The sequence below is a fragment of the Flavobacterium sp. genome, assembly GCF_040402835.1.
Classification (GTDB): domain Bacteria; phylum Bacteroidota; class Bacteroidia; order Flavobacteriales; family Flavobacteriaceae; genus Flavobacterium.
Window position 1 is genome coordinate 45,126 of the sequence record NZ_JBBALW010000001.1, and the last position, 115,343, is coordinate 160,468.

General features: G+C 33.3%; 121 protein-coding genes and 1 tRNA gene (1 of these 122 only partly in view). 45 read left to right on the plus strand and 77 right to left on the minus strand.

Features of this window, described 5'->3' with window-relative positions:
• Positions 1–263 precede the first annotated feature (263 nt).
• The 5 genes from AC9UEH_RS00250 to AC9UEH_RS00270 all read right to left on the minus strand — a co-directional run bounded on the left by AC9UEH_RS00250 (position 264) and on the right by AC9UEH_RS00270 (position 4,761).
• Positions 264–1,214, minus strand: a complete 951-nt coding sequence (locus tag AC9UEH_RS00250; protein WP_509527258.1) for a GDP-L-fucose synthase family protein — start codon at positions 1,212–1,214, stop codon at positions 264–266.
• A 211-nt stretch (positions 1,215–1,425) separates the two neighbouring features.
• Entirely contained in the window at positions 1,426–2,688 is a 1,263-nt protein-coding gene (locus tag AC9UEH_RS00255; protein ID WP_509527260.1) for a nucleotide sugar dehydrogenase, read from the minus strand.
• 385 nt (positions 2,689–3,073) lie between these two features.
• Positions 3,074–3,538, minus strand: a complete 465-nt coding sequence (locus AC9UEH_RS00260) for a UpxY family transcription antiterminator (protein ID WP_509527262.1) — start codon at positions 3,536–3,538, stop codon at positions 3,074–3,076.
• 2 nt (positions 3,539–3,540) lie between these two features.
• On the minus strand, positions 3,541–4,071 hold the full coding sequence (locus AC9UEH_RS00265) for an ArsR family transcriptional regulator (RefSeq protein WP_509527264.1): 531 nt from the start codon (positions 4,069–4,071) through the stop codon (positions 3,541–3,543).
• Between the two features lie 117 nt (positions 4,072–4,188).
• Positions 4,189–4,761 (minus strand): porin family protein, encoded by a 573-nt coding sequence (locus tag AC9UEH_RS00270; RefSeq protein ID WP_509527266.1) that lies wholly within the window; start codon positions 4,759–4,761, stop codon positions 4,189–4,191.
• 334 nt (positions 4,762–5,095) lie between these two features.
• Here AC9UEH_RS00270 and AC9UEH_RS00275 point away from each other — a divergent pair, with 334 nt between their 5' ends.
• Entirely contained in the window at positions 5,096–6,598 is a 1,503-nt protein-coding gene (locus AC9UEH_RS00275) for a sodium:solute symporter (RefSeq protein ID WP_509527268.1), read from the plus strand.
• A 388-nt stretch (positions 6,599–6,986) separates the two neighbouring features.
• Here the strand turns inward: AC9UEH_RS00275 and AC9UEH_RS00280 are convergent, their stop codons facing one another.
• From AC9UEH_RS00280 to rpsL, 39 genes are all read right to left on the minus strand, one after another.
• A complete protein-coding gene (locus AC9UEH_RS00280) occupies positions 6,987–7,352 on the minus strand; it encodes a CoA-binding protein (RefSeq protein ID WP_509527270.1) in 366 nt (121 codons plus the stop codon).
• Between the two features lie 33 nt (positions 7,353–7,385).
• Positions 7,386–8,321, minus strand: coding sequence for a citrulline utilization hydrolase CtlX (gene ctlX, locus AC9UEH_RS00285; protein ID WP_509527272.1), 936 nt, complete (start codon positions 8,319–8,321; stop codon positions 7,386–7,388).
• A 274-nt stretch (positions 8,322–8,595) separates the two neighbouring features.
• On the minus strand, positions 8,596–8,964 hold the full coding sequence (locus AC9UEH_RS00290) for a four helix bundle protein (protein WP_509527274.1): 369 nt from the start codon (positions 8,962–8,964) through the stop codon (positions 8,596–8,598).
• A 266-nt stretch (positions 8,965–9,230) separates the two neighbouring features.
• On the minus strand, positions 9,231–10,145 hold the full coding sequence (locus tag AC9UEH_RS00295; RefSeq protein WP_509527276.1) for a dimethylarginine dimethylaminohydrolase family protein: 915 nt from the start codon (positions 10,143–10,145) through the stop codon (positions 9,231–9,233).
• An 84-nt stretch (positions 10,146–10,229) separates the two neighbouring features.
• Positions 10,230–11,513, minus strand: coding sequence for a citrate synthase (locus AC9UEH_RS00300; protein ID WP_509527278.1), 1,284 nt, complete (start codon positions 11,511–11,513; stop codon positions 10,230–10,232).
• A gap of 211 nt (positions 11,514–11,724) precedes the next feature.
• Positions 11,725–13,017 (minus strand): phosphopyruvate hydratase, encoded by a 1,293-nt coding sequence (eno, locus tag AC9UEH_RS00305; protein ID WP_509527280.1) that lies wholly within the window; start codon positions 13,015–13,017, stop codon positions 11,725–11,727.
• Positions 13,018–13,127: 110 nt separating this feature from the next.
• Positions 13,128–14,237, minus strand: a complete 1,110-nt coding sequence (gene carA, locus AC9UEH_RS00310) for a glutamine-hydrolyzing carbamoyl-phosphate synthase small subunit (RefSeq protein WP_509527283.1) — start codon at positions 14,235–14,237, stop codon at positions 13,128–13,130.
• 263 nt (positions 14,238–14,500) lie between these two features.
• Positions 14,501–15,001, minus strand: a complete 501-nt coding sequence (gene rplQ / locus AC9UEH_RS00315) for a 50S ribosomal protein L17 (RefSeq protein ID WP_509527285.1) — start codon at positions 14,999–15,001, stop codon at positions 14,501–14,503.
• 62 nt (positions 15,002–15,063) lie between these two features.
• On the minus strand, positions 15,064–16,056 hold the full coding sequence (locus AC9UEH_RS00320) for a DNA-directed RNA polymerase subunit alpha (protein WP_509527287.1): 993 nt from the start codon (positions 16,054–16,056) through the stop codon (positions 15,064–15,066).
• A 20-nt stretch (positions 16,057–16,076) separates the two neighbouring features.
• Entirely contained in the window at positions 16,077–16,682 is a 606-nt protein-coding gene (gene rpsD / locus AC9UEH_RS00325; RefSeq protein WP_509527289.1) for a 30S ribosomal protein S4, read from the minus strand.
• Positions 16,683–16,772: 90 nt separating this feature from the next.
• Positions 16,773–17,156, minus strand: a complete 384-nt coding sequence (gene rpsK, locus AC9UEH_RS00330; RefSeq protein ID WP_509527291.1) for a 30S ribosomal protein S11 — start codon at positions 17,154–17,156, stop codon at positions 16,773–16,775.
• A gap of 8 nt (positions 17,157–17,164) precedes the next feature.
• Positions 17,165–17,539, minus strand: coding sequence for a 30S ribosomal protein S13 (gene rpsM, locus AC9UEH_RS00335; RefSeq protein ID WP_073018962.1), 375 nt, complete (start codon positions 17,537–17,539; stop codon positions 17,165–17,167).
• A 2-nt stretch (positions 17,540–17,541) separates the two neighbouring features.
• Positions 17,542–17,658: a type B 50S ribosomal protein L36 gene (ykgO, locus tag AC9UEH_RS00340; RefSeq protein WP_108736932.1), complete on the minus strand. Its 117-nt coding sequence runs from the start codon at positions 17,656–17,658 to the stop codon at positions 17,542–17,544.
• 15 nt (positions 17,659–17,673) lie between these two features.
• Complete coding sequence (gene infA, locus AC9UEH_RS00345) at positions 17,674–17,889, minus strand: translation initiation factor IF-1 (protein ID WP_007136545.1); 216 nt, start codon at positions 17,887–17,889, stop codon at positions 17,674–17,676.
• 3 nt (positions 17,890–17,892) lie between these two features.
• Positions 17,893–19,239, minus strand: a complete 1,347-nt coding sequence (secY, locus tag AC9UEH_RS00350; RefSeq protein ID WP_509527294.1) for a preprotein translocase subunit SecY — start codon at positions 19,237–19,239, stop codon at positions 17,893–17,895.
• A gap of 10 nt (positions 19,240–19,249) precedes the next feature.
• Positions 19,250–19,702 carry a 50S ribosomal protein L15 gene (gene rplO / locus AC9UEH_RS00355; protein ID WP_509527296.1) on the minus strand — a complete coding sequence of 151 codons (453 nt, stop codon included), beginning with the start codon at positions 19,700–19,702 and terminating at the stop codon, positions 19,250–19,252.
• An 11-nt stretch (positions 19,703–19,713) separates the two neighbouring features.
• Complete coding sequence (gene rpmD / locus AC9UEH_RS00360; protein WP_027310825.1) at positions 19,714–19,896, minus strand: 50S ribosomal protein L30; 183 nt, start codon at positions 19,894–19,896, stop codon at positions 19,714–19,716.
• A 12-nt stretch (positions 19,897–19,908) separates the two neighbouring features.
• Positions 19,909–20,436 carry a 30S ribosomal protein S5 gene (gene rpsE, locus AC9UEH_RS00365; RefSeq protein WP_509527298.1) on the minus strand — a complete coding sequence of 176 codons (528 nt, stop codon included), beginning with the start codon at positions 20,434–20,436 and terminating at the stop codon, positions 19,909–19,911.
• A 6-nt stretch (positions 20,437–20,442) separates the two neighbouring features.
• The gene (gene rplR / locus AC9UEH_RS00370) at positions 20,443–20,793 is read right to left on the minus strand and encodes a 50S ribosomal protein L18 (RefSeq protein ID WP_509527300.1); all 351 of its coding nucleotides are present in this window, start codon (positions 20,791–20,793) and stop codon (positions 20,443–20,445) included.
• 13 nt (positions 20,794–20,806) lie between these two features.
• Positions 20,807–21,349: a 50S ribosomal protein L6 gene (gene rplF / locus AC9UEH_RS00375; protein ID WP_509527302.1), complete on the minus strand. Its 543-nt coding sequence runs from the start codon at positions 21,347–21,349 to the stop codon at positions 20,807–20,809.
• 16 nt (positions 21,350–21,365) lie between these two features.
• Positions 21,366–21,764, minus strand: coding sequence for a 30S ribosomal protein S8 (rpsH, locus tag AC9UEH_RS00380; protein ID WP_509527304.1), 399 nt, complete (start codon positions 21,762–21,764; stop codon positions 21,366–21,368).
• A 92-nt stretch (positions 21,765–21,856) separates the two neighbouring features.
• On the minus strand, positions 21,857–22,126 hold the full coding sequence (gene rpsN, locus AC9UEH_RS00385) for a 30S ribosomal protein S14 (RefSeq protein ID WP_007136553.1): 270 nt from the start codon (positions 22,124–22,126) through the stop codon (positions 21,857–21,859).
• A gap of 3 nt (positions 22,127–22,129) precedes the next feature.
• The gene (rplE, locus tag AC9UEH_RS00390) at positions 22,130–22,681 is read right to left on the minus strand and encodes a 50S ribosomal protein L5 (RefSeq protein WP_509527307.1); all 552 of its coding nucleotides are present in this window, start codon (positions 22,679–22,681) and stop codon (positions 22,130–22,132) included.
• 2 nt (positions 22,682–22,683) lie between these two features.
• A complete protein-coding gene (gene rplX, locus AC9UEH_RS00395; protein WP_509527309.1) occupies positions 22,684–22,998 on the minus strand; it encodes a 50S ribosomal protein L24 in 315 nt (104 codons plus the stop codon).
• A 10-nt stretch (positions 22,999–23,008) separates the two neighbouring features.
• A complete protein-coding gene (gene rplN / locus AC9UEH_RS00400) occupies positions 23,009–23,377 on the minus strand; it encodes a 50S ribosomal protein L14 (RefSeq protein WP_022828366.1) in 369 nt (122 codons plus the stop codon).
• A 2-nt stretch (positions 23,378–23,379) separates the two neighbouring features.
• Entirely contained in the window at positions 23,380–23,640 is a 261-nt protein-coding gene (gene rpsQ, locus AC9UEH_RS00405) for a 30S ribosomal protein S17 (RefSeq protein WP_509527311.1), read from the minus strand.
• A 17-nt stretch (positions 23,641–23,657) separates the two neighbouring features.
• Positions 23,658–23,849 carry a 50S ribosomal protein L29 gene (gene rpmC / locus AC9UEH_RS00410; protein WP_509527313.1) on the minus strand — a complete coding sequence of 64 codons (192 nt, stop codon included), beginning with the start codon at positions 23,847–23,849 and terminating at the stop codon, positions 23,658–23,660.
• A 14-nt stretch (positions 23,850–23,863) separates the two neighbouring features.
• The gene (rplP, locus tag AC9UEH_RS00415) at positions 23,864–24,289 is read right to left on the minus strand and encodes a 50S ribosomal protein L16 (protein WP_007803637.1); all 426 of its coding nucleotides are present in this window, start codon (positions 24,287–24,289) and stop codon (positions 23,864–23,866) included.
• A gap of 19 nt (positions 24,290–24,308) precedes the next feature.
• A complete protein-coding gene (gene rpsC, locus AC9UEH_RS00420; protein ID WP_509527316.1) occupies positions 24,309–25,070 on the minus strand; it encodes a 30S ribosomal protein S3 in 762 nt (253 codons plus the stop codon).
• Position 25,071: 1 nt separating this feature from the next.
• Positions 25,072–25,488 carry a 50S ribosomal protein L22 gene (rplV, locus tag AC9UEH_RS00425; protein WP_509527318.1) on the minus strand — a complete coding sequence of 139 codons (417 nt, stop codon included), beginning with the start codon at positions 25,486–25,488 and terminating at the stop codon, positions 25,072–25,074.
• 6 nt (positions 25,489–25,494) lie between these two features.
• Positions 25,495–25,773: a 30S ribosomal protein S19 gene (gene rpsS / locus AC9UEH_RS00430; protein ID WP_007136562.1), complete on the minus strand. Its 279-nt coding sequence runs from the start codon at positions 25,771–25,773 to the stop codon at positions 25,495–25,497.
• A 6-nt stretch (positions 25,774–25,779) separates the two neighbouring features.
• Positions 25,780–26,604, minus strand: coding sequence for a 50S ribosomal protein L2 (gene rplB, locus AC9UEH_RS00435; RefSeq protein ID WP_027310777.1), 825 nt, complete (start codon positions 26,602–26,604; stop codon positions 25,780–25,782).
• 9 nt (positions 26,605–26,613) lie between these two features.
• Complete coding sequence (rplW, locus tag AC9UEH_RS00440) at positions 26,614–26,904, minus strand: 50S ribosomal protein L23 (protein ID WP_509527325.1); 291 nt, start codon at positions 26,902–26,904, stop codon at positions 26,614–26,616.
• 7 nt (positions 26,905–26,911) lie between these two features.
• A complete protein-coding gene (rplD, locus tag AC9UEH_RS00445; RefSeq protein WP_509527327.1) occupies positions 26,912–27,541 on the minus strand; it encodes a 50S ribosomal protein L4 in 630 nt (209 codons plus the stop codon).
• Positions 27,541–28,158 (minus strand): 50S ribosomal protein L3, encoded by a 618-nt coding sequence (rplC, locus tag AC9UEH_RS00450; RefSeq protein ID WP_509527329.1) that lies wholly within the window; start codon positions 28,156–28,158, stop codon positions 27,541–27,543. Before rplC ends, rplD begins: the two co-directional genes overlap by 1 nt.
• Before the next feature lie 107 nt (positions 28,159–28,265).
• Entirely contained in the window at positions 28,266–28,571 is a 306-nt protein-coding gene (gene rpsJ, locus AC9UEH_RS00455) for a 30S ribosomal protein S10 (protein ID WP_011963470.1), read from the minus strand.
• Positions 28,572–28,582: 11 nt separating this feature from the next.
• Positions 28,583–30,739 (minus strand): elongation factor G, encoded by a 2,157-nt coding sequence (gene fusA, locus AC9UEH_RS00460; RefSeq protein ID WP_509527332.1) that lies wholly within the window; start codon positions 30,737–30,739, stop codon positions 28,583–28,585.
• Between the two features lie 10 nt (positions 30,740–30,749).
• Entirely contained in the window at positions 30,750–31,226 is a 477-nt protein-coding gene (rpsG, locus tag AC9UEH_RS00465) for a 30S ribosomal protein S7 (RefSeq protein ID WP_509527334.1), read from the minus strand.
• Positions 31,227–31,327: 101 nt separating this feature from the next.
• A complete protein-coding gene (rpsL, locus tag AC9UEH_RS00470; protein ID WP_144893908.1) occupies positions 31,328–31,711 on the minus strand; it encodes a 30S ribosomal protein S12 in 384 nt (127 codons plus the stop codon).
• Between the two features lie 181 nt (positions 31,712–31,892).
• Here rpsL and AC9UEH_RS00475 point away from each other — a divergent pair, with 181 nt between their 5' ends.
• Both AC9UEH_RS00475 and rlmB read left to right on the plus strand, forming a co-directional pair.
• Entirely contained in the window at positions 31,893–33,560 is a 1,668-nt protein-coding gene (locus AC9UEH_RS00475; RefSeq protein WP_509527336.1) for a BamA/TamA family outer membrane protein, read from the plus strand.
• Between the two features lie 39 nt (positions 33,561–33,599).
• Positions 33,600–34,334: a 23S rRNA (guanosine(2251)-2'-O)-methyltransferase RlmB gene (rlmB, locus tag AC9UEH_RS00480; protein WP_509527338.1), complete on the plus strand. Its 735-nt coding sequence runs from the start codon at positions 33,600–33,602 to the stop codon at positions 34,332–34,334.
• Positions 34,335–34,384: 50 nt separating this feature from the next.
• Here rlmB and AC9UEH_RS00485 read toward each other — a convergent pair whose 3' ends face one another.
• Positions 34,385–35,155 carry a rhomboid family intramembrane serine protease gene (locus AC9UEH_RS00485; RefSeq protein WP_509527340.1) on the minus strand — a complete coding sequence of 257 codons (771 nt, stop codon included), beginning with the start codon at positions 35,153–35,155 and terminating at the stop codon, positions 34,385–34,387.
• Positions 35,156–35,358: 203 nt separating this feature from the next.
• On the opposite strand from AC9UEH_RS00485, the gene AC9UEH_RS00490 reads away from it, so the two are divergent.
• Positions 35,359–36,636: a replication-associated recombination protein A gene (locus tag AC9UEH_RS00490; protein ID WP_509527342.1), complete on the plus strand. Its 1,278-nt coding sequence runs from the start codon at positions 35,359–35,361 to the stop codon at positions 36,634–36,636.
• A 45-nt stretch (positions 36,637–36,681) separates the two neighbouring features.
• Here AC9UEH_RS00490 and AC9UEH_RS00495 read toward each other — a convergent pair whose 3' ends face one another.
• The 6 genes from AC9UEH_RS00495 to AC9UEH_RS00520 all read right to left on the minus strand — a co-directional run bounded on the left by AC9UEH_RS00495 (position 36,682) and on the right by AC9UEH_RS00520 (position 42,136).
• Positions 36,682–37,413: a hypothetical protein gene (locus AC9UEH_RS00495; protein WP_509527344.1), complete on the minus strand. Its 732-nt coding sequence runs from the start codon at positions 37,411–37,413 to the stop codon at positions 36,682–36,684.
• A gap of 3 nt (positions 37,414–37,416) precedes the next feature.
• Positions 37,417–38,097: a YjjG family noncanonical pyrimidine nucleotidase gene (locus tag AC9UEH_RS00500; RefSeq protein WP_509527346.1), complete on the minus strand. Its 681-nt coding sequence runs from the start codon at positions 38,095–38,097 to the stop codon at positions 37,417–37,419.
• 13 nt (positions 38,098–38,110) lie between these two features.
• Positions 38,111–39,184, minus strand: a complete 1,074-nt coding sequence (locus tag AC9UEH_RS00505) for a redoxin domain-containing protein (protein WP_509527348.1) — start codon at positions 39,182–39,184, stop codon at positions 38,111–38,113.
• Between the two features lie 114 nt (positions 39,185–39,298).
• Positions 39,299–39,991 carry a RadC family protein gene (gene radC / locus AC9UEH_RS00510; protein WP_509527350.1) on the minus strand — a complete coding sequence of 231 codons (693 nt, stop codon included), beginning with the start codon at positions 39,989–39,991 and terminating at the stop codon, positions 39,299–39,301.
• A gap of 53 nt (positions 39,992–40,044) precedes the next feature.
• Complete coding sequence (locus tag AC9UEH_RS00515; RefSeq protein ID WP_509527352.1) at positions 40,045–41,400, minus strand: UDP-N-acetylmuramate--L-alanine ligase; 1,356 nt, start codon at positions 41,398–41,400, stop codon at positions 40,045–40,047.
• A 37-nt stretch (positions 41,401–41,437) separates the two neighbouring features.
• Positions 41,438–42,136, minus strand: a complete 699-nt coding sequence (locus AC9UEH_RS00520; protein ID WP_509527354.1) for a tetratricopeptide repeat protein — start codon at positions 42,134–42,136, stop codon at positions 41,438–41,440.
• Between the two features lie 165 nt (positions 42,137–42,301).
• On the opposite strand from AC9UEH_RS00520, the gene AC9UEH_RS00525 reads away from it, so the two are divergent.
• Genes AC9UEH_RS00525 through AC9UEH_RS00540 form a run of 4 tightly spaced genes read left to right on the plus strand, consistent with a single transcriptional unit; the run spans position 42,302 to position 45,041 of the window.
• A complete protein-coding gene (locus AC9UEH_RS00525; RefSeq protein WP_509527356.1) occupies positions 42,302–42,979 on the plus strand; it encodes an SDR family NAD(P)-dependent oxidoreductase in 678 nt (225 codons plus the stop codon).
• Positions 42,980–43,000: 21 nt separating this feature from the next.
• Positions 43,001–43,354: a four helix bundle protein gene (locus AC9UEH_RS00530; RefSeq protein WP_509527357.1), complete on the plus strand. Its 354-nt coding sequence runs from the start codon at positions 43,001–43,003 to the stop codon at positions 43,352–43,354.
• Positions 43,355–43,379: 25 nt separating this feature from the next.
• Positions 43,380–43,979 (plus strand): SprT-like domain-containing protein, encoded by a 600-nt coding sequence (locus tag AC9UEH_RS00535; RefSeq protein WP_509527359.1) that lies wholly within the window; start codon positions 43,380–43,382, stop codon positions 43,977–43,979.
• A gap of 3 nt (positions 43,980–43,982) precedes the next feature.
• Positions 43,983–45,041 (plus strand): mannose-1-phosphate guanylyltransferase, encoded by a 1,059-nt coding sequence (locus AC9UEH_RS00540; RefSeq protein WP_509527361.1) that lies wholly within the window; start codon positions 43,983–43,985, stop codon positions 45,039–45,041.
• A 43-nt stretch (positions 45,042–45,084) separates the two neighbouring features.
• Here the strand turns inward: AC9UEH_RS00540 and AC9UEH_RS00545 are convergent, their stop codons facing one another.
• The 3 genes from AC9UEH_RS00545 to AC9UEH_RS00555 all read right to left on the minus strand — a co-directional run bounded on the left by AC9UEH_RS00545 (position 45,085) and on the right by AC9UEH_RS00555 (position 47,548).
• Positions 45,085–45,846 carry an ABC transporter ATP-binding protein gene (locus AC9UEH_RS00545; RefSeq protein WP_509527363.1) on the minus strand — a complete coding sequence of 254 codons (762 nt, stop codon included), beginning with the start codon at positions 45,844–45,846 and terminating at the stop codon, positions 45,085–45,087.
• Positions 45,846–46,592 carry an MlaE family ABC transporter permease gene (locus AC9UEH_RS00550; RefSeq protein ID WP_509527365.1) on the minus strand — a complete coding sequence of 249 codons (747 nt, stop codon included), beginning with the start codon at positions 46,590–46,592 and terminating at the stop codon, positions 45,846–45,848. Before AC9UEH_RS00550 ends, AC9UEH_RS00545 begins: the two co-directional genes overlap by 1 nt.
• Positions 46,593–46,699: 107 nt before the next feature.
• Positions 46,700–47,548 carry a glycosyltransferase family 2 protein gene (locus tag AC9UEH_RS00555; RefSeq protein ID WP_509527367.1) on the minus strand — a complete coding sequence of 283 codons (849 nt, stop codon included), beginning with the start codon at positions 47,546–47,548 and terminating at the stop codon, positions 46,700–46,702.
• Positions 47,549–47,610: 62 nt separating this feature from the next.
• Here AC9UEH_RS00555 and AC9UEH_RS00560 point away from each other — a divergent pair, with 62 nt between their 5' ends.
• Together AC9UEH_RS00560 and AC9UEH_RS00565 are read left to right on the plus strand one after the other, a co-directional pair.
• Positions 47,611–48,513, plus strand: a complete 903-nt coding sequence (locus AC9UEH_RS00560) for a glycosyltransferase family 2 protein (RefSeq protein ID WP_509527369.1) — start codon at positions 47,611–47,613, stop codon at positions 48,511–48,513.
• Between the two features lie 2 nt (positions 48,514–48,515).
• Positions 48,516–49,982, plus strand: a complete 1,467-nt coding sequence (locus AC9UEH_RS00565) for an MATE family efflux transporter (RefSeq protein WP_509527371.1) — start codon at positions 48,516–48,518, stop codon at positions 49,980–49,982.
• On the opposite strand, the gene AC9UEH_RS00570 is transcribed toward AC9UEH_RS00565, so the two are convergent.
• From AC9UEH_RS00570 to gcvP, 3 genes are all read right to left on the minus strand, one after another.
• On the minus strand, positions 49,979–51,037 hold the full coding sequence (locus AC9UEH_RS00570) for a 3-oxoacyl-ACP synthase III family protein (RefSeq protein ID WP_509527373.1): 1,059 nt from the start codon (positions 51,035–51,037) through the stop codon (positions 49,979–49,981). The genes AC9UEH_RS00565 and AC9UEH_RS00570 overlap by 4 nt on opposite strands.
• Before the next feature lie 116 nt (positions 51,038–51,153).
• Positions 51,154–51,543 carry a group III truncated hemoglobin gene (locus AC9UEH_RS00575; RefSeq protein WP_509527375.1) on the minus strand — a complete coding sequence of 130 codons (390 nt, stop codon included), beginning with the start codon at positions 51,541–51,543 and terminating at the stop codon, positions 51,154–51,156.
• Positions 51,544–51,613: 70 nt separating this feature from the next.
• Complete coding sequence (gene gcvP, locus AC9UEH_RS00580) at positions 51,614–54,463, minus strand: aminomethyl-transferring glycine dehydrogenase (protein WP_509527377.1); 2,850 nt, start codon at positions 54,461–54,463, stop codon at positions 51,614–51,616.
• A gap of 137 nt (positions 54,464–54,600) precedes the next feature.
• Between gcvP and AC9UEH_RS00585 the strand changes: the two genes are divergently transcribed.
• Positions 54,601–55,422, plus strand: a complete 822-nt coding sequence (locus AC9UEH_RS00585; protein ID WP_509527379.1) for a UbiA prenyltransferase family protein — start codon at positions 54,601–54,603, stop codon at positions 55,420–55,422.
• Positions 55,423–55,462: 40 nt separating this feature from the next.
• Here AC9UEH_RS00585 and AC9UEH_RS00590 read toward each other — a convergent pair whose 3' ends face one another.
• The 5 genes from AC9UEH_RS00590 to AC9UEH_RS00610 form a co-directional block, all read right to left on the minus strand.
• Positions 55,463–57,493 carry a M3 family metallopeptidase gene (locus AC9UEH_RS00590; protein WP_509527381.1) on the minus strand — a complete coding sequence of 677 codons (2,031 nt, stop codon included), beginning with the start codon at positions 57,491–57,493 and terminating at the stop codon, positions 55,463–55,465.
• 236 nt (positions 57,494–57,729) lie between these two features.
• Entirely contained in the window at positions 57,730–58,215 is a 486-nt protein-coding gene (gene purE, locus AC9UEH_RS00595; RefSeq protein ID WP_509527552.1) for a 5-(carboxyamino)imidazole ribonucleotide mutase, read from the minus strand.
• A 74-nt stretch (positions 58,216–58,289) separates the two neighbouring features.
• A complete protein-coding gene (locus AC9UEH_RS00600) occupies positions 58,290–59,441 on the minus strand; it encodes a 5-(carboxyamino)imidazole ribonucleotide synthase (RefSeq protein WP_509527383.1) in 1,152 nt (383 codons plus the stop codon).
• 80 nt (positions 59,442–59,521) lie between these two features.
• On the minus strand, positions 59,522–61,168 hold the full coding sequence (locus tag AC9UEH_RS00605; protein WP_509527385.1) for a DUF1501 domain-containing protein: 1,647 nt from the start codon (positions 61,166–61,168) through the stop codon (positions 59,522–59,524).
• 11 nt (positions 61,169–61,179) lie between these two features.
• Positions 61,180–62,826 carry a DUF1800 family protein gene (locus AC9UEH_RS00610; RefSeq protein ID WP_509527387.1) on the minus strand — a complete coding sequence of 549 codons (1,647 nt, stop codon included), beginning with the start codon at positions 62,824–62,826 and terminating at the stop codon, positions 61,180–61,182.
• A 195-nt stretch (positions 62,827–63,021) separates the two neighbouring features.
• On the opposite strand from AC9UEH_RS00610, the gene hpt reads away from it, so the two are divergent.
• From hpt to obgE, 4 genes are all read left to right on the plus strand, one after another.
• Positions 63,022–63,552, plus strand: a complete 531-nt coding sequence (gene hpt, locus AC9UEH_RS00615) for a hypoxanthine phosphoribosyltransferase (protein WP_509527389.1) — start codon at positions 63,022–63,024, stop codon at positions 63,550–63,552.
• A gap of 35 nt (positions 63,553–63,587) precedes the next feature.
• Positions 63,588–64,160 (plus strand): adenylate kinase, encoded by a 573-nt coding sequence (locus AC9UEH_RS00620; RefSeq protein ID WP_509527391.1) that lies wholly within the window; start codon positions 63,588–63,590, stop codon positions 64,158–64,160.
• 88 nt (positions 64,161–64,248) lie between these two features.
• A complete protein-coding gene (locus tag AC9UEH_RS00625; protein WP_509527554.1) occupies positions 64,249–65,469 on the plus strand; it encodes a hemolysin family protein in 1,221 nt (406 codons plus the stop codon).
• 82 nt (positions 65,470–65,551) lie between these two features.
• The gene (obgE, locus tag AC9UEH_RS00630; RefSeq protein ID WP_509527393.1) at positions 65,552–66,586 is read left to right on the plus strand and encodes a GTPase ObgE; all 1,035 of its coding nucleotides are present in this window, start codon (positions 65,552–65,554) and stop codon (positions 66,584–66,586) included.
• A gap of 62 nt (positions 66,587–66,648) precedes the next feature.
• Here obgE and AC9UEH_RS00635 read toward each other — a convergent pair whose 3' ends face one another.
• The gene (locus AC9UEH_RS00635; RefSeq protein ID WP_509527395.1) at positions 66,649–67,638 is read right to left on the minus strand and encodes a glycosyltransferase family protein; all 990 of its coding nucleotides are present in this window, start codon (positions 67,636–67,638) and stop codon (positions 66,649–66,651) included.
• A 17-nt stretch (positions 67,639–67,655) separates the two neighbouring features.
• Positions 67,656–68,471, minus strand: a complete 816-nt coding sequence (locus AC9UEH_RS00640) for a UDP-2,3-diacylglucosamine diphosphatase (protein ID WP_509527397.1) — start codon at positions 68,469–68,471, stop codon at positions 67,656–67,658.
• Positions 68,472–68,857: 386 nt separating this feature from the next.
• Between AC9UEH_RS00640 and AC9UEH_RS00645 the strand changes: the two genes are divergently transcribed.
• From AC9UEH_RS00645 to AC9UEH_RS00660, 4 genes are all read left to right on the plus strand, one after another.
• Positions 68,858–69,496: a hypothetical protein gene (locus tag AC9UEH_RS00645; RefSeq protein WP_509527399.1), complete on the plus strand. Its 639-nt coding sequence runs from the start codon at positions 68,858–68,860 to the stop codon at positions 69,494–69,496.
• A gap of 112 nt (positions 69,497–69,608) precedes the next feature.
• Complete coding sequence (locus AC9UEH_RS00650) at positions 69,609–69,761, plus strand: hypothetical protein (RefSeq protein ID WP_509527401.1); 153 nt, start codon at positions 69,609–69,611, stop codon at positions 69,759–69,761.
• 156 nt (positions 69,762–69,917) lie between these two features.
• Complete coding sequence (gene dinD / locus AC9UEH_RS00655) at positions 69,918–70,778, plus strand: DNA damage-inducible protein D (RefSeq protein ID WP_509527403.1); 861 nt, start codon at positions 69,918–69,920, stop codon at positions 70,776–70,778.
• Between the two features lie 312 nt (positions 70,779–71,090).
• On the plus strand, positions 71,091–73,241 hold the full coding sequence (locus AC9UEH_RS00660; protein WP_509527405.1) for a S46 family peptidase: 2,151 nt from the start codon (positions 71,091–71,093) through the stop codon (positions 73,239–73,241).
• Positions 73,242–73,315: 74 nt separating this feature from the next.
• On the opposite strand, the gene AC9UEH_RS00665 is transcribed toward AC9UEH_RS00660, so the two are convergent.
• A complete protein-coding gene (locus AC9UEH_RS00665; RefSeq protein ID WP_509527407.1) occupies positions 73,316–74,455 on the minus strand; it encodes an acyl-CoA dehydrogenase family protein in 1,140 nt (379 codons plus the stop codon).
• Between the two features lie 93 nt (positions 74,456–74,548).
• Here AC9UEH_RS00665 and AC9UEH_RS00670 point away from each other — a divergent pair, with 93 nt between their 5' ends.
• Positions 74,549–75,616, plus strand: coding sequence for an anhydro-N-acetylmuramic acid kinase (locus AC9UEH_RS00670; RefSeq protein WP_509527409.1), 1,068 nt, complete (start codon positions 74,549–74,551; stop codon positions 75,614–75,616).
• 90 nt (positions 75,617–75,706) lie between these two features.
• Positions 75,707–76,336 (plus strand): LuxR C-terminal-related transcriptional regulator, encoded by a 630-nt coding sequence (locus AC9UEH_RS00675; RefSeq protein ID WP_509527411.1) that lies wholly within the window; start codon positions 75,707–75,709, stop codon positions 76,334–76,336.
• Here the strand turns inward: AC9UEH_RS00675 and dnaG are convergent.
• Both dnaG and AC9UEH_RS00685 read right to left on the minus strand, forming a co-directional pair.
• Positions 76,333–78,309: a DNA primase gene (dnaG, locus tag AC9UEH_RS00680; RefSeq protein WP_509527413.1), complete on the minus strand. Its 1,977-nt coding sequence runs from the start codon at positions 78,307–78,309 to the stop codon at positions 76,333–76,335. The two genes, AC9UEH_RS00675 and dnaG, sit on opposite strands and share 4 nt — an antisense overlap.
• A 62-nt stretch (positions 78,310–78,371) precedes the next feature.
• Positions 78,372–79,349: a polyprenyl synthetase family protein gene (locus AC9UEH_RS00685; RefSeq protein ID WP_509527415.1), complete on the minus strand. Its 978-nt coding sequence runs from the start codon at positions 79,347–79,349 to the stop codon at positions 78,372–78,374.
• A gap of 111 nt (positions 79,350–79,460) precedes the next feature.
• On the opposite strand from AC9UEH_RS00685, the gene AC9UEH_RS00690 reads away from it, so the two are divergent.
• Positions 79,461–80,312 carry a hypothetical protein gene (locus tag AC9UEH_RS00690; protein WP_509527418.1) on the plus strand — a complete coding sequence of 284 codons (852 nt, stop codon included), beginning with the start codon at positions 79,461–79,463 and terminating at the stop codon, positions 80,310–80,312.
• 64 nt (positions 80,313–80,376) lie between these two features.
• Here the strand turns inward: AC9UEH_RS00690 and rlmN are convergent, their stop codons facing one another.
• Positions 80,377–81,420, minus strand: coding sequence for a dual-specificity RNA methyltransferase RlmN (gene rlmN, locus AC9UEH_RS00695; RefSeq protein WP_509527421.1), 1,044 nt, complete (start codon positions 81,418–81,420; stop codon positions 80,377–80,379).
• Between the two features lie 81 nt (positions 81,421–81,501).
• Between rlmN and AC9UEH_RS00700 the strand changes: the two genes are divergently transcribed.
• Complete coding sequence (locus AC9UEH_RS00700) at positions 81,502–82,143, plus strand: O-methyltransferase (RefSeq protein WP_509527423.1); 642 nt, start codon at positions 81,502–81,504, stop codon at positions 82,141–82,143.
• Positions 82,144–82,270: 127 nt separating this feature from the next.
• Here AC9UEH_RS00700 and AC9UEH_RS00705 read toward each other — a convergent pair whose 3' ends face one another.
• The 5 genes from AC9UEH_RS00705 to AC9UEH_RS00725 form a co-directional block, all read right to left on the minus strand.
• Entirely contained in the window at positions 82,271–82,834 is a 564-nt protein-coding gene (locus AC9UEH_RS00705) for a phosphatase PAP2 family protein (RefSeq protein WP_509527426.1), read from the minus strand.
• On the minus strand, positions 82,834–83,175 hold the full coding sequence (locus AC9UEH_RS00710; RefSeq protein ID WP_509527429.1) for a Sec-independent protein translocase subunit TatA/TatB: 342 nt from the start codon (positions 83,173–83,175) through the stop codon (positions 82,834–82,836). The genes AC9UEH_RS00705 and AC9UEH_RS00710 overlap by 1 nt, the downstream gene beginning before the upstream one ends.
• Positions 83,176–83,244: 69 nt before the next feature.
• Positions 83,245–85,500, minus strand: coding sequence for a M1 family metallopeptidase (locus AC9UEH_RS00715; RefSeq protein WP_509527432.1), 2,256 nt, complete (start codon positions 85,498–85,500; stop codon positions 83,245–83,247).
• A 66-nt stretch (positions 85,501–85,566) separates the two neighbouring features.
• The gene (locus AC9UEH_RS00720; protein ID WP_509527434.1) at positions 85,567–86,067 is read right to left on the minus strand and encodes a DUF6702 family protein; all 501 of its coding nucleotides are present in this window, start codon (positions 86,065–86,067) and stop codon (positions 85,567–85,569) included.
• Between the two features lie 23 nt (positions 86,068–86,090).
• Positions 86,091–86,789 (minus strand): carboxypeptidase-like regulatory domain-containing protein, encoded by a 699-nt coding sequence (locus tag AC9UEH_RS00725; RefSeq protein ID WP_509527437.1) that lies wholly within the window; start codon positions 86,787–86,789, stop codon positions 86,091–86,093.
• A gap of 163 nt (positions 86,790–86,952) precedes the next feature.
• Here AC9UEH_RS00725 and pepE point away from each other — a divergent pair, with 163 nt between their 5' ends.
• The gene (pepE, locus tag AC9UEH_RS00730) at positions 86,953–87,660 is read left to right on the plus strand and encodes a dipeptidase PepE (protein ID WP_509527556.1); all 708 of its coding nucleotides are present in this window, start codon (positions 86,953–86,955) and stop codon (positions 87,658–87,660) included.
• 221 nt (positions 87,661–87,881) lie between these two features.
• Here the strand turns inward: pepE and AC9UEH_RS00735 are convergent.
• A tRNA-Gly gene (locus tag AC9UEH_RS00735) sits at positions 87,882–87,957 on the minus strand.
• Between the two features lie 167 nt (positions 87,958–88,124).
• On the opposite strand from AC9UEH_RS00735, the gene AC9UEH_RS00740 reads away from it, so the two are divergent.
• The 13 genes from AC9UEH_RS00740 (at position 88,125) to pruA (ending at position 104,532) form a co-directional block, all read left to right on the plus strand.
• Positions 88,125–88,574 carry a GNAT family N-acetyltransferase gene (locus AC9UEH_RS00740; protein ID WP_509527439.1) on the plus strand — a complete coding sequence of 150 codons (450 nt, stop codon included), beginning with the start codon at positions 88,125–88,127 and terminating at the stop codon, positions 88,572–88,574.
• 265 nt (positions 88,575–88,839) lie between these two features.
• Positions 88,840–91,257 (plus strand): DUF5916 domain-containing protein, encoded by a 2,418-nt coding sequence (locus AC9UEH_RS00745; RefSeq protein WP_509527440.1) that lies wholly within the window; start codon positions 88,840–88,842, stop codon positions 91,255–91,257.
• A 109-nt stretch (positions 91,258–91,366) separates the two neighbouring features.
• Positions 91,367–92,884, plus strand: a complete 1,518-nt coding sequence (gene gpmI, locus AC9UEH_RS00750; protein WP_509527442.1) for a 2,3-bisphosphoglycerate-independent phosphoglycerate mutase — start codon at positions 91,367–91,369, stop codon at positions 92,882–92,884.
• Positions 92,885–93,269: 385 nt separating this feature from the next.
• Positions 93,270–93,941: a TetR/AcrR family transcriptional regulator gene (locus AC9UEH_RS00755; protein ID WP_509527445.1), complete on the plus strand. Its 672-nt coding sequence runs from the start codon at positions 93,270–93,272 to the stop codon at positions 93,939–93,941.
• A 17-nt stretch (positions 93,942–93,958) separates the two neighbouring features.
• Positions 93,959–95,620: a peptidase domain-containing ABC transporter gene (locus AC9UEH_RS00760; protein WP_509527447.1), complete on the plus strand. Its 1,662-nt coding sequence runs from the start codon at positions 93,959–93,961 to the stop codon at positions 95,618–95,620.
• A gap of 2 nt (positions 95,621–95,622) precedes the next feature.
• Positions 95,623–96,969: an HlyD family secretion protein gene (locus tag AC9UEH_RS00765; RefSeq protein WP_509527449.1), complete on the plus strand. Its 1,347-nt coding sequence runs from the start codon at positions 95,623–95,625 to the stop codon at positions 96,967–96,969.
• Positions 96,969–98,357, plus strand: coding sequence for a TolC family protein (locus AC9UEH_RS00770; protein WP_509527451.1), 1,389 nt, complete (start codon positions 96,969–96,971; stop codon positions 98,355–98,357). The genes AC9UEH_RS00765 and AC9UEH_RS00770 overlap by 1 nt, the downstream gene beginning before the upstream one ends.
• A gap of 41 nt (positions 98,358–98,398) precedes the next feature.
• Complete coding sequence (gene map, locus AC9UEH_RS00775) at positions 98,399–99,217, plus strand: type I methionyl aminopeptidase (RefSeq protein WP_509527454.1); 819 nt, start codon at positions 98,399–98,401, stop codon at positions 99,215–99,217.
• A 188-nt stretch (positions 99,218–99,405) separates the two neighbouring features.
• On the plus strand, positions 99,406–99,780 hold the full coding sequence (locus AC9UEH_RS00780) for a GxxExxY protein (RefSeq protein ID WP_509527457.1): 375 nt from the start codon (positions 99,406–99,408) through the stop codon (positions 99,778–99,780).
• 279 nt (positions 99,781–100,059) lie between these two features.
• Positions 100,060–100,830 (plus strand): class I SAM-dependent methyltransferase, encoded by a 771-nt coding sequence (locus AC9UEH_RS00785; RefSeq protein WP_509527459.1) that lies wholly within the window; start codon positions 100,060–100,062, stop codon positions 100,828–100,830.
• A 61-nt stretch (positions 100,831–100,891) separates the two neighbouring features.
• A complete protein-coding gene (locus AC9UEH_RS00790; protein WP_509527461.1) occupies positions 100,892–102,145 on the plus strand; it encodes a type IX secretion system plug protein in 1,254 nt (417 codons plus the stop codon).
• Between the two features lie 72 nt (positions 102,146–102,217).
• Positions 102,218–102,604, plus strand: coding sequence for a Co2+/Mg2+ efflux facilitator ApaG/CorD (apaG, locus tag AC9UEH_RS00795; protein ID WP_509527464.1), 387 nt, complete (start codon positions 102,218–102,220; stop codon positions 102,602–102,604).
• Positions 102,605–102,903: 299 nt separating this feature from the next.
• Positions 102,904–104,532, plus strand: a complete 1,629-nt coding sequence (pruA, locus tag AC9UEH_RS00800) for an L-glutamate gamma-semialdehyde dehydrogenase (RefSeq protein WP_509527467.1) — start codon at positions 102,904–102,906, stop codon at positions 104,530–104,532.
• Positions 104,533–104,612: 80 nt separating this feature from the next.
• On the opposite strand, the gene rsmG is transcribed toward pruA, so the two are convergent.
• Entirely contained in the window at positions 104,613–105,242 is a 630-nt protein-coding gene (gene rsmG / locus AC9UEH_RS00805; RefSeq protein WP_509527470.1) for a 16S rRNA (guanine(527)-N(7))-methyltransferase RsmG, read from the minus strand.
• 102 nt (positions 105,243–105,344) lie between these two features.
• Here rsmG and AC9UEH_RS00810 point away from each other — a divergent pair, with 102 nt between their 5' ends.
• Together AC9UEH_RS00810 and AC9UEH_RS00815 are read left to right on the plus strand one after the other, a co-directional pair.
• Positions 105,345–106,445, plus strand: coding sequence for a fatty acid desaturase family protein (locus AC9UEH_RS00810; protein WP_509527473.1), 1,101 nt, complete (start codon positions 105,345–105,347; stop codon positions 106,443–106,445).
• A 53-nt stretch (positions 106,446–106,498) separates the two neighbouring features.
• Entirely contained in the window at positions 106,499–107,683 is a 1,185-nt protein-coding gene (locus tag AC9UEH_RS00815; RefSeq protein ID WP_509527476.1) for a pyridoxal phosphate-dependent aminotransferase, read from the plus strand.
• An 87-nt stretch (positions 107,684–107,770) separates the two neighbouring features.
• Here AC9UEH_RS00815 and AC9UEH_RS00820 read toward each other — a convergent pair whose 3' ends face one another.
• A complete protein-coding gene (locus tag AC9UEH_RS00820) occupies positions 107,771–108,370 on the minus strand; it encodes a hypothetical protein (RefSeq protein WP_509527478.1) in 600 nt (199 codons plus the stop codon).
• Between the two features lie 264 nt (positions 108,371–108,634).
• On the opposite strand from AC9UEH_RS00820, the gene fabD reads away from it, so the two are divergent.
• Positions 108,635–109,507 carry an ACP S-malonyltransferase gene (gene fabD / locus AC9UEH_RS00825; RefSeq protein ID WP_509527481.1) on the plus strand — a complete coding sequence of 291 codons (873 nt, stop codon included), beginning with the start codon at positions 108,635–108,637 and terminating at the stop codon, positions 109,505–109,507.
• A gap of 69 nt (positions 109,508–109,576) precedes the next feature.
• On the opposite strand, the gene AC9UEH_RS00830 is transcribed toward fabD, so the two are convergent.
• Positions 109,577–111,790 carry a carboxy terminal-processing peptidase gene (locus AC9UEH_RS00830; RefSeq protein WP_509527484.1) on the minus strand — a complete coding sequence of 738 codons (2,214 nt, stop codon included), beginning with the start codon at positions 111,788–111,790 and terminating at the stop codon, positions 109,577–109,579.
• Positions 111,791–111,921: 131 nt separating this feature from the next.
• On the opposite strand from AC9UEH_RS00830, the gene surE reads away from it, so the two are divergent.
• The 5 genes in view from surE to AC9UEH_RS00855 are tightly spaced (at most 45 nt apart) and all read left to right on the plus strand, a layout consistent with a single transcriptional unit that may run on beyond the window.
• Entirely contained in the window at positions 111,922–112,692 is a 771-nt protein-coding gene (gene surE, locus AC9UEH_RS00835) for a 5'/3'-nucleotidase SurE (protein WP_509527486.1), read from the plus strand.
• Position 112,693: 1 nt separating this feature from the next.
• On the plus strand, positions 112,694–112,966 hold the full coding sequence (locus AC9UEH_RS00840) for a hypothetical protein (RefSeq protein ID WP_509527489.1): 273 nt from the start codon (positions 112,694–112,696) through the stop codon (positions 112,964–112,966).
• A gap of 28 nt (positions 112,967–112,994) precedes the next feature.
• Positions 112,995–114,107 (plus strand): lipid-A-disaccharide synthase, encoded by a 1,113-nt coding sequence (gene lpxB / locus AC9UEH_RS00845; RefSeq protein WP_509527492.1) that lies wholly within the window; start codon positions 112,995–112,997, stop codon positions 114,105–114,107.
• A gap of 45 nt (positions 114,108–114,152) precedes the next feature.
• Complete coding sequence (locus tag AC9UEH_RS00850; protein ID WP_509527494.1) at positions 114,153–114,824, plus strand: C40 family peptidase; 672 nt, start codon at positions 114,153–114,155, stop codon at positions 114,822–114,824.
• A gap of 27 nt (positions 114,825–114,851) precedes the next feature.
• Positions 114,852–115,343: the start of a ComEC/Rec2 family competence protein gene (locus tag AC9UEH_RS00855; RefSeq protein ID WP_509527496.1), read on the plus strand. Its footprint extends 1,545 nt past the window's final position; 492 of the gene's 2,037 nt are visible here — the first part of the coding sequence; its start codon is at positions 114,852–114,854; its stop codon lies off the right edge, out of view.

A 115,343-nucleotide genomic window follows, 5' to 3' on the forward strand; every position in this document is an offset into this window, starting at 1 on the left:
ACGGTGGACGGTAAACGATTTTAGTTGCTCGTTGTTCGTTTTGCGATGGACGGTGACGGTAAACGATTTTAGTTGCTCGTTGTTCGTTTTGCGATGGACGGTGGACGGTAAACGATTTTAGTTGCTCGTTGTTCGTTTTGCGATGGACGGTGACGGTAAACGATTTTAGTTGCTCGTTGTTCGTTTTGCGATGGACGGTGGACGGTAAACGATTTTAGTTGCTCGTTGTTCGTTTTGCGATGGACGGTGGACGATAAACGACTTTACATTTTTACTTCCTTGAACACCTTCACGTTCTCTAAAAACCATGTGTATGTTTTCTGTATCCCTTCTTCTAAATTCACTTTATGTTTCCATCCTAAAGCATGCATTTTGGAAACATCCATTAATTTTCTTGGGGTTCCGTCAGGTTTCGAATTATCCCAAATGATTTCTCCTTGATGACCAATAATTTTTTGAATTAATAGCGCCAATTCTTTAATAGTTAAATCTTCTCCCGTGCCCACATTGTATAAATAATCAGGCAATTTATTTTCTAAAGCAAAAACCACTGCCTGAGCCATATCATCTACAAATAGAAATTCTCTCAATGGCGTTCCACTTCCCCAAAGGGTAACGGGAGCGTCATTATTCAGTTTGCCGTCATGGAATTTTCTAATTAATGCAGGTAAAACATGAGAACTATTCAAATCAAAATTGTCGTTTATTCCATATAAATTAGTGGGCATCAAACTCACAAAATCTTTCCCGAATTGGTTTCGGAGTGCTTGACAAGCCTTCACACCCGTAATTTTTGCTAAAGCATACCATTCGTTTGTTGGTTCCAAAGCACCTGTTAACAAGTAGTCTTCCTTTAATGGTTGCGGCGCCAACTTAGGATAAATACAAGAGCTACCGAGAAAAATAAATTTATTGATTCCTTGATCAAAAGCAGCGCTTATTAGATTGTTTTGAATTTGCATATTTTCCATTAAAAATTGGTATGGAAAATCATTATTAGCCAATATTCCTCCTACTTTAGCGGCAGCATCTATAATCACGTCTGGCTTTTCTTTTGAAATAAAGTCAAAAACTGATTGCTGATTTCTTAGGTCTAATTCCTTACTGCTGGCACCTATTAAATTCGAATATCCTTTTGCAGACAAGGAACGCCAAATAGCACTTCCAACCATTCCATTATGGCCTGCAATGTATATTTTAGAGTCTAAGTTCATTCATTGTCAAATTAATAATTTATTACTATTTAAGATTTATCAACCTAGAAAATCGATTGTCACTATTCGTCATATGTCTATCTTCAATAGAAAACCAACATCGGTTAACGGTCAACGTTTTTCATCTATTTTCTCTTCGTCTATTGTCTATTTTCTCAACCAAAAATCGCATAATCCCACTCCTCAATTCCCTCTTCGGCGGCTAGGAGGCCTACAACCTTGCATCAACATTTTCTCTTGGTAATGCAGCTTTACTATCAAAAATGACGGTGTGTGTTCCCTTTTTAAATTCATTTAAATCTAATTTAAGAAACTCTTTATGAGCAACTGTCAATATAATGGCATCATATTTAGTTGGAACTTGTATCAATTCAATGTTATATTCTGCTTTAACTTGAGAAAAATCAGCATGGGAATCAAAAACATCCACCTCTAATCCAAATTGAACTAATTCATTATAGATATCTACTACTTTGGAGTTACGAATGTCTGGACAATTCTCTTTAAAAGTAACCCCTAGTAATAATGCTTTAGCTCCTTTAATATTGGTTCCTTTTTGAATCATCATCTTAACGACTTTCCCTGCAATAAACATGCCCATGGTGTCATTTACACGTCTTCCTGAAAGAATAACTTGAGGATGGTAGCCCAAAGATTCTGCTTTGTGTGCTAAATAATAAGGGTCAACCCCAATGCAATGACCACCAACCAAACCGGGTTTGTATTTTAAAAAATTCCATTTTGTTCCGGCAGCTTCCAAAACATCGTTGGTATCAATTCCAATTCTATCAAAAATTAAAGCCAATTCATTTACAAAGGATATGTTTACATCACGTTGTGCATTTTCAATGGCTTTACTGGCTTCTGCAACTTTAATACTAGGCGCTTTATAAGTTCCAGCAGTAATTATTGAAGCATACAAATCATCAACAAAAGTGGCTATTTCGGGCGTAGAGCCTGAGGTCACTTTCTTTATAGTAGTTAAAGTATTTACTTTATCTCCCGGATTAATTCGTTCCGGACTGTAGCCACAGTAAAAATCACTATTGAATTTTAAGCCACTATATTTTTCTAAAACAGGTACACAATCCTCTTCTGTACACCCCGGATAAACCGTACTCTCATAAATTACAATAGCTCCTTTTTTAAGTACTTTCCCAATCATTTCTGAAGCTTTGAGCAACGGATTTAAATCGGGGGCTTTGAATTGATTTATGGGTGTTGGAACCGTTACAATAAAAATGTCGCAGTCTTTCAAATCTGCTACAGCACTAGAAAAAGTCAATTGGGTTGCCGCTTTTATCTTGTCGCTATCGGATTCTAAAGTACGGTCGACTCCTTCTAACAATTCCGCAACACGAGTGGTATTGATATCAAATCCTACCGTTTTGTATTTGGATCCAAATGCAACTGCCAGAGGAAGTCCTACATAACCCAGACCAATAATGGCGATATTTTTATTTGAAATTTCCATTTTTCACTATTTTTTTTAGTACTTTTTGTTGAAAAAATCAGGTTTTTTCTATTTACCGATTCAACATTTTTAACCTACAACTTACAACTTACAAAACTTAGTTTTTATTCTTTACTTTTTTACCTTGATGGAAATGGAAAAGATGATTAGTTTATTCGTTTATCGTAAAACGAACATCGGTCAAAGTTTTCTGTCTATTATTTTTTGGTCTATTATCTTTTTTTTCAACTAACAACCAAGAACCTACAACTTCCTCTAAGTACAACTTGTAATTTAATTCCACTTCTTCGTTCCCCCTTCGGGGGTTAGGGGGCTTTTTCCACGGCTTCGCCCCGTCAGTCACATATTCGTAACTAACAAAGCATTCAAAATAATTGCCAAAACTTTACGCTTCTCTACAAATTGTGATTAACACACCCAATTCTTTTAGAACCAAACGTATTTTATTTTTTTCTACCTGTGTCACAACTCCTTCTTTTCCTTGAAAAGGACCTTTAGGAATGGTGAGATTGTCTCCAGGCTTGATTCCTTCTACTTCAACAGAAGTCAGAATTCCTTTTAGACTATTTTTTAATGCCACAATTTCATGCTCCTGAATAATGGCAGGTTTCCCCAACCAATACAAATAACGAACAATTCCGTGAACTTCAAAAACTTTATTTCGTTCTTTTTCTTCTAAATTCACAAATACATACGAACGAATTAGTGGCGTTTCTACCTTTTTTTTTCGGTCAGACCATTGCTTTATTTGAGTAATCATAGGACAATAGGCTTCAATTCCAAGTTGTTCCAATTGCTCAGTTACTTTTTTTTCTTTTTTTGGACGTGTATAGAGTGCAAACCAAGACATCTTTACTCAATTTTAGTTGATAAAGAAGAGTCATCTTCATAAATTAACAATCCTTTACCATCATAACTTTGTGTAATAAAAAATTGGACTTTGCGTTTAATTTCCTTTTCTATTTTAACCGATAGTTGTTCAATATATTCCGTATTCAAGTCATCACCAATAACTATAACTTCAATAACACCGCTATCAATTCCATTGGCATAATCTCCAATTACTATTACTTTTTTAACACTACCCATCCTGTCTAAAACCATTTCAACAATTGAATCCAGCCCAATGTGTTGGAAAATAATTTTTTTGAGGGTTTTAAAAAGAGGGTGACTCGTATTAGCCTTGTAAGAAATTCTATTTTTGATTGCTTTTTTTTGTAAATAGCCTGCTTCTTCAAGGCTATTTAACTCTTTGCGAATGGAGTTAGTAGATTCATTCATTTCTTCAGCTAAACCACGCAAATAACCGTGATTGGCTGAGTTTAAAAAAAACTTAACCAAAATACGAATGCGTGTTTTAGATGTAATGAGTGTTTCTAGCATTGCACATATATTGAGTACCAAAAGTACTCGTTATATGTTGCTAAACCAAATTTTACTGTAGTTTTTTTAATCAAAAATTTATGGCGAAAAAAAAACCGCTCTAAAGCGGTTTGAGTATTAAAATTTGAAAATAAATTCTGCACTGTGCTGAATGTGATTGTTGAGTAGCGATTGTTGATCAAAACCATATTTACCAACCGTTTGAAGTCGGAACCCTAAATTAGGTTGCACCCAAAAATTAAGTCCTAAACCAAAATTTGATGTTTGATTTGTAACACTGTCTACAGAATTGATTCCAACTCCTAAAACCAAGAAGGCATCAATTTTAGATTGTTCAACTATGTAATCATCAAAGAAAAATTTTCCATTTAAATCCAATCCATAATAAACAGCGTCGTTTTTAATCATTGCACCATTTTGATAGATTTTAGACGAAATAGAATTCATTGCTATTGCTGATTCAATAGAAAACTCTTTAGAAATACTTTTTTCAAAACTGATTCTAGAAACTGTAGGAATGTAATTCCATTGTTTTGAAGTATTAAAATATTGATTGTTCATTGTGCTGGTATTGTCAATAAAATTAGTACCAAAACCAATAATCCATTTTGAATTTTGATTTTTTCCGTTTTCTTGACTAAAACCAATTGTAATTGTAAATAATAAAAATAAAGCTAATAAATTTTTCATAGTGTTTGTTTTTTTAATTTAAAACAAATATATAATAAAATTTAAATAAATAAATAAATAAAAATAAAATTTAATAGTTTGTTAAAACACCTATCACAACTACTACCAATAGCAATTATTAATTAGTCCAATCGTTCTATAAAAAACCAACAATATATTTCTTTTAGTATTCCTGATAGAAAGGGATTATTAGACTAATTTGAAATAAAAAGCGAAATAAAGTTACTATTTTTCGCAGCCTATTTTATTTATAGAATCAATGCATCACAAATAGAATCCGAAAATATTTGAAAAAATGAGAAAAAAATAAGTTATTTGTAATAAAATATTCTTTATGACCCCAATTGCCATAGTGTCCTTAATGATTGTGTATTTCGGAATCTTGTTTTTGATTTCGCATTTTGTATCTAAAAACAATACTGGAAATGAAGCTTTTTTTAAAGCAAATAAAAACTCGAAGTGGTATTTAGTTGCTTTTGGAATGATTGGAACCGCACTTTCAGGGGTTACTTTCATATCAGTTCCTGGCGAAGTAGGAAATCCTGAAAATCAATTCAAGTATTTTCAATTTGTTTTGGGGAATGCCATTGGATTTATAATTATTGCGAAAGTGCTGCTTCCTTTATATTACAGAATGAATCTCACTTCTATTTATAGTTATATCGAGCAACGTTTGGGAACGATTAGCTATAAAACTGCCGCTTCCATATTTTTAATAAGTAGAACTATTGGCTCGTCTTTCCGATTGTATTTGGTAGTTATCGTTTTGCAACGCTATGTTTTTGATTTTTATCAAATTCCATTTGCTGCAACGGTTCTAATTTCTTTGCTTTTAATATTCGCCTATACTTATCGAGGGGGTTTAAAAACAATTATAATTACAGATACTTTACAAACAGTTTTCTTAGTTTCCTCTGTTTTCTTAACGATATATTTTATTTGCAGCAGTCTCAACCTAAATGTTTTTGAAGCCTTTGAAGTAGTAAAAAATAGCAATTATTCTAAAATATTTTTCTTTGATGATTATATGAAAGGAACTTATTTCATCAAACAAATTTTAGGTGGAATATTTGTAACTATAGCAATGGTAGGACTTGACCAAGATCTGATGCAAAAGAATTTGAGTTGCGCTACTATTGGCGAAGCCCAAAAAAACATGTTCACATTCACCGGGATTTTTGTCATTATCAATATTTTCTTTTTAAGTGTGGGCGCGCTACTTTATATTTATGCCGAAAAAAATGGCATTTCAGTTCCTACCGATTTAATCACCGGAAAACCCCGAACGGATTTATTATTCCCAGAAATTGCTTTTCATCATTTGACATTAATTCCTGCAATTGTATTTCTTTTGGGATTAACCGCCGCTACATTTGCAACCACAGACTCTGCATTGACGGCTTTAACGACCTCTTTTTGTGTTGATTTTCTTGGCATGGACAAAATTGAAAACGCTGCTAAAGCAAATATGGTACGAACAAGACATTTCGTTCATATTGGATTTTCGCTTTTAATGTTTTTGGTAATTGTGATTTTTAATGCAATAAATAACGCTTCGGTGGTGAGTATGATTTTCAAGATTGCATCTTATACGTATGGGCCTCTTTTGGGATTGTATTGTTTTGGATTGTTTATGAAATCAAAAACCGTTCACGACAAATTGGTTCCATTGATTTGTTTGCTTTCTCCAGCAATTTGCTTTTTGATAAGTTATAATTCGGCAGCGTTATTGGGCGATTATGTAATTGATAATGAACTCATAATTATCAATGGATTGCTTACTTTTATTGGATTGTTGCTGATTAGCAAACCTGCAACTTCTGAAACGCGATTCTGATTTTTTACTTTTTTCCCTTGATGGTAAAAAGTAACAAAAAAGATCAAGCCTGCACAATATTATCTTGAAAACTACCTCGGCAATCTCTCCACAACCCAAGTCGCTCGTCGTGCCTCCTCGTCTATCGGGGTTGCTTCCGTTCTTTTCTTCGTTGTTTTCTTGTGATAATTCTGTGAGGGCACTGTGAGAAATGGTTGATAATTAAGACTATTTAATCTATTATCTCTTCGTCTATTATCTAATTTATAGAAACAAAATCCGAATTGACTTGGTCTGTACGCTATTCTCAGGTTCTAATTTTTAGCCCTGATGGCAGTGGAAATCCTTTGCTTTTTTTCTTTAAAAAGCAAAGATTGCAACGTACAGCAGGAATAGCTCCAAAAAAAAACTAATATTGATTGGTTGTCAATAATACCAATGTGCAGGCAATTTCTACCTTTATATTGTTCAATTTTAGTAATTGATAGAATTCTGGATTTTCTGTTCCGGGATTAAAAATCACCCTTTTTGGCTTTGCTTCGACGATATAATTGTAATAATCCCTTTGTCTGGCTGCGTTCAGATACAGGGAAATGGTGTTGATTTGCGATAAAGGAATGGCTTTTGTATAGATTTTCACTCCCGCAACTTCGCCTGTATTTTGCCCGATGGCGATCACCGTATGTCCTTTCTCGACAAGCATTGTGATGGCTTTAAAGGAATATCTATCGGGTTTTGTTGACGCTCCGAGTACTACCGTTTTTTTATTTTTCATTCGACAAAAGTACGAAAAAGTGTTGTTTTTATTTTACTCTCTTGTTAAGAAAATTTCCGCCATCATACATCTTGCACTTCCACCACCACAAGCTTCAATGGTGTCAAGGCTTGAGCTCAAAATAGTGACGTGTTCTTCCAATTGTGCGACTTGTTTTTTAGTCAAACTTTTATGTGCCGATGTGCTCATTACCAAATATCTTCGGTCGTTGACTCCTTTTACTTCGAGCATATTTCCTGCAAAATTGTTGACTTGGTCTTCCGTAATTAAAATTACTTCTTTTTCATCGCCTTTAAGGCTGTCCAAAACCATTTTTCGCTCTTTTTTGTCATCGATTGAATCGGCGCAAATAACAGCGTAGGTTTCTCCTAAACACATCATTACATTGGTATGATAAATTAATTTTCGTTCGCCATTTACGGTTTGAAAGGATTCAAATAAAATTGGATTTAAATCAAAATCTTCGCAAAATTCGATGAATAATTCCTCATCAGCCCTTGGTGATAAAGCACAATATGCTTTTCCATTGGCTCTGTCAAGCAAAATACTTCCTGTACCTTCAAGGAAATAACCGTCTTCCTCGGCAGAGGTATAATCGACAATATTTTCGATGATGAATCCTTTTTCTTCTAAAATATCCAATAGTTCCTCCCGACGTTCTTGACGACGATTTTCGGCAAACATTGGAAATAAAGCGACGTCGCCATTTTCGTGAAATGAAATCCAATTGTTCGGAAAAATGCTGTCTGGGGTATCTGGATTTAAAGTATCTTCAACCACAATTATATCTACGCCAAAAGCAGTTAATTTAGCGACAAACGCATCGAATTCTTGCTGCGCCCTGGCATTTACAGTTTCTGGCGATAAACCATCAATCACTTTTTGGTAATAATTATTAACGGCAGTTTGCTCGTTCATTCGAAACGCAACTGGGCGAATCATTAAAATGGAATTGGTAGTTTGGTTCATGTTTTTTGTAAGTTATAGGTTATGAGTTGTAAGTTGTAGGTTACGATTTATTTAAAATTAATGATTATTTGTTAATTATTATAATTTAATATTTGCTAAATATATAAAAATCAATGTTTTATATTGATTGAATCGAAATTGTGTTTATAAACAAGAATCAAAATAAAGAATATTAATATATTAATTTTTACATTATGTATAATGCCCTGCCTTAATATCCATAATCAAACTTACAACTTACAACTTATAACTCATAACCCACAACCAATTTCAATTATGTTTTCCAATTCTCTTCAACATATTTAATAAAATTATAAATTTTAGCACTCAATTCGTTGTATTTAGATATAAATTCAGTCTTATTTTCAATTATTTCTGGATATAAAATTGTTATTTTTTCAATGTGAAATACTGTTTCAAGGCAACTTGCATAGGAATAAGTAAGAAATTTTACAAAATCTGCTTTATATCTTTTTCGACCATATCCTTCGACAATATTAGTAGTCACTGAATCGGCGGATCTCCGAAGCTGACTTCCAAGTTCATACAATTCATGTTTAGGCAATTTTAAAGAGTAGTTATGACTTATGTAGAATAATTCTAATCCTAAATTATAAACTTCTAAATCTTTATAACTTTTCATTTTTTTGGCGTTTAAATTGTTGATTGTTACAAGTTAATTTGTTGTAAGCTAATGTTTTATGGTTTATTATAGTTGCTATTTTCTATATGTTATAAGTTATGTATTTAAAATAGGATAGTATCAAAATTGAATTCCTATTTATAGCATATAATACTTTTATTTTTTCTTTTGAATAATCTAGCTAAAACATACAACCCACAACTTACAACGTTTCTATCCATAATCAAACTAAAAACTTACAACCTACAACTTACACCCCACAACCTTCATTCTCTAATCAACGGCAATGTCGAGCAACGCAATAAACCTTCTTGTTTGGCGATTTCGGCATAGGGAATTTCTTCAACGGTGAAACCATTTTCCCTTAGCCACTTGTTTAACCTTTTGAACTTTCTCTCAGAAACAACTACATCTGGAGCTATTGAAAAGACATTCGAATTCATATTATACATTTCTTCTCTTTTAATATGAAACAGATTTTCCTTTCCAAAAAGATTTACTAAAAACATATAATCCGCTTCTTCACGGAAACCTCTTTTGTAAATAATCCCTTTATTGACGCCTACTGGCTGAAAACAACAGTCTAAATGCAAGGCATTGTCTCGAGCTTCAATTTTCGATTTCACCAAATCAAATTCTTTGACAATTTTGTTTGGAAATAAATTTCTTATAAATTCCACCCCTTGCCAATTGGTTCTTGCGGTAATATAATCTTTATAATCACTGCCTTTATAGGTTCCAATAAAAATATAATTGTTCCAAAGCATTACATCGCCACCTTCAATATGAACATCTTCTGGAGGTCGAATGACTTTTAACGGATTTATTTGATTGATTACATATTGAATGGCATCCAATTCGCGCTCTCTATCAGGTAATATATTTGCTTTTATGAAAACACCATCAATTACAAAACCGATGTCCCGGGCAAAAATTTGATTGTAATTTTCAATCTGTTCTGGACGATAAACAGTTACATTGTATTTTTGAAAAACAGCATAGAATGCCTCCATTTCTTTAACCATATCCGCTTCTACGGGATACGTTCCCGCTAAAATATGTTCCAATGATTTTGGATCGTACGCTTCCTCAATACTTGGAGTAGGTCCATTATTTATCGCTGAACCTAAAACTACGGCTCTTAATCTTGATGTTTCGTTTTGTACGTTGAGTTGCAACATAATTCTATTTTAGTTTTGACTACCTACAAATATAAAAAAAAGCCTCACAATTAGTGAAGCTTTCTCATTTTTTAACCAAAAAATCTATCTTTTGTCAATAGATTTGAAATCTCTCAAAGGATGTCCCGTATAAACTTGTCTTGGACGACCAATTGGCTCTTTGTTTTCACGCATTTCTTTCCATTGCGCAATCCAACCTGGTAATCTTCCAATAGCAAATAAAACAGTAAACATATCGGTAGGAATTCCCAAAGCACGGTAAATAATACCAGAATAGAAATCTACATTTGGATATAATTTTCTTGAAACAAAATAGTCATCTACCAAAGCAGCTGCTTCTAATTTTTTTGCAATTTCCAAAATTGGGTCGTTTACTCCTAAAGTTGCTAAAACTTCATCGGCAGCTTTTTTGATGATTTTGGCTCTTGGATCAAAGTTTTTATAAACTCTGTGACCAAAACCCATCAATCGAAAAGGGTCGTCTTTGTCTTTGGCTTTCGCCATATATTTATCGGCATCGCCACCGTTCAACTGTATTTCTTCTAACATTTCCAGAACAGCTTGATTCGCTCCACCGTGAAGTGGTCCCCAAAGTGCAGAAACCCCTGCAGAAATAGAGGCGAATAACCCTGCATGAGAAGAACCCACCATTCTTACTGTTGATGTGGAACAGTTTTGTTCGTGATCACCGTGAAGAATGAATAACTTGTTCAATGCATTGATTACAACTGGATTTGAAGTATAGGGTTCTGTAGGAATTTCAAACATTAAATGCATAAAATTTTCAACATATCCTTTCGTATTATCGTAATAATTTAACGGATATCCCATGCTTTTTCTGTAAGTCCACGTTGCAATTACAAGAAATTTTCCCATTGTTTTACAAACTGCTTCATACATTTCTTTTTCATTTTCAACATTCACCGATTTAGGGTTAAATGCTGTTAATGCACTTGTCAAAGAAGATAAAACCCCCATTGGATGGGCGGTTTTAGGAAAGCCATCAATGATGTTTTTCATTTCTTCGTTAACCAATGTATATTTTCTGATATTGGTTTCAAATTTCTCCAACTCTAATTTTGTTGGCAAATCCCCGAAAATCAATAAGTAGGATACTTCAAGAAAGTTTGCTTTATCCGCTAAATCTTCAATTGCATACCCTCTGTAACGCAAAATTCCTTCTTCACCATCAAGGTACGTAATTTCACTTGTGCAAGAACCTGAATTTTTATAACCTGGGTCTATAGTAATTGCACCCGTTAAATCACGTAATTTATTAATATCGATGGCAACTTCATTTTCACTTCCAACAATTACTGGAAATTCATATTTTTTACCTTCTAATTCTAAAACAGCTATTTTTGACATAATATATGGGAAATAATCTTATTAAATAATAAGTAACAAAAATAAGGTATTTCATATCAATTATAAAAGAAATACGCTAACGATTTCGTTAAATTAAGTATAAATAGTGCACAATTGATATGCATATCGATAAAATATCAAAAATTACGACAAAAAAAAACGTCCAATAAGCAATTCTACTCGTTGGACGTTTAAAATTTATTTAGAAAAACTATCTCGTTTTGAACGCTTTTTTGCCAGGAAAGTAAGCCGTGTCGCCAAGTTCTTCTTCAATTCTGAGTAATTGATTGTATTTTGCCATTCTATCACTTCTTGAAGCAGAACCCGTTTTGATTTGACCACAGTTCAATGCAACCGCTAAATCGGCGATGGTATTGTCTTCTGTTTCTCCTGAACGGTGCGACATTACTGAAGTAAATCCAGCATTTTTAGCCATATTTACCGCCGCAATTGTTTCCGTTAAAGTACCAATTTGGTTTACTTTTACTAATATTGAATTGGCAATTCCTCTTTCAATTCCTGTTGACAAACGTTCTACATTGGTTACAAATAAATCATCACCAACTAATTGTGTTGTGTGTCCGATTTTATCGGTTAAATATTTCCAACCGTCCCAGTCATTTTCATCCATTCCATCTTCAATAGAAATAATTGGATATTTAGAAGCCAATTCAGCCAAATAATCTGCTTGTTCTTCCGACGATCTTATTTTTCCTGTTGGTCCTTCAAATTTTGTATAATCGTATTTTCCGTTTACATAGAATTCGGAAGCAGCACAATCTAAGGCAACCATAATTTCATCACCAAAAGAATATCCAGCAGCTTCAACCGCTTTTTTGATGGTATCTAATGCATCTTCCGTTCCGCCAGCTAAATTTGGTGCAAAACCACCTTCGTCACCAACAGCAGTACTCAAGCCTCTGTCGTGTAAAACTTTTTTAAGATTGTGGAAAATTTCTGTTCCCATTTGCATTGCTTGAGTGAAAGTTGTGGCTTTTACTGGTATAATCATAAATTCTTGAAATGCGATTGGCGCATCAGAATGCGAACCACCGTTGATGATATTCATCATTGGAACTGGCAATGTGTTGGCAGAAACCCCACCAATATATCTGTATAATGGCAATCCCAATTCATTGGAAGCTGCTTTAGCGACTGCTAATGAAACTCCAAGAATGGCATTGGCACCCAAATTTGACTTGTTAGGTGTTCCATCTAAAGCAATCATGGTTTGATCGATTAGATTTTGTTCAAAAACAGAAGTTCCTAATAATTCTTCTGCTATTTTGGTATTTACATTTTCAACAGCTTTTAAAACTCCTTTTCCAAGAAATGCTTTACCACCATCACGTAATTCAGCCGCTTCGTATTTTCCTGTTGATGCTCCTGAAGGAACTGCAGCTCTCCCTAAAACGCCGTTTTCGGTAACTACATCAACTTCAATTGTTGGGTTTCCTCTTGAGTCGAAAATTTGTCTTGCGTGAATTTTGATAATAATGCTCATTTTTTTCTTTTTTATAAGTGATTAATACTAGTTTGTAAATTGTATCGCAAATATATCACAACTATCGGATTGATTTTTTGAAACCAATTAATGTTATTAACTCAAACGTTTTAGTTACTAGAAAGTTTCATATTATCTATGAATTGGTCAAATAAATAGGCTGCATCGTGTGGTCCAGGACTTGCTTCGGGATGGTATTGCACTGAAAAACAGCTTTTGTTAATCATTCTCATTCCTGCCACAGTACCATCATTGAGATGTAAATGGGTGATTTCAAAATCAGGATGTTGTTCTAATTCTTCTTTATTTACGGCAAAACCGTGATTTTGAGAAGTAATTTCGCCTTTGCCTGAAATTATATTTTTTATAGGATGATTGATTCCTCGGTGTCCGTTGAACATTTTATAGGTTGAAATTCCATTGGCTAAGGCAATCATTTGGTGTCCCAAACAAATCCCGAATACAGGAGTATTTGTTTGCAATATTTGACGCGTTACTTCTTGTACTTGTTTCAATGGATCTGGGTCTCCAGGACCATTGGAAAGAAAATACCCATCAGGATTGAAAGCTTTCAATTCTTCAAAAGGGGTGTTGTATGGAAATACTTTGATGTAACAATCTCTGGTGTCCAAGCATCTTAAGATATTGGTTTTTATTCCTAAATCTAAAGCTGCAATTTTATAGGTTGCCTTTTCATTTCCGAAAAAATAAGGTTCTTTAGTAGAAACTTTAGAAGCCAATTCTAATCCTTTCATATTAGGAACTAAAGCTAATTTTGCTTTTAATTCTTCAATTGAAGTTCCATCGGTACAAATCACAGAATTCATAGCACCATTTTCACGGATGTAACTCACTAATGCTCTTGTATCGACATCGGAAATGACAACTAAATTTACTTTTTCAAAATAGTCGAAAAGGCTTTCTGAGGCATCGGGTCTTGAATAGTTAAAACTGAAGTTTTTGCAAACCAATCCAGAAATTTTAATTCCATCTGAATCGACTTCTTGTTCGTGAACGCCGTAGTTTCCAATGTGTGGATTGGTGGCTACCATTATTTGACCATAATACGACGGGTCGGTAAATATTTCTTGGTATCCTGTCATTCCGGTATTAAAACAAACTTCTCCGAATGCAGTTCCTTCGATTCCGATGGATTTTCCGTGAAAAATGGTTCCGTCGCTAAGGAGTAGAATTGCAGGTTTTCTGTTTGAGTACTTCATTTTTGTTGTAGTTGTTGTGTTGTGGTTGCAAATTTAATTTAAAATATGATGCTATGAAAATTTAATTCCTCGAGAAGCCAAAAAAATCTGTTTAGCCCTGATGGAAATGGAAATCCCTCAAAATTGTGAGGCACGAAGCAATTTTGAGGATTGCAATGTACAGCAGGAATACGATTGGTTTAGAATGCCTAAAAATTCGCTCAAAAAAAAAGGACAAACTAATTAAAGTGTGTCCTTTTCTATTTATTAAATAATGAAATTCATTATTCTGCAGCGTCAGTAGTATCGGCTTCAGCTGTTGGAACTTCTGTAACTTCTTCTTGGGAAGTTTCGTCTGCTTTCTTCGCTTTTCCACCTCTACGGCTTTTTGCTTTTTTAACTTCTTTTTTACCGCCGTTGTAAAGTTCATTGAAATCTACTAATTCGATCATTGCCATATCGGCATTATCTCCTAAACGATTTCCAACTTTGATGATACGGGTGTATCCACCTGGACGATCTCCAACTTTTTCAGCTACGTCTCTGAACAAGTCAGTTACGGCGTATTTGCTACGTAAGTATGAAAAAACGATACGTCTGTTGTGCGTAGTATCTGCTTTTGATTTTGTAATTAAAGGCTCTACAAATTGTTTTAGCGCTTTTGCTTTAGCTACAGTAGTATTAATACGTTTGTGCTCGATTAGGGAACAGGCCATATTAGCTAACATAGATTTTCTATGCGCAGTTTGTCTGCCTAAATGATTGAATTTTTTTCCGTGTCTCATGACCAATTTATTTTAACTTCATCTTGCTACAATCCACTATGGAGAGCAAAATATGAAGTAAATTATTCTTTATCTAGTTTGTATTTCGCTAAATCCATTCCGAAGGTTAAATTTTTAATAGCTACTAGTTCGTCTAGTTCAGTTAAAGATTTTTTACCGAAATTACGGAATTTCATTAGGTCATTTTTATTGAATGATACCAAGTCGCCTAATGTATCAACTTCAGCCGCTTTCAAACAATTTAATGCTCTAACAGATAAATCCATATCAACAAGCTTAGTTTTAAGCAATTGTCTCATGTGTAATGACTCTTCGTCATACGAATCTGTTTGAGCAATTTCGTCAGCCTCAAGTGTTATTCTTTCGTCAGAAAACAACATGAAATGGTGAATTAAAACTTTTGCTGCTTCGGTTAAAGCATCTTTTGGATTGATTGAGCCATCAGTTTTTATTTCAAAAACCAATTTTTCATAATCTGTTTTTTGCTCCACACGGAAATTTTCAATTGCATACTTTACATTTTTTACCGGAGTAAAAATAGAGTCAGTAAAAATTGTTCCAATTGCTGCGTTTTGTTTTTTGTTCTCTTCTGCAGGAACATATCCTCTACCTTTTTCAATTGTCAATTCGAAATTCAAATTAACTTTTTTATCAAGATTACAGATTACAAGTTCTGGGTTCAGTACTTGGAAACCTGAAATGAATTTTTGAAAATCACCAGCAGTAAGTTGCTCTTTACCGTTTACAGAAACTGTTATAGTTTCATTGTCTACATCTTCAATTTGACGTTTAAAACGTACTTGTTTTAGATTAAGAATAATTTCGGTAACGTCTTCAACAACTCCAGGAATAGTAGAAAATTCGTGATCTACACCTTCGATTCGAACAGATGTGATTGCGTATCCTTCTAAAGCAGAAAGTAAAACTCTTCTAAGTGCGTTACCAACTGTCAATCCGTAACCAGGTTCTAAAGGTCTGAATTCAAACTTACCTTCAAAATCGTTAGAATCGATCATGATAACTTTATCGGGCTTCTGAAAATTAAATATTGCCATAATTTCGACTAAGTCAATTACTATTTATTGTACAACTCTACGATTAATTGTTCTTTTATATTTTCTGGAATCTGCAATCTAGCAGGAACAGAAACAAAAGTACCTTCTTTAACATCGTTGTTCCAAGTAATCCATTCATATACATGACTTGAATTAGACAAAGAACGCTCAATAGCTTCTAATGATTTAGATTTTTCACGAACTGCAACTTTATCACCAGCTCTTAGGTGGTAAGACGCAATATCAACAACTTCACCGTTAACGGTAATGTGTCTGTGAGAAACTAATTGTCTAGCGCCTCTTCTAGAAGGAGCAATACCCATTCTAAATACAACGTTATCTAATCTTGCTTCACACAATTGTAAAAGAACTTCACCAGTTACACCTTTAGTGGCTGCTGCTTTTTTGAACAAACCTCTAAATTGTTTTTCTAAAATTCCGTAAGAATATTTAGCTTTTTGCTTCTCCATTAACTGGATAGCATATTCAGATTTTTTACCTCTTTTTTTAGCCATCCCGTGTTGACCGGGTGGATAATTTCTTCTTTCGAAAGATTTGTCATCTCCGAAGATTGCTTCGCCAAATTTACGAGCAATTCTAGTTTTTGGACCAGTATATCTTGCCATTTTAAAAAATTAAATTAAGGTAGAGATTATGAATTCAGGTCATATCCTTCGATAATCGTGTATTCTACCTAGTTATACTTAAATATATTATTAAACTCTACGTCTTTTAGGAGGACGACATCCGTTGTGAGGTATTGGAGTAACATCGATAATCTCTGTAACTTCAATTCCACCGTTATGTAAAGAACGGATTGCAGACTCACGTCCGTTTCCTGGTCCTTTTACATACACTTTTACTTTTTTAAGTCCTGCTTCAAGAGCTACCTTACTACAATCTTCTGCTGCCATTTGAGCTGCATACGGAGTGTTCTTTTTAGAACCTCTGAAGCCCATTTTACCAGCTGAAGACCATGAAATAACTTCCCCTTTCTTATTCGTTAAAGAAATGATAATGTTATTAAAAGTTGCACTGATATGCGCTTCTCCTGTTGATTCAACTATTACTTTACGTTTTTTTGCACTTGCCTTAGCCATACTACTTATTATTTAGTTGCTTTTTTCTTGTTGGCAACAGTTTTTCTCTTACCTTTTCTTGTTCTAGAGTTGTTCTTCGTTCTTTGTCCTCTTAATGGAAGACCAGATCTATGACGAATACCTCTATAACAACCAATGTCCATAAGACGTTTGATGTTTAAAGAAACTTCTGAACGCAATTCACCTTCAATTTTGAATGTTGATACCGCTTCACGAATTGCTCCGATTTCGTCATCATTCCAATCTTGAACTTTCTTGTCTTGGCTAACTTGAGCTTTTTCTAAAATCTCAATAGCTCTACTTTTTCCTAATCCGAAGATGTAGGTTAGTGCAATAACACCTCTCTTATTTTTCGGGATATCTACCCCTGCAATTCTTGCCATAACTATCCTTGTCTTTGTTTAAATCTAGGATTCTTTTTGTTAATTACGTACAATCTCCCTTTTCTTCGCACGATAACGCACTCGGGACTTCTCTTTTTAACTGATGCTCTAACTTTCATTGTGAATAGCCTTTATTAATATCTATAAGTAATTCTTGCTTTTGACAAATCGTAAGGACTCATTTCTAGTTTCACTTTATCACCAGGTAATAATTTGATATAATGCATTCGCATTTTTCCAGAAATATGAGCAATTACAATATGTCCATTTTCTAATTCTACACGGAACATCGCATTTGATAATGCTTCAATAATTGATCCGTCTTGTTCTATTGCTGATTGTTTTGCCATAAATTAAGCTACCGCTTTTCTATTTTTTCCACTTTTCATCAAACCATCATAATGCTTATTAAGCAAGTAGGAATTGATTTGTTGAATTGTATCAATTGCTACACCAACCATAATTATAAGTGACGTACCTCCAAAGAACATTGCCCAAGATTGTTGAACATCCATAATACTTACAACAATCGCTGGGAACACAGCTATCAAAGCAAGAAATAAAGAACCTGGAAAAGTAATTAAAGACATCACTTTATCTAAAAAGTCAGATGTTTCTATACCAGGTCTGATACCAGGAATAAATCCACCACTTCTTTTTAAGTCATCTGCCATTTTGTTTGTAGGAACAGTAATTGCAGTATAAAAGAAAGTAAATACAACAATTAAAGTTGCAAACAAAAGGTTATACCAAAAACCGAACATATTACTAAATGCACCTGCAATAGAGGATGAAACATCTGATTTAGACAATCCTGCTAATGCAGCTGGAATAAACATAATAGCTTGTGCAAATATAATTGGCATTACACCAGATGCATTAAGCTTTAAAGGAATCCATTGTCTGTTTCCGCCCATCATATCTTCTTCGAAATCTCCAGAAACAGTTCGTCTTGCGTACTGAACAGGGATTTTTCTAATTGCCATTACTAACAATACACAAGAGATAATAACCAATAACCATACAATAATTTCGATTACCAATAACATTGGACCTCCGTTGTTGTTTGTTACTCTAGTTGTAAATTCTTGAATAAATGCTTGTGGTAATCTTGCTAATATACCCACCATAATTAATAGTGATATACCATTACCGATTCCTTTATCAGTAATTTTTTCTCCTAACCACATGGCAAAAATTGTCCCTGTAACTAAAATAATAACTGATGAGAATAAGAATGCAAAAGAATCTGAACCTAATAAGAAAGCTGCTTTAGGCAAAGTTCTGTACAAGTTATAAATATAACCAGGACCTTGAACTAAAGTAATAGCGATTGTCAACCAACGTGTGATTTGGTTAATTTTCTTTCTTCCACTTTCACCATCGCTTTGCAATTTTTGTAAATACGGAACCGCGATTCCCATTAACTGAACAACAATAGATGCTGAAATATAAGGCATAATACCTAATGCAAAGATAGAAGCTTTTGAAAAAGCACCACCAGTAAACATGTCAAGAATTGAACCAATACCGTTTTTAGTTTGGCCTGCTAAACTGTTTAATTGTGTAGCGTCAATACCTGGTAGCGTAACATGTGCTCCAAAACGATATACTAAAAGTAGTCCTAAAGTGATTAGGATTCTATTTTTAAGTTCCTCGATTTTCCAAACATTAATTAATGATTCAATAAATTTCTTCATCTTACTAAAATTATAATGTTACAGCTTCTCCACCAGCAGCCTCAATAGCGGCTTTAGCGGTTGCAGTAAATTTGTGAGCAGTTACCTTTAATTTTGCTGTCAATTCTCCTCTACCTAAAATCTTTACGATTTCATTTTTGGTAGCCAAACGGTTTGATACAAAAACTGTCATATCAACAGTATCTGTAATTACACCATTATCAACAAGTAATTGAAGTGTATCAAGATTAACACCTTCGTATTCTTTACGATTGATGTTTGTGAAACCAAACTTAGGCACACGTCTTTGAAGTGGCATTTGCCCTCCTTCAAAACCAATCTTTTTAGAATAACCAGAACGAGATTTTGCTCCTTTGTGACCTCTTGCAGAAGTACCACCTTTTCCAGAACCTTCTCCTCTACCTAATCTTTTGTTTTGATTGTGTGTAGCACCTTCAGCAGGTTGTAAGTTACTTAAATTCATAACAGTATTTGTTATTTAGCTTCTTCAACAGAAACTAAGTGTTTAACTTTATTTATCATTCCAAGGATAGTTGGGTTAGAATCATGCTCTACAACTTGACCCATTTTACGAAGTCCCAAAGCCTCTAATCCTCTTTTTTGAGTAAGTGGACAGTTGATTTTGCTTCTTACTTGTTTTACTAATAATTTAGCCATAATTTCCTTGAATTAACCTTTAAAAACTTTATCTAAAGAAATACCTCTTTGTTTTGCAACAGTATGAGCACTTCTCATTTGTAACAAAGCATCAAAAGTTGCTTTAACTACGTTGTGAGGATTTGATGATCCTTGTGATTTTGACAATACATCATGAATTCCAACTGATTCAAGAACTGAACGAACAGCTCCACCAGCAATAACTCCTGTACCATGAGAGGCAGGAATTAAGAATACACGTGCACCACCAAATTTACCTTTTTGTTCGTGAGGAACTGATTGACCATTCAAAGGAATTTTTACTAAATTTTTCTTGGCATCTTCTACTGCTTTCGCAATTGCTTCAGAAACGTCTTTAGATTTTCCTAATCCGTGACCAACTACTCCATTTTCATCACCTACGACTACAATAGCAGAAAAACCAAAAGCTCTACCACCCTTTGTAACCTTAGTAACACGATTTACACTTACCAAACGATCTTTTAATTCAAGACCACTAGGCTTTACTAACTCTACATTCTTGTATTTACTATTAGACATACTATATTAGAATTTAAGTCCAGCAGCTCTCGCGCCTTCAGCTAATGATTTAATACGACCGTGATATAAATAACCTCCTCTATCGAAAGTTACTACATCAATACCGGCTTTTAACGCTTTTTCTCCAACTAGTTTTCCAACTGCAGTTGCAACATCTACGTTTGTACCTTTACTTACTTCTTTTTCTCTTGAAGATGCAGATAAAATAGTAACTCCAGAAACATCGTCAATTAATTGAGCATAAATTTCTTTGTTACTTCTAAATACAGAAAGTCTTGGATTAGTAGCAGTACCACTAATTGTCTTTCTAATTCTATATCTAATTCTCTGTCTTCTATCAGATTTTGTTAATGACATAATCTTATATTTTTTAAGCTGATTTACCCGCTTTTCTTCTTAATACTTCACCTACGAATTTAACACCTTTTCCTTTGTAAGGTTCTGGTTTTCTAAAACCTCTAATTTTTGCAGCTACCTGCCCTAATAGTTGTTTGTCGAATGATGTTAATTTTACGATTGGATTCTTACCTTTTTCAGATATTGTTTCAACAACTACTTCAGAAGCAACTTCCAAAACAATATTATGAGAATAACCTAAAGCTAAGTCCAATTTTTGTCCTTGATTAGATGCTCTATAACCAACACCTACCAATTCCAATTCTTTAGTAAAACCTTCCGATACACCTACAATCATATTATTGATTAAAGATCTGTACAATCCGTGTTTTGCTCTATGGTCTTTATGATCAGACGATCTATCAACTTGAACTTGATCGCCTTCAACTGTTACAGTTACGTCCGAAAACTCCTGCGTTAGTTGACCTTTTTTTCCTTTTACTGTAATGATTCCTGAAGCAACTTCAACAGTTACGCCAGCAGGGATTACAACTGGGTTTTTACCTATTCTTGACATCTTACTAGACTTTAAATTAGTATACGTAGCAAATTACTTCGCCACCAACATTAAGTTGTTTCGCTTGTTTTCCAGTCATCAAACCTTTTGATGTAGAAACAATCGCAATACCTAAACCGTTTAAGATTCTTGGGATTTTAGAAGAACCTGCATACTTTCGTAAACCTGGTTTACTAATTCTTTGGATGTCTTTGATTACTGACTCTTTGGTATCTTTATCATACTTCAAAGCTATTTTGATTGAACCCTGAACAGCGTTGTCTTCAAATTTGTAACTTAAGATATATCCTTGATCAAATAAGATCTTAGTTATTTCTTTTTTTAGATTAGATGCAGGAATTTCGACAACTTTGTGGTTTGCAGCCACGGCGTTTCTAACTCTTGTCAAATAATCCGCAATAGGATCTGTGTACATGTTTATTGATTTGCGGTTTTGGTTTTCAAATAACTATTATTCGAACCTGAAACCAATTTATAAATGTTTATAAAAAAACGTAAATTACGTTTCTACCAAGATGCTTTTTTAACACCTGGGATTAATCCGTTATTTGCCATTTCACGAAATGTAACACGTGAAAGTCCAAATTGACGCATATAACCTCTTGGTCTTCCAGTTAATTTACAACGATTGTGCAAACGAACAGGTGAAGCATTTTTCGGCAACTTTTGCAAACCTACGAAATCTCCAGCTTCTAACAAAGCTTTTCTTTTCTCAGCATATTTTGCTACCGTTTTTTCTCTTTTTACCTCACGGGCTTTCATTGATTCTTTAGCCATGTCTTAATTCTTTTTAAAAGGTAATCCTAGTACGGCTAATAACGACTTTGCTTCTTTATCTGTTTTTGCAGAAGTAACAAAGGAAATATCCATTCCAGAAATTTTATTTACTTTATCAATATCAATTTCAGGGAAAATGATTTGTTCTAAAACACCTAAGTTATAATTACCTCTTCCGTCGAAACCAGTAGCTTTGATACCACTAAAATCTCTAACACGTGGCAAAGATGAAGTAACAAGTCTATCTAAAAACTCATACATTCTTTCTCCACGAAGGGTAACTTTTGCACCAATCGGCATTCCTTTTCTCAATTTGAATGACGCAACGTCTTTCTTTGAAATTGTAGAAACTGCTTTTTGTCCAGTAATCTTTGTTAACTCATCAACTGCATAGTCAATTAGTTTTTTGTCAGATACTGCTGCACCAACTCCTTTACTCAAAACGATTTTTTCCAATTTTGGAACTTGCATTACGTTTGTGTAACCGAATTCTTCTTTAAGAGCAGAGACTACTCTGTTCTTATATTCATCTTTTAGTCTAGGTATATAAGCCATCACTATAGTACTTGATTAGATTTTTTTGAAAATCTTACTTTTTTATCTCCTTCAATTCTGATTCCAACTCTTGTAGCTTCCTTAGTTTTAGGATCTATAAGAGATAAATTTGAAATTTGAATTGCAGCTTCTTTCTTAACGATTCCTCCTTGAGGGCTTTTAGCACTTGGTTTGGTATGTTTTGAAACCATATTTACGGCTTCAACAATCGCTTTGTTCTTCTCACGGTCAACTTTAAGAACTTTACCTTCAGAACCTTTATGGTCTCCAGCAATAACTCTTACAATATCTCCTGTTTTTATTTTTAGCTTTATCATCTTAAAATAATTAAAGCACTTCTGGTGCTAATGATACAATTTTCATGAATTGTTTTTCACGAAGTTCTCTTGCTACTGGACCAAAAACGCGAGTTCCTCTCATTTCACCAGCAGCATTTAACAATACGCAAGCGTTATCGTCAAATCTAATGTATGAACCGTCGGCTCTTCTCACTTCTTTTTTGGTACGTACAACAACTGCAGTTGAAACAGCTCCTTTTTTAACGCTTCCGTTTGGAGATGTATCTTTTATTGAAACTACAATCTTGTCACCAACAGAGGCATACCTTCTTTTGGTACCTCCTAAAACACGGATAGTCAAAACTTCTTTTGCTCCTGTGTTATCTGCTACTTTTAGTCTTGATTCTTGTTGTACCATAATTATTTAGCTCTTTCAATGATTTCAACTAACCTCCAACATTTTGTTTTACTTAAAGGACGCGTTTCGCTAATCCTTACAGTATCTCCAATATTACAGTCGTTCTTTTCGTCGTGTGCGTGATACTTTTTAGTTTTCAACACGAACTTACCGTATAATGGGTGTTTAACTTTACGCACTTCTTCAACAACAATAGATTTATCCATTTTGTCTGAAGTAACAACACCAACTCTTTCTTTTCTTAAATTTCTTTTTTCTTCCATCTTTCAGCAGATTACAATTATTGTAACTCTCTTTTAGTAAGTTCTGTAGCTAATCTTGCAACTGATCTTCTTACACTTCTAATTTGAAGTGGATTTTCAATTGGTGAAATGGCATGTGCCATTTTAAGGTCAGCATATATCTTCTTAGTTTGACTAAGTTTCTCTTGCAACTCCGCTGCAGAAAGATTTTTTATTTCTGATTGTTTCATAATATAATATAAGATTATGCTTCGAAATCTCTAGCAACGACAAATTTAGTTTTTACTGGAAGCTTTTGAGCTGCAAGACGTAACGCCTCTTTTGCAACTGACAAAGGTACTCCTCCAACTTCAAACATAATTCTTCCGGGTTTAACAACGGCAGCCCAATATTCAACGGCTCCTTTACCTTTACCCATACGTACCTCAAGAGGTTTCTTTGTGATTGGTTTGTCTGGAAATATTTTAATCCATAATTGTCCTTCTCTTTTCATAAAACGAGTTGCAGCAATACGCGCAGCTTCGATTTGACGAGAGGTTAAGAACATTCCATCTTCATGTACAGATTTAATTCCAAACATTCCATTAGAAAGTTCATGTCCTCTTTGAGAATTTCCTTTCATTTTACCCTTTTGTACCTTTCGGTATTTTGTTCTTTTAGGCTGTAACATTTTTCTTTAGTTTAAAAATTTACTTTCGTTTACGAGCGTCTGGTTTACCACCTTTATTAAAAGGCTTTCTGTCTCCTCTTGGAGAATCGCCACCTTTACCACTATTTGGTCCAGATTGTTTTTTATCCATTCCAGCAAGTGGAGAAAGATCTCTCTTTCCATAAACTTCACCTTTCATGATCCACACTTTGATTCCCATTCTACCATAAGTAGTATGTGCTTCAGCAAGTGCGTAATCAATATCAGCTCTGAAAGTTGATAGAGGAATTCTACCTTCTTTGAAACCTTCTGAACGCGCCATTTCTGCACCATTCAAACGTCCAGAAATCAAAACTTTGATACCTTCTGCGTTCATACGCATAGTAGCAGCAATAGCCATTTTGATTGCACGTCTGTAAGAAATTCTGCTTTCGATTTGACGACAGATGCTTGTAGCAACTAAATAAGCATCTAACTCAGGTCTTTTAATTTCAAAGATGTTGATTTGAACCTCTTTGTCGGTAACTTTCTTAAGTTCTTCTTTTAACTTGTCTACCTCTTGGCCACCTTTTCCGATAATAATACCAGGTCTAGCAGTAGTGATAGTAACGGTTACAAGTTTCAAAGTTCTTTCGATATATACCTTTGATACACTAGCTTTTGATAAACGAGCATGGATATACTTTCTGATTTTGAAATCTTCGGCAAGTTTATCACCGTAATCATTTCCACCATACCAGTTGGAATCCCATCCTCTGATGATACCAAGTCTATTTCCTATTGGATTTGTCTTTTGTCCCATCTTAATTATTAATTGCTTGTGTGTTATTAATAGCTCCTAACACGATTGTTACGTGATTAGAACGTTTTCTAATTCTGTGTGCGCGACCTTGTGGTGCTGGACGAAGTCTTTTTAACATCATTCCACCATCTACTCTAATCTCTTTTACGAATAAGCCTGCTTCTTCCATATTAGCATCAGGGTTTTTTGCTTGCCAGTTGGCAATAACAGATAAAACCAATTTTTCTAATTTTCTTGAAGCTTCTTTAGAACTAAATCTTAAAATATTTAGTGCTCTTTCTACTTTCTGACCTCTTACCAAGTCCGCTACTAAGCGCATTTTTCTAGGTGAAGTAGGGCAGTTATTCAATTTCGCGAAAGCCAAAGACTTATTAGCCTCTTTTCTCGCATCTGCTGTTTCTCTTTTACGAACTCCCATTGCTTCTTATTTTTTACCTTTATTTTTTGCTCCAGCGTGACCCCTAAAAGATCGAGTTGGTGAAAATTCTCCTAATTTGTGACCTACCATGTTTTCTGTTACGTAAACTGGTACAAACTGACGACCGTTATGAACTGCGATTGTTTGTCCAACAAAGTCTGGAGTAATCATTGAAGCTCTAGACCATGTCTTTACTACTCCTTTATTACCACCTGCAATGTTTTCTTGAACTTTCTTGTCTAACTTATAATGAACGAAAGGTCCTTTTTTTAATGAACGTGCCATATCTTATTATTTCTTTCTACGTTCTACAATATACTTGTTACTCGGGTTTTTCTTAGAACGCGTTCTATAACCTTTAGCAGGTATTCCATTTCTTGAACGTGGATGTCCACCAGAAGAACGTCCTTCACCACCACCCATTGGGTGATCGACAGGGTTCATTGCAACAGGTCTTGTTCTAGGTCTTCTTCCTAACCATCTTGTTCTACCTGCTTTACCAGATACAACTAATTGGTGGTCTGAATTAGATACTGCTCCAATTGTTGCTGAACAAGTTAACAAGATTAATCTCGTTTCACCTGATGGCATTTTAATTGTAGCGTATTTTCCATCTCTTGCCATTAATTGAGCGAATGTTCCAGCTGAACGTGCGATTACAGCACCTTGACCTGGTCTTAATTCGATACAAGATATAACAGTTCCTAAAGGAATTCTGCTAAGAGGCAATGTATTACCAATTTCAGGTTGCGCATCAGGACCAGAAACTAATTTCTGACCAACTTGCAATCCGTTTTGAGCAATAACATAAGTTTTCTCACCATCAGCATACGCTAATAATGCGATAAACGCAGTACGATTTGGATCATATTCGATTGATTTCACTGAAGCAGGAATTCCTTCTTTAGTTCTTTTGAAATCAATAATACGATATCTCTGCTTGTGACCACCACCCGTATAACGCATGGTCATCTTTCCTTGACTATTTCTACCTCCAGAGTTTTTTATCGGCGCTATCAAAGAGCGTTCCGGCTTATCAGTTGTAATGGCGTCATAACCATTCACAACTCTAAATCGCTGACCTGGGGTAATAGGTTTTAATTTTCTTACTGACATTTTTCTAGTCTAGATATTGTTGTAAAAATCAATTGTTTCTCCTTCTTGTACTTGAACAATTGCTTTTTTAGCAGCATTTGTCTTTCCACTTATTAAACCACTTTTGGTGAATTTTGTAGTTCTATCTGGTCTTACGTTCATTGTGTTCACGCTAACAACAGATACTCCATAAGCAGCCTCAACAGCTTTCTTAATTTGTACTTTGTTTGCCTTCTTGTCAACGAAAAAACCAAAATGATTTAAAACTTCACTTTGTTTGGTCATTTTTTCTGTAACTATAGGTTTAATTATGATGCTCATATCCTAGTTATTTACTTAAATTATCTTCAATTCCTTCTAATGAGCCTTCTAACAATACTAAATTATTAGCATTTAAAATGGCGTAAGTACTTAATTCTAAGTTGCTTAACACGCTAGACCCCTTCAAATTACGTGACGACAAATATACATTTTTATTTGTATCGCCCAACACAAACAAAGATTTTTTATTCTCTAATCCTAAAGCCTTCAAAACAGTGATGAAGTTTTTAGTATTTGGAGTGTCGAAAGTAAAGTCTTCAACAACAATAATGTTGGATTCTTTTGCTTTGATTGAGAAGGCAGATTTTCTTGCTAAACGTTTTACAGCTTTATTCAATTTGAATGAATAGCTTCTTGGTCTGGGTCCGAAAACTGTTCCTCCACCTTTGAATAATGGATTCTTTGCACTACCAGCACGAGCCGTACCAGTACCTTTTTGTTTTTTAATCTTACGTGTACTTCCGGCAACTTCAGCTCTTTCTTTAGCTTTGTGAGTTCCTTGTCTTTGGTTTGCTAAATATTGTTTAACATCCAAATATACTGCGTGATTGTTTGGTTCTATACCGAATACTGAATCAGAAAGTTGAACTTTTCTTCCAGTATCTTTTCCGTTGAAATCTAATACTTTTGCTTCCATTACTTCTGAATGATTACATAAGAGTTGTTACATCCAGGAACACATCCTTTAATAACAAGTAGGTTCTTTTCAGCCACTACTTTTAAAACTCTAAGGTTTTGAACTTTTACATTGTCTCCTCCCATTCTTCCAGCCATACGCATTCCTTTGAATACTCTAGATGGATAAGAAGAAGCTCCTACAGAACCTGGCGCTCTTAAACGGTTGTGTTGACCGTGAGTTGCTTGTCCAACACCACCAAAACCGTGACGTTTAACAACCCCTTGAAAACCTTTACCTTTAGATACACCTTGTACATCTACAAACTCTCCTTCAACAAAAATAGAAACATCAATAAGATCTCCTAATTTTTGTTCTGTTGCGAAACCTTGGAATTCAACGACTTTTTTCTTAGCTACAGTTCCCGCTTTTTTAAAGTGACCTAAAGCCGCTTTTGTGGAATGTTTCTCGTTTTTGTCATCGAAACCTAGTTGCAACGCTTCGTACCCGTCAACACCTTTGGTTCTGACTTGGGTAACAACACATGGTCCAGCTTCGATTACTGTACAAGGAATATTCTTCCCGTTTTCGTCGAAAATGCTAGTCATGCCGATTTTTCTACCAATTAACCCAGACATAATTATTATTTATTAATTATTAAATATTTATAATCGTTATTGGTTATACGTTATTCGTTAAAAGTCTTACGACCGTATAACAAATAACTGATAACTTATAACTAAAATTATACTTTGATTTCTACTTCAACACCACTTGGCAACTCTAATTTCATTAGAGCGTCAATTGTTTTTGATGAAGAGGAATAAATGTCAATTAATCTCTTGTATGACATTACTTCAAATTGTTCTCTCGCTTTTTTGTTAACGTGTGGAGAACGCAAAACAGTGAAAAGTTTTTTGTGAGTTGGTAATGGAATTGGTCCAGTTACTACAGCACCCGTGCTTTTTACAGTTTTTACAATCTTTTCAGCAGACTTGTCTACCAACATGTGATCGTAAGATTTCAATTTTATTCTGATTTTTTGACTCATTTTCTTAAAGATTATGCGTTTCCTTTTGCTTTTTTGATAACTGCTTCTGAAATATTTGCTGGTGTTTCAGAATAGTGTGAAAATTCCATTGTAGATGTTGCTCTACCAGAAGATAGTGTTCTTAATGTAGTTACATAACCGAACATTTCTGATAATGGCACATCTGCTTTGATTGTTTTTGCGCCTGCTCTGTCACCCATGTCATTCACTTGACCTCTACGACGGTTGATGTCACCTACGATATCTCCCATGTTTTCTTCAGGTGTAATCACTTCCATTTTCATGATAGGCTCAAGAATAACAGCTCCAGCAGCTTTTGCTACTTCTCTGTACCCCATTCTTGCAGCAAGTTCAAAAGAAAGTGCATCAGAATCGACAGGGTGAAAAGATCCGTCTAATAAAGTTACTTTTAAACTATCGACTTGGTATCCTGCTAAAGGACCTGTTTTCATAGCTTCTCTGAAACCTTTTTCTACAGATGGGATATATTCTTTAGGGACGTTACCTCCTTTTACTGCATTTACAAATTGCAATCCAACAGCAGCTTTACCGTCAACTTCGTCAGCAGGCTCAAGTCTAAATACGATATCACCGAATTTACCACGACCTCCAGATTGTTTCTTATACGTCTCTCTGTGTTGAGCAACTTTTGTAAAAGCTTCTTTGTATTCCACTTGAGGCTCCCCTTGGTTCACTTCAACTTTGAATTCACGTTTCATTCTATCCACAAGAATATCTAAGTGTAACTCACCCATTCCTGAAATAATAGTTTGTCCTGAAGCTTCATCAGTTCTAACTGTAAATGTAGGATCTTCTTCAGCCAATTTAGCCAAAGCCATACCCATTTTATCTACGTCAGCCTTAGTTTTAGGCTCAATTGCAATACCAATTACTGGTGCAGGGAATTTCATTGACTCCAGAATGATTGGGTGTTTTTCGTCACACAATGTATCTCCAGTTTTGATATCTTTAAATCCAACTGCTGCTCCAATATCACCCGCTTCGATATAATCGATTGGGTTTTGTTTGTTAGCATGCATTTGGTAAATACGAGAAATTCTTTCTTTATTTCCTGAACGCGTGTTCAATACATAAGAACCAGCATCTAAACGACCAGAATACGCACGGAAGAAAGCCAAACGACCTACGAATGGGTCAGTAGCAATCTTAAATGCCAAAGCAGCGAATGGCTCTTTAACATCTGGCTTACGCATAATTTTAGTTTGATCTTCTTCTAATAAATCAGCATCATCAGGATGAATTCCTTCGATACCTTCTTTATCCATTGGTGATGGTAAGTATTTACATACCGCATCTAACATGAATTGAACTCCTTTGTTTTTGAAAGAAGAACCAGCAATCATAGGAATGATAGCCATGTCCATAACAGCAGCTCTTAGAGCCGTATTAATTTCTTCCTCAGTAATTGAGTCTTCATCTTCCATGAATTTTTCAAGCAAATTCTCATCATAATCAGCAACTGCTTCAATAAGAATCGATCTGTATTCTTTTACTTCGTCCAACATGTCAGCAGGAATAGGCACAATATCAAATGTAGCTCCTAAACCTTCTTCATCCCAAACTATTGCTTGGTTTCTAACTAAATCGACAACACCTTTGAAATCATTTTCTTCACCAATTGGCAAAGTGATTGCAACTGCATTTGATTTTAACATGTCTCTTACTTGTTGACATACCATCAAAAAGTTAGATCCTTGTCTGTCCATTTTATTAACAAAACCGATACGTGGCACTCTATATTGATCTGCAAGTCTCCAGTTAGTTTCAGATTGTGGTTCTACACCATCAACTGCACTAAACAAGAAAACCAACCCATCAAGTACACGTAAAGAACGATTTACTTCAACAGTAAAATCAACGTGTCCTGGGGTATCAATAATATTGAAATGATACGGTAATGTTTCAGGTAATACTTTACCTTGTGTCGTTGGAAAATTCCATTCACAAGTTGTAGCAGCAGAAGTAATTGTAATCCCTCTTTCTTGCTCTTGCGCCATCCAATCCATTGTTGCAGCACCATCGTGTACTTCGCCAATTTTGTGTGATTTTCCAGTATAGAATAATATTCGCTCTGTTGTTGTTGTTTTACCAGCATCAATGTGAGCAGCAATTCCTATGTTTCTTGTAAATTTTAAATCTCTAGCCATTTCTTCTTAATTAAAATCTAAAATGTGAGAATGCTTTATTTGCTTCAGCCATTTTGTGAGTATCCATTCTCTTTTTAACAGCAGCACCTTCTTCTTTAGCCGCAGCTAAACACTCAGACGCTAGTCTTTGAGCCATAGATTTCTCATTTCTTCTTCTAGAATAAAGTATCAACCACTTCATTGCCATAGAAATTTTTCTGTCTGGTCTGATTTGCATTGGAATTTGGAATGTAGCTCCACCAACTCTACGACTACGTACTTCTACGTGAGGCATAACATTCGTTAAAGCATCTTTCCAGATGTCTAATGATGATTTTTCTGCATCTTGCTTTTTAGTTTCTATAATGTCAATTGCATCATAAAATACTTTGAAAGCTGTTGATTTTTTACCATCCCACATTAAGTTGTTCACAAAACGTGTTACCAGTTGGTCATTAAACCTTGGATCTGGTAAAAGTGGTCTTTTCTTTGCCGCTCTTTTTCTCATTTCTTTTTTTTTAAAAAAAGTCTTAACGTCTTAAGGTCATAATGTCATAATGTACAAAAAATGCACTTTCGACTTTCGACTTTCGACTTTCGACTAATTAATTACTTTTTTACTTCCTTTGGGCGTTTTGCTCCGTACTTAGATCTTCTTTGTGTTCTTCCTGCTACTCCTGACGTATCAAGCGCACCACGCACAATGTGGTATCTTACTCCTGGCAAATCTTTTACCCTTCCACCCCTAACTAATACTATCGAGTGCTCTTGTAGATTGTGTCCTTCACCAGGGATGTAGGCATTTACTTCATTACCATTAGTCAAACGTACACGCGCTACTTTACGCATTGCAGAGTTTGGTTTTTTTGGTGTAGTAGTGTAAACACGCGTACAAACCCCTCTTCTTTGGGGACAAGAATCTAAAGCAACCGATTTACTCTTCTTAGTTATCTGAGTTCTTCCTGTTCTTACTAATTGTTGAATTGTTGGCATAATTAATACTAAAAATTACTTATATATTAAATTTCCCGCTTTTTACGGGGTTGCAAATATACAAATTATTTTTTTCTATCCAAATCATAAACCATTAATTTTCAAACCATTTTGTAAACCCTAATTTTTATTATACTATTTTGGTATTTTTGCGTTATATTTATAAAAATTTGATGTCAAATTGAAAAGAACACTTCTTTTATTTTTATTTATTTTCATAAGCTATTCGACTTCAGCTCAAAATAGCTATTTGAAAATTTCTAGCGCATCAGAATTAGAAAATAAAACGATAGATTCCATTGGATACAATAAAAAACATTCCAATGTGAAAGGTGTTTTTGATGAAGTTCAATTGGTTTCCGATAAATTAATGAAGCACGGTTATATAGATACCGAAATTTTGAAGAATTCTAAAGACAATGACACCACTTTTCTGTTCCAAATTCAGCTTGGAAACAGAACGAATTTTATACATATATATATAGGTAGAAATTCTCCTTTAAAATCGCTTGCTAATTTTGAATCTAAAAGCGATACGTTGATAATGACAATCGGCGAAACTGAATCTTTTTTGAATCAAACGTTAAACAAATTAGAAACTAAGGGTTATTCCCTTTCCAAATTAAAACTCGTAAATTTCAAAAAAATAAAAAATTCGCTTTTCGCAGAATTAGTTTTAGAAACAGGAAACCATCGTCAATTGAATGACATTGTAATTAATGGCTACGATAAATTCCCCGAAGGACACAAAAAAGAAATCCTTCGGCTTCATAAAAACAAAACTTTCAATCAGGAAAATCTAAAGAAAATATATAGCGATTTTGAAAAATTTAGATTTATAAATCAAATGAAATATCCAGAAATTTTATTTACAAAAGACACTACCAAAGTCTATGTGTATTTAGAAAAGTCCAAGCCCAATAAATTTGATGGTTATATTGGATTTTCAAATGATGAAAAAAGCAAATTGGCATTCAATGGCTATTTGAATTTATTATTGGTAAATATAATGAATGCTGGCGAAGAATTTTCGCTCTATTGGAAAAGCGATGGCGGCAATCAAAAAACATTTAATTTAGGGGTTGAAGTGCCATATATTTTCAAAAGTCCTATTGGGATAAAAGCAAGTTTAACTATTTTCAAACAAGATAGTATCTTTCAAAATACTAAAACTGCCATTGATTTTGGTTACCTTTTCAATTACAATAGTCGTCTTTATTTAGGGTATCAATCGGCAGAATCGAGTGATATTCAAAATAAAAATAGCGCTATTATTAGTGATTATAAAAACTCGTTTTTAACCACAAATTATGAGTTTGTTGATTATCGAAACTCCAATTTTTTATTTCCTGAAAAGTCAAAAATAAGCGCCAAAATAGGCTTTGGTTCTCGGAATTCAAATTTGAAATCCTACCAGCAAATTTTCGCAACTATTGACCTGAGCCACTCTTTATTTTTAAACGAAAAAAATTGTATCAATATCAAAAGTCGGAATTACTATTTGCAAAGCGACCAATATATTATCAATGAATTGTACCGTTTTGGCGGAATAAATTCCATTCGAGGATTTAATGAAAATAGTCTACAAGCAAATGAGTTTTTCTCTTTGTTAACAGAGTACCGCTATGTTCTTGCACCAAGTATTTATATCCACTCCATAATGGATTACGGCTATTATAAAGATACTACGAATTCAAAAAACGGCACTTTATTAGGGCTGGGTTTTGGTTTTGGATTACTCACAAAAAACGGGCTTTTTAATATTGTTTATGCCAATGGAAGTACAAAAAACCAAGCAATACAACTTTCAAATTCAATTGTGCACATCAGTTTTAAATCCAATTTTTAAAAGCTTTGTAGCTTACTAACTTTATCCTATATTTGCAAAATGGAAAAAGAACACCTTATATTTGGAATACGTGCGATAATTGAAGCAATTCAATCTGGAAAAGAAATTGACAAAGTCTTTGTTCAAAAAGAAATTTCTGGAGAGTTGATGAAGGATTTAATGAAAGTGATGAAAAGAAATAATATCAATTTTTCGTATGTTCCTGTTGAAAAATTGAACCGTTTGACACCAAATAATCATCAGGGAGTTGTGGCAAGTATTTCGCCGATTTCTTTTTATGATTTAGAAACATTAATAGAAACTGTAATTGAAAACGGCAAAACGCCCTTGTTTTTAATTTTAGATCAAATTTCTGATGCGAGAAATTTTGGCGCCATTATCAGAACAGCTGAATGTACTGGTGTAAATGGTATAATTGTTCAAAAAGCGGGTTCTGCACCAGTGAATGGCGACACTGTAAAAACATCGGCTGGTGCAGTTTTTAATATTCCCATTTGTAAAGTTGAACACATAAAAGACGCGATTTTTTTATTGCAAGCAAGCGGCATAAAAACGGTTGCGGCTACTGAAAAAACAGATCAAAATATATATGATATTTCATTAAATGAACCTGTAGCAATTATTATGGGCTCAGAAGATCGAGGTGTAAATCCTTCGGTTTTGAAAATTGTAGATGAAAAAGCGAAACTTCCAATGTTTGGAACTATTGGCTCATTGAATGTTTCCGTTGCGTGTGGTGCTTTTTTATATGAAGCCGTAAGACAGAGAAGTTAATCCCATCCCAAACCCTTCCCAAAGGAATGAGACGAAACTAAAAAAATGAATTAGGACTTTGGTTTGAATTCCTTTTTTTTATTTTCTAAAATGGTGTAATTTACTGGAAAGTCCGTTGTGTAATATGGCGGTATTTCTTCTTCAATTTCAATTTTTGGAAGGTTTACAAAATTTCCGTTTTCGTCAAAACGCTGCATAAATTTATCCTCTTCAGTATTAAAATTTGGGTGTTCCCAATCGTATTTTATCAGTTTTTTATATTCGGGAGTTTTGAAACTTATTGTAAAAATAAATCCTGTTACCAAACCTGCTAAATGACCTTCCCAAGAAATTCCTTCTTGAATGTTTGGAAAAATATACCACACCATACTTCCATAAATCAAAACTACAAGAAGTGAAAGCGCAACTAATCGGTAATATTTAGTCATTATTCCTTTGAAGAAAATAAAACTTACTAGGACATAAATTAATCCGCTTGCGCCAATATGGTAGGATTCACGACCAATAATCCAGGTTATAAATCCTGATATTAGAATGCCATAACCTAAAATCTTGAAAATATAATCTCTGTAGAAATAGCGTAAAGTGGCAATTAATATAAATAATGGAATGGAATTATTATAAAGATGCTCTACGTTTCCGTGAATAAATGGGCTGCATACAATTCCTATTAAACCCGATACTGTTCGTGGATAAATTCCGAATTGGTCGAAGTTGAAATGAAAACGCACGTCAATCCAAAAGACAAACCAAAGTAAAACTACCGATAAAAACGGAATTAGAATTACGGAAGGTGAAAATTTGAAATGATTGTCATTCATTGAGAAATAATTTATCGATTATTAAAAATAGTAATCAAAAATAAAACCAAAAACACAAGGTGCTATTTTGTCATACCAATTTGAAAATTTGAAAATAAGATAACTTGAAAGTTACTTCAAAAATGATTTAATATAATTATATTTGTAAAGCGTTCATTTGAATGTATTATTTCATTTTCAAATCATCTCATTTACAATTTCTTATGGAAGCACCGTTAGCAGAGCGAATTCGCCCGCAGAAATTGGAAGATTATTTGAGTCAGTTGCACTTGGTGGGGCCAAATGGCTCGTTGACGCAACAAATCGCAAAGGGAATTATCCCGTCATTGATTTTCTGGGGACCACCAGGAACGGGGAAAACGACGTTGGCACAAATCATTGCGCAGGAATCGAAACGCCCGTTTTATATTTTGAGCGCCATCAATTCTGGGGTGAAAGATATTCGCGATGTGATTGAAAAAGCGAAACAAAGCGGCGGATTATTCACTACTAAAAACCCGATTTTATTTATAGATGAGATTCACAGATTTAGCAAATCGCAGCAAGATTCGTTGTTGGCGGCGGTTGAAAAAGGATGGATAACATTGATTGGAGCTACAACTGAAAATCCAAGTTTTGAAGTGATTCCAGCGTTGTTATCAAGGTGTCAGGTGTATGTTTTGAACGCATTTTCAAAGTCAGATTTGGAAAATTTGTTACAAAGAGCGATGCGGGAAGACGTGTATTTGAAAACTAAAAATATTGTGATGGAGGAATCTGAGGCAATCTTAAGGCTTTCGAGTGGCGATGGACGCAAGCTATTAAATATTTTTGAATTGGTCGTAAACGCTTCTAATGAAGACGAGATTTTGATTACGAATGAAAAAGTTTTGCGGTTAGTGCAGCAAAATACGGTTTTGTATGATAAAACTGGGGAGCAGCATTATGATATTGTTTCGGCATTTATAAAATCGATACGTGGAAGTGATCCCAATGGAGCGGTTTATTGGTTGGCAAGAATGATTGAAGGTGGTGAAGATGTTAAATTTATTGCCCGGCGAATGTTGATTTTATCGAGTGAAGATATTGGAAATGCAAATCCAACGGCTTTTATTATGGCAAACACAACTTTTCAAGCGGTTTCGACAATTGGTTATCCTGAAAGCAGAATTTTGTTGAGCCAATGCGCAATATATTTGGCGACTTCTCCCAAAAGTAATGCCAGTTATATGGCGATAAATCAGGCGCAGCAGTTGGTAAAACAATCTGGGGATTTGCCCGTTCCGATTCATTTGAGAAATGCACCAACGAAATTGATGAAGGAATTGGGTTATGGCGAGGAATATAAATATTCGCACGATTTTGCAAATAATTTTGCTGAACAAGAATTTTTACCTGATGAAATAGCAGAAACTTTACTATATAATCCCGGGAATAACTCAAGGGAAAATGGAACTCGGGAGTTTTTAAAAAATCGTTGGAAAGATAAATATGGGTATTAAAGTTATGAGTTATGAGTTATAAGTTATGAGTTGGGTGATGCCGATTTAAAACTTCACTTCTACTTTTTCCGAAAGTAATTTTGAGTTACTAATATATTCAAAAAACCACTGATTTTCTTTTGAAATCAAAACTCCTTGAATGTTGTTTTTATATGCAATAAAGCAAATTGGGCTTGATGTTTTATAAATTTTCATAATCACTTTTGGTGTTGAATCTATAAGTTGAAATCCATTTTCGATGGGTTGCGCAAATAAAACCAAATCATTGGCTTTTATATTGTCATTTATTACATTCCTGTCTTTCACATTACTATTTTCTTTTGCAATGACATTGATATTGAAATTACCATTGCCATTGTATTTATATCCCAATTTTTCAAATGAATTAAACGCTTCTCGCAACGCTATATTATAGGCAACTTGATATTCTTTTTCTTGACTTTTGCCTTCTACAGATGTAAATAAAACTGTGTTTTTACAATCTTTTAAGACCACGGAGATTTTGGTCTTAAACATATTTCCATTGTTCAGCACTTCTACAAAAACCTTGTTGCAATTGCTTTCAGCAACTTCGGCGGGTAAAATATCAGTGTCAAAAAAAGTGACAAAACCGTATTTTTCCATTAACATTTTGGTAAGTGTGTTCAATCGATATTGATCTTTTTCATTTAAAAAAGTAAATTTTGAAGGAACAATTGCATATTTATAATCGTTGATAGTTTGAGAGAAACCTAAGCTTGAAGCCAAAACTACAAGTAAAATGATATATTTTTTCATACTCTAAAGATAATTTTTTAATTCTAATAAATGTGAAACTTGTTTGATATTTATATGTGTTTTCGTTGGGTCAATATTAAATAGAATGGCATCCATCCCAAAATTTAAGGCGCCATTTACATCTGCTTCGATACAATCGCCAATCATAATACTATGTTCTTTTTGTGCTTTTGCTGAAGCTACCGCATATTCAAAAATTTTAGGATTTGGCTTTTTCACACCCGCTGATTCAGAATTGGTAATGGTTTTGAAATAATGTCCAATATTAGAATTTTGTAATTTATTTCCTTGAATTTCTTGAAAACCATTCGTTATAATATGCAAATTATATTTCGGTTTTAAATAGTCTAAAATTGCAATTGCACCTTCAAAAAGATGATTGAATTTTGGTAAGTATTCAATATATTCTTCTGATAAAAACAGTATTCTTTCATCATCAATTTCATAATTTAATAGTACGAATGTGTCTTTTAATCTCCCCAATCGCAATTCATATTGCGTGATTTCATCCACTCGATACAATTCCCAATATTTGATATTTATTGGAACATAATGAGTTAGGAATAAGTCCAAGTCAACATCTATAGCGTGTTTCTTGAAAATAGTTTCAATTGCCAATGCAGAATTTTTTTCAAAATCCCAAAGTGTATGGTCTAAATCAAAGAAAACATCAGAAATTTTCATAGTTGTATTTTAATTATTTTAAAAGAAAATCTAATTTTTTAAGGAGCAATTCACCCGTTGAATTGACTGCAATTATTTTCCCGTCTTTGTCTAATAGTATGTTTAGTGGAATGCCTTTAATCTCAAATTGATTGGTGACTTTTCCGTGCCAGCCTCCAATATCGACAAGATTCGTCCAACTCAAACCATCAGTTTCTATAGCTTTTGTCCAGTTATTACCGTAAGTATCAATCGAAATACTCACAATTTCAAAATTTCTATTTTTATACTTATTATAAATATCTTTCCATTCAATATTATTTTTTCTACTTGGTTTGTACCAAGATGCCCAAAAATTAATTAGCACTACTTTTCCTCTAAAATCTTCTATAGAAACTGATTCTCCAGTTTGATTTGGTAAACTGAAATTCTCCAATTTTTTGCCAATTTTCAACTTTTTAGAAAGTACTGTTTTGTTAAATATTTTTAAAGTATCTTTTACTTTTTCAATTTCTATTTTCTTTTTAATAGGCGCAACCAACATTAAATCGTTAATTTGTTCCGCAGATAAAACCTGATTTTTTGGTGCTTTTTTTAATATCAAATCCAAAATGGGATAACCGGGATTTCCAATTACTGTTTCAAAATACTTCTTGTAAATTTTATTGCTTTTCTCCTCTTTAGTAAGCCCGCTTTTTTCAATTGCCTTCTGATATTCATCAATTGAAGTCATCAAATCGTTGGTTTTAGAACCTGAAATTTTCTTGATTTCTATATCATTAACATCTTCATTTCCATTTTTAAAAACGGTTGTTGCTATTGTTACATCTACAATACTGTTTTCTAAATAGAAAAAAGCAACGGTAGAAGTTGGTTTTAAAGTCAGGGAAATTTTAGCGGAATCACCTAATTTGCCTTTGAATTTGAATTTTTTATCAACCACCAAACAACTATCATTTATATTTTCAAGTGCGCTTGAACGCAGATAAATCATACCGCTATAATCGCCTTCAACGTTTCCATTTATTGTAAATGTTTTATTTATTTCTTGAGAAAACAAGGCGATTCTAAGGAATATAAAAAGGGATAAAATTATTTTTTTTGTCATACCAATTTATAATTATTAACTAGTCCAATCGTTCTGGTATAATGCAGCAGTATATTTCATTTGGTTCAATTTTTATTGTACTAATTTGAAATAACAAGCGGTATCATTATAAATTTATAAAATTCCTTCATCTGTAAAACTAAAATAACCATGTTCACCAACAATTATATGGTCTAAAATTGTAATATCTAAACTATCGGCGGCTAATTTTATTTTTTTTGTAATCTTAATATCTGCTTCACTCGCTTTCAAGGTTCCCGATGGATGGTTGTGACAAAGAACAATTCCAGTTGCTCCATTTTCCAAGGCGTTTTTAAAAATCAACCGAACATCTACCAAAGTTGCAGTAATTCCACCTTTACTTAATTGTGATTTTGAAATAATCCGATTGGAATTATTGACATAAATTATCCAAAATTCCTCGTGCGGCAATTCACCAATTACGGGTTGCATAATTTCAAAAATCATCTTGCTAGAAGTTATTTTCTTTAATTCTGCCGCTGCTTCTCCCCTTCTTCTTCGTCCCAAATCCATTGCTGCAATTATAGAAATTGCTTTTGCTTCGCCAATTCCTTTGAAACATACCAATTGTGCAATCGATAATTTTCCTAATGCATTCAAATTATTATCGACACTTGACAAAATCCGTCTGCTCAATTCAACTGCACTTTCATTTCGACTTCCAGAACCAATTAAAATGGCAATAAGTTCGGCATCGCTTAATGCAGCTTTTCCTTTTAACATCAGTTTTTCTCGTGGGCGATCGTCTTCTGACCAATTTGTAATTGGGAACGAATTATTTTCCATATTTATATAATTAAATGGCGTTTAAATAGTAGGTGAAAAAATGCTACTTTTTATTATTCAATCAATCCTTTAACTTCATCAAAATTCAATCCTCCGTAATTTCCAGAACTCATTAATAATAATGCTGAATTTTCAAGATTTAAATTGAATAAATAGTCTTTAAAAGCTACTGGATTGGTATAAATAATCAAATCTTCACGGTTAAATGCTTGTGAAATTTGCTCATACGTTACTTCTTCCAATTGTTTTATTTTCACCGCATCAGGCGAATAAAAAACTACGGCAATATCTGCAAATTCTAATGCGCCTTGATATTCTTTTAGAAATTCAGCATTCAAACTGCTATACGTGTGCAATTCCAAACACGCTACTAAAGTGCGATTTGGATATTGTTCTTTTACAGCTTTTGTAGTTGCGGCAACTTTACTTGGGGAATGTGCAAAATCTTTATAGGCAACTTTTGATTTGCTTTCGGCAATTTTTTCTAATCGTTTTGAAGCCCCTTTAAAACTTGCAATGGCTTCATAAAAATCAGCTTCATCAACACCCATATTTTGGCAAATCCATTTTGCACCCGCTAAATTATTTAAATTATGGGCACCAAAAACTTCAATTGGCATTGCGCCTTCTGGTGTTTCTAACAAAGTTGCTCCGTCTTTTACAGAATATTTAGGTGTTGAATAAGGCAATTTTCGTATTGGATTTGTTGCTGCTTCAGCCACTCGTTTCACTTCAGAATCGTCTTCATTATAAACCAAAATTCCACCATTGGTAATCATTTTAATGAAAATTTCAAACTGCTCAACGTAATTTTCATACGTTGGAAAAACATTAATATGATCCCAAGCAATTCCTGAAATCAAAGCAATATTGGGTTGGTATAAATGAAATTTCGGGCGTCTGTCCATTGGCGAAGACAAATATTCATCCCCTTCAAGAACAATAAAATCATTTTCTTCCGTTAAATGAACCATCGTATCAAATCCTTCCAATTGTGCGCCAACCATATAATCAACTTCAATATTATGGAAATGCATAACGTGCAAAATCATCGAAGTAATTGTTGTTTTTCCGTGTGAACCACCAATTACAACTCGTGTTTTATTTTTCGATTGTTCGTATAAAAATTCAGGATATGAATAAATTTTAAGTCCCAATTCTTGTGCTTTTAACAATTCAGGATTGTCTTTCTTGGCGTGCATCCCAAGAATTACAGAATCAATATCCGAAGTTATTTTTTCAGGAAACCAACCCAATTCTTTGGGCATAATTCCTTTTTTTTCTAACCTTGATTTTGAAGGTTCAAAAATGGCATCGTCACTTCCTGTAACTTTGTAACCTTTGTTATGTAGTGCCAATGCTAAATTGTGCATCGCACTTCCTCCTATTGCAATAAAATGAGTACGCATTATTTATCCTTTTGTTTATGAATATTATATGTCTAAATTATATTTTTTGTCTTTCAAAATCCTCTAAAACTAACTTCGCTTTTTCTGGTTGACGCATTTTGTTTTTATACAAGTTGGCAAGAATTAGATAGGCTTTTTTCGACTTTCCAATTTCAACTGCTTTTTTATAATGCTTCTCTGCCTCCGAATATCTTTCGAAATATTCTGCAATGTGACCTTTGGAAAGATACCCATCAATTGTTGATAATTGAGATAATTCATTGGCGTAAAGTAGTGCTTTTCTCTCGCTTCCACCAACAATTCCTGGCAATTGCAAATACAATTCAATCAATGCCCATCGTGCTTCAAGGTGTTTTGGATTTAAAATAATCGCTTTTTCAAACGCTGCTTTCACCTCTGAAATCAATCCAAGTGCTGCAAATTTATTGCTCTCTTTGGCTTTCATTCCTAAAACACCTCCATATTTATAATAATAATTTGCCTCTGAAGGCTTAATTTGTTTCAATTTTTGATAATAAAAAATAGCCTTATCCCACGACTTATTTTGTCCTTCAATATCTCCTAAATATTCCAATGTTTTGAGATTATTAGGATTGTCTTTTAAGTAATTTTCAAATAAAATACGAGATTGCTCAAAATTATTAGCGATAAATAATTTTTCCGCTTTATCAAAATCAGATTGAGACATAGCTAACATTGGTATTACTATGAGTATTAGAAATAAAATACGTTTCATAAAATTATAATTTCTTCAGATAAATTCAAGCTTGTCAAAAATAATAAAATAAGATTAGAATTACTTTAATTTTATAAAAGGATTTAGATATTTAAATAAGTGTGAAATATAAATTCTGTAATGAAAATCAACAATTATCTCTGAAATTTTATCTAATTTAGCCCTATGAAAAACATCATAGTTACAGGAACTTCAAGGGGCATTGGATTTGAATTGGCTTTACAATTTGCAAATGCAGGGCATCAAGTTTTGGCACTTTCTCGAAAAACACCACAAATATTAATTGAAAATCCCAATATAACGTGTCTTTCCGTTGATTTATCATCAGAGGAAGATTTGACGAAAGTGGAACATTTTTTATCAACTTCATGGAAAAAAATTGATGCACTTGTTCATAATGCGGGAACTTTATTGTTGAAACCTTTTTCAGAAACTTCACTCGAAGAATTCGAAAATATCTATAAAGTTAATGTTTTTGGGGTTGCTAATTTAACTCGAATTTGTTTGCCATTTCTACAAAAAGGAAGCCACGTGGTAACCATAAGTAGTATGGGGGGAATTCAAGGAAGTCTCAAATTTGCTGGATTATCAGCTTATAGTTCCAGTAAAGGCGCCGTAATTACGCTATCTGAATTACTAGCGGAAGAATATAAAGAACAAGGAATTGCATTCAATGTTTTGGCTTTGGGTTCCGTTCAAACAGAAATGTTGGAAGAAGCATTCCCGGGATATAAAGCACCATTAACAGCAATTGAAATGGCAAGTTATATTTATGATTTTACCCTAACTGGAAATAAATATTACAACGGAAAAGTGTTACAAGTATCATCAACGAATCCATAAATTAATTATAAGTTATAAGTTATGAATGAGAGCATCGTTAAAAAGAAAAATTTTGAATTAGCCATTCGAGGTGTTAATTTTTACAAATTTTTAATTTCAGAAAAGAAGGAATTTGTAATGAGTAAACAATTTTTACGTTCTGTAACTTCAATTGGTGCTAATGTCAGGGAAGCTATCAACGCAAAAAGTAAAGCTGATTTCATCCATAAATTATCCATTTCTCAAAAAGAATGTGACGAAACAATGTATTGGTTAGAACTATTAAAAGAAACAAATTATATATCTGATTTGGAATTTAATTCCCTTCACGAACAAAGTACAGAAGTTTTAAAAATAATTAGAAGTATAATAATTATCTCAAAGAAAAACTCATAATTCATAATTCATAATTATTTAATTCTTGGAAGAAACATTGTCAAAATATATTCCTGAACATGCTGTAAAACCAGTATTTGAACTTATTGTCGCCAATCAAGTTCACCTTAAGATTGTCAATGAACGAGTAACACGACATGGTGATTATAGAAAAGGATTGAGCGGCAAACACGAAATTACTGTAAATGCGAGTTTGAATAAATACCGATTTCTGATTACATTAATTCACGAAATTTCACATTTAGTAGCGTTTGAAAAATTTGGAAAAACTATAAAACCTCACGGAAATGAATGGAAATATAGTTTCCAAATTATGATGGTTCCTTTTATTCGGCCAGAAATATTTCCCTCAAATTTACTACCTTTACTGGCAAGACATTTTAAAAACCCGTCAGCAAGTAGCGATACCGATGCAACATTAGCATTGGCATTGAAACAATATGATGCGCAAAACGACAAAAACTATGTCTTTGAAATTCCTTACGGCAGTGTTTTTAGAATTCCAAATGGAAAGATTTTTAAAAAAATTGCGTTACGAGTAAAAAGATACGAATGCATAGAAGTAAATTCAGGTCGGATTTATTTATTTAATCCAAATGCCGAAGTAGAGGTATTAACCAATTAGAAAATGAATACAAATTATTACGCAATTTTAATGGCAGGTGGCGTTGGATCAAGATTTTGGCCTGTGAGCACCACTGAATTTCCAAAACAATTTCACGATATGTTGGGTTCTGGCGATACCTTAATTCAAAAAACATTTGGCCGATTATCAAAGTTAATTCCCGTTGAAAATATTTATATTCTAACCAACGAAAGGTACAATAACTTAGTTTTAGAGCAATTGCCAATGGTGAAACAAGCGCAAGTTTTGCTTGAGCCAGCAATGCGAAATACGGCACCTTGTATTTTATATGCTTCTTTAAAAATTCAAAAACTAAATCCAAATGCAGTTATGGTGGTTGCGCCAAGCGATCATTGGATTGAAGATGAAGTTACATTTTCAAATAATTTGAAACAGTGTTTTGATTTTTGTTCCAATGAAGATGCACTGATGACTTTAGGGATAAAACCGACGTTTCCAAACACAGGTTTTGGCTATATCGAATATGATAAATCAGATGAAAATCCAATTAAATCAGTAAGTCAATTCAGAGAAAAACCAGATTATGAAACGGCAAAATCATTTCTTGCAAGTGGAAATTTTTTATGGAATGGCGGAATATTCATCTGGTCTGTAAAATCAATTTTAAATGCATTTGAAAAATTCAAACCTCAAATGAATGCGTTGTTTTTAAAGGGTTTTGAAAGTTATAATACCAATTCAGAAACTACCTTTATTAGTGAAAATTATGCCGATTCAGAAAACGTTTCCATTGATTATGCCATATTAGAAAAAGCGAAAAACGTATATGTTTTACCCGCAACTTTCGATTGGAATGACCTTGGAACTTGGGGTTCATTGCACGAAAAATTAGATAAAGATGCAAATAATAATGCTGTTGTAAATGCAACTGTTTTATTAAAAAATTCTTCGAGCAATATTATAAGTACATCAAAAGATAAATTGGTAATTATTGATGGTTTAGAAGATTTTATCGTCGTTGATAAAGACAATGTTTTGCTCATTTATCCAAAATCTAAAGAGCAAGAAATTAAAGGAATTGTAGCAAGTTTAAAAGTATAAATCATAAAAAAGGCGAAAATTAGATTTAATTTTCGCCTTTTTTTTATTCTAATAAATACGCTTTTCGAACTTTTTTAAACAGGTTAGAAGAATATACAAAATCGACAATCGCTTGATTATCAGTTCTAAAAATCTCTTCTTTGGTTCCTTCCCACTCTTTTAAACCGTTTTTTAGGAAAATTATTTTCTCGCCAATTTCCATAACAGAATTCATATCGTGGGTATTTATTACAGTCGTAATATTGTATTCTTCTGTAATTTCCTTGATAAGATTATCAATTAAAATGGCAGTATTTGGATCTAAACCAGAATTAGGTTCGTCACAAAATAAATATTTAGGATTGTTTACAATTGCCCTTGCAATGGCAACCCGTTTTTGCATTCCTCCTGAAATTTCGGCAGGGAATTTAGTGTGTGCATCTACTAAATTCACTCTTTTCAAAACAAAATCTACACGATCTTGAATTTCAGATTTTGAATTATTGGTAAACATTTTCAATGGAAATCCAACATTTTCAGCTACAGTCATTGAATCAAAAAGGGCACTTCCTTGAAAAACCATTCCAATTTCGGTTCTTAATTCTCTTTTTTCATCTGCTGATAATTGCGAATAAATTCTGCCGTCAAATGAAATTGTTCCTGCTTCTGGGGTATGGATTCCAAGTAAACTTTTAAGCAAAACTGTCTTTCCAGAACCACTTTGTCCGATGATTAAATTGGTTTTGCAAGTTTCAAAAATCGTAGAAACGCCTTTCAAAACTTTACTGTCACTAAAGGATTTCTCAATGTTTTTTATTTCTATCATTAGGTCAAAAGTAATTGCGTTAATATATAATTTACTGCAATAATGGTAACCGATGCCCAAACAAATGAGACTGTACTTGCTTTACCAACTTCGAGTGCACCACCTTTCATATAATACCCGTGAAAGGACGGAATTGTTGCTAAAATTAAACCAAAAAGAAAGGTTTTAATAAATGCATACGCAATATGGAAGGGTATGAATTTTTGTTGCAAACCATCAACAAAATCAGATTCACTACCAAAGCCACCGTAAACTGCAGCAATATAACCTCCAAGAATACCTATAAACATAGAAATTCCAATTAAAAAAGGGTACAACAACAAGGCCATTAATTTAGGAAAAACTAAATAATTTAAAGAGTTTACACCCATTACTTCTAATGCATCAATTTGCTCCGTAACACGCATTGTACCAATACTTGACGTGATAAATGAACCCATTTTTCCAGCCATAACAACCGAAATAAAAGTGGGTGCAAATTCTAATATCACAGACTGTCTTGTGGCGAACCCGATTAGGTATTTTGGTATTAATGGGTTGGTCAAATTTAATGCAGTTTGAATAGCAACAACGCCGCCCACAAAGAACGAAATGAAGGCTACAATTCCAAGTGAGCCAATAATTAAATCATCGATTTCCTTGAAAATAAGAATTTTCATTACAGACCATTTTGTTGGCTTTTTGAAAATTTCCCTCCACATTAGAAAGTACTTTCCGATTTGCGATAAATAGCGAATGAGCATCATTTTTTTAGTGTTCAGTTTATAGTATTCAGTCGAAAGTAATCTTACGCAAAAATACTGTATTTTGTTTGAATTTTAGATTTTGTTTTTAATTACGGTTGGACGAAATATTAAAACAACTTTCCTTTCATTTTATTCCAACGATAATTTCTAATAAACTTGGCTTGTTCGTCAGAAACCAAAAGTGGTTTTTTACTTAATTTGGCTTTCCAAAAACCTTGAATATAATCAAAAAACAAAAGTGGTTTCCTTTTCATAACTGCCAATTTCGCAGAAGCTATTGCAGTAATTACAAAACCATATCCTAAAGAATAAAAAGCTTCTCCTTGCTTGAATCTGGCGGTTTTATTGTAGTTCGCACCCGTTGGTTTCAAATGTTTTACCTTCAAATCAGCATCGGTTACTACTTTCCAACCATAGAATTTACACAACAATTCATCCACAGTATCCCAACCCATTGCAGGTTTTAGATTTCCAATTTGCAAAAAACATTCTTTTCGATAGGCTTTAAAAGCACCACGAATATGATCTTTATCGGTTAAATTCTCTAAAATCCATTGTCCTTTTTTTTCAATATAGGCAAAACCGCCAACCATTCCGATTTTGTTATCTTTCTTGAAATGATTTATAATAGTTTCAAAATAATTGTCAGGCAAAATCAAATCGGCGTCTAACTTTACAATTATATCATAATCCGCATCGATAGTTTCAAATCCTTTATGAAAGGCTTGAATAACTTTGCTTCCCGGCAAATGAATGGCTTCTGAAATTTTATTTACTAATGAAATATAGTCGTGCGAATTACTAAATTCAGCGACAATAGAAGCCGTTGCATCCGTTGAATTGTCATTGACAACCACCACTTTTGAGGGCAATAGTGTTTGAGAATCAATAGAATTTAATGTCAAGGCAATAAAATCAGCTTCGTTATGTGCCGGAATAATAATGTAATATTTCATTTTTTTTCAAAGTCTAGTGCAAATATCATTATTTTTGTACTGATTAAAAAAAATACTTTCGATTGGAAAAGAAAATAAGTGTTGTAATAGTAACTTATAATGGTGAAATTTGGATTAAAAAGAACATCGATTCTTTATTAAAATCCAACTATCCAATTGATATTATCGTTGTGGATAATGCTTCAACTGACCAATCTGTTGCACTTTTAAAGGAATACAAAAACATCCAACTCATTCAAAATAATACTAATTTAGGTTTTGGCAAAGCCAATAACATTGGAATTGGTATTTCAATTAAAAACGGTGCGGACGCTATTTTTTTATTAAATCAAGACACTTGGATTTTTGAAAATACAATTACAAACTTAGTCGAAAAATTATTTCAAAATCCAGATTTAGGAATTGTAAGTCCAATGCATTATTCCGCAGACAAAACCATTTTAGACAGTAGTTTCAGCACTTATTACAATAAAAACGAAACAGAAATCGACTCGAATTCTATTAGAATAGTTCCATTTGTAAATGCAGCAGCTTGGTTGGTTTCAAAAGAATGTTTTCAAAAAGTAGGCTATTTTGAACCCATTTTCAATCATTATGGCGAAGATCGAAATTTTTGTGACAGAGTTCATTATCATAAACTCAACATTGGAATTGTCAAAAATGCCGCAATTTGTCACGATAGAATTGTAAAATTAAATAGTAATAAAATCCTATTACAATCTCAGTATTTGGTTTTAATTCAGGTTATAAATTGTAATAATTCTTTATTTACATCACTCATTCTTGGATTAAAGTCAGTTTTTGGATTGCCAAAATTTCATTTTAAATCTCAAGGTTTACTAAAATCTATTTATCTCTTTTATAAATTGAAACGCTATTTTTTTAGTTTACTTTTGGATATTAAAACGATTAAACTAATTCGATTTAACTCAAAAAAAGGAATAAATGGAATTTTCACCCAGTAATTATGCAAAATAAAGCAACACACAAACAAGCTTTTTTCTTTACCATAATTAATTATGCGGGTATTTTAATAGGTATCGTTTCTACACTTTTTATCTATCCAAAAAATAAAGAAATGCTTGGCATTTTTAGATATGTAGAATCTTTAGCTCAAATTTTGTTTCCAATAATGCTCTTAGGAGCTTCTCAAGCATTGATAAAATTCGGGCCAAAATTAGACAAACAACAAGAAAAACAGTTGTTTAATTATAGTATTTTATCTATAATTGCAATAAGTTTACTAGTACTAACTTCAATTGGATTTTTTTCGTTTTTTCCAATATTTAAAGGGTTTAAGTACATTTATTTGGCATTTCCAATTGCCTTTTCGTTGGCTTTTATAGATTTATTTAAAAAGCAAGCTACCATTATTCAGAAAATTGCAGTTCCTACTTTTTTTGATAATATAATTCCAAAAATAGCATTGCCAATAGTGTTTTTGATGGTTTTAAACAACTACTATTCTACAGAAGAAGCATTACTTTTTTATATTATTTCATACAGTTTGATAGCTCTATTTATAGCAATATATCTTTTTTACTATTTCAAACCTGAATTCAATTTTAATTTCAAATCGCTATTTACAGAAATTAGCAAAACCGAAATGTATCGCTTTTCATTATATGCTTTTGCGGGAAGTCTAGGTTCTGTATTTGCATTTAGAATTGATTCTATTATGATTCCCAAATTCCTTTCGATGGAAGACAACGGGACTTTTAGTATTGGCGTAACATTAGCGTCGGCACTTGCTGTTCCTGCAACAGGCATTTTTATTTTATACGCTCCTATAATTTCCAATTACATAAAAAATAATGCCATTGCCGAATTGGATTTAAAGTACAAAGAAATTTCAAAATTACTATTTTTCATTGGTGCACTGCTGTACAGTTGCATATTTATTGGAATTGAAAACTTGTTTTTACTATTGCCAACACACGAGAATTTAATGGCATCCATTCCTGTAATTTTGATTTTAGGGTTCAATGTTTTAGTGAATATGGGAACTGGATTTAATGGGGAAATTATTACGTATTCCAAATATTATAGGTTTAACCTGATTGCAATTGGAGTTTTAATCCTATTGAATATTTCCCTAAATATCGTTTTTATAAAAGTATTTCATTTTGGGATTGAAGGTGTGGCAGTGGCTTCATTAATTGCAATGTTGCTCTTTAATTTTTCAAAACTACTGTTTATATATCAAAAATTCAAAATACTTCCTTTTGACAAGTCTTATCTAAAATTGATTTTAGTATTTAGTATCGTGCTTTTAGTGAGCAACTATTTACCGAATTTTGAAAGTAATTTATGGAATTTAATTTACAAAACAATATTCTGTTTGTCGATGAACCTTTTGCTTATTTACAAACTTAAATTGGTGTTTTCTTATAATTTTTGGGTAGAAAAAACAATGTCGAAAATCAAATTCTAATACCTATAAACGAAGGCGTTAATATTCATTCCAGCACCAACAGAAGCAAAAAGTAATACGTCGCCCTTTTTAATTTCTTGATTTTCAAGCTTTCCATTAACCAATAAATCAAACAAAGTTGGAATCGTAGCCACACTACTATTCCCTAAAAAATTAATACTCATTGGCATAATTCCTTCAGGTGCTTTTTGATCGTATAATTTATAAAAACGGTTAATTATAGCTTCATCCATTTTTTCATTTGCTTGATGGATAAGAATTTTTTTAACATCCTCGATTGAAACTCCACTTTTCTCCAAGCAACTTTTCATTGCTGTTGGCACGTGACTTAATGCAAATTCATATATTTTGCGACCGTGCATTTTTATGTAACCTACATCGGGATTCAATTTTGAGTTGAAAGATTTTCCAAAAAACAGGTAGTCTTTTTCGCTGAATGTATAGGAAGCACTTTCGTGAGATAAAATTCCGCTATTTTCATTTGTGTTTTCCACAATTGTTGCTCCAGCTCCATCGGCATAAATCATTGAATCTCTATCGTGTGGATCTACAACGCGAGACAATGATTCTGCCCCAATAACCAAACATTTCTTAGCCATTCCCGATTTTATCAACGCATACGCCTGAAGCATCCCTTCAATCCAACCTGGACAACCAAAAAGAATATCGAAAGCAACACATTTTGGATTTTGAATTTGTAATTTATGTTTGACGCGTGCCGCTAAACAGGGTACAGCATCTGATTGAATGGCACCGCTTTTAATATCCCCAAAATTATGTGCGACTATAATATAATCTAATGTTTCTGAGTCAATTCCTGCATTTATAATTGCTTTTTCAGCGGCTAAATAAGCCATATCAGAAGTGATAATATTTGGTTCGGCATACCGTCGTTCTTCAATACCGGTAATTCCTTTGAATTTTCCAATTACAATATCATTGCTATAACCAAAAGGGCTTCCATCTTCATTCATAAAATGATGTCCAATGAAATCGGTATTGCTGACTTTTAACCCTGGAATATAACTCCCAGAACCCGTTATTTTTATATTCATTATAGAATCGATATTTTATTGTAAGCTAATTTAAGTATAATATTTCTTATGTAAACAAAAAAAATACTATGCATGCATATAATTATGAAATAATTTCATTTTAAGCTTAAAAAATATTAATTATCTAACTTTTTGCTATTTAAATTGATTTTTATTTGCATCACCGTAGCTAAACTTAAAGCTTGGGTTTTAATTTTTTCAGAATTCGTTCCGATAAAATTTTCGTCTACCGCTGCATTAAAATGTTTGAGCCAAATTGCAAAAAGTTCAGGCGTTAAATATTCCTTTTCACTAATATCTAAATGAATTTGAGTTAAATTATTATAATATCCACCAGTATTAAAGATGGCTTGTGACCAAAATGTCACAAGTATTGGCAAATGTTCTTCCAATTTAATTTTCACAACATCGGTAAAAATGTAACTAATCGATTTGTCTATCAACAATTTTCGATAAAAATCATTTACCAATACATATAAATCATCCGTGTTTAAAATATCTTTCATGTCCAAATATAAAAAAATCCATTTCAAATAATACGTTTTGAAATGGATTTTTTGTTAAAATGATTTACTGCTAGTTTTCCATATACGCTTCAATTGGAGCGCAAGAGCAAACTAAATTTCTATCGCCATAAGCATCATCTGTTCTTCGAACGGTTGGCCAAAATTTATTTTCGGCAATATAATCCAATGGGAAAGCTGCGGTTTCTCGTGTATAAGGAAAATTCCAAACATCCGTTGTTAACATGGCTAAAGTATGAGGCGCGTTTTTCAAAACCGTATCGTGATCTTCCAAAGTGCTTGCTTCAATTTCTTTTCTGATTGCAATCATAGCATCGCAAAAACGATCTAATTCTTCTAAATTTTCACTTTCTGTTGGCTCAATCATTAAGGTTCCTGCAACTGGAAACGAAACAGTTGGCGCATGAAAACCATAATCCATCAATCGTTTTGCAATATCGGTAACTTCAACTCCTTTCAGTTTGAAAGGACGACATTCCAAAATCATTTCGTGAGCCGCACGACCCATTTCCCCCGAATACAAAGTATCATAATGACCGTTCAAGCGCTCTTTAATATAATTGGCATTCAGAATGGCATATTTTGTGGCATTCGTAACTCCTTCTGCACCCAACATGCAAATATATCCATATGAAATCAAACACACCAAAGCAGATCCCCAAGGTGCTGCAGAAATGGCTGTAATTGCGTTTTCTCCTCCAGTACAAATTAATGGATTTGAGGGTAAAAATGGAACTAATTGTGGTGCAACACAAATTGGACCTACACCAGGACCTCCGCCTCCGTGAGGAATTGAGAAAGTTTTATGTAAATTCAAATGACAAACGTCTGCGCCAATTGTTGCAGGATTTGTCAACCCTACTTGCGCATTCATATTGGCACCGTCCATATAAACTTGACCGCCATTATCGTGAATTAACTGTGTAATTTCTCTGATAGCACTTTCAAAAACACCATGAGTAGATGGATAAGTTACCATTAAACAGGATAGATTATCTTTGTGAAGAAGTGCTTTTTCACGCAAATCGTCCAAATCGATATTTCCGTTTTCTAATGTTTTAGTAACAATAACTTTCATTCCTGCCATAGCCGCCGAAGCTGGATTTGTTCCGTGTGCTGATGACGGAATTAAAGCGATATTTCTGTGATGATCACCACGAGATTGATGGTACGCACGAATAACCATAAGTCCTGCATATTCGCCTTGAGCTCCCGAATTAGGTTGCAAAGTAGTCCCTGCAAAACCAGTAATCACGTTTAATTGTTGTTCTAGTTTGGTCAACATTTCTTTATACCCTTGTGCTTGGTCTATTGGGACGAATGGGTGAATGTTATTCCATTGTGGGTTGCTTAATGGCAACATTTCGGCTGCAGCATTTAGTTTCATTGTGCAAGAACCCAAGGAAATCATAGAATGATTTAATGCCAAATCTTTGCGCTCCAACATTTTAATATAGCGCATCAAGGCAGTTTCAGAATGGTATTTGTTGAAAACATCATGCTTTAAAAAAGTAGAAGTTCTAATTAAATTCTCAGGAAAATGATTTGTCTCCGTTAATACTTGAATTGCGGTTGCCTGCGTTCCATTTGCGGAAGCGAAAACACCAATAATTTTATTTAAATCGGAAATACTTGTAGTTTCATTCAAAGAAATCGAAACTGAATTATCATCGATATAGTAAAAGTTGATTTCGTTTGCTAATGCAATTTCATTAATTTTTTTTGAATCCGCTTTCACTACAATAGTGTCAAAAAACGCAGTATTCATTTGTTCAAAACCTATTTTTGAAAGTTCGTTTGCCAAAGTTGCTGCTGAGGCGTGCACTTTATTAGCAATATATTGTAAGCCTTTTGGACCGTGATAAACGCTGTACATTCCCGCCATTACTGACAATAATACTTGTGCCGTACAAATATTTGAAGTCGCTTTATCGCGTTTTATGTGTTGTTCTCTAGTTTGCAAAGCCATTCTCAAAGCACGATTTCCATTAGTATCCACCGTAACTCCGATAATTCTTCCCGGCATACTTCTTTTGTATTCGTCTTTTGTAGCGAAATAAGCAGCGTGAGGACCTCCATAACCTAACGGGATTCCGAATCGTTGTGTGGTTCCTAAAACTACATCGGCACCCATTTCTCCCGGAGGAGTTAATTTTACTAAACTCAAAATATCTGCTGCAACGGCAACTTTAATCTCGTTTTCTTTTGCTTTAGCAATAAATTCTGCATAATCATGAACCTGTCCAAATTTTCCTGGATATTGAAGAATAGCTCCGTAAAAGTCATTTGAAAAATCAAAATCTTCGTGGTTTCCGATAACTAATTCTACACCAATTGGTTCGGAACGGGTTTTTAATACGGATAAAGTTTGGGGTAATATTTCTTCAGAAACGAAGAATTTACAAATATTATTTTTCTTTTGGTCTCGAGAACGGACGTCAAATAATAACGCCATAGCCTCAGCAGCTGCAGTTCCTTCGTCTAATAAAGAGGCATTTGCAATTTCCATTCCAGTTAATTCAATAACCATGGTTTGGAAATTCAAAATAGCTTCCAATCTACCTTGAGCAATCTCCGCTTGATACGGTGTATATGCAGTGTACCATCCCGGATTTTCAAAAATATTTCTTTGAATTACAGCAGGAACAATCGCTTGATTATAACCCAAACCAATATAAGATTGAAACATTTTATTTTTATTTCCTAATGCAGTAATATGATTTAAAAATTCATATTCGGTCATTGCCGAATCTAAATTTAATGAAGATTTTAATCGAATATCGTCTGGAATTGTTTCTAAAATCAATTGATCAAGCGTCTCAGCTCCAATTGTTTTCAGCATGTGTTGAAGGTCATTTTCTCTAGGTCCAATGTGTCTTAAAGCAAAAGCATCTGTTTTCATATTGTAATTAAAGTGTAGTTAATTTATTTTTGCAAATTTATGCATTATTATCAAAGTTTAAGATGATTTATCACCAAAATTCACAGAATTTTTCAACTAAAAGCCATTCTTATTAACAGTTTGATTAATTTTGTTTAATGAAATTTTTAAAACAATTATTAGCATTTTATATCAATTCTAGTATTCATGTTGCTTTATCGTGTTTTGCATTGGTAAATATCACCTGTTTAATGTTGAACATTCCAAATGATAATTCTGTTGCGTATTTTGCTTTTTTTGGAACTATCGTAGGATATAATTTCGTAAAATTTGATGCTTTGGCTCGTGCCAATAAAAATAAAATGAAAATTCAATTGAAAGCCATTACTGCTTTTAGTTTTATAGCTTTATTAATAGTGATTTATTTTTATTTTAAATTACAATACAGCACCAAAATAATTGCAGCTTTTTTTTTAATTCTAACTATTTTATATACGCTTCCTTTTTTTCCAAATACTAAAAATGCGAGAAAATGGGCAGGATTGAAAATTTATATTGTTGCTATTTGTTGGGTTGGAGTTACGGTAATTCTTCCAATTTTAAATTCAGAGATTTCCTTTCAAAACTCTCTTTATATAATTGCATTACAACGATTTTTCTTGATTTTCACCTTAATTCTAATTTTTGAAATTATAGATTTAAAATTGGACGACCCACATTTGAAAACTGTACCTCAACAAATTGGAGTTAAGAATACTAAAGTTCTTGGTTTTGTTTTATTGATTGTATTTTGTGGTTTAGGTTTTTTCAATGGCAATTGCAATTTTCAATTTTTACAATTGCAATTGAATTTTGTTATTGCCATTGTAATTGCAATTTTTCTATATTTTTCAAATGAAAATCGTTCAAAATATTATACTTCGTTTTGGGTAGAAAGTGTGCCGATTTTGTGGTGGTTACTTTTTCTATTTATTCCATAAGAATAAATGGTCTCCGTCTTTTGAGTTCCCCCTTCGAGGGTTAGGGGGCTAAACCTGCTCTTCTCAACAGCGCGTCAGGTTTTGGTTCTTGACCTCTAAAGCGTTTGTACAAAATCATTGGGTGTTCGATTCCGCCTTTGGAAAGAACATTTTCTTTGAATTTTGCAGCCACTTCTTTATTGAAAATTCCTTTTTCTTGGAAATAAGCAAAAGCATCAGCATCTAAAACTTCGGCCCATTTGTAACTGTAATATCCAGACGAATAACCGCCTTGAAAAATATGTGAAAAAGCGGTGCTCATTGCGTTTTCTTTGACTTCTGGATACAATTGCATTGCTGAAAATTGTTCGGTTTCAAATGTTTTTATGTCTTTTATATTTGATGGATCTTGACCGTGCCAACCCATATCTAACAATCCAAAACTCAATTGGCGCATCGTTGCCATTCCTTCTTGAAAACTGGCACTTTCTTTGATTTTTTGAACTAATTCCATCGGAATCATTTCGTCAGTTTGATAATGATAGGCGAACAAAGCCAATGCTTCGGCTTCATAACACCAGTTTTCCATAATCTGACTTGGCAATTCCACAAAATCCCAATATACATTTGTTCCCGACAAACTTGGATAAGTGGTATTCGCCAACATTCCGTGTAAACCGTGTCCGAATTCGTGAAATAAAGTGGTTACTTCGTTGAAAGTCAATAAGGATGGTTTTGTTTCTGTGGGTTTTGTAAAATTACAAACATTCGAAATGTGCGGTCTTTCGTTGCTTCCGTCCTTAATATATTGTGATTTATAAGATGTCATCCAAGCACCGTTTCGTTTTCCTTTTCTCGGAAAAAAATCAGCGTAAAAAATGGCAACTAATTGATTGTCTTCATCTTTTGCTTTATAGGTTTTTACTTCTTCGTGGTATGTGTCAATGTCGAAAATTTCTTCAAATGTGATGCCGTATAATTTTTGAGCAACTGTAAAAGCACCATCTAAAACTTTTTCTAATTGGAAATAAGGTTTCAGCGTTTCGTCGTCTAAATTGAATAATTGTTGTTTCAATTTCTCCGAATAATACGCTCCATCCCATTTTTCTAATTGATCAATTCCGTCTAATTTTTTGGCGAAAGTGGTCAATTCAGCAAATTCTTTTTGAGCGGCTGGTTTGGCTTTTGCCAATAAATCATTGGAGAATGTTTTCACTTTCTCAGGATTTTCAGCCATTCTTTCTTCCAATACAAAATGGGCGTGCGTGGCATAACCCAAAACTTGCGCTCTGTCGAAACGTAGCTTTGCGATTTTTAAAACGATTGCTTGATTGTCGTATTCATTGTTTTGAAAAGCGCGCGCTCCGAAAGCAATTGCCATTTTTTTACGCAATTTACGATTATCAGAATACGTTACAAATGGAATATAACTTGGATGATCCAAAGTGAAAATCCAACCTTCTTTTTCAAGGCTTTTAGCCAAGGAATGAGCGGCTTCTATTGTTCCTTCTGGTAAACCTGCTAATTCTTTTTCATCGGTAAGATGCATTTGAAACGCTTGGGTTTCAGCCAAAACATTTTCGCCAAATTGCAAACTCAATTTTGATAATTCTTTGTCGATTTCTCGTAGAATGGTTTTTTTATCATCGGATAAATTAGCGCCATTTCTAGAAAAGCTTTTGTATTTTTTATCTAAAAGCGTGGTTTGTTCCGGGTTTAGATTTAAAGTTTCTTTTTGTTCGTAAACCGCTTTTACTTTTGCAAATAAAGCAGCATTCAAGCGAACATCATTTCCAAATTCAGATAATAATGGTGAAACTTCTTGTGCAATTTTTTGCATTTCATCACTGGTTTCGGCAGAATTCAGATTGAAAAAGATACTTGAAATTCGGTCTAAAGTATTTCCGCTAAATGCCAATGTTTCGATTGTGTTTTCGAATGTTGGTTTTTCGGGATTGTTTACAATAGCGTCGATTTCGGCTTTTGCCAATGCGATTCCTACCTGAAACGCGGGAAGATAATCCTCATTTTTTATTTGTGAAAAAGGCGCGGTGTTGTATTTCGTATTAAAATATTGAGTTAATATGCTCATGATATGTTTTTCTTTTTCCTGCAAGGTTTTTAAAACCTTACAGGTATTATTAGTTTTTTCTTTTTTGAGAAATATACTTACAAGGTTCATAAAAAACCTTAAAGGACGGACTTTCCTTGTGGGCTAGCCCCGATAGAAATGGAAACCCCACGCTTTTAGCGTGGATTGCAATGAATTGCTACGCCAGTTCGGCTTTCAGCTTCGGGTGCGGGAAATAGCTCCTAAAAAAACAGCTCTTATTTCTTCAAACTTTCGGAAGATTTATTCACGGATTCTTTCAAACCTTCTTTGTAAAAACCGATTTTATCCAAAACACATTTGTCCTGCGTACCGATGATTTGTGCGGCAAGAATTCCAGCATTTTTAGCTCCGTTTAAAGCTACAGTTGCAACGGGAACGCCACCAGGCATTTGTAAAATGGACAAAATGGAATCCCAACCATCAATAGAATTACTTGATTTTATAGGCACTCCGATTACGGGAAGTGGCGACATTGACGCTACCATTCCAGGCAAATGAGCAGCACCACCAGCACCGGCAATGATAACCGATATTCCTCGAAGATGGGCGTTTTTGCTAAAATCAAAAAGTTTTTCAGGTGTTCTGTGTGCAGAAACAATATCGACTTCGATTTCGATATCAAAACCATTTAGAATGTCGATGGCTTCCTGCATTATTGGCATGTCGGAAATGCTTCCCATTATTACGGCTACTTTCATTATATTTTTTATTTTAACACTAATTTCACTGATTTACACATATTAAATCTGTGCTAATTTGTGAAATTTGTGTTTGATTATTTATTGCTTATAACTCTTATCGTGTTTTTTACATCTTCGGCAATTTTTCGAGCTACTTTGATGTCATGGTTTACAATGGTTACGTGTCCCATTTTTCGGAAAGGTCGCGTTTGTTTTTTTCCATAAATATGCGGCGTAACACCATTCCAACCCAATATAGTTTCTATATTTTCGTAAATTACATCGCCAGAAAAACCTTCTTCGCCAACCAAATTTACCATAATTCCTCCAACTTTACTATCAGTATTTCCCAGAGGTAAATCTAAAATGGCGCGTAAATGATTTTCAAATTGCGATGTAAAACTTGCTTCAATTGTGTGATGTCCAGAATTGTGTGGGCGTGGGGCGACTTCGTTTACAATGATTTCGTCGTTTTCGGTTTGAAACATTTCGACTGCTAAAAGTCCCACGTGATTGAATTTTTCGGAAACATTCAAAGCGATTGCTCGTGCTTTTTCCGCTACTTTATCATCAATTCGCGCAGGGCAAATTACATATTCCACTTGGTTTGCTTCGGGATGAAATTCCATTTCCACGACAGGATACGTTTTGATTTCACCTGATGGATTTCGGCAAACAATTACCGCCAATTCATTTTTGAACGGAATCATTTCTTCTGAAATACATTCTACGTTAGGTAAATTATCTAAATCTGAAATTGTTCTGATGATTTTTACACCGGTTCCGTCATAACCAAATTCGGTACATTTCCATACAAAAGGTAATTTTAGATTTTGAATTTCCTTTTTAAGAACTTCCAAATTTTCAAATCTTTGATAGGCTGCCGTTGGAATATTATTTTGAGAATAAAAATCTTTCTGAATGCCTTTATTCTGAATCAATCGCAAGGTTTTTGGTGATGGAAAAACTTTGATTCCTTCGCTTTCTAATTTTTCTAAAGCCTCTAGGTTGACCAATTCGATTTCGAAAGTTAAAACATCGACTTGTTTTCCGAAACTATAAACGGTTTCAAAGTCCATTAAATTCCCTTGAAAAAATTTATTGCAAGCTATTTTACAAGTCGCTTCATTGCTTGGGTCAAGAACGTAGGTTTGAATGTCGAATTTTCGAGTGTCAAACAACATCATTTTACCGAGTTGTCCGCCACCAAGGATTCCTAATTTAAAATCGGAAGAAAAATAATTCATTTAAAATAAATTTTTTACAAAGATACTTTTAAAAGAGTAAATATAAAAAGATAAGTAAATGAAAATAATTGCATTTCTATTTATCGGCGAATGATTATTTTTTTTGAAAAACTACCATTGTTAGTGTCAACTTTTAAAGTGTAGATTCCAACTGCTAAATTTTGAACATTGAAGCTGAAATTATCGGTTGTAATAGGATTCTTATAGGAAGTGATAAATCTCCCATCGATAGAAAATACAGAAACAACATATATAGCATTGTTAACGGAACTTATATTTATAGTTTCGGCAGTTGGATTTGGATAAACTACTATATCATAACTAGTCGTAAAATCATTAGTTGACAATAATGCATTTGTATAACAACTTGGAGGAACAGTATTTGCTAACTTAATTAGATTGCTAACTTTGTTATTGGCGAAGCCCGAAGAGGATGTATGATTATAAAATGTTAAGTCGAGCGTTTGATTACTTGTTCCAAACCAGTCTTGAAGAATCGTGCTAAAAACGCGGCGGTAATCATGTTGAACCGTTTGCACTTGAAAATTATTGGCTAAAACTGCTTCTGAAAGGTTAATATTTGATCCTGAAACTCCGGGATTTATCGATTTTCCAAAAACAAACATAGGTGCAATTTCTCCGTGATCAGTTCCTAAATTTCCGTTTTCTCCTGCTTTTCTTCCAAATTCTGAAAATGGAACAGCAATGACATCATCACCTAAATTTTGATTATTTAAGTCGGTTATAAAACATTTTACGGCGTCAGAAACTTGTGTCAATAGATCCGCATGCGTGCCCAAATGTGTTGTTGTATTTGTTGCAACTTGAATATCATGAGTATCAAATCCGCCAATTTTCACAAGATAAACTTTAGTTTGTAATCCTCCAGAAATGAATCTCGCGACTGATTTTAATTGATTAGCCAAACTTGTTCCGGGATAGGTTACAGTTGCCGAATTTGTACCGCTATTAAAAGCCGTAGAAATAGATTGTGCATAAATATTGGTCTCGCTGTCACTATCTAAAATAAATCGTATTAGATTTCCATACTCTGAATTAGGGATATTTGTTGGTGGCGCTCCTCCAAGTCCATTTATAACCGAATAAAAACCTGCAGGATCTTGTCCGTTAATATTGATTGACATTCCATGTTCCACTTCACCATGAAAACCCAAAGAATTGTCGCTACTTCCTAATTGAATTCCAAGAGGAAAATTAGCAGTTAAAAAATTACTATAATAACTCTCGAGAAAACGACCTATCCAACCGCTGTCAAGTGCATTGTTCGCTTGGGTTCCATCTCCACCTGTCAGCCATAAATCAGTAGATTTGAAGTGTGATTTATCTTGTGATGGATACCCAACTCCTTGAATAACTCGCATAAATCCACTATCATATAAACTTTTGAAACCTGTTAATGAGGGATGAAGTCCAACTTGATTTGCTAAAGGCAAAGTAGAATCTAAATTAATAATGCCGTTGGCTCCTCCTACATTGTTTAGTTTTATATTTGGACGTAATGAAGCATACATATCGTATTGATTTAACGGGACTACAGTATTTAAACCGTCATTTGCTCCGGACAATTGAATAAGTACAATTTTTTTTGCGTTTACATTTGGGCAGGTTGTCATTCCTGCCGATTTAAAAAGCGCAAAAACTTCAGTTGGTAAAAGTGACAATGCACTTGCTGAAGCGGTGAGTTGTATAAAATTTCTTCTTTTCATACTAAATATTATTAGAACATTTGAGATTCTGGTGCTCTCAAAATATTAGTTACCAATAGTTTTAATCTCGATTCTACAACGGTGTTACTATTTGTAGCCATATAATCATCCCAAGCGTTTGTCCAATAAAATGTAGCAAGTCCTTGTAATAGAAATGAATTCATAAAGTAATTCACCCTATTAGTATCTGGATTTTGAGCGAATAAAGCATTGCACAATTCAGAAGTTAGAATGTAGGGATCGTTAGCCACAGAAATAATATTAGATGTTTTAATAACGTCTGAAATATTAATTTTAGTTATTATTGATGCATTCCCACTAATTCTATTATAACCATCCAATAATGATTCGCCAAGGCGGTATCTTGAAATCAAGGTGGATGCAGAAATCCAATTTTTATCAAAATCAGGTGCTTGATAATAGGCTGGGTGACCTGCAACATTCTCTGGGTCAAACAAAATCATATTCGCTCCAGTAAAAAAACTGTTATAGGCAAAATTAGACCAAAATTTATAATAGTAATCGTATTGATTCGTATTTGGATTTGAAATTGTAGCTTGTAAATAGGTGCAAATTTCAGATATCTGTTGTAATGGCGATTTAATAATTCCTCCAATAGTTTCATTTGTGGCATCAGAATCGTCCAAGTCATAAAAATGTTGACTTTCTAATAATTTTCTGATTATTGGGGCAATTTCATATCCATTATTATAGAAATCTTGAGCTAATGGCGTAATAATATCTGTTTCAACTTCGGCAGAAATAGTGCCTTTTACGAAATAAATATAGAGTTTTCTACAAATATTTTTTGCTGTGGCTAGTTGATTAAAAACCATATTTACAAAATCACTTAATTCTACATCCATACCAACATCTGTTGAAGCAGCGGAAATAATAGTATTATTAAATGAACTACTGAATGTTTTGGCGCTTGTGTGGTGCTGTGAGAAAAGATTATATCCTTTTGGCAACATTGTCTCTGTATCAATAATACTTCTAGTGGAAACCCTTCTAAAACCCGTTAAAACTCTAGCCGCTTGGACTATATCTGCCTCTGTATAGGTAGTATAATTGCCTGTTCCAATTTGTGGTCCTTTACCAATGGTAAATAATTCCAAAAATTCCCTTGCATAATTTTCATTTGGAGCTGTTTTAGAATTCGATGTATTGTTTAAATAATACAGCATCGAATTGTTGAGTGTAATTTTTTTTGCTAAAGTTTTATAATTTCCATAAGAATAAAATAAAAGTAATCGAATATAATCATAGAATTCTGTAGCTGATCCAGAAACACTACTTTCCACAGTAAAACAAGTCGATAAAAAATGAGACATTTTATATTTTAAATTCGGACTGTTTATGGCATTATACCACCACCACCCAGAAACTATACCTCCTTTTCTTGTTTGACCTGTAAATGAAGAAGCCAAAGCTGCAGATTCTGTCCAGAATCCGTCAGGAGCTGTAGTTGGAAGCGGGTCATAAGGAAGTTGAACAGATAATGGATTTGTCGTTAATAACAAATTCAACGCTTGACTAGGAGTTAATACCGCATATTGATTAATCAAAGTTTTGGTATACACAAAACTTGCTCTTCTCAATAAATGCTTTGCATTCTTAATCCCTAAAATGTTTGTATTTTGATTTAATGACGCCATAAAAAAATGGATTACAACTATTTAGAATATAAAAATACTAAAAAGTTTAATACAAAATTAACAAATTATAAAAAAAATTAACTAATACAAAAATACCAACAATCTTATAAGGCACTAAAACCTAAAATAACAAGAAGGTTTGTTCTATGTCAAATGTGAATTTAGTATATTTGCAGATTATTTTAAAACCTAAAAATGATACAACTTCACGACAAACAATTTGTTCCATTTATTTCTGCTGAAGAAATAGATTTTGCTATTGCTACAATGGCAGCTCAAGTAGAAGCTGATTTTGCAGAAGAAATTCCAGTCTTTATAGGTGTTTTAAATGGCGCTTTTATGGTGGTTTCGGATTTTATGAAACACTACAGAAAGCCTTGCGAAGTAAGTTTCATAAAATTGGCTTCTTATGAAGGAACTACATCTACAAATGAATTAAAACAGTTGATAGGGTTGAACCAAGATTTATCGGGAAGAACCGTAATTGTTATTGAAGACATTGTCGATACTGGAAATACGGTTTTAGAATTGAAAGAATTATTCAAAAAACAAAACGTAAAACATTTCAAAATAGCAACACTTTTTTTCAAGCCTGAAGCGTATAAAAAAGAAGTGAAAATAGATTACGTAGGCATTAGAATTCCAAATAAATTCATCGTTGGTTTTGGTTTAGATTTTGATGGATTAGGAAGAAATTTACCCGAAGTATATCAATTAAAAGAATAAATTAACTACAAAACTTCACAATACACTTTTACATCATGATTAACATTGTTTTATTTGGGAAACCAGGCGCTGGAAAAGGAACTCAAGCTGAATTTTTAAAAGAAAAATACCATTTAACGCATCTTTCAACTGGGGATATTTTTAGATTTAACATCAAAAATGAGACCGATTTAGGCAAATTAGCGAAAAGCTACATGGACAACGGAGATTTAGTTCCAGATGATGTTACCATTAAAATGTTGCAAGATATGGTAGAAAAAAATCCTGATACAAAAGGATTTTTATTTGATGGTTTTCCAAGAACTTTAGCTCAAGCAGAAGCGTTAGATACTTTTTTAACAACAAAAAATTGGGAGGTTACCGCTACAATTGCATTGGAAGCAAATGATGAAATTCTAATTCAACGGTTATTAGAAAGAGGAAAAACTAGCGGAAGAATTGACGATCAAGATGAAGATAAAATCAGAAATCGCTACCAAGAATACAATGAAAAAACAGCTCCTTTGACGGAATATTATTGTAATCATAACAAGTTTTATCCAGTGAATGGCATCGGTTCTATTCAAGAAATCACGGAAAGATTGAGCGCAGTAATTGAACGTTTGTAAATTCATTTACGAAAATTAAAAACCAAATAATTACAAATTGGAAATACTAATAATACTTTTTTTAATTGTTTTAAACGGCATTTTTGCAATGTCGGAAATCGCATTGATATCTGCGAGGAAAAACAGATTGGAAAATGCCGCTAAAAAAGGAAATCATAGTGCACAAGTTGCCTTGGATTTGGCTAATACGCCCAATAAATTGTTGTCAACCACTCAAATTGGGATTACATTAATTGGAATTTTAACAGGTATTTTTAGCGGCGATACTATTACAACTTCTGTTCAGTTATTTGTGAGTGGATTTGAAGTTCTAAAACCCTTTTCACACTCAATTGCGGTGGGATTTGTTGTTATAATATTGACTTTTTTCTCTTTGGTATTAGGCGAATTATTACCTAAAAGAATTGGATTAAACCATCCCGAAGCTATTTCAAAAGCAGTAGCTATTCCGATGAGAATGATTTCAATAGCTACAGCACCATTCATTTGGTTGCTTACAATTTCAACGGAGTTTTTATTGAAAATATTAATGATTAAGCCTTCCTCCGATGGAAAAATTACGGAAGAAGAAATTAAAGCAATCATAAAAGAAGGTACCGAAGGCGGAGAAGTTCAGGAAATTGAGCAAGACATTGTGGAACGTGTTTTTCACATTGGAGACCGAAAAGTAAATTCGTTAATGACACACCGACAATCGGTAGTTTTTTTGCCATTAGCATCTAATAGAGAGCAAGTTAAAGAATTTATGCTAAAGGAATTACATTCTGTATATCCAGTTTATGGCGAAAATTATGACGACATTGTTGGAGTTGTAAATCTAAAAAACATCTTTTCAAATATAGATAATGAGGATTTCAGTTTAGAAAAAATAATGACCGATGCGCCTTTCATTATGGAGCAAACATCGGCATATAAAGCATTAGAAAATTTCAAAAAAAGTGGTGTTCATTATGCTTTTGTTTCAGATGAATATGGAATTTTTCAAGGAATTATTACATTGAATGATATTTTGGAAGCACTTGTTGGCGATGCAGCCGATTTCAATAATGATGATTATCAATTAATTGAAAGAGAAGACGGAACTTGGCTTGTTGACGGGCATTATTCATTACACGATTTTCTAACTTATTTTGAGTTGGACGAATTGACAAATGACTATGAAGTTACCACGGTAAGCGGTTTGATTATGACCGAATTGTCAAGAATTCCAAAGCAAGGAGAAAAACTGATTTGGCAAAAATATGAGCTTGAAGTAATCGATATGGATGGCGTGAGGATTGATAAAGTGATGGTGAAAACCATAAAATAATAGTGCTCAGTTTGCAGTTATTAGTGTTCCGTAAATAACGGAACACTAAAAAACGGAACACTGAACACTGAATACTAAAATAATGACTGAAGGAAATTTCGTAGATTACGTAAAAATATATGTTTCCTCTGGAAAAGGCGGTAAAGGTTCAACGCATTTACACAGAGAAAAATTTATTGAAAAAGGTGGTCCCGATGGTGGTGATGGTGGTCGCGGTGGACACGTATATCTTGTTGGGAGCAAAAGTCTTTGGACATTATTTCATCTGAAATTTGCAAGACACGTAAAAGCAGGACACGGTGGCGATGGTGGTGGCGATAGAAGTACCGGTGCCGACGGCGATGACAAATTCATAGAAGTGCCATTGGGAACAGTAGTTCGCGACAAAGAAACCAATGAAATTTTATTCGAAATTACCGAGCACGGAGAGCGCAGAATTATTGCTCTTGGTGGAAAAGGTGGTTTAGGAAACTGGCATTTTAGAAGTTCAACCAATCAAACGCCAAGATATTCTCAGCCCGGTTTGCCTTCCACAGAAGTGGATATGATTTTGGAATTGAAAGTCCTTGCCGATGTTGGTTTAGTAGGTTTTCCAAATGCTGGAAAATCGACGTTACTTTCAGTATTGACCTCTGCGAAACCAAAAATTGCCGATTATCCGTTTACAACCTTAAAACCAAATCTTGGAATTGTGGCGTATCGTGATTTTCAATCCTTTGTAATCGCCGATATTCCAGGTATTATTGAAGGTGCCGCTGAAGGAAAAGGGCTTGGTCATTATTTTTTACGACACATCGAAAGAAATTCCACGTTGCTGTTTTTAGTTCCCGTTGACACCCCAAATATCAAAGACGAATATGATATTTTGGTAAATGAATTGACAAAATACAATCCTGAAATGTTGGATAAAGAACGCATTGTTGTGATTTCAAAATGCGATATGTTGGACGATGAACTCAAATCAGAGTTGAAAACCCAGTTGGATAAGGATTTCGCAGGAACGCCCTATATGTTCATTTCATCCGTTGCGCAACAAGGGCTTTCGGAGTTGAAAGACAAATTATGGAGTATGCTAAACATGGAAGACGACGTTCCTGAAAACAGTCATAATTTATAGAATTATCTCAAATATAAAATTTAAAGCCGTCAATTGATGGCTTTTTTTGTGACTAATTCCAGTTAATCATTATACGTATCAAACAAAAATTGTAATGTTTTTGGAATGTCATTGGCTTCAATTTTTGGATATTCAATTTTGCCATTCAACCAATTTTCTATTTCAATATGAAAATCATCCCCCACTTTACTAAGAACTGGAACGCCCAATAATTTCAAAGCCACCACATTACATTCCTGCTCGTAATGATTTTGGATTGGAATACTCAATATTTTTTTGTTCAAAAACAATGCTTCGGCAGGAGTTTCAAACCCACCACCGGTTAGAATTCCGTGACAATTTATCAAACTTTCATTGAAAAGTTTTTGGTTTACAGGAAAATAAGTAATGTTTCCTTCCTTACGAATTTCTTTAATATCATTTAAAAACCATTGAAATTCAATGCCTTTTACTTTATGAAATGCTTTTTCCAAACATTCTCTGTCGAATGAAGGAAGGTAAACCGAAATATGATTCGAGTCTTTAGGTGTTGCTTGAAAAATTTCGTCTTTAATAATTGGCGGATGAATAAAGGAATCATATTGTTTGAAATGAAGCCCAATATACTTTGATGCAGAAGCATACTTTTTCAGTATTAATTCTCCCATAAAATTATTGTTTTCAGACCTTGGGGTCAAATCCGACATAAAACTCGCTTGATGTCCAAATTGCACCGATTTCACTTTTTGAATCCTACACGCCAAAGAAGTTATCGAATCAAAATCATTAATTACCACATCATAATCTGACAAAGGCAACGCTTTTGCATCCTGATACATTTGCAAAGGATTAATGTTTTTGGCAATTTCCCAATAATCTAAACCGCCGCATTTACTGTAATGCAAACTACATCCTTTGCTTTTATATTTAATAGGAATATCAACATTCAAACTCGCATTATTGCCACTCATAAAGAAATCAACAGTTCCAAACTTTTTCAAATACGGATACAACTGAACGGCTCTACTAATATGTCCGTTTCCCGTTGCTTGAATTGCATAAAATATTTTCATGTGTAAATTAAATGTATTTAGGAAAGAATTTTTAAAGCATAATCTTCTGAAATCGATTCCTCAACCGTATCAGAATTCTGATAATGCTCTTTATTATACTGATAAATGCTCCATTCGGAATTTTTATATTCCAATGCCGTTAAGTTTTCGACCCAATCCCCACTATTTAAATACATTACCGAGCCATTTTCGTTTTTAACCACTTTCATTTGAGGATTATGAATATGACCACAAACCACATAATCGAATTTTTTATCGATGGCAATTTCTGCAGCCGTTTTTTCAAAATCGGTAATGAAAGCGACTGCTTTTTTAACACTGTCTTTTACTTTCTTAGAAAAACTTCTCTTTTCTTTACCTAATAATACCATTATCAAATTCAAGAAACTATTTATTAATATCAACAAATCATAGCCTTTACCACCAATCTTAGCCAATATTTTAGCATACCCTTGTGTGGAAGAATCAAATACATCACCATGGAAAATCCAGGCTTTTTTGCCATCTAAATCTAAAACTAGTTTGTCTACCAATTCAAAATTTCCTAAAATTAAATCGGAATATTTACGCAAAACTTCGTCGTGATTTCCTGTAATGTATACTACTCGCGTTCCATTTGTGGACATTTTAATAATGTGCCGCAAAACATTCATATGAGAAGCTGGAAAATAGCTTTTTGAAAAGTTCCACATATCGATAATATCACCGTTTAAAACCAACGTTTTGGGTTGAATTGATTTCAAATAGTGTAGCAATTCCGTGGCGTGGCAACCATATGTTCCAAGGTGCACATCGCTTATAACTACTAATGGAATTTTCCTTTTCTTTTTCATTTTTAGTTTTAACAAAATTGCTTATATAATGTTAATTTATTGTTTTTATAATTTTATTATATCGTTATTTAATTTATTTAAAATTAACATTAAAAAAACTCAATTTTTATATTTGGGCGTGCCCTCGCTTATGTCATTGCGAGGAACGAAGCAATCTCTAGTTAAACTCGGTCGGGCTGTGCGTTACAATCTCTGCTCCACTTCGTTCCGCAGAGGATTTCCACTGCCATCCCTCACGCGGGGAATTAATAAAATAGTCTTGCAATAAGTTTATTACTTGTTTACTTTGCGATTTGTAACTTTATTAGGTTAACTTTGAAAAGACTAAATATTCAACTTCTTTAATTCACAATAGTTCTAAAATCAGGACATAAGTACCAAAAATTATGAAGGAAATTCTATGTATATTAATATTGTCAACTTTGAGTTGCAACAGCCAAGTAAAACTGGCTAACAAAACAACTACCACAGACACGATCAAGCAAGTTGCGACAATTCTTAAAACTTCTAATTCAAAATATTATACAACAAAAGACACTTTAATAATTACAACTGAAATTGGTGACACTTTACAATACTATAAAAATGACTTTAATAAGATTGTAGATAAACATTCAGAGTTTTTTGAAGATTATCCCGATAATCCTGACCAAGCATATTTTAATGCTAATGACCAAGAAGAATTTGGAAGTGAAGTTGGGCAAGACGGTTATTATGTTTTATATGCTTATTTTCTTAAACAAAGAAATGGCGTCAAAGAATTTGTAAAACAAAGACAAAAACTCATAGATATATATTCAAATATCAATTCACTATTTGGTTATTTTGAATATGGCGGAACCTATTTTGGACACCAAAGTAGAAGGATTTTAGGGTATGCAGAATATTCAATTTACTTGTTGCCAAAAACCAAAGACAACATTTCTAAAACATATGATATTACAAAACAAAAAGAATTTTATATAAAATCATTGCGACAACTTATTAAAGATGAAAGTAAAATTGATTTTAATACTTTGGGATAAGAAAAAAAGATTGAACGAACTAAAATACTTAATAGTATAGTTGACGAACTTGAAAAGCTAATCACAGATAATTTTTTCCTCAGACGAGCACAAGAATTTCATTATGGATATTATGAATATTATTGAAATAAATAACAGCCCAAAAATAGGTTTTCTGCCAATTTGGGAAGTATTTGTTTTAAAAACACCAAAAAGCGAAATTGAAAAAGCATTGCGTTTGATGGAAATGTATCATAATGATAAATTAAAAGAAAATGAAAACTAAAAGTTGGAAAGAAATTAAAGACACTGTTTACGGAGTTAAAGGAACAGAAAGACGTGATTAATTAGAACGGAATTTTGGTGGTTTCAAAATTAAGAATTTTTCAAAAAACACTTTTTATAATATCATAAAGATGTTGTGTTTCAAAAATAAAAAACTATGAAAAAAGAATATATATCAGAATTATTTAAAAAGTTTGAAGATGCTTGCTATGATTACGAAGGTATTGAGTGTTGGAGTTCAAGAGAACTTCAAACAATTCTTGGGTATTCACAATGGAGAAACTTTAAGAATGTAATTGATAAAGCTGAAAAATCTTGTGAACAAGCAGGAGAAGACACTAAAAACCATTTTGCTGTATTCAGCAAAATGGTCGAAATTGGAAGCGGTGCTCAAAAACCCATTGAAGATATAGCTCTTACAAGGTACGCTTGTTATTTGATTGCACAAAACGGAGATGCAACTACAAAATCTGAAATTGCTTTTGCTCAAACTTATTTTGCAGTTCAAACAAGAAAGCAGGAAATCATTGAAAAAAGACTATTACATGTAGCAAGAGTTAACGCTCGTGAAAAACTATCTCAATCCGAAAAAAAATTATCGGGAATTATTTTTGAAAGAGGAATTGATAATAAAAGTTTTTCAATTATTCGTTCAAAAGGCGATCAAGCATTATTTGGAGGAAGAACAACTAATGATATGAAACGAATTTTACAAGTTCCAGCAAATCGTCCGTTAGCAGATTTTCTTCCAACACTGTCAATTAAAGCTAAAGATTTTGCAACAGAATTAACAAGCCATAATGTAGTGGACAAAAATTTAAAAGGTGACAATCAAATCACAAAAGAACATATCGAAAACAATTTAGCGGTCAGAAAAATGCTTCACGACAGAGGTGTTAAACCAGAGCAATTGCCAGCATCCGAAGATGTAAAAAAAGTGGAACGAAGATTAGAAAGTGAAGAAAATAAAATTTTGAAAGAGGTAAAGAAAAACCAAGAAATGAATAACAAAAAGTAGCGCAAAATATTTAGAATAATAATTTTTCGCATAATGTGAATTATAAAAAGTAAATATCCAAATTGAACTTTAAGCAATGATTCGTACTTCTTTTAAGACGCCTTCAAACCCAAAAACTTCAAACCCACCAAAAACCGCGATAGGGATAGCAGCGGCATCCCACGCTTTTGGGCGTGGATACAGCGGATAGCCCGGCCATTCGCCCAAATACTAATAAAAACTTAAAATTTATTGTAAATCAGTAGTTTTTAGTAGTGTAATGTCAATCGAATTGTGAAAAAGAATTATATTCGCAGCACTAAAACTATAACTATGAAAAAAATTATTTTATCCTTATTATTAGGGATTATGCTTATTCCTGCAAGCGTTAAGGCGGATGAAGGAATGTGGTTTTTGATGTTCATTGAACGTTTGAATCACCGAGATATGCAAAAAATGGGATTGCAATTGACCGCCGAAGAAATTTACAGCATTAATCATCACAGTTTAAAAGATGCAATTGTTCAGTTTAATGGCGGTTGTACAGCAGAAGTAATTTCGAAAGACGGATTGGTTTTAACGAACCATCACTGTGGATATGATGCGGTTGCAGAATTATCGACTGCTGATAAAAACTATTTGAAAGATGGTTATTGGGCAGCAAATAAAGCTGCCGAAATGAAACCATCAAGTTTATATGTTCGGTTTTTTGTTCGTATGGATGATTGTTCAAAACGTATTTTGGCAAAAGTAAATGATAAAATGACGGAAGCGGAAAGAGAAAAAGCCGTGAATCAGGAAATTGCAGTTATTGAAAAAGAAAACAATGAAGGTGGGAAATATACCGTTTCTGTTCGTCCGTTTTTTCAAGGAAATGAATATTACTATTTTGTTTATCAAGACTATAAAGACGTTCGTTTAGTAGGTGTTCCGCCAGAAAGTTTAGGAAAATTTGGTGGCGACACCGACAACTGGGAATGGCCAAGACACACAGCCGATTTTTCTATGTTTAGAATTTATGCTGATAAAGATGGAAATCCAGCGGATTATTCTACAAATAATGTTCCGTTGAATCCAAAACATTACTTACCTGTGAATTTAAATGGTGTTAAAGAAGGCGATTTCGCTATGATTTTGGGTTATCCAGGAAGAACAAACCGTTGGATGCCAGCAGGTGGAATTGAGCAAAACGTGAAGTTTGCCTATCCAGCTTGGGTTGAAGGTGCAAAAACGGGTATGGATAATATGAAGAAATATATGGAGCAAAGTGATGCGCTTCGATTGGTATATGCTTCAAAATTTGCTTCTACCGCCAATTATTGGAAAAACCGTCAAGGAATGATTGATGCTTTAAGCAAATTCGGGACTGCAAAATCAAAAGTGATTCAAGAAGCTAAATTTGACAAATGGGCAAATATAGCTGCAAACAAAGCAAAATACGGAAATGTAATTGCGAATATAAATGTGTATTATGCGTTGACAAATGAGAAATCTCGTCACGATAATTATTTGCAACAGTTAATGAGAACGACCTCTTTTGGGGCTATTGCTAGAACTTTAGGAAAACAATTGGACAATTACGCAAAGGCTGACGCTGCAAAACGCGCTACAATGGCTCCGATGATTACTGAAATGGCGGATGGTTTTTTTAAGGATTTATACCTTCCTGCTGAAAAAGATTTGTTGACAGCGCAATTGAAATTGTATGCAACAAAATCGATTGGATATGGAATTGCTCCAATGGTTGAAAAAATTGGAAAAGAAAACAATTACGATTATTCAAAATTTGTAAATGCTGCTTTTGAATTGAGTATTTTAACTTCAAAAGAAAAAGTACAAGCATTTTTGGATTTTCCAAGTGATGCTTTGTTGGCAAGTGACCCGTTGTATAGCATTTCAAATGATATGATTTCGCATATGAATTCAAAATCGGATGCAATTGCAAAAGCTCAAAATGATTATGGTGCAGCTTTTAGATTGTTGGTGGAAGGTTTGAGAGAATCAAAAATTGGTACTATAAAATATCCAGATGCGAATTCTACGTTGCGTTTGACTTACGGGAAAGTTCGTGCTTTGCCAGCTGACAAAAGAAACGATGCAAAAATTAATAACTACACGACATTAGACGGTCAAGTTAAAAAATACAAGAAAGGCGATGAAGAATTTGATTTGCCAGTGCGAGTTCTTGAAATGAATAAAAACAAAGATTACGGTCGTTTTGCAGACAAAGACGGTTCACTTCACGTAAATTTCTTGACTGACAATGATATAACTGGAGGTAATTCAGGTTCGCCAGTTTTGAATGGTAAAGGAGAATTAATCGGATTGGCATTTGATGGAAACATTGAAGCGATGGCTGGAGATGTTATTTTTGATCCAAAATTACAACGTACAATTAATGTTGATATTCGTTATGTTTTATGGGTAATTGAGAAATTCTCAGGTGCAAAACACATTGTCGATGAAATGACATTGGCGAAATAAAAACCACATTTCATTAAATGAAAAAGTCCTAAAACGAGGTGTTTTAGGACTTTTTTTATTTGTGTAAATTAGTATTAAGAAATCAAAGTTCGAGAAATTACAATGCGTTGAATCTCAGAAGTTCCCTCATAAATTTGAGTTATTTTCGCATCACGCATCATTCTTTCTACGTGATATTCGGCAACATAACCATTTCCACCGTGAATTTGAACGGCTTCAATTGTAGTGTCCATTGCAGTTTGTGAAGCAAATAACTTAGCCATTGCACCTGATTGAGAAATATCTTCTCCCGTATCTTTTTCTGATGCTGCTTTGAAAACTAACATTTCTGCTGCTGCAATTTGTGTTGCCATATCAGCTAATTTGAATGCAATTGCTTGGTGCTTAAAAATTTCTTTGCCAAAAGCTTTACGTTCTTGAGAATATTTTAATGCCAATTCAAAAGCGCCTTTTGCAATTCCTAAAGCTTGTGCAGCGATTCCTATTCTACCACCATTTAATACACCCATTGCAAAATTGAATCCAAATCCGTCTTCGCCAATTCTGTTTTCTTTGGGAACTTTCACATCGGTAAACATTAGAGAATGGGTGTCGGAACCACGAATTCCCATTTTCTTTTCTTTAATCCCAATTTCAAAACCAGCCCAACTTTTCTCCACTATAAAAGCGTTGATTCCTTTGTGACCTTTTTCTATATCGGTTTGAGCTATTATAATATAGGTCGAAGCCGAATTCCCATTGGTAATCCAGTTCTTCGTTCCATTCAAAAGATAGTGGTCGCCCTTATCAATTGCAGTTGTTTTTTGTGAAGTTGCATCAGAACCTGCTTCAGGCTCAGACAAACAAAAAGCACCAATAACTTCGCCTGTTGCCAAAGGAATTAAGTATTTTAGTTTTTGTTCTTCGTTGCAATATTTTTCAATACCAGCACAAACCAAAGAATTGTTAACCGACATAATTACGGCTGAAGAAGCATCAACTTTTGCAATTTCTGTTATCGCTAAAATATAAGAAATACTATCTAATCCAGAACCACCATATTTTGGGTCAACCATCATTCCCATAAAACCAAGTTCCGCCATTTTTTTGACTTGCTCAGTTGGAAATTTTGAATGCTCATCTCTTTCAATTACTCCAGGCAACAGTTCCATTTTAGCAAAATCTCTAGCTGCTTGTTGAATCATTAATTGCTCTTCCGTAAGTTTAAAATCCATAATAAGTAATAATAATTGTGATTAATTTAAAAAATATAGACAAATATACTTTTAAATTATTATATTCTCAAAATGATTTATTAATTTTAGCCAATGATTCTTGAAAAATATAATATAATTAGTGTAATGTCGGGAACTTCGCTTGATGGTATCGATTTGGCACACCTCAATTTTGGAATTATAAATGGGAAATGGAGTTTTCAAATCCTTGAAAGTGAAACTATTGGCTATAGCCAAAAATGGATTGACCAACTTAAAATTGCTGTTGGATTTTCAAAATTGGAATTGCAAAAATTAAATACCGATTATACCTTATTATTAGGAAATGTAATTTTTGATTTTATCGACAAGTATAAAATTGAAAATATTGATGCAGTTTGTTCCCACGGACATACTATTTTGCACCAACCGCAAAACGGAATTACGTTACAAATTGGAAATTTACCTGAAATTGCTGCATTGTGCAAACAAAAAGTAGTTTGTGATTTTAGAGTTCAAGATGTGAAATTGGGTGGTCAAGGTGCACCATTAGTTCCAATTGGTGACCGATTATTATTCTCAAATTATGATTATTGTCTGAATTTGGGCGGTTTTTCAAACATTTCCTTTGAGGAAAATGGAAAAAGAATTGCTTTTGATATTTCACCTGTAAATACCGTTTTGAATTTCTATGCCAATCAATTGGGTTTAGATTACGATGATAAAGGAACAATTTCAAGAACTGGAACTACCAATTCGGGATTATTAAATGATTTGAATCGATTGGATTTTTATCAAAAGAAATACCCTAAATCCTTGGGTTTTGAATTTGTAAAAGAAATAATTTTACCACTAATTGAAAGTTATCCAATAGCATTAGAAGATAAAATGAACACTTTCACAGAACATATTGCTATTCAAATCGCATTGGCTTTGGCCAATAAAAAAAATAATCTATTCATAACGGGCGGTGGTGCGTATAATGATTTTATGATTGAAAGAGTTCAATTTCATTTGCCCGAAACAAAAATTGTTATACCTGAAACAAAAATAATTGAATTCAAAGAAGCTTTAATTTTTGGATTACTTGGCGTGTTGAAATTAAGAGATGAAATCAATACTTTAAGCAGCGTAACTGGCGCAAAAATGAATCATAGTTCAGGAATGATATACCAACAATAAAAAGTTAAAGATAAATAAAACTGAAACAATCATTTTTTTTCGTAACTTTACGTATCTCAAATAGTTATAGTAATTTAAAAACTAGGAATTATGATAAATGTTTGTCTTGCAGATAATTTTCCAGTAGTTCATTTTGGGATAAAATCGTATTTTAAAGACCATTCCGACATTAGTATCGTTTCTAATATTGGAAACTTTTCTATGATACAAGATGCGCTTAAAACGAAAAAAATTGATGTTTTAATTCTTGACCTTGAGCTCAATGGGCTTTCAAGTATTTTTGATGTAAAAGCAATCTTGAAAAATAATCCAAATTCAAAAGTGATTATTTTTTCTAAGCTTTCAGAGCAAATTTATGCAACTAACGCAATAAAATCAGGCGTTTCAGCTTATGTTCATAAATCTGAAAAGCTAGAAACTCTTGGGGCAATAATACAAAAAGTGAATCGCGGTGAAATCGTTTTGAGTGATTCTGTAAAGAAAAACTTTGCGTTAATTGGTCGTCAAAATAAAAGTGAACGCGTTTATCGTAAACTTTCCAATAGAGAAATTGAAGTTTTACGCTATTTAAGTGATGGAAAAAAGAACAATGAAATTTCTAAAATTCTTCATCTAAATGAAAAAACAATCAGCACATACAAATTAAGATTGTTGACAAAATTGAATGTTACCAATTTAGTTGATTTGGTTAATAAAGCTAAAAAATTAGAAATCGTTTAGTTATAACGTGACATAACACGTCCTAATTTATTCGAAAAAGAATTGATTAATTTGTAGTAATCCATCGCCAATGACAATGAATCCGTGTTATCAGCGTCGGGTTCAGGCAAAATAGAACCTTTTAATTCCTCAATGATTTTATCAACTAAATACCATCTCAACGTTAGAATTGTTTCGGAAACATACTGACTTATCGTTTCGTTTTTTTGCTTTACAAAGATGTTTTGTCCGCCCCAATCGTGCAATGCTAACTTTTCATCTTCCATCAAAATATCGGTAACTTCTTGCGCAAATTCTTGTGGCAATTGCATCAAATAGTGCTCAATATTAAAGCCTTCGTTTTGATTAAAATAGTCAACTAGATTAGTATAAATTCCTTTAAATAATTCATTTGCAAGTTCAACCTCATCTTCTTGCAAACTTAAATAGACTCTTTGGTAAACGAAATATTCTTTTTTATCGATGCTGTTTTCTAGTTCTCCATCGGCATTTGTTTTCAAAAGCACATCTTCAAATTCTTCTTTTAGGTTTCCATATAAAAGTAAAATTTCAATGATTTTGCGCTCCAATTGATATAAAACATCCACTTTTTCGATTGTAATTGAAGTATCACTTTTTACAATTTCAAAAGCTTTTTGCTCTTGTTTGATTTTTTTTCCAGTTTCTATTATGTCTTTCTGAACCAATTGAGCCAAAGTACTCAGCAAAACTTGCTCTGAAATATCCATAATTCGAGAACATTCTTGGATGTATATTTCGCGTTGAATTCGGTCTGGGATTTTAGAAATACTGGAAACCATATCCCGAATTAATTCTGCTTTTTTGATTGGATCATTCTTTGCATCTTTCATCAAAAGAGACGCTTTGAACTGAATAAAATCTTTAGAATTTTCTTCTAAATACAAAACCAAATCTTCATAAGGAGTTTTTCGTGCAAAACTATCTGGATCTTCGCCATCAGGAAAAGCACAAACGCGAACGTTCATTCCTTCTTCCAAAATCAAATCGATTCCTCGAATAGAAGCCCGCAATCCTGCAGCATCTCCATCAAAAAGCACCGTAACATTTTTTGTTAATCTGTTAATTAAACGGATTTGGTCTGGTGTTAAAGCCGTTCCCGAAGAGGAAACCACATTTTCAATTCCCGATTGATTGAACTGAATCACATCGGTATACCCTTCAACTAAAAAGCAGTTATTTTGTTTTGCAATGGCTTGTTTGGCTTGAAAAATTCCATATAAAACTTTACTTTTATGGTAAATATCACTTTCAGGGGAATTCAGATATTTTGCTGCTTTTTTGTCATTGGTAAGAATTCTTCCGCCAAAACCCAAAATTCTACCCGACATACTCTGAATTGGAAACATCACACGCCCTTTGAATCTGTCAAATGGACGGTCGTCTCTTGGAATTGTCAAACCTGTACTTTCCAAAAATTCCAATTTATATCCTTTGCCTAATGCTTCTTTGGTAAATGCATCCCAAGCTTCCGGCGAATAACCCAAAGCAAATTTCTTGATCGTTTCATTGGTAAAACCACGTTCTTTAAAATAAGAATATCCAATGGCTTTTCCTTCTTCAGAATTTAAAAGTACATCTTGAAAGTAATTTTTAGCAAATTCAGAAACCAAATACATACTTTCGCGAACGTCAATATTTATTTTTTCTTCATCTGTTTGAACAGTTTCTTCAATTTCGATATTGTATTTTTTGGCCAAATATCGAATGGCTTCTGGATAGGTAAAATGCTCGTGTTCCATCAAAAAAGCAACTGAATTTCCACCTTTCCCAGAACTAAAATCTTTCCAAATTTGCTTGACAGGCGATACCATAAAAGATGGGGAACGCTCGTCAGAAAAAGGACTTAATCCTTTGAAATTACTTCCCGCACGCTTCAATTGTACAAAATCGCCAATAACCTCCTCTACTCGAGCAGTTTCGAAAACGGTGTCAATGGTTGCTTTTGAAATCAATTTATTTTAGGGGTTGAAATGTTAAAGTTCAAAGTTACAAATTTTTTCAGTAATCCAATATATTACTTTTTTCTTTCAATTACATAATTTACCATCATAATCAAAGAATCTTTATACTCTGATTTTGGATAATTTTCTAAAAGTTGTAAGGCTTCTTGTTGAAATTGAATCATTTTTTGTTCGGCATACGAAAGTCCGTGATTGTCTTTCACAAAAGCAATCACTTCTTTTACACGCTTTTTATCTTTATTATGATTTTTTATTGAATTGATAAGCCAACTTTTATCTTTTGGTGAACAAATATTGAGAACGTGAATTAATGGCAATGTCATTTTTTGTTCTTTAATATCAATTCCTGTTGGTTTTCCAATTGCTTCTTCAGAATAATCAAATAAATCATCTTTGATTTGAAATGCCATTCCAATAAGTTCTCCAAATTTTCTCATATTCTCTACTTGAACGGCATCATCGAGTACAGATTTTGCTCCAAGCGCACAACATGCAGCAATTAATGTAGCTGTTTTCTTTTGGATAATTTCATAATAAATAGCCTCGGTAATGTCTAATCTGCGGGCTTTTTCTATTTGAAGTAATTCCCCTTCACTCATTTCTCGGACAGCAACTGAAATAATTTTCAACAAGTCAAAATCGCCATAGTCAATGGAAAGCAATAATCCTTTTGACAGTAAATAATCACCAACCAAAACCGCAATTTTATTTTTCCAAAGTGCATTTATGGAGAAAAAACCTCTCCTTTGATTGCTATCATCCACTACATCGTCGTGAACTAACGTCGCCGTATGAATCAGCTCAATTACAGAAGCACCACGAAAAGTTCGTTCGTTAACGCTGCCTTTAGAAAGCATTTTCGCAGTAAGAAAAACAAACATTGGACGCATTTGTTTTCCTTTTCTATTGACAATATAATAGGTGATTCTGTTGAGCAATGCCACTTTAGAAAGCATCGCTTCCCGAAACTTTATTTCGAAAAGTTCCATCTCCTGAAGAATCGGTTGTTTTATTTGAGATATTACGTTCATTGAGATTCCAAAGATACAGCTTTGAAACTATTTTGTAATTAAATTTTTTTATTTCGATTAAACCTTTTACTTTTGTTTAAGTCTTATTTAAAACTTATTAATCAACTACTTATGAAAACAAATTCTTTATTGAAAATAGTGGCTTTATTTGCTGTTATTTTATTTGCGAGTTGTTCAAAAGACAACAATGATACTGCAACTACTTTTACCACTGCAGACATAGCAACTAATGCTAAAATTGATCAAATTTCAAATGATGTTACAGATGTTATAGATGATCAATACGCTGAACAAAATCCAACTGGCAGACCTAATGCTAATGTAGAAAATACATTGTTACCTACATGTGCTACCGTTACTACATCTGTTACCAGTACCACTTGGACTAAAACAATTAATTTTGGAACTACTGGTTGTGCTATGCCAAACGGAGCGATACTTAGAGGTGTAATTACGATTAGCGGAAATTTAAATTATACCGCTCAGAATTATGTGATTTCTTACACTTTCGTTAATTTTTATCATAATGATATGTTAGTTCAAGGAAATAGAACAATAACTAGATCTTTACAAAGCACAACTTATCAAACTGCTATACATCCAGTTACCGTTATGGATATGAATATGACTTTTACTATTCGCGGGGACGTTTATACTCGAGTTGGTTCACGAACCAGAGAATGTGTTGAAGGATATGATACAAGAACAGATTGGCATGACAATGTTTATGTAGTTACAGGTTCATGGGCAACAACTTTCCCTACAGGAGCTATTCATACTAATGCAATATCTGCAACTTCCCCACTTCGAATTAGAATGAGTTGTAATTACAGAATTGTCTCAGGAACCGTTAATATTACAAGACCATATCACACTGCGGTATTAGATTATGGAACAGGAACTTGCGATAACATTGCGACTATTTCAATTGACGGTGGAGTAGCAATTCCATTTACTTTTTAGGAATTAATAAATAACTAAATTTTTTATTAAGAAAAACGTTCGGAAATCATTTCGAACGTTTTTTTTATATTTCTTTATTGGCTAGTTGTCCGCAAGCCGCATCTATATCTTTCCCACGACTTCTTCTTACTTTTGCCACTATATCATTAGCTGCCAAAGCTTTGATATAAGCATTTATAGATTCTTCAGATGCTTGCTGGAATTCACCATCATCAATTGGGTTGTATTCTATTAAATTTACTTTGCAAGGAACATATTTACAGAATTTCACTAGGGCGTCAATTGACGCTTTATTGTCGTTAATTCCTTTCCAAACCACATATTCATAAGTGATTTTGCTTTTCGTTTTGTGGTACCAATATTCTAACGATTCTCGTAATTCGGATAATGGGAAATTGGCTGAAAATGGCATAATTCGAGAACGAATTTCATCAATTGCAGAATGTAAAGAAACCGCCAATTTGAATTTTACCTCGTCATCCGCTAATTTTTTTATCATTTTTGGAACGCCTGAAGTAGAAAGAGTAATTCGCTTTGGAGACATACCCAAGCCTTCGTTAGAAGTTATCATTGCAATAGCCTTTAAAACATTATTATAGTTCATAAGCGGCTCGCCCATTCCCATAAAAACAATGTTTGACAAAGCATGATTATAATACAACCGACTTTCTTTGTCGATAGCGATAACTTGGTCGTAAATTTCTCCAGGTTCCAAATTTCGCATTCTTTTTAACCGTGCTGTTGCGCAAAAATTGCAATCTAAACTACAACCCACTTGACTGGAAACACAAGCGGTAGTTCGCGTATTTGTAGGGATTAAAACGCTTTCTACAACCAAACCGTCGTGCAAACGAACTGCATTTTTTACGGTGCCATCAGAACTGCGTTGCATTGTATCGACCTTGATATGGTTAATTACGAAGCTGTTTTCTAACATAGTTCTCGTTTCCTTAGAAACATTTGTCATGTCTTCAAAACTATGTGCGCCTTTGCTCCACAACCATTCATAAACCTGATTTCCACGAAAGGCTTTATCTTGATTGGCTACAAAAAAATCCCGCAATTGTTCTTTTGATAATGCCCGTATGTCTTTTTTCTCGATTTGCATGGTGCAAATTTAGTTTAAATTGTGGATTTGTTTATTTGATAATTTGATAACTTTGACAAAATATTAAAATTCAAATAGCAGATGCACTTTATATCCCAAGAATTAGAAGATTATATCGAACAACATTCTGAAAATGAACCCGCATTATTAGCGGCATTAAATAAGGAAACCTATCAAAAAATCTTGTTGCCAAGAATGCTTAGTGGTCACTTTCAAGGTCGTGTTTTGAGTATGCTTTCTAAATTAATTCGTCCCGTGAATATATTAGAAATTGGAACGTTTACGGGTTACGCGGCTTTGTGTTTATGTGAAGGAATGCAAGAAAATGGGCAGCTTCATACGATTGATATAAAAGAAGAATTGGTTGATTTCCAAAGAAAATATTTTGATAAATCCCCGTGGGGAAATCAAATTGTGCAGCATTTGGGGGAAGCAATTTCGATACTTCCAAAATTAGAAATGAAATTTGATTTGGTTTTTATTGATGCCGATAAAGAAAATTACATCAACTATTTTGAGTTAATTCTTCCTAAAATGAATAAAGGGGGCATTATTTTATCGGATAATGTTTTGTGGAGCGGGAAAGTTTTAGAGCCTTTACAGAAAAATGATTTTAGTACAAAAATACTTATAGAATACAACGAATTATTAAAAAATGATAGTAGAGTGGAAACTGTTTTGTTGCCAATTCGTGATGGTTTAACTGTGAGTCGGGTGCTTTAAAGTTGAATTGAGATTGTTAGAATAAATATCCTTTTGAATACGGATGCCCTAGCCCAGATGGAAGGGAAAATCCCGAGCTTTTTAGCGAGGATTTGGAATGACAGCTGGAAAAAGCTCCAAAAAACAATTAAATTGGAAAATACTTTTTCTGTGTGATTTGATATGTTTTGAACATCAAAAGTCCTAAAATAAAACCACTTATATAGCCACAAATTATATCGGATGGATAGTGTAATCCTAAGTAAATTCTGCTATAGGCGAAGATTAGTGGCCACAAAAAGAGCAATCCAAAATACTTGAATTTATCCTTGAGAATAAAGTATAAAAATGTGGCAACTGCCATTGTATTTGCGGCGTGACCTGAGAAAAAACTAAAGGTTTCGCTAGATTTTACAACTCTAATTAAAGTGTTGATTTTTGGGTCACTACAAGGACGAAGCCTTTGAAATGTGTCTTTTACAAGATTAGTAAATTGGTCGGAAATTGTGATTAAAACTAAAATAAATAGAACCAAAATAAATGTTTGCTTTGTGCCCAATTTTTTGTGAATAAAGTACAGAAGTGTTGCAAAAAAAGGAGTCCAATTAGATTGATTGGTTATTAATAGCCATAGCACATCAAATTTTTCAGATCCTAAACTATTGAGAAAAATGAACGTATGTTGATCAAAATAGATTATTTTTTCAAGCATTATGAATCGCGTTTTATAGGACCTTCACTTTCAGTGGTTTCTACTTTTGAAGTTTCAATTTTAACATTTTCAATTATTGGGGCTGTTTCTTTTAACAGATTATCTTTCGCTTTATTGATTTCTTGTGTGATATTTCCCGTAAAATCGGTTATCGATTTTGTGTCTAATCCATTGGCATCGGCTCCTTTTTGAATTTCACTCTTGATATCGTTAGTCGCGTTTTTTAATTGTGCCATAGCTTTTCCCATTGTTCTTGCAATGTCAGGGATTTTATCTGAGCCAAAAAGCATCAAGACTACAAATAAAATTAGAATTAATTCGCCACCACCTATTCCAAACATATCAATTTATTTTATTGCAAAGTTACAAAGTTTTTATGAAGCTATTTTTAAATGTCCTATAAAAATATGTTAATCAAATTTAGATTTTACCTCTTCTTTTGGCCAAGTATTGTTTGTGATGTCTATATCTGCAGTTTCTAATTTTGGGTCAACTACAATCTTTTTAATTACTTTTTTCGTAGCAAATGTTCGTGTTACTTCTTCATCATTCATTCTCCAAATTTGCGCTGGGAATGTTTGATTTTCCGTAGTTCCGTCTTCAAAAGTAAGTTCCGCAATAATAGGCATCACCAATCCTCCAGGCTTATTGAAAGTCACTTCATAGAAATATTTAGGCGAATCAAATTTCGCGATTTCTTCTGGTTTGAAATTGGTTTGCAAAAAATCATCTAATGTTTTTATTTCTTTAATTTCGAATGCTTTATTCATTTCTGACTTAAAACTTTCACTTGTATTTGTGACCATAAAAACCATTGGACCAGTTGTTTTTAATCGATTTCTTCTTGATGGCATTGGTGCTTTAAAGTCTTTTGGCGCTACATTACTCACATAATATTGTTTGACTTCTTTAATTCCAATATCGGTGTAATCGGTGGTGTAAAACCAACCACGAATAAACCAATCCAAATCAGTTGCCGATGCGTCTTCCATCGTTCTAAAGAAATCTTCTGGGGTTGGGTGTTTAAATTTCCAGCGATTTGCATACGTTTTGAACGCATAATCAAATAATTCGTGCCCCATAATTGTTTCACGCAAAATATTCAAACCTGCAGCTGGCTTACCATAAGCGTTGTTTCCAAATTGTTTTATAGCTTCAGAATTGGTCATTATTGGCTCAATATTTTTTTGATCCCCACTCATATATGGAACGATTTTAATTGCGGGTCCACGGTCAACTGGAAAGGTGGATTCCCAAGAAATTTCTGCTAAATATTCCATAAAAGAATTCAATCCTTCGTCCATCCAAGTCCATTGGCGCTCATCAGAATTGACAATCATTGGAAAAAAATTGTGTCCTACTTCGTGAATTATTACGCCTAACATTCCGTATTTTACTCTGTCGGTATATTTTCCATCAGCATCGGGACGACCAAAATTCCAGCAAATCATCGGGTATTCCATTCCTTGATCTTGCGCATTTACAGAAATTGCTTTTGGATAAGGATAATCAAATGTATAACTGGAATAGCTTTTCAAAGTGTGAGCAACGGCACGAGTTGAATATTGTTCCCACAACGGATTTCCTTCTTTTGGATATAACGAAATCGCCATTACAGTTTTTCCGCCTAATTTTACTGCCATTGCATCCAAGATAAATTTTCTTGAAGTTGAAATTCCAAAATCTCGAACATTTTCTGCTTTGAATTTCCACGTTTTTTTCTTTTCAGAAAATCCTTTTTCAGTTTCAGTAGCCTCGTCTTGAGTTACAATTATTACTGGTTTTTCGAAAGAATTTTCTGCTTGCGCATATCGTTTTACCTGTTCTGCGGTGAAAACTTCGGCTCTATTTTGCAAAACTCCCGTCGCTTCCATAATATGATCAGCAGGAACGGTAATGTTAACTTCATAATTTCCGAAAGGCAAAGCAAATTCTCCACTTCCCCAAAATTGCATATTTTGCCAACCTTCAACATCATTATAGACTGCCATTCTTGGGTAAAATTGCGCTAAAACATATAGATTATTACCCTCTTTAAAATGTTCGTAACCGGAACGACCTCCATCCAACATGTAATTATTGATGTTGTAATTCCATTTTATATTCAAGGCTGTTTTTTCTCCGTGTGCCAATGGTTTTGATAAATTAATTCGCATCATCGTTTCGTTCACAGTATATGAAATTGGATTTCCTTTGGCATCTTTAACATAATCAATTTTGAAACCACCGTCGAATTTTTCTTCTAAATATTTTCTTGAAAATCCAGCGGCACTTATTGCGGGATCTATTTTGGCATTCTCAACTAACGGAGATTTTGAAGTTCTGGCAGCTATATTCTGATCCAATTGAATCCATAAATACTCCAAAGATTCCTTAGCATTATTAGTGTACGTTATGGTTTCTGTGCCGTAAATTTTAGTGTTTTTGTCATCTAATTCGATGTCCATTTTATAATCGGCTTGTTGCTGATAATATTCAGGACCTGGTGCGCCAGAAGCGGTGCGATACATATTGGGAGTTGCCAATAAATCATACATTTGACGAAATTTATTCTTATCTTCGTGACCCAGCTCTTTAGTTTTGGTACTTTCTTTAACTTCTTGAGCAAAAGTTGAAATTGAAATTGCAGCGAAAAATAATAGGAATACGGATGTAATTTTTTTCATAAAAGTGTAATAGTTAGCTTTCATTTGCTAAAGTAAATAATTTATTTGAAGAATAAATAGAAGTTGTTATTTTAACATTCCCATAATTGTACTTTCAGTAAGCAATAAACTTTGTTTTTCACCGTAAATAGTGGATTGTATAATATTTTGTTGCTCCGAATTTAGTTCAAGAAGTACCGTACTTTTTACTTCCAATGTTTTAATTTTAGAAATTTCTTTGATGTTATAATAGCAAATGATCACGTTTCCTTCCAATTCATTACTAAGATAATTTAATGGTTTTTGCTGACCATTTACTTTTAAAGAAAAATTATCTGAAATGTATTTCGTCATTAGCACAATATCTTCTGGAGATTCATTTGGTTCTCCTAAAAATGTTTTTTTATTGTTTTTTTTATAAAGAACCGCATTTAAATCATCTACAAATATTCGGGAAGTAATTTGCAACATTTTCTTTTCGGAAGCATACTTAATTTGATAGATGGAAACATAAAATTTATGAATCCCAAATGAAGTTCCTGCAAAAAATGTTATTCCAATTAAGGTATATAAAAGTACTTTTTTCATTTTCAAATATAGTTAATCCATTTCTATTTTGGAATAGTATTATAATTTACTGCCAATTTTGAAATCAAAAACAACATCATTGTTCTATTTTTTACTTTCAAAGCTGCAGCAAATTCTTTGTCTTCTATAATATAACGCTGAAAATCATCAATATAAATTTCTGGGACTTTCAAGGTTTGAATGTAATATTTATCGTCATATAGAACGCCAACTTTATCTAACATTCGCTCTTTTCGTTCTACTATTACTTCTTTTTTTAGCATTTCTGTTCTTCCGGAAAGCCAGTTTAGCGGTGCGTCTAATAATCCTGAAGTTGCGGTATATAATTTTCGTTCAGCAGGAGTATAATGCTTTTGACCTTGAAATATACTCGTGCCTTCGGCTGCATTTTTCTTTACAATTACCTCATTAAGTTCATTAATTTTTGGTGTCATATAAATCGTTATCATTTCCGATTTCAAATCGTCTTCATCAACCAGCATTCGTTTCATTTCTAAAGTCATTGATGAAAATACCAAAATATCATCGGCTTTCGCCAAAATAGAAAATTCCCCTTTATTATTAGTTACGGTTACTTTTTCATTGCCTAAATTTACCACATCAATTCCAACCACCGAAGCAGAATCAGCGACAATTTTTCCGTGTAGGATTTTTTCGTTGCTGGTTTGTGACCAAGTGCAGACTGTCGTAAAAAATAATAGGACAACAAACCAGTTCTTCATATACCAATAATTTACACTTTTATTAATTGTAAAAGTATTTAAGCGCGTTCTAAATTAATGAAAATTGCTTGGTAAAGTTATGTTAATAAATAAAGCACCGAAATTTCAGATTAGAAAATTAGAAAATAATGTAACTTTGAAATTATTAAACACTAAAATGAAAATGAAAAACTGCATCATCGCAAGCACGTCAACTCTTTATGGAGGTGACTATTTAGACTATATTTTACCTGAATTATGGGAGCATTTCAAGAATTGCAAAACGATTCTTTTTATTCCGTATGCGCAACCAAGTGGGATTTCGTATGAGGAATACACCAATAAAGTAGCTGCGGCTTTCGCCAATATAAATATAATTGTTAAAGGAATTCACGAATTTGAAAACCCAAAAGAGGCAATCGAGCAAGCCGAAGGAATTTTTACGGGAGGTGGAAATACGTTTTTATTGGTTTTCCAATTGTATAAAAACAAGGTAATGGACGCTTTGGCAAATGCCATAAAAAACGGAACACCGTATTTAGGAACCAGCGCAGGAAGTAATATTTGTGGTTTAACGATGCAAACAACCAACGATATGCCTATTATTTATCCGCCAAGTTTTCAAACATTAGGAATTGTTCCTTTCAATTTGAATCCTCATTATTTAGATGCCGATTTGCAATTAAAATACAACGGCGAAACTCGGGAAACCCGAATTAAAGAATTTCATCAGTTCAATTCAGCACCAGTTTTAGGATTGCGTGAAGGAAGTTGGCTTGAAGTTAAAGGCGAAAAAATCACGTTAAAAGGAAGTCTTTCTGCTCGATTATTCAGACATAACAAAAATCCTGAAGAATTAGAATCGGGAAGTGATTTGAGCGATTTAAAATAAAAATCCCCAAACTTTACGTTTGAGGATTTTAGAGCGAAAGACGAGGCTTCCCGCTAAAAAGCGGGATAAACTTCTCGCCACAACTAATAAAAAAAAATCCTCAAACAAAAAGTTTGAGGATTTTATGGAGCGAAAGACGAGGCTTCCCGCTAAAAAGCGGGATAAACTTCTCGCCACAACTAATAAAAAAAAATCCTCAAACAAAAAGTTTGAGGATTTTATGGAGCGAAAGACGAGGCTCGAACTCGCGACAACCAGCTTGGAAGGCTGGAGCTCTACCAACTGAGCTACTTTCGCATTAATAACAGTGCAAATATAGATAATAAGTTGAAAGTATTGCACGATTTTTTTGAAAAAATTTCAACTCTAGTGAAATTGTATTCTAATAACATATGATTTTCAACGTAAATAATTTATTATGATATTGTTATGGCTTTTTTAAACCTAGATAAACTCCTATAAAAATGTTTGAAATCAAAGAAATTTCTGCTTTTGAAACAATTATTGTTAGAAATCCTGTGCTTCGTTTTGGTAAACCAATAGAAAGTTGTCGGTTTGAAGGCGACGATTTACCAACTACAAATCATTTTGGGCTGTTTTATAATGACCAACTTTCAGCTGTAATTTCATTATTTGAAGCAAAAAGTATATTTTTTCTTGAAGATAACCAATATCAAATTCGAGGAATGGCAGTTTTAGAACAACACCAAAAGAAGGGTTTTGGTGAAGCACTTTTGAAATATTGCGAGAAGCAAATCATAAATAAAAGTGGCAAAATCATCTGGTTTAACGCCCGAGAAACCGCAATTGGTTTTTATGAAAAGTCAGAATATCAAAAAATTGGTGCTGGTTTTGAAATAAGTGATATTGGAATTCATTATGTTTTGTTTAAAGTATTTCATAAAATCAAATAATTTAAACTGCAACAAACATTTTATAGTATTAAGTGGTAAGTGTGATACAGTGTCCTATTTTAAGATATGTGATTTATTGTAATAGACTGATTTTATCTGGGTTTTTTTACTGTTTTGAGACTTTTGACTTTCGACATTAAAACTTTCGACTTACTTAATAAATCGATAATCCGCTATAAAAATACTTTATTCACAATAAAAATATAAAATAATTGTTATTATAGTTGGTAAAAGATAATTTAGCGCCTCAAATCAAATTTTATCCATGAAAAAAATCTTTCTTTTTTGTTTAGTTCTTGTTTATGCCACAACTTTTTCTCAAAAAAAAGCATTAAAAACAGTTCCAATTCAAGGCGGAATAACCATTGACGGAAATTTAGACGAACCCAATTGGAAAATAGCTTCTGTTGCCAACGATTTCTATATGTTTGCTCCCGATAACGGAAAACAAATCAGTAAAGACAAGGAAACTGTTGTAAAAATTTTATATGATAATGAGGCTATTTACATCGGAGCTACATTATATGATAACGAGCCCAACAAAATATTAAAAGAAATTACCCAACGAGACGAACAAGGTACGAGTGACAATTTTGGTGTTTTTATCAACGGATTCAATGACGGGCAACAAGATTTCCGCTTTTTTTGTACTGCTTCTGGAACACAAATGGACTGTTTAGCAACAGACGTAAATGGCGAAGATTATTCTTGGGATGCAATTTGGTCAAGTAAAACCCGAATTACTGATTCCGGTTGGGTGGTAGAAATGAAAATTCCCTATGCTGCTTTGCGTTTTTCAAACAATAAAACCCAAACTTGGGGAATTAATTTTGTTCGAGATATAAAACGAGATAATTCCATATATTCTTGGACTAAAGTTGATAATAAATTGAGTAATATTATTCAACAAGCTGGTATTTTGGAAGGAATAGAAAATATTAAAACCCCAACACGATTGTTTTTTATGCCCTACTCTTCATTCTATTTGAATGCCAATAGCGCTCAAAAAACCATTGGAACACTTAAAGGAGGAATGGATATTAAATACGGAATTAACGACGCCTTTACTCTTGATGCTATTTTAATTCCTGATTTCGGACAAACAAAATTTGACGATAAAATCCTAAATCTTGGTCCTTTTGAACAACAATTCAATGAAAATAGAGCTTTTTTTACTGAAGGAACCGATATGTTTAATAAAGGTAATCTGTTTTATTCGAGAAGAATTGGGGGAAGTCCAACAATTTATCCAACAATTGCAAGTAACGAGGAAATAATTTCTAATCCTTCAAGTGTGAATTTGATTAATGCTTTTAAAGTTTCAGGACGAACAAAAGGCGGTTTGGGAATTGGTATTTTAAATGCTGTTACAGAAATTACAACGGCAAAAATTCGTAATAACGCTGACCAATCTATTCGAAGTGAAATCGTTGAACCGCTAACAAACTATAGTGTTTTAGTGCTTGACCAGCGTTTTAGAAAAAATTCATCCATTAGTTTTGTGAACACAAATGTTACCAGAAATGGGAGTTTTAGAGATGCAAATGTTTCCGCTTTGGTCTGGGATTTGAACACTAAGGAAAATACATATAATCTTTCGGGGGATTTCAAGTACAGTTATGTAAACGATATTACAGCAAAAAAAGGGATTTATTCCAGTTTAAATATCGGAGAAACCAGCGGAAAATATCGCTATAGTTTGGGCGCCAATATTATAACCAAAGACTTTGATAACAATGACTTGGGAATTAATTTTCAGACAAATTATTATAGTTTGTATGGAAACGCCAATTATAGAATACTAAATTCAACCAAATACTTTAATTCTTTCAATGTGAATGTAAATGCTTTTACGCAATTCCAAAAAGAAATGGGATTGCTGCAAGGAAATAATTTTAATATTAATGTAAATATCAATAATAAGAAAAATCATTATTTTGGTATTGGAATAAATGCAAATCCCATACAAAACCACGATTTTTATGAACCACGAACCGAAAATAGATTTGTCCTTATTCCGACAAGAATTGGCGGTTGGCTTTATTTCTCATCCAATTATAATTACAAATTTGCCTTTGATTTCAATCCCTCATTTGCAAAATTAGATGAAGCCGGAAGAAATAATTACGGCTTTTCGGCAGGTCCAAGATACCGATTTAACGACAAATTCGCATTAAATTATAACTTCAACTTTTTTCGTCAAAATAACAACAAAGGTTTTGTCGATAGCATAGACGATGACGCTAATTCATTGACGCCGAATGCAATTATTTTTGCGAACAGAAACGTAACGACTTACTCCAATTCTATTTCTGGGAAATATTCTTTGAATAGCACAATGAATTTCAATCTTTCCGTCCGCCATTATTGGTCGTATGCCGAAAATAAAAACTTTTTGACGTTATTAAATAACGGTCATTTGACAGATTTTTCGGGATATTCTACAAATAAAAATTCCAATTTTACTTCTTGGAATGTCGATTTATCCTATTCTTGGTGGTTTGCGCCGGGCAGTCAAATCTCGGTTTTATATCGTAATAATGCAGCGAATTTTGAACGTGAAATCAATAAAGACTTCGGAAATAACGTAACCAATTTACTAAATAACGAAGTGTTAAATCATACTTTTTCAATTAGTGTTAAGTATTTTATCGACTACAATCATTTGAAAAAGTTATTTTAATTCCTTAAATTTGGAGCTATTTCCAGCTGTACGTTACACTATTTTTGTTTTTAAAGAAAAAACAAAAATGATTTCCACTTCCATCTGGGCTAAAAAAAAATTCACTGCAATGAACAAGAAAGTTATCCTAATGATACTTGATGGTTGGGGGAAATCTCCAGACCCAAAAGTTTCTGCAATAGACAATGCGAATATCCCTTTCATCAATTCGTTATATAAAAAATATCCTAGCGCACAATTACGAACAGATGGTTTGAACGTTGGTTTGCCAGAAGGACAAATGGGAAATTCTGAAGTGGGTCACATGAATTTGGGTGCCGGAAGGATTATCTATCAAGATTTAGCCAAAATAAATTTAGCGGTTGAACACAAAACCTTGAACAAAGAACCCATTTTGGTAGATGCTTTTCAATATGCAAAAGACAACAATGTTAACGTGCATTTTCTTGGATTGGTTTCTGATGGTGGCGTACATTCTCACACGTCTCATTTGCGCGGATTGATTGATGCAACCCAAGATTTTGGACTTCAAAAAGTATTTGTTCACGCTTTTACTGACGGTCGCGATGTTGACCCGAAATCAGGAAAAAAATACATTCAAGATTTAGAAAAGTATATCCAAAATACTTCTGTAAAATTAGCTTCGGTTATTGGACGATATTATTCAATGGATCGAGACAAACGTTGGGAACGTGTAAAATTAGCTTATGATTTATTGGTAAACGGTAAAGGAACTCCTTCTAAAAATGCAGTTGAAAACATCGAAGAAAGTTATAAAAATAACATTACTGACGAATTTATCGACCCCATTATTATGTTGGACGACAATGGAACTCCATTAGCAACTATCAAAGAAAATGATGTCGTGCTATTTTTCAATTTCCGAACAGACAGAGGTCGTGAATTGACAGAAGCGCTTTCGCAAAAAGATTTTCACGAGCAAAACATGCACAAATTGAATTTGTATTATGTAACGCTTACCAATTATGACGAAAGTTATCAGAACGTAAAAGTGGTTTATAACAAAGATCATATCACTGAAACGCTGGGTGAAGTTTTGGAAAAAGCCAACAAAAAGCAAATCAGAATTGCGGAAACAGAGAAATATCCACACGTTACTTTCTTTTTTTCTGGAGGTCGCGAGGATCCTTTTATTGGCGAAAGCCGCATCTTAAAAAACTCACCAAAAGTAGCAACGTATGATTTGCAACCCGAAATGAGCGCGTTTGAATTGGCGGAAGCCTTAGTTCCAGAAATAGAAAAAGGCGAAGTTGATTTTGTATGTTTGAATTTTGCCAATGGCGATATGGTGGGGCATACGGGCGTTATGAGTGCTGCAATAAAAGCCTGTGAAGCGGTAGATCAATGTGTTGAAAAAGTAATTACTGCGGCTTTGGCCAATAATTATACGACGATTGTAATTGCCGATCACGGAAATTGCGAAACCATGATCAATCCTGATGGAAGTCCAAATACTGCGCACACAACAAATCCAGTGCCTATTATTTTAGTTGATACTGATTTAAAAACCATTCACGATGGCGTTTTGAGCGATATTGCTCCAACAATTTTGGAGTTGATGGGAGTTGAAAAGCCAGTAGTCATGGACAGAAATTCGTTGTTGTAAACAGAAATTATTTTAGCCAATACGTTTTTGATTATAAATTGCTAATGCCTTAAATTAGACTTCTTACTACTAATTAAAATATTCCTTATAAATCCATTTTGAGGGTTTGAATATGCAATTTTTTCCATTTCTAAACCTCGTTATTAATAAAGATAGTGCTGCTTGCGCATAAACTCAATTATTGATTTTACAAATTTATAAATATCTTCTGACGATAAATATTTACTTATTTGTATTTGAATTTAAGAAAAAAAATTAATTATCTAAAGTTAATAAAACAGGGCAAAATTCATTTGAGTATGCAAATTGTTTCCAATAATAAATAAAAGTTAAAATTTCATTTTTAATAGTATTACTATTATATTTGCATAAATAACTACTATTTATGAATGCGATATTATCAAATTTGAAAATTCAGATTAACGAAAAAATATTTGTGAAGAATCCTGAAACATCCGACTTAGGGAAAAAAATATTAAAACATAGCATTCTACTAATCGATGAAATTGGATTTGACAACTTCACATTTAAAAAGCTGGGTGAAAAAATAGGGTCAAATGAAAGTTCTATTTATCGTTATTTTGAAAATAAGCATAAATTACTGGTTTATTTATCCTCTTGGTATTGGAGTTGGATAGAATATAAGTTGGTTTTCGCAACAGCAAATATTTTAGATAAAAAGGAAAAACTCAAAATAGCAATAACGATTGTAACCGAAAAAGTTCGGGATGATTTGAGTACAGAACATATTAATGAGGCGATTCTGAATAAAATTATAATTACTGAATTCACCAAAACATTGCATACTAAAGAAGTTGATCAGGAAAATAAGGAAGGTTATTTCTTGATTTACAAAAGACTGATTGCTAGGATTGAAGCCATAGTAAAAGACATCAATCCCGAATACCCTTATGCAAAAACACTAATTTCTTCGGTTGTGGAGGGAAGTTTACATCAGTATTTCTTGACGGAACACTTAAAACCAATTACAGATTGCAATGAGACAGTAACTCCTACTGATTTTTACTTGAATCTAGTAGAAAACGCCTTAAAATAAATATACAAATACAAATTATGACACCATTAAAACGATTTTACAATTTACTTGAGTTAGACAAAAAAGATGTTTCGCAATTATTTTTTTATGCGCTTTTTGCAGGATTAATAAGTTTGTCCTTGCCATTAGGAATTCAGGCAATAATAAATTTCATTCAATCGGGTCGCGTTAGCGCTTCATGGATTGTTTTAATTATTTTAGTTGTCTTTGGAGTAGCTTTAGTTGGTATTTTATCCTTAATGCAACTTCGGATAACTGAAAATTTGCAACAAAAAATGTTTGTACGTTCTTCATTCGAATTTGCTTCTCGTTTGCCAAAAATTAAAAAAGAACAATTATACAATACGTATCCGCCAGAGTTAGCAACTCGCTTTTTTGATACAATAACCATTCAAAAAGGTACTTCAAAATTACTACTTGATTTTTCAGCTGCATTACTTCAGATTTCTTTTGGAATCATACTTTTGTCTTTATATCACCCCTTCTTTATCGTTTTTGGAATACTATTATTTTTCCTTTTGTACTTCGTATTTAGATATTCTTATACATCGGGATTGGAAACTAGTATGAAAGAATCTAAATTCAAATATAAAGTAGCAAATTGGCTGCATGAAATGGCGCGAAACAACTATAGTTTCAAAAATGAAACCAACTATGATTTCGCACTTCAAAAAAATAATTTATTAGTAGCTGACTATTTAAATTATAGAGAAAAACACTTTAAAATAATTCAACGGCAATTTAGTCAGTTGATAGTTTTTAAAGTAATAATAACGGCCAGTTTATTGTTAGTTGGAGGTTTTTTAGTATTGTCTCAAAAAATGAATATTGGTCAATTTGTAGCTTCAGAAATAATCATATTATTAGTTATTAATTCCGTTGAAAAAATAATTATTGGTATTGAAACTTTTTATGATGTATTAACTTCTATTGAAAAAATTGGGGAGGTGACGGATTTGGAGTTAGAAAAAGAAATAAATACAACTACTGATATTTGTTACACAAGTATAAATTTAGAGGCAGATAACATTAAATTTAAATTTCCTGATTCAGATAAAGAAATAATAAATGATATTTCGATAAAGATTAACCAAGGAGAGAAAATTAGTATTGAAGGTGCAAATGGTTCGGGAAAATCAACATTAATAAAAATATTGTGTGGTTTGATAGAGCCAAAATCAGGTGCTTTGTATATAAATGATGACACCTTTAGAAAATTAAATTTGAATCAATTTCGCTCTCAAATCGCAAGTGTCTTGCATGATGAAACTACATTTGAAGGAACACTTTTAGAAAACATCACTTTTAAAAATCCAAACGTAAGCTTTGACGATATAAAATGGGCTATAGAAAGTGTTCAACTTACATCTTTTATAAAATCCTTACCGAAGGGATTGGACACTCCTATTTTTCCTGAAGGCAAACAATTATCTTCTTCCAATGCACAGAAAATCCTTTTGGCAAGAAGTATTATTTGTAAACCAAAAATCCTCTTCTATGAAGATCCAACAAGCGCTATGGACGAAATAGAAGCAAATAAAATTATTGATTTTATAACATCTAAAGATAATAAATGGACCATTATTGTTTCTTCTAAAAATTCTTATTGGGAAAAAAAATGCAATCGCAAAATAACAATGCAAAACGGGACCATTCAACTTGATATAAATACGAAATAACTATGCTAAATATATCTAATAACAAAGCCAGATTACAAAATTTAGAAAAATATTCTACTGTCAAAAATCTGACTAACAGACCGCATTATAGAATTTTAAATAAAATTATTGCTGTCGTTTCCATAATTGTTTTAATTGCACTTTTCCTGCCTTGGACGCAAAATATTTCTGGAGCTGGATTCGTAACTACTTTAAAACCGGGACAAAGACCACAATCGATTCAGAGTGTTATTTCTGGAAGAATAGAAAAATGGTATGTTCAAGAGGGTGATTTTGTAAATAAGGGTGATACAATACTATTTATTTCCGAAGTAAAAGAAGATTATATGGACCCAAATTTGGTTGAAAATACAAAAAAACAAGTTGATGCAAAAAAACAATCTTATCTATCCTATGGTTCAAAAGTAGTTTCGCTTTCTGAGCAAATTAAAGCGATAATAGCAGAAAAAAAATTAAAAAAAGAGCAAGCAAATAATAAAATCATACAATCGCAATTGAAAATAAAAAGTGATAGTATGGATTTGGCTGCTATAAAAACACAACTAAAAATAGCCAGTACGCAATTCAACCGTGCCATTCAACTTAATAAAGAAGGCCTAAAACCGCTTACTGATGTTGAAGAAAAAAGGTTGAAATTACAAGAGGTTGAAGCCAAAATAATTACTCAGGAAAACAAATTATTAACTAGTAAAAATGAGTTTATAAATGCAAAAGTAGAAACCAATCGAATTGATGCTGAATATTCCGAAAAAGAATCAAAGACACAAAGTGACCAATTTACAGCCGTTGGTAATCAGTATGAAACTGAAGCGCAAGTGAATAAATTAGAGAATCAATATGCAAATTATAGCATTCGAAACGGAATGTATTATATCAAGGCGTCCCAAAGTGGCTATATTAACAGAGCTTTGCAATCCGGAATTGGCGAAACAATAAAAGAAGGAACACCAATTGTTACAATTATGCCTTTAAATTATGATATAGCTGTTGAAACGTATGTAAACCCAATAGATTTGCCCTTGATTTCTAAAGGCGAAAAAGTTCGAGTATGGTTTGACGGTTGGCCAACTATTGTTTTTTCTGGCTGGCCCGATATTTCTTATGGAACTTTTGGCGGTAAAATTGTAGCCATAGAAAATTTCATTAGTGAAAATGGAAAATACAGAGTATTAATAGCTCCAGATAGTACCGATAATAAATGGCCAAAACAGTTGAGTATTGGTTCTGGTGCAAAAACTATTGCACTTTTACACAATGTGCCCGTTTGGTTTGAACTTTGGCGATCTCTGAACGGATTTCCACCTAATTATTATACTCCATCAACTCCATTAGCAAAAGAAAAAAAATAATGAAAAAAATACTTTTTATGTTTCTGTTTATTGGATTATTTGCTAATGGTCAAAATCCAGTATCCAAAGAACTTACCTATAATGAGTTTATTGGTTATGTAAAAAAGTTTCATCCACTAGTGAAAAATGCCAACCTAGAAATTAATAAGGCACAAGCAAATCTAATGATTGCCAGAGGTGGATTTGACCCTAAAATAGAAGTCGATTTTACAAAAAAACAGTTTAAAAACAAAGACTATTATTCCATTTTGAACAGCAGTTTCAAGATTCCCACTTGGTATGGAATTGAGATAAAAGCAGGATTTGACAATAGTGAAGGAATTTATTTGAACCCTGAAAACACAATTCCAAATCAAGGATTGACCTCTTTGGGAATTTCGGTTCCACTAGGTCAAGGATTACTAATAAACCAGAGAATGGCAGATGTTAGAAAAGCAAAAATCCAAATGCAACTGAGTCAATCCGAAAGGAAAATTCAAGCTATCGAAATACTTTATGATGCATCAGTAGCCTATTTTAATTGGAAGAAAACGTTCAACGAATTTAAATTGTATGAAGAATATACAAGTAACGCTCAAGTTCGATTTAAAGGAATTCAGACGTCAATCCAACAAGGCGACAAATCTGCAATTGATAGTATTGAAGCAAGAATTATTGTAAAAAACAGGTTGCTAAGTGCCGAAGATTCAAAGTTAAAACTAACTAAGGCAAAATTAGAATTATCTAATTTTTTATGGTTGGAAAACAATATTCCCTTAGAAATTTCGGAAGATATAATTCCTGAAATTCAGTTGGAATTGTCCATTCAAGAAACATTAAAGACAAATGACTTATTGAGTGACCAATTCTCAATAAATACGCATCCAAAAATTAATGTGCTTCAAAACAAAATCGACATCTTAAATGTAGAAAGAAAATTAAAAGCCAACATGTTATTGCCTAAAATTGATGTTGGTTATTCGTATTTGTCAGAGCCAAGTTACATTGATAACTATCAGTTTAAGGATTACAAAATTGGCTTGAATTTTTATTTCCCTTTATTTCTCAGAAAAGAACGAGGAAATTTGAAATTAGCAAAATTCAAAATTCAAGAAACTACATTTTTAATGGATTTTGAAAAAGTGCAATTACAAAATAAATTAACGACTCAAAAAATAGAAGTCAAATCCTTTTTGAAACAAATGGTCCTTGCAAAGTCCTTGGCGGAAGATTATGGAATAATGCTGAAATCTGAAGAGCGTTTGTTTCTATTTGGCGAAAGCTCCCTGTTTTTAATTAATATGCGAGAGAATAATTTGGTAGCCGCTAAGCTTTCACAAATTGCATTAGAAAATAAATTTTACATGTCAAATTCAGAACTTTTTAAAATTATTGCCAATCCTGATTAAATAATTATAAAATTGTATTTTTGCATCCTGAAAAAGGCATTATGATTATTGTAAAAACAAGAGAAGAAATAGAATTAATGCGTGAAAGCGCACTTATAGTTTCAAAAACATTGGGAATCATTGCTCGGGAAATTAAACCAGGAGTAACCACTTTATATTTAGATAAATTAGCCGAAGAATTTATTCGTGATAACGGTGCTATACCTAGTTTCCTTGGATTATATGGCTTTCCAAATTCGCTTTGTATGAGTCCAAATGCACAAGTCGTTCACGGAATTCCAAATACTATTCCCCTTGAAAGTGGCGATGTAATTTCAGTCGATTGTGGCGCATTCAAAAACGGATACCACGGCGACCACGCCTATTCCTTCGAAATTGGCGATGTGGCACCTGAAACCAAAAAATTATTACAAGTTACAAAAGACTCCTTATATATAGGTATTCGCGAATTCAAACTTGGAAATCGTGTGGAAGATGTTGGAAATGCCATTCAAAAATATACAGAATCTCACGGTTATGGCGTCGTTCGCGAATTAGTTGGACACGGTTTGGGGCAAAAAATGCACGAAGATCCCGAAATGCCAAATTACGGAAAACGAGGTCGCGGAAAAATGTTTGTTGAAGGAATGGTAGTTGCCATTGAACCTATGATAAACATGGGAACTAAAAACATAAAACAACTAAAAGACGGTTGGACAATTCTAACGGCCGACGGAAAACCAAGTGCCCACTTTGAACATGATGTAGCCATTATTGACGGCAAACCAGAGTTGCTTTCTACTTTTGCATATGTTTATGAAGCTTTGGGAATTGTAAGCAATGAAGAAGATGAGTTTAGAAAAGTGCCATTTGTGATATAATTATTTCACTAAGATTCACAAAAAAACGCAGAGATTCACTAAGATTTTATAAAATAAATATGGTATAAAATAACACAGATTTCAAAGATTCCCACAGATTTCTGATATTCGAAGTTTGAAATTAATGAAAAGTGTTACTCTTTAATTTTTAGAATATAACCAGGTAAAGAATTATAAATAATATAAAAATGGAAGATTACTATTTAAAGAATGAAACATATAAAATAATCGGAATTTGTATGGAAGTTCATAAAATACTAGGTAAAGGTCATAGTGAAAAAGTCTATGGGGACGCCATTGAATTTGAGTTTAAATCAAATGAAGTAAAGTATCAACGAGAATCAAAATTCAATATTTATTATAAAGAAATTGTGTTGCCAAGTTACTATTTTGCTGATTTTGTAGTATTTGACGAGATAATATTGGAAATTAAGGCAATTCAAGAACTTTCAAGTAGCGAAATTAAACAAACTCTAAATTATTTGGCTGCATCTCAAAATAAAATAGGATTATTAGTTAATTTTGGCGAAGACAGCCTCAAATACAAACGAATCATATTATAAATTAATCTGTGAAATCTGTGTTTAATTTTAGCATCAATATTATTTCTGCTTTTTAGTAAAACAGCAAAAAAATCATTTTAAATCAATCTGTGAAAATCTGTGAAATCTGTGTTTAATTTTAGTATCAATATTATTCTGCTTTTTAGTAAAACAGCAAAAAAATCATTTTAAATAAATCCGTGAAAATCTGTGAAATCTGTGTTTAATTTTAGTATCAATATTATTTCTGCTTCTTAGTAAAACAATATCAAATATAAACGAATCATTTTAAATCAATCTGTGAAATCTGTGTTTAAATTAATCCTCAATACCATTCCCCGCCCAATCCTAATCCGATTGAGTTATATCGTACGTCCAATTTTAGCTTTTATTTTAAAAGGAACCACTTTTACTGATCCAATTGACGGAAGAAGTTTCAAGATGTTTTTGCCTTACGGTTACGGAAACCAACGCAACAATGTGCTTTCGCCAAGTACTTTGTCGTTAGAAAGACACCGTTTGCTTTGGTTGTATTTAAATAATGAAACCGATTTTTTTACTTCATTAGAAAAAAAAGAGGTCTTGCATTTTGCACCAGAACAAGCATTCTACAAACTTTTTAGAAATCAGAAAAATATTAATTACACCACAACCGATTTGTTTTCGCCACTTGCCGATGTAAAAGCCGACATTTGCAATTTGCCTTTCACCGATAATTCTTATGATGTAATTCTTTGCAATCACGTATTGGAGCACATTCCAGACGACACAAAAGCAATGCAAGAATTGTATCGCATATTAAAACCCGGTGGAATGGGAATTTTCCAAATACCTCAAGACTTGAATCGAGCAACGACTTTTTCTGATGATGCTATAACCAATCAAAAAGAGCGCGCCGCCATTTTTGGACAATACGACCACGTCCGAATTTATGGACGCGATTATTTTGATAAACTAAGAAGCATAGGTTTCAAAGTAGTTGAAGAGGATTATACTTCCAAAATCGCTCCGGAATTAGTTGAGAAATATTGTTTGGCTAAAGGAGAAATTATTCCAGTTTGTTTTAAATAAAATCAGCAGACATAATTTAAGTTGTTCTTTTTATTATATTTACAAAGTAAAATTTACAAGTATGTCAAAAGCTTTTATACTAAAATTGTTCCTTGTTTTTATATCCATAGCAACTTTTGCGCAAGCGGAAAAAGAAGTCGAACCGCCATTTAATATCAAAACAATAACATTTGTTCAAAACGGACAAAATGCAATTCCGATTTTTAGTTTAAACGATTCCTTCCAAATTCAGTTTGATGATTTGTATGGAAATGAAGCCAACTATTATTATGAAATAATTCATTGTAATTACGATTGGAAACCTTCTGATTTGTCAAAAAACGAATATTTACGAGGCTTTGACGGATTGAGAATTCAAGATTACACCAATTCACTAAATACTTTACAACTTTTTTCGCATTACAATTTATCTTTGCCTAGCAAAAATACACAGTTTTTAGTAAGCGGAAACTACATCATCAAAATACTAAATGAAGACAGAGAAGTTGTTTTTTCAAGGAAATTTTTGCTCTATGAAAACTTAGTTTCTGTTCCAATGCAAGTAAAAAGAGCACGAACTTTAAACGCTATAAATTTCAAACAAAACATCGATTTTTCTATAAAATCACCCTCACTTTTATTTCAAAGTCCACTTCAAAACGTAAAAGTGCTTTTGCTTCAAAACGGAAAATTCAACGAAGCAATTACCAATATTAAACCGATGTACACCATTGGCAACGATTTGATTTACAAATACGATACCGAAACCCAATTTTGGGCAGGAAATGAATTTCTCTATTATGAAAATAAAGACATTCGTGCCGCAAACAATTATGTCGGCAGAGTTGACTCAAACAATGGCGTTTACAATGCCCATTTATACACCAATAATGCTCGTGCAAACAACACGTACACATACAATCCAGACACTAACGGTAATTTTATAATCCGAAACATAAATGCCGCCAATAACGAAATTGAAGCCGATTATTCTTGGGTATTTTTCACGTTATCAGCACCAGCTTTCTATGAAAAAAAAGGGATTTATGTGAATGGAATGTTCAATAATTATGCGCTTTCAGAAGAAAATAAAATGGAATATAATGAAGCAAAAGGCATCTACGAAAAAGCACTTATGATTAAACAAGGTTTCACTAATTATCAGTTTGTAGTTGCCGATTCAAAGAGAAATATTGACTACGAAAACGCCATTGATGGCAACTATTATCAAACCGAAAACAATTATTTTGCAATAATCTACTACCGTGAAAACAACCAACGCTACGACCGAATTATCGGAAAAGGAGTTGCCAATTCTCAGGATATTACAAACTAATTTATTTTTGAGCCAATATGTTGTTACAAGAGCTATTTTTTGTAATTTTACAAAAATTCAGCGTAAATAGTTATGGTATCACAAATTACAAGAGGTATAAAAATTTCAGTTTCTACTAGTTTTGAAGGCACTTACTTCAAAAACTACAAGATACAATTTGCCTTTAGCTATCACATTACAATCGAAAACCACAGCAAAGATTCCGTTCAATTAATGACCCGCCACTGGGAAATTTTCGATTCGCTACAAGAAACAGAAATCGTTGATGGGGAAGGAATAATAGGAAAAAAACCTGTTTTAAAACCAGGAGAGTTACACACGTATAGCTCTGGCTGCCTACTGACATCACCATTTGGCGCCATGCAAGGACATTTCAACATGGTGAATTTCACCTCCACACGAAACTTTAAAGTCGTTGTCCCAACATTCCGATTGAGTGCACCATTTGCATTAAATTAATTTGAAGCTAGTTCCAGCAGTCCATTACAACTCCTCGTTCAAAAATCTTTTTTTCTATTGTGTTTTCAAGAGCTCCCGCTGGTCGCTTTGAAAACACAAGAAAAAATAGCTTTTTGAACTGCGGGGTTTTCATTTTCGTCTGGGCTAGAAATCCCGAAATCAAGAATATTTTTAGAACAATTCATACTTTAATTTCTAATTCCAAATTGCCAAATATCAATTTTACAGTTGTACTTTTGTAAAAACATTTTCCCTCAAGGGACAAGCCCAAATTGAGCGAAGCTAAAATAAAAACTATCATGTTAAAAGGATTCTTTCATGTACCAAAAGCGGTTAACGAACCTGTAAAATCGTACGCGCCAAATTCGCCTGAAAAAGCAGCAGTTCTTGCAGCTTACAAACAAATGTGGAATTCAAAAATTGATGTTCCATTGTATATCGGAAGTGAAGAAATTAGAACTGGAAATACAAGAAATATGTCTGCGCCACACGATCACAAACACATCGTTGGAACCTATCATTTAGCTGAAAAAGCACACATTGAAAAAGCCATTGCCAACGCTTTAGAATCTAAAAAAGCTTGGGCAAATATGGCTTGGGAACAGCGCGCAGCAATTTTCTTAAAAGCCGCGGAATTAATTGCAGGTCCTTACCGAGCTAGAATTAATGCTGCAACAATGATTGCGCAATCTAAAAATGTTTTTCAAGCAGAAATAGATGCATCTTGCGAATTAATTGACTTTCTTCGTTATAATGTGGAGTTTATGACGCAAATTTATAACGACCAACCAAAATCAGATTCTTCTGTTTGGAATAGATTAGAATACCGTCCTTTAGAAGGATTTGTATATGCAATTACGCCGTTTAATTTTACCGCAATTGCCGCAAATTTACCTGCAAGTGCAGCCATGATGGGAAATGTTGTAATTTGGAAACCAAGTGACAGTCAAGTATTTTCTGCAAAAATCATCATCGATGTTTTCAATGAAGCGGGTGTTCCAGACGGAGTTATCAACGTAGTTTTTGGCGATGCCGAAATGATTACCAACACTGTTCTTGCAAGTCGCGATTTTGCTGGAGTTCATTTCACAGGTTCGACTCACGTTTTCAAAGACATTTGGGCAAAAATCGGTACTAACATTCATAATTATAAAACCTACCCAAGAATTGTGGGAGAAACAGGCGGAAAAGATTTTGTTGTAGCGCATCCAAGTGCCAATGTAAAACAAGTAGCAACAGGAATTGTTCGTGGTGCATTTGAATTTCAAGGGCAAAAATGTTCCGCAGCTTCGAGAGCGTATGTACCTCAAAGTTTGTGGCAAGCAGTAAAACAACAATTAATTACCGATGTAAAATCGATGAAAATGGGTTCGCCAGAAGATTTCGGAAATTTCATTACTGCAGTAATTCACGAAGGTTCTTTTGACAAATTAGTAGGATTCATTGAGCAAGCAAAAAAAGACACCGATGCTGAAATTATCGTTGGTGGAAATTATGATAAATCAGTGGGTTATTTTATTGAGCCAACAATTATTGTTACTACAAATCCAAAATATGCAACAATGGAAACCGAATTATTCGGACCTGTTATGACCATTTATGTATATGAAGATGCGGCTTGGGAAACTACATTACAATTGGTTGACCAAACTTCGGAATATGCATTAACAGGAGCAATATTTAGTCAAGATCGCTATGCTATTGAGCAAGCAACAATAGATTTGCAAAATGCAGCTGGAAATTTTTATGTAAATGACAAACCAACGGGAGCAGTTGTAGGAATGCAGCCTTTTGGTGGTGCAAGAGCTTCAGGAACGAATGACAAAGCGGGTTCGGCATTGAACTTGCTGCGTTGGGCTTCACCAAGAACTATCAAAGAAACATTTGTTACACCTGAAGATTACAGATACCCGTTTTTGGGAGAATAAAGTGATTGGCAAGAACGAGCAACCTCATTTTAAATTAAAAACCCTCAAGAATCAAACTAGTTCTAGTGGGTTTTGTTTTTTTATGACTTAAATTTCAACGGCAAATGAACTACTTTTTTAGTTTCAAAGAATTCTCCTTCAAAAAAATCGGTGATATTGTATTCTTTTGCATTTGGGAAAGCAGCCAATTCGGCTGTTAAATCGCCCCCTTTAAGGTATAAAATGCCATTTTTGAGTTTGTGTTTGTGCTGTTTCTTGATTTTGTCTTTTATCCAAGAAACAAAATCTGGCATGTTTGTTACGGCTCGACTCACAATGAAATCGAAATCACCTTTTACATTTTCAGCACGCATTTGTTCGGCTTTTACATTTTTAAGTTCCAATGCTTCTGCAACGGCTTTTACCACATTTATCTTTTTCAGAATGACATCTATCAAATAAAATCGTGTTTCTGGAAATAGAATTGCCAAAGGAATCCCCGGAAAACCGCCACCAGTTCCCACATCCAAAACATAAGTTCCTGGTTCAAATTTTTGAATTTTAGCAATAGCCAACGAATGTAAAACGTGTTTCACATACAACTCATCAATGTCTTTGCGAGAAATTACATTGATTTTTAAATTCCAATCTTGGTACAACGCTTCCAGTTGCTGAAATTGATTTATCTGAACAGCAGTCAAATCAGGGAAATATTTTAGGATAAATTTCATTATAAAATTTTTAACAAAAGTAATACTTTGAAACTAAAATTTTACTCCGAATTTTGTATATTAAATTTTTTAATAATTACATTTGTAAATTATAAATATACTATGAACAACAATGCTCCTACTTTTGCAAAACAAGATGATCTGAAATTTTTTAGAAGCTTGAACTCTAAAGTTAACAATTACTTTAAAGAAAATAATATACAAAAAACAGGAAATTGGAAGTTGTATTTAAAAACAGCCATTTTATTTACCGTTTTTTTAGCCCCATATTTTCTAATTATTACTATGGAAACAATGCCTTTTTGGTTGTTTTCATTGTTGTCAATAGTTATAGGAATTGGGATGGCCGGTATTGGAATGAACGTGATGCACGATGGAAATCATGGATCGTATTCCAATAAAAATTGGATTAACAAATTCATGGGTGGTACCATCTATATTTTGGCTGGAAACGTTTATAATTGGCAAGTGCAACACAATGTTTTGCACCATACTTACACCAATATTCCTGGACACGACGAAGATTTAGACGCGGGGCGCGTAATCCGTTTTACCAAAGAAGCTAAATGGTATAACTTCCACAAATTTCAACATTATTATTCTATCTTCTTGTATGGTTTATTAACTTTCAATTGGTCATTAACCACCGATTTTAAACAAATGAGCCTTTATTTGAAAAGAAAATTGTCCTATGGAGAACCAAAAAGCACGAAATTTCTTTGGACAACTTTAGTAATAACTAAAATAATTTACTTTGCTGTTTGGATTGTAATTCCAATGGTTTTGGGTATTTCTTGGTGGAAAGTATTATTCGGATTTTTCATCATGCATTATACTGCTGGTTTAATATTAAGTATTGTATTTCAATTGGCTCATATTACCGAAGACACAACCAATCCACATCCTAATCATGATGGAGAAATGGAACACACTTGGGCAATTCACCAATTATTTACAACTGTGAATTTTGCTCCGAAGAGTTTCATTGTAAACTGGTACACAGGGGGATTAAATCATCAAATTGAGCACCACTTATTTCCACATATTAGCCACATTCACTATGGGAAAATCGCGAAATTTGTAAAAGAAGCTGCACAAGAAGCGAACCTTCCTTATTATGAATACAAATCAATGAGAACGGCTGTAATTGCACATTTCAAACATTTGAAAGAATTAGGAATGAAACCTGAACTTTCAGCATAACGGAATTCATCTTCGGATAATTCGGAAAAACATTTAACTACAACACACACATAATGAACCCACTTTCGGATAGGATAAATAATTTATCGACATCACAAACATTGGCAATGGCAGCATTGGCAAGAGAATTAAAAGCACAAGGAAAAGATATTATTAGTTTAAGTTTGGGCGAACCAGACTTTAACACTCCTGATTTTATTAAAGAAGCCGCAAAAAGAGCCATTGACGAAAATTACAGTACCTATTCACCAGTTGAAGGATACCAAGAATTAAAAGAAGCCATCTGCAGAAAATTCAAAAGAGACAACGATTTAGAGTACAAACCTTCTCAAATTGTAGTTTCTACGGGTGCAAAACAATCGTTATACAACATTGCACAAGTAATGTTAAACGATGGAGATGAGGTAATTTTACCCGCGCCGTATTGGGTTAGCTACTTTGAAATAATCAAACTTTCTGGTGGAGTTCCTGTTGAAGTTCCGACGTCAATTGAAAGCGATTTCAAAATCACGCCAGCACAATTGGAAGCGGCTTTAACGCCAAAAACAAAAATGATGTGGTTCAGTTCTCCTTGTAATCCAAGTGGTTCTGTATATAATAGAGAGGAATTAACTGCTTTGGCAAAAGTATTGGAAAAATATCCGAATGTATATGTTGTTGCTGACGAAATATATGAGCACATTAATTTCTCAGGTACTTTTTGCAGTATTGGATCCATTTCAGGTATGCTTGAAAAAACAATAACTGTAAACGGCGTTGCAAAAGCATTTGCAATGACAGGATGGAGAATTGGATATATTGGAGCTCCTGAATTCATAGCTAAAGCATGTACAAAAATTCAAGGACAAGTAACAAGTGGCGCCAACAGTATTGCGCAGCGTGCTACTATTACCGCTGTTGATGCCGACCCTTCAGTTTTAAAACACATGGTTGACGCTTTTCACAGCCGAAGAGATTTGGTAGTTGGACTCTTAAGAGAAATTCCAGGTATCAAAATTAACGTTCCGGAAGGTGCTTTTTATGTATTTCCTAATGTTTCTTCTTTCTTTGGAAAAACTCTAAACGGTACTTTCATTAAAGATGCCAATGACTTTTCAATGTATCTTTTATCTGACGCAAACGTAGCAACGGTAACGGGTGACGCATTTGGAAATCCAGATTGTATCCGTTTTTCGTATGCTACGAGTGAAGATTTATTGATAGAAGCGTTACGAAGAATAAAAGAAGCAGTCGCTTAAATTCTACACCTATAATTAAATTATTTAAAAGTTTAATGCTAAAGTTTCAAAACCTTAGGCTTTAAACTTTTTTTGATACAATGAATGCTATTTTTTAAAAAAGACTTCAGGAAAGATTATAATTTTTGCAATGTAAATTGGTGCGTCAAATCTTGTTTTTAATACTGAATTATTGTTTAACAAACTTCTGTATCCAAACCCCGTTCCAACACCAATCCATGAATTTAATTTATAATTGACTTGACCCGATATTTCATTTACATATAAATCAACATTTACACCACTGACTACATCATTGTTGATTTCTTTAACAAAACTAGGCTTTCCATATCCTATTTGCTCAGTTACTAAACATTCCCATTTTTTGTTTTTATATAATATCCAATCGTTAAAAATACTTAAATACCAAAAACTGATTTTGTTAGTTTCTTCCTTGTTTAATTTTTTATTAAAATAATCAATATAAACGGGATTGATTATAAATGAACTACCTATACCAATTCGAGTTAATTTTTTATATTGAAACCCAACTTTTGCTCCAAAAACAGTTATTTGATTGTTTCGAATACTTGAAAAACGGTTGTCTAATTGAAATGCAAAACTCCACTTTTTGGGAACTTCTTGACTGTACAATTGAAATGCGGAAGACAAACTTATAAATAGTAAAAATATTCGTATTTTATACATAACTTAAGTGGGATTTATAGTAAGACAAATATAACTACAAAAGGTTTAATCCATAGAATTTTATCGTTTAATTCAAAGCTACCCCTTCCTTTTATCACCTTTTGAATGATTTGTGGTTAGCGACAGACTTAGATTGTGGAAATAAATTATTTCAAAACAGTACAAAAGGAATTGATTTGCTTCAAAAAAAAACTATTTTTGCAAACAGTTTTATTGTTCTAAATTTTTGAACAACTTTAAACCTTAAACTTTAAACTTAAAAATATGAAAGCATATATATTTCCGGGTCAAGGAGCACAATTTATTGGTATGGGAAAGGATTTGTACGAAAATTCCGAATTAGCCAAAGATTTATTCGAAAAAGCGAACGAAATTTTGGGTTTTAGAATCACCGATATAATGTTTGAAGGAACTGCGGAAGAATTAAAAGAAACCAAAGTAACGCAACCGGCAGTGTTTTTACATTCGGTAATTTTGGCAAAAACACTGGAAGATTTCAAGCCAGAAATGGTGGCTGGACATTCATTAGGTGAATTTTCGGCATTGGTTGCCAATGGAACTTTGTCGTTTGAAGATGGATTGCGATTGGTTTCAAAAAGAGCTTTGGCAATGCAAAAAGCCTGTGAATTTAAGCCTTCAACAATGGCTGCAGTATTGGGATTGGAAGACAAAATAGTGGAAGACGTTTGCGCATCGATAGACGGAATTGTTGTTGCTGCAAATTATAACTGTCCCGGGCAATTGGTGATTTCGGGAGAATTTTCGGCAGTTGAAAAAGCATGTGAGGCAATGAAAATTGCAGGTGCAAAAAGAGCCTTATTATTACCGGTGGGTGGTGGTTTTCACTCGCCAATGATGGAGTCAGCAAGAGAAGAATTGGAGGCTGCTATTGAGGCTACCACTTTTTCAAATCCAATTTGTCCGGTATATCAAAATGTTACTGCAAATGCAGTTTCTGTCCCATCAGAGATTAAGAAAAACTTGATTATTCAATTGACAGCACCTGTAAAATGGACACAATCGGTGCAGCAAATGATAAAAGACGGCGCTGCTTTATTTACAGAAGTAGGACCTGGAAAGGTATTGACTGGATTAATAGCAAAAATAAATAAAGAAGTGATTACGGCTAATGCATAAAATTATATTTTTATTCATAATTATCAAAAACTAAAAAGTCCCGAGTAATACTCGGGACTTTTTAGTTAATTACGATTTTACTAATTTGTCTTTTTTCTTAAGAACAATTTTTGATGGTATCGTTTTCGATTGCAAATCTCCTAAAACATTCAAAGCTTCGTCCACATAAATATCTTTTGATAGATTTTCGTGCCATCTTTGTCTTTTTTCTTTCAAAGCCAAATCAGTTTTCATCGTTTCACTTTCGTAAGGCAGTGACGTAAATTTCAACTGATTTTTATACTCTAAAACCGACTTGTATTTTTTAGCGGTTGCATCAAGTGCTTTTTGTTCTGCTTGAAATTTGTCAATTTGTAAACTATAAACATTGTCTTCACTTCTATCGTTAATCCATTTTGCATTTTCATCAATCAATTTGAACTGATTATTGTCCGCCAATCTCTTTTTACTATTTGCAATTGCGGCATTAAAATTACTTTGCTTATCCCAAACTTTATATTCCGCTGCATCAATTTTATCCCAAGGCATTGCATTATCAACATCGCGTTCGCCCATTTTCACATAAGAATACCGATCTGGCATAACCACATCGCTGCTCACACCATCTAATTGGGTTGAACCACCATTAATTCTATAGAACTTTTGAGTTGTAGTTTTCAACGCGCCTAAATCACCAATGCTAGAATTTCGTACAAACTGATTCAAATCAATTACATTTTGAACCGTCCCTTTTCCATAGGATTGTTTACTTCCAATGATAACTCCCCGTTTATAATCTTGGATTGCTGCTGCTAAAATTTCTGATGCAGAAGCTGAAAAACAGTTAATCATTATTACTAATGGACCATCCCATTGTACTTTTTTATCTTTATCAGAAAGGACTTCTTTTTTTCCCGCAGCTGATTTTATTTGAACAATCGGGCCTTGCTCAATGAACAATCCAGCAATATCTACAACCGTTTTCAACGACCCACCGCCATCATCACGAACATCCAAAACAATTCCGTTCACTCCTTCTTTTTTCAATCGTTCCACTTCAATTGCCATATCTTTTCCCGCGTCTCTACTATCAGAGTTTTCAAAATTAATATAGAATTTAGGTAAATAAATTACGCCGTATTTCAAGCCGTTTTTCTCAACAATACTTGATTTTAAATAGGTTTCTTCAATTTCAATTTCATCACGAATTAAAGTAATAATTTTTATTGAACCGTCTGTTTTTTTAATTGTAAGTCGAACTTCCGTACCTTTTGGTCCTTTGATTTTCTTTACAACATCGTCAATTTTCATTCCAACTACATCAACTGGATCAGCATCTCCTTGTGCTACTTTCAGAAAAATATCTCCCACTTCCAATTCTTTTCCTCTCCAAGCAGGACCTCCAGAAATCAATTCTGTAATTTCGGTAAAATCATTTTTCTTTTGAAGTTTTGCACCAATTCCGAAAAATGTGCCAGACATACTCACGTCAAAACGTTCTTTTTCTTCGGGTGCAAAATAAGATGTATGTGGATCAAATCGCTCTGCAATTGTATTTATATAAACAGCAAACCAGTCGTCTCTTTTCAAATCATTTATAAATCCAAAATACTCATTCATTGATTTCAGTGAGCTTTCGCGAGTTTCTTTTTCGATTTGCTCATACGTTTTTGGTGTTTTGTCAACTACTTTCTTAATTTTTTTAGTGCCAATAGAATCTTTATTGTCTTTTACAACCCCATTTTTCTTGTCTTCTTCTAATTTTAATCGTTCTGTAATTGAAGCCAAAGCAGACAACTTAATTTGTTTTCTCCATTTTTCTTGTAGTTCTGCTACAGAATTAGCAAACGGTAATTTTTCATAATCCGCATTAAATTCTTCGTCAATTTTATAATCAATTGGCTTGTCTAAAATGGTTTTATAGTAGGTTTTACTTTCTTCGATTCGCTGTTTCAAACGCGTATAAGTCAAATCAAAAAAGGTTAAATCTTTGTTTTTAATTTCATCATCTAAATCTGTTTCGAATTTAGAAAACTCATCAATATCCGATTGCAAAAAGAATCTTTTGGTTGGATCTAACGCCTTCAAAAATTCTTTATAAACTCCTTTTGAGAATGTATCGTCAATAGCAGCTGGACTATAATGCCCTTTTTCAATTACAAAAGTTAGTAGTTCTAATAATAATTTGTCTTTTTCAGGATCCCCTTTTTGCTTTGGCATAAAACTCCAAAGTGCTAAAGACAAGGCAAGAACAGCGACTATAATCTTATAATTCCTTTTCATAAAATTCAAAAATGTATTCATTAATTTTTTATCTAAAGTACACAAAAAACTGTGCCAAGAAATATTGATTTGGCTAAATTTTTGTTAAAGATACAAATATAGCCTCTTCCAACTAAAAATGATTAATTTTACAACCTGAAAATTTCACAAAAATGAGCAAACCCTTAATATTAGTTACGAATGATGATGGAATTACGGCTCCAGGAATCCGAGCTTTAATTTCAGTAATGTCAGAAATTGGAACTGTTGTTGTAGTTGCACCCGACAAGCCACAAAGCGCGATGGGTCATGCAATCACACTAAATAGTACACTTTTTATCAATAAAGTTTCTAAGGAAAATGCAGGAATAACAGAATATAGTTGTTCAGGAACACCTGTAGATTGCGTGAAATTGGCGGTTAATGAAATTCTTCACCGAAAACCAGATTTGTGTGTTTCAGGAATAAATCACGGATCTAATTCTTCAATAAATGTGATTTATTCAGGAACGATGAGTGCTGCCGTTGAAGCCGGAATTGAAGGAATCCCAGCTATTGGTTTTTCACTATTAGATTACGATTGGAATGCCGATTTCGACGCTATTAAATCTTCCATCAGAAAAATAACATTAGAAGTTTTAGAAAAAGGAATGCCCGAAAATATAGTTTTGAATGTCAATTTTCCGAAATTAAAGGAAAATGAAATCAAAGGAATAAAAATTTGCCGTCAGGCGAAAGCCATTTGGATGGAAAAATTTGACAAGAGAATTACCCCTCAAGGAAAAGATTATTATTGGCTTACAGGCGAATTTGTAAACCAAGATAAAGGCGAAGATACTGACGAATGGGCGTTGAAAAATGGCTATATTTCTGTAGTTCCAGTTCAATTTGATTTAACAGCGCACCACACAATTCAACAACTAAATACTTGGAATTTAAAATAACATGAAAAAAATAGATTTGTTTTACGGAATTATTATCGGAATTATTACCTCGATGATTGGAAGTTATATTTTCATTGTTGCCTTTACTCACTATTCTTTTTGGGGTGGACTTCAAATAATGAAATTTGAGGGGAAATTAGGAAAAATAATCACACTTGGAGCAATATTAAATTTAGTTTTGTTCTTTGGCTTATTAAAATACGATAAAGAAATAATGGCTCGTGGAGTGATATTGGCAATGATTATAGTAACAATTATCACTTTATTTGTATAAAAATTCAGAAGTTTTAAATCAATATTCTATGAAATACTACATTATTGCAGGAGAAGCTTCGGGAGATTTGCACGGTTCAAATCTGATGAAGGCTTTGTATAAAGAAGATCCAAGTGCTGAAATTCGTTTTTGGGGCGGTGATTTAATGCAAAATGTGGGCGGTACCTTGGTGAAACATTACAGAGAACTGTCATTTATGGGATTCATTGAAGTAGTTTTCAATTTGAAAACCATTTTAAATAATATAAAAATCTGCAAAAAAGACATTCAGGAATTTCAACCTGATGTACTTATTTTCATTGATTATCCAGGTTTTAATATGCGAATTGCAAAATGGGCGAAAGAATTAGGAATGAAAACGCACTATTATATTTCGCCTCAAATTTGGGCTTGGAAAGAAAATCGAATTACGGATATTAAGCGAGATGTTGATAAAATGTATGTGATTTTGCCTTTCGAAAAAGATTTCTACGAGAAGAAGCATCATTATCCTGTTGAATTTGTCGGTCATCCATTAATTGATGCCATCCAAAACCGAACAACTGTTGACGAAATTGCCTTTAGAAAAGAAAACAATTTAGACGAAAAACCAATTATAGCATTATTACCAGGTAGTCGCAAACAGGAAATTACAAAAATGTTGAGCGTAATGTTGAGCGTGGTAAATGATTTTCCCGACTATCAATTTGTGATTGCTGGTGCACCAAGTCAGGAATATTCGTTTTATGCTCCTTTTTTAAAAACCAAAAATAGCCATTTTATTTCCAATAAAACGTATGATTTATTGCGTATTTCCACTGCTGCTTTGGTCACTTCTGGCACGGCTACATTGGAAACGGCATTGTTTAAAGTTCCTGAAGTCGTTTGCTATAAAGGAAGTTGGGCTTCCTACCAAATTGCGAAGCGAATTGTGACTTTAAAATATATTTCCTTGGTGAATTTAATTATGGATAAGGAAGTCGTAACCGAATTAATTCAAGACAATTGCACTTCAAAAAACATCAAAATAGAACTTCAAAAACTATTGGAGCCCAATTATAGAAAGCAAGTTTTGGAAAATTACAATGAATTGGAAAAGCAATTGGGCGGAAGTGGTGCAAGTGAAAAAACTGCGAAATTGATTGTACAAAATATCCGTTAAAAACGTTTAAATATTAAATGCCTAAATTTGCAAAAAATAATTCTTTTGAAAAAACTACTCTATCTACTCGTAATATTAATGTTCTTCGCCAGTTGCAAACCAACCTCGATAATAATTACATCAAAATCTGAGGCTGAGAAAAAAGGCTTATATCACACTCCAGAAGGTACAATTATTATAAAAAATGAAAAACAAAATAGGGCTGTTTCTACTGTAAAAGAAACCAAAAAAATATTTGAAAAAGAACCTAAAAAAGACATAAAAAGCAGGTTGAGTACCGAAGACAAATCGGATGATTTTGATATTTCCAATAGCGACACGACGTATTTGGTGGAGCAGTTGATTAATTCTGCATCCGAGAATTTAGGTTCAAATTATAAAAGTGGCGGCACAACTCCAAATGGCTTTGATTGCTCAGGTTTGATGTTTGCTACGTTTAGCAAATTTGATATTATTCTACCCCGATCATCGAATGAAATGTCACGATTAGGAACCGTTTTAAACCCTGAAGAAATCAAAAAAGGGGATTTAATTTTCTTTAGAACTAACAGAAGGAAAATTATTAATCACGTTGGGATGGTAATTGAAGTTTTGCCAGGAGAAATTAAGTTCATTCATTCTGCAACTTCACGGGGCGTAATTATTTCCTCTACAAAAGAACCCTATTATAGTAAGACTTTTGCTCAAGCCAATCGCATTTATTCTACTTTGCAATAATTAGATAAAATTGACTACATTAGGGGAATGAAAGTACTTCAATTTCCTTTAACGAGAATCACCATTTGGTTTGTTTTTGGAATTTTGTTTTCCTTTTATACTTCTCCAAATCCAAATTTCGTCTTTATTTCAATTGGAGTTTCTTTTTCATTACTTGTTTTTACCTATTTTTTATCCAAAAACGATTTTATTCAAAAAGTATATTTCGGGATTTTTACTTATTTATTGTTTTTTCAAATAGGTGTTTTTACACAAATTATTAATACCGATTCGTATCAAGCTGACAATTATATTCATCAAATTAAAAATGAAACCGACGAACATTCCGTTGAACTCGTTTTGCGAGAAAAATTAAAAAGTTCGGTGTTAAATGACCGATATATTGGTGTTGTAAAATGTATCGACAATCGAGAAAGTTCTGGGAAAATATTAGTTAATTTTCATAAAATAAAAGGCAATTCAAGACTTCATATTGGTTCCAATTTTCTAATAAAAGGAACAGTTTACAAACATAAAAAC

Bases quoted from the DNA above. Each gene is read 5' to 3' on its own strand.
- AC9UEH_RS00550 (WP_509527365.1), bottom strand. From the start codon at position 46,592: ATGATGCTCATTCGCTATTTATCGCAAATCGGAAAGTACTTTCTAATG.
- AC9UEH_RS00625 (WP_509527554.1), top strand. From the start codon at position 64,249: ATGTCGGAAATCGCATTGATATCTGCGAGGAAAAACAGATTGGAAAAT.
- AC9UEH_RS00490 (WP_509527342.1), top strand. From the start codon at position 35,359: ATGGAAGCACCGTTAGCAGAGCGAATTCGCCCGCAGAAATTGGAAGAT.
- rpsN (WP_007136553.1), bottom strand. From the start codon at position 22,126: ATGGCTAAAGAATCAATGAAAGCCCGTGAGGTAAAAAGAGAAAAAACG.
- AC9UEH_RS00760 (WP_509527447.1), top strand. From the start codon at position 93,959: ATGACACCATTAAAACGATTTTACAATTTACTTGAGTTAGACAAAAAA.
- ykgO (WP_108736932.1), bottom strand. From the start codon at position 17,658: ATGAAAGTTAGAGCATCAGTTAAAAAGAGAAGTCCCGAGTGCGTTATC.
- AC9UEH_RS00265 (WP_509527264.1), bottom strand. From the start codon at position 4,071: ATGCTAGAAACACTCATTACATCTAAAACACGCATTCGTATTTTGGTT.
- AC9UEH_RS00685 (WP_509527415.1), bottom strand. From the start codon at position 79,349: ATGAACGTAATATCTCAAATAAAACAACCGATTCTTCAGGAGATGGAA.
- AC9UEH_RS00255 (WP_509527260.1), bottom strand. From the start codon at position 2,688: ATGGAAATTTCAAATAAAAATATCGCCATTATTGGTCTGGGTTATGTA.
- rplV (WP_509527318.1), bottom strand. From the start codon at position 25,488: ATGGGAGTTCGTAAAAGAGAAACAGCAGATGCGAGAAAAGAGGCTAAT.
- AC9UEH_RS00635 (WP_509527395.1), bottom strand. From the start codon at position 67,638: ATGAAAATATTTTATGCAATTCAAGCAACGGGAAACGGACATATTAGT.
- rpsE (WP_509527298.1), bottom strand. From the start codon at position 20,436: ATGTCTAATAGTAAATACAAGAATGTAGAGTTAGTAAAGCCTAGTGGT.
- AC9UEH_RS00725 (WP_509527437.1), bottom strand. From the start codon at position 86,789: ATGAAGAACTGGTTTGTTGTCCTATTATTTTTTACGACAGTCTGCACT.
- AC9UEH_RS00820 (WP_509527478.1), bottom strand. From the start codon at position 108,370: ATGTATAAAATACGAATATTTTTACTATTTATAAGTTTGTCTTCCGCA.
- rpsC (WP_509527316.1), bottom strand. From the start codon at position 25,070: ATGGGACAAAAGACAAATCCAATAGGAAATAGACTTGGTATCATCAGA.
- AC9UEH_RS00520 (WP_509527354.1), bottom strand. From the start codon at position 42,136: ATGAAACGTATTTTATTTCTAATACTCATAGTAATACCAATGTTAGCT.
- AC9UEH_RS00260 (WP_509527262.1), bottom strand. From the start codon at position 3,538: ATGTCTTGGTTTGCACTCTATACACGTCCAAAAAAAGAAAAAAAAGTA.
- AC9UEH_RS00545 (WP_509527363.1), bottom strand. From the start codon at position 45,846: ATGATAGAAATAAAAAACATTGAGAAATCCTTTAGTGACAGTAAAGTT.
- AC9UEH_RS00620 (WP_509527391.1), top strand. From the start codon at position 63,588: ATGATTAACATTGTTTTATTTGGGAAACCAGGCGCTGGAAAAGGAACT.
- AC9UEH_RS00575 (WP_509527375.1), bottom strand. From the start codon at position 51,543: ATGAAAGATATTTTAAACACGGATGATTTATATGTATTGGTAAATGAT.
- AC9UEH_RS00495 (WP_509527344.1), bottom strand. From the start codon at position 37,413: ATGAAAAAATATATCATTTTACTTGTAGTTTTGGCTTCAAGCTTAGGT.
- AC9UEH_RS00810 (WP_509527473.1), top strand. From the start codon at position 105,345: ATGAACAACAATGCTCCTACTTTTGCAAAACAAGATGATCTGAAATTT.
- AC9UEH_RS00690 (WP_509527418.1), top strand. From the start codon at position 79,461: ATGAAAACAAATTCTTTATTGAAAATAGTGGCTTTATTTGCTGTTATT.
- AC9UEH_RS00765 (WP_509527449.1), top strand. From the start codon at position 95,623: ATGCTAAATATATCTAATAACAAAGCCAGATTACAAAATTTAGAAAAA.
- AC9UEH_RS00645 (WP_509527399.1), top strand. From the start codon at position 68,858: ATGAAGGAAATTCTATGTATATTAATATTGTCAACTTTGAGTTGCAAC.
- gcvP (WP_509527377.1), bottom strand. From the start codon at position 54,463: ATGAAAACAGATGCTTTTGCTTTAAGACACATTGGACCTAGAGAAAAT.
- AC9UEH_RS00555 (WP_509527367.1), bottom strand. From the start codon at position 47,548: ATGAAATATTACATTATTATTCCGGCACATAACGAAGCTGATTTTATT.
- rplC (WP_509527329.1), bottom strand. From the start codon at position 28,158: ATGTCTGGGTTAATTGGTAGAAAAATCGGCATGACTAGCATTTTCGAC.
- map (WP_509527454.1), top strand. From the start codon at position 98,399: ATGATTATTGTAAAAACAAGAGAAGAAATAGAATTAATGCGTGAAAGC.
- rpsK (WP_509527291.1), bottom strand. From the start codon at position 17,156: ATGGCTAAGGCAAGTGCAAAAAAACGTAAAGTAATAGTTGAATCAACA.
- hpt (WP_509527389.1), top strand. From the start codon at position 63,022: ATGATACAACTTCACGACAAACAATTTGTTCCATTTATTTCTGCTGAA.
- dinD (WP_509527403.1), top strand. From the start codon at position 69,918: ATGAAAAAAGAATATATATCAGAATTATTTAAAAAGTTTGAAGATGCT.
- rpmC (WP_509527313.1), bottom strand. From the start codon at position 23,849: ATGAAACAATCAGAAATAAAAAATCTTTCTGCAGCGGAGTTGCAAGAG.
- rplN (WP_022828366.1), bottom strand. From the start codon at position 23,377: ATGGTACAACAAGAATCAAGACTAAAAGTAGCAGATAACACAGGAGCA.
- AC9UEH_RS00540 (WP_509527361.1), top strand. From the start codon at position 43,983: ATGAATACAAATTATTACGCAATTTTAATGGCAGGTGGCGTTGGATCA.
- AC9UEH_RS00670 (WP_509527409.1), top strand. From the start codon at position 74,549: ATGATTCTTGAAAAATATAATATAATTAGTGTAATGTCGGGAACTTCG.
- fusA (WP_509527332.1), bottom strand. From the start codon at position 30,739: ATGGCTAGAGATTTAAAATTTACAAGAAACATAGGAATTGCTGCTCAC.
- AC9UEH_RS00270 (WP_509527266.1), bottom strand. From the start codon at position 4,761: ATGAAAAATTTATTAGCTTTATTTTTATTATTTACAATTACAATTGGT.
- rplO (WP_509527296.1), bottom strand. From the start codon at position 19,702: ATGAATTTAAGTAACTTACAACCTGCTGAAGGTGCTACACACAATCAA.
- AC9UEH_RS00705 (WP_509527426.1), bottom strand. From the start codon at position 82,834: ATGCTTGAAAAAATAATCTATTTTGATCAACATACGTTCATTTTTCTC.
- AC9UEH_RS00590 (WP_509527381.1), bottom strand. From the start codon at position 57,493: ATGAGCATATTAACTCAATATTTTAATACGAAATACAACACCGCGCCT.
- AC9UEH_RS00700 (WP_509527423.1), top strand. From the start codon at position 81,502: ATGCACTTTATATCCCAAGAATTAGAAGATTATATCGAACAACATTCT.
- rsmG (WP_509527470.1), bottom strand. From the start codon at position 105,242: ATGAAATTTATCCTAAAATATTTCCCTGATTTGACTGCTGTTCAGATA.
- rpsL (WP_144893908.1), bottom strand. From the start codon at position 31,711: ATGCCAACAATTCAACAATTAGTAAGAACAGGAAGAACTCAGATAACT.
- AC9UEH_RS00715 (WP_509527432.1), bottom strand. From the start codon at position 85,500: ATGAAAAAAATTACATCCGTATTCCTATTATTTTTCGCTGCAATTTCA.
- AC9UEH_RS00295 (WP_509527276.1), bottom strand. From the start codon at position 10,145: ATGTTGCAACTCAACGTACAAAACGAAACATCAAGATTAAGAGCCGTA.
- AC9UEH_RS00780 (WP_509527457.1), top strand. From the start codon at position 99,406: ATGGAAGATTACTATTTAAAGAATGAAACATATAAAATAATCGGAATT.
- AC9UEH_RS00505 (WP_509527348.1), bottom strand. From the start codon at position 39,184: ATGACAAAAAAAATAATTTTATCCCTTTTTATATTCCTTAGAATCGCC.
- AC9UEH_RS00815 (WP_509527476.1), top strand. From the start codon at position 106,499: ATGAACCCACTTTCGGATAGGATAAATAATTTATCGACATCACAAACA.
- ctlX (WP_509527272.1), bottom strand. From the start codon at position 8,321: ATGAACCAAACTACCAATTCCATTTTAATGATTCGCCCAGTTGCGTTT.
- AC9UEH_RS00530 (WP_509527357.1), top strand. From the start codon at position 43,001: ATGAATGAGAGCATCGTTAAAAAGAAAAATTTTGAATTAGCCATTCGA.
- carA (WP_509527283.1), bottom strand. From the start codon at position 14,237: ATGAAGTACTCAAACAGAAAACCTGCAATTCTACTCCTTAGCGACGGA.
- AC9UEH_RS00515 (WP_509527352.1), bottom strand. From the start codon at position 41,400: ATGCGTACTCATTTTATTGCAATAGGAGGAAGTGCGATGCACAATTTA.
- obgE (WP_509527393.1), top strand. From the start codon at position 65,552: ATGACTGAAGGAAATTTCGTAGATTACGTAAAAATATATGTTTCCTCT.
- AC9UEH_RS00275 (WP_509527268.1), top strand. From the start codon at position 5,096: ATGACCCCAATTGCCATAGTGTCCTTAATGATTGTGTATTTCGGAATC.
- AC9UEH_RS00740 (WP_509527439.1), top strand. From the start codon at position 88,125: ATGTTTGAAATCAAAGAAATTTCTGCTTTTGAAACAATTATTGTTAGA.
- AC9UEH_RS00745 (WP_509527440.1), top strand. From the start codon at position 88,840: ATGAAAAAAATCTTTCTTTTTTGTTTAGTTCTTGTTTATGCCACAACT.
- rlmB (WP_509527338.1), top strand. From the start codon at position 33,600: ATGGAAAAAGAACACCTTATATTTGGAATACGTGCGATAATTGAAGCA.
- AC9UEH_RS00790 (WP_509527461.1), top strand. From the start codon at position 100,892: ATGTCAAAAGCTTTTATACTAAAATTGTTCCTTGTTTTTATATCCATA.
- rpsH (WP_509527304.1), bottom strand. From the start codon at position 21,764: ATGTACACAGATCCTATTGCGGATTATTTGACAAGAGTTAGAAACGCC.
- AC9UEH_RS00600 (WP_509527383.1), bottom strand. From the start codon at position 59,441: ATGAATTATTTTTCTTCCGATTTTAAATTAGGAATCCTTGGTGGCGGA.
- AC9UEH_RS00840 (WP_509527489.1), top strand. From the start codon at position 112,694: ATGAAAAAAATAGATTTGTTTTACGGAATTATTATCGGAATTATTACC.
- AC9UEH_RS00250 (WP_509527258.1), bottom strand. From the start codon at position 1,214: ATGAACTTAGACTCTAAAATATACATTGCAGGCCATAATGGAATGGTT.
- pruA (WP_509527467.1), top strand. From the start codon at position 102,904: ATGTTAAAAGGATTCTTTCATGTACCAAAAGCGGTTAACGAACCTGTA.
- AC9UEH_RS00585 (WP_509527379.1), top strand. From the start codon at position 54,601: ATGAAATTTTTAAAACAATTATTAGCATTTTATATCAATTCTAGTATT.
- rplD (WP_509527327.1), bottom strand. From the start codon at position 27,541: ATGGAAGCAAAAGTATTAGATTTCAACGGAAAAGATACTGGAAGAAAA.
- AC9UEH_RS00565 (WP_509527371.1), top strand. From the start codon at position 48,516: ATGCAAAATAAAGCAACACACAAACAAGCTTTTTTCTTTACCATAATT.
- radC (WP_509527350.1), bottom strand. From the start codon at position 39,991: ATGGAAAATAATTCGTTCCCAATTACAAATTGGTCAGAAGACGATCGC.
- infA (WP_007136545.1), bottom strand. From the start codon at position 17,889: ATGGCAAAACAATCAGCAATAGAACAAGACGGATCAATTATTGAAGCA.
- AC9UEH_RS00485 (WP_509527340.1), bottom strand. From the start codon at position 35,155: ATGAATGACAATCATTTCAAATTTTCACCTTCCGTAATTCTAATTCCG.
- AC9UEH_RS00300 (WP_509527278.1), bottom strand. From the start codon at position 11,513: ATGTCAAAAATAGCTGTTTTAGAATTAGAAGGTAAAAAATATGAATTT.
- AC9UEH_RS00570 (WP_509527373.1), bottom strand. From the start codon at position 51,037: ATGAATATAAAAATAACGGGTTCTGGGAGTTATATTCCAGGGTTAAAA.
- AC9UEH_RS00650 (WP_509527401.1), top strand. From the start codon at position 69,609: ATGAATATTATTGAAATAAATAACAGCCCAAAAATAGGTTTTCTGCCA.
- AC9UEH_RS00290 (WP_509527274.1), bottom strand. From the start codon at position 8,964: ATGAAAAGTTATAAAGATTTAGAAGTTTATAATTTAGGATTAGAATTA.
- rpsJ (WP_011963470.1), bottom strand. From the start codon at position 28,571: ATGAGTCAAAAAATCAGAATAAAATTGAAATCTTACGATCACATGTTG.
- apaG (WP_509527464.1), top strand. From the start codon at position 102,218: ATGGTATCACAAATTACAAGAGGTATAAAAATTTCAGTTTCTACTAGT.
- AC9UEH_RS00605 (WP_509527385.1), bottom strand. From the start codon at position 61,168: ATGAAAAGAAGAAATTTTATACAACTCACCGCTTCAGCAAGTGCATTG.
- eno (WP_509527280.1), bottom strand. From the start codon at position 13,017: ATGAGCATTATTATCAAAATTCACGCAAGACAAATTTTCGACTCAAGA.
- rpsS (WP_007136562.1), bottom strand. From the start codon at position 25,773: ATGGCACGTTCATTAAAAAAAGGACCTTTCGTTCATTATAAGTTAGAC.
- rplB (WP_027310777.1), bottom strand. From the start codon at position 26,604: ATGTCAGTAAGAAAATTAAAACCTATTACCCCAGGTCAGCGATTTAGA.
- AC9UEH_RS00640 (WP_509527397.1), bottom strand. From the start codon at position 68,471: ATGAAAAAGAAAAGGAAAATTCCATTAGTAGTTATAAGCGATGTGCAC.
- rplE (WP_509527307.1), bottom strand. From the start codon at position 22,681: ATGGCTTATATACCTAGACTAAAAGATGAATATAAGAACAGAGTAGTC.
- rpsQ (WP_509527311.1), bottom strand. From the start codon at position 23,640: ATGGAAGAAAAAAGAAATTTAAGAAAAGAAAGAGTTGGTGTTGTTACT.
- AC9UEH_RS00710 (WP_509527429.1), bottom strand. From the start codon at position 83,175: ATGTTTGGAATAGGTGGTGGCGAATTAATTCTAATTTTATTTGTAGTC.
- rlmN (WP_509527421.1), bottom strand. From the start codon at position 81,420: ATGCAAATCGAGAAAAAAGACATACGGGCATTATCAAAAGAACAATTG.
- pepE (WP_509527556.1), top strand. From the start codon at position 86,953: ATGAAAAACTGCATCATCGCAAGCACGTCAACTCTTTATGGAGGTGAC.
- rpsG (WP_509527334.1), bottom strand. From the start codon at position 31,226: ATGAGAAAAAGAGCGGCAAAGAAAAGACCACTTTTACCAGATCCAAGG.
- gpmI (WP_509527442.1), top strand. From the start codon at position 91,367: ATGAACAAGAAAGTTATCCTAATGATACTTGATGGTTGGGGGAAATCT.
- AC9UEH_RS00665 (WP_509527407.1), bottom strand. From the start codon at position 74,455: ATGGATTTTAAACTTACGGAAGAGCAATTAATGATTCAACAAGCAGCT.
- rplP (WP_007803637.1), bottom strand. From the start codon at position 24,289: ATGTTACAGCCTAAAAGAACAAAATACCGAAAGGTACAAAAGGGTAAA.
- rplF (WP_509527302.1), bottom strand. From the start codon at position 21,349: ATGTCAAGAATAGGTAAAAACCCAGTTGTAATCCCTGCTGGCGTAACT.
- rpmD (WP_027310825.1), bottom strand. From the start codon at position 19,896: ATGGCTAAATTATTAGTAAAACAAGTAAGAAGCAAAATCAACTGTCCA.
- secY (WP_509527294.1), bottom strand. From the start codon at position 19,239: ATGAAGAAATTTATTGAATCATTAATTAATGTTTGGAAAATCGAGGAA.
- lpxB (WP_509527492.1), top strand. From the start codon at position 112,995: ATGAAATACTACATTATTGCAGGAGAAGCTTCGGGAGATTTGCACGGT.
- AC9UEH_RS00830 (WP_509527484.1), bottom strand. From the start codon at position 111,790: ATGAATACATTTTTGAATTTTATGAAAAGGAATTATAAGATTATAGTC.
- AC9UEH_RS00755 (WP_509527445.1), top strand. From the start codon at position 93,270: ATGAATGCGATATTATCAAATTTGAAAATTCAGATTAACGAAAAAATA.
- AC9UEH_RS00525 (WP_509527356.1), top strand. From the start codon at position 42,302: ATGAAAAACATCATAGTTACAGGAACTTCAAGGGGCATTGGATTTGAA.
- rplQ (WP_509527285.1), bottom strand. From the start codon at position 15,001: ATGAGACACGGAAAAAAATTCAATCATTTAGGCAGACAAACTGCGCAT.
- AC9UEH_RS00280 (WP_509527270.1), bottom strand. From the start codon at position 7,352: ATGAAAAATAAAAAAACGGTAGTACTCGGAGCGTCAACAAAACCCGAT.
- AC9UEH_RS00770 (WP_509527451.1), top strand. From the start codon at position 96,969: ATGAAAAAAATACTTTTTATGTTTCTGTTTATTGGATTATTTGCTAAT.
- AC9UEH_RS00675 (WP_509527411.1), top strand. From the start codon at position 75,707: ATGATAAATGTTTGTCTTGCAGATAATTTTCCAGTAGTTCATTTTGGG.
- rplW (WP_509527325.1), bottom strand. From the start codon at position 26,904: ATGAGCATCATAATTAAACCTATAGTTACAGAAAAAATGACCAAACAA.
- fabD (WP_509527481.1), top strand. From the start codon at position 108,635: ATGAAAGCATATATATTTCCGGGTCAAGGAGCACAATTTATTGGTATG.
- rpsD (WP_509527289.1), bottom strand. From the start codon at position 16,682: ATGGCAAGATATACTGGTCCAAAAACTAGAATTGCTCGTAAATTTGGC.
- rplR (WP_509527300.1), bottom strand. From the start codon at position 20,793: ATGTCATTAACAAAATCTGATAGAAGACAGAGAATTAGATATAGAATT.
- AC9UEH_RS00610 (WP_509527387.1), bottom strand. From the start codon at position 62,826: ATGGCGTCATTAAATCAAAATACAAACATTTTAGGGATTAAGAATGCA.
- surE (WP_509527486.1), top strand. From the start codon at position 111,922: ATGAGCAAACCCTTAATATTAGTTACGAATGATGATGGAATTACGGCT.
- AC9UEH_RS00500 (WP_509527346.1), bottom strand. From the start codon at position 38,097: ATGAAAATTTCTGATGTTTTCTTTGATTTAGACCATACACTTTGGGAT.
- AC9UEH_RS00660 (WP_509527405.1), top strand. From the start codon at position 71,091: ATGAAAAAAATTATTTTATCCTTATTATTAGGGATTATGCTTATTCCT.
- rplX (WP_509527309.1), bottom strand. From the start codon at position 22,998: ATGATAAAGCTAAAAATAAAAACAGGAGATATTGTAAGAGTTATTGCT.
- AC9UEH_RS00720 (WP_509527434.1), bottom strand. From the start codon at position 86,067: ATGAAAAAAGTACTTTTATATACCTTAATTGGAATAACATTTTTTGCA.
- AC9UEH_RS00320 (WP_509527287.1), bottom strand. From the start codon at position 16,056: ATGGCAATATTTAATTTTCAGAAGCCCGATAAAGTTATCATGATCGAT.
- rpsM (WP_073018962.1), bottom strand. From the start codon at position 17,539: ATGGCAAGAATTGCAGGGGTAGATATCCCGAAAAATAAGAGAGGTGTT.